This is a genomic window from Paraburkholderia ultramafica (genome assembly GCF_902859915.1).
In the GTDB taxonomy this organism is placed as follows: domain Bacteria; phylum Pseudomonadota; class Gammaproteobacteria; order Burkholderiales; family Burkholderiaceae; genus Paraburkholderia; species Paraburkholderia ultramafica.
Genome location: NZ_CADIKK010000009.1, coordinates 1 through 115,343, shown reverse-complemented (window position 1 = coordinate 115,343; position 115,343 = coordinate 1). Strand labels below are relative to the sequence as shown.

Below are 115,343 nucleotides of genomic sequence, written 5' to 3'. Positions count from 1 at the left end.
CGAGTGGGAAGCGTTCACCAATGCGCTGACCACCAACCTCACGGCGTTCTTCCGCGAAGCCCATCACTTTCCGATCCTCACCGACTTCGCGGCGCGTCGCGCGCAGCCGGTTTCCGTGTGGTGCTCGGCGGCGTCGACCGGCGAAGAGCCGTACTCGATCGCGATGACGCTGATCGAAGCGCTCGGCGACAGCGGCGCGCGCCAGGCCTCGGTGCTCGCCACCGATATCGACACCCAGGTGCTCGCGAAAGCCGAAGCCGGCGTGTACCAGTTCGACCAGGTGAAGCACCTGTCGCCCGAGCGGCTCAAGCGCTTCTTCCTGAAAGGCACCGGCGCACATGCGGGGATGGTGAAGGTGCGCCCGGAAGTGCGCGCGTTGGTGCGCTTCGAACAGCTGAACCTGACCGACCGCGATTACCAGTTGCGCTCGCAGTTCGATGCGATCTTCTGCCGCAACGTGATGATCTATTTCGACAAGCCGACGCAAGCGCAAGTCCTCGCACGCTTCGAGCCGCTGATGAAAGCGGGTGGCCTGCTGTTCGCCGGCCACTCGGAAAACTTCACATATGTGACTCAGGCGTTCAAGCTGCGCGGCCAGACCGTCTACGAATTGACGCGTGACGTGGCCGGCGCGCGCACGACGTCGCGCACGACGAGTACAACGAGTGCGGCGGCGCATCACACGACGAGCGGGGTGGCCGCATGAGCAGCGCCCTGCCGATCGCGTCCAATCTGTATTACGACAACCACTTCCAGCGCCCCGGCGTGAAGCTGTTGCCGAACGAGTTCTACACGACGCACGAAGACATGGTGCTGGTCACCGTGCTGGGTTCGTGCGTGGCGGCCTGCATCCAGGATCGCACCGCGGGCATCGGCGGCATGAATCACTTCATGCTGCCCGACGACGGCGCGGACGTCGCGCAAGCCGCGTCGGATTCGATGCGCTACGGCGCGTATGCGATGGAAGTGCTGATCAACGAACTGATCAAGGCCGGCGGCCGCCGCGAGCGCTTCGAAGCGAAGGTGTTCGGCGGCGGCGCGGTGCTCGCCGGCATGACGACGATGAACATCGGCGACCGCAATTCGGAGTTCGTGCGCCGCTATCTGGCGACCGAGAAAATCCGCATCGTCGCCGAAGATTTGCAGGGCTCGCATCCGCGCAAGGTCGCCTTCATGCCGCGCACCGGCCAGGTGATGGTGAAGAAATTGCGCGTGCAACAGGAAGCGGGTGTGGCCGAGCGCGAACGGGCGCTCGTGCGGCAGAGCACCGAAGCGCGAGCCGAGCGGCTCGCAGCGGCGCGCAAGCGGGTCGAACTGTTCTCCACACCGGCCGCCGCGCGGCCGAGGATCGAACTGTTCGGCGCAAGCCCGCGCCCGGTTTATTCAAACAACGCCAGAACTACAGAGGAGGCGTGAGCGCTGTGCAAAAGATCAAAGTACTGTGCGTCGACGATTCGGCGCTGATCCGCAGCCTGATGACCGAGATCATCAATGGCCAGCCGGACATGACGGTGGTGGCGACCGCACCCGACCCGCTGGTCGCGCGCGAACTCATCAAGCAGCACAATCCGGACGTGCTGACACTCGACGTCGAAATGCCGCGTATGGACGGCCTCGACTTCCTCGAGAAGCTGATGCGTTTGCGGCCGATGCCGGTCGTGATGGTGTCGTCGCTGACCGAACGCGGCAACGAAATCACGCTGCGTGCGCTGGAACTCGGCGCGGTCGATTTCGTTACCAAGCCGAAGGTCGGCATTCGCGACGGCATGCTCGACTACTCGGAAAAGCTCGCCGACAAGATTCGCGCCGCGGCCCGCGCGCGCGTGCGCCAGGCCGCGCCGGCGCAGCACGCGGCGGCACAGGCCGCGCATGCGCCGGTCGGCGCTGCGCCGCTGTTCAACAATCCGCTCTTGAGTACCGAGAAGCTGATCATCGTCGGCGCGTCGACGGGCGGCACCGAAGCGATCCGCGAAGTGCTGTTGCCGCTGCCGCCGGATGCGCCCGCGGTGTTGATCGCGCAGCACATGCCGCCGGGCTTTACGAAATCTTTCGCGCAACGCCTCAATGGTTTGTGCCGGATTACCGTTAAAGAAGCAGAGCACGGCGAACGTGTGCTGCCAGGACACGCGTATATCGCGCCCGGCCACGCGCACCTGTTGCTGGCGCGCAGTGGCGCGAACTATATTGCCCATCTGTCGGACGAACCGCCGGTGAACCGGCATCGTCCTTCGGTGGACGTACTGTTCCATTCGGCCGCGCAGCATGCGGGCAAGAACGCGGTCGGCGTGATCCTGACCGGGATGGGACGCGACGGCGCAGCCGGACTGCTGGAGATGAAAAAAGCAGGGGCGTACACCCTTGCGCAAGACGAAGCGAGCTGTATCGTGTTCGGCATGCCGCGCGAAGCGATCGCGCTCGGCGCGGCCGACGAGATCGCAGCGCTGCCGGAAATGAGCCGACGCGTGATGGCGCGTTTGTCGTCGATGGGCGATCGCGTTCAGCGGGTATGATGCGGGCCGGGTAGATTGAGGCGGTCAAGCGCCGCAACATGGAACAAGCAAAGGGAATGAAATGGATAAGGGAATGAAGATTCTGGTAGTTGACGACTTTCCGACGATGCGCCGGATCGTCCGCAACCTCCTCAAAGAGCTGGGCTACTCGAACGTCGATGAAGCCGAAGACGGTCAGGCCGGCCTCGCGCGTCTGCGCAGCGGCACCTACGAGTTCGTGATCTCCGACTGGAACATGCCGAACCTCGACGGTCTGGCGATGCTCAAGGAAATCCGCGCCGACGCCAACCTCGCGCATCTGCCGGTGCTAATGGTCACGGCCGAGTCGAAGAAGGAAAACATCATCGCGGCGGCTCAGGCCGGCGCGAGCGGTTATGTCGTCAAGCCGTTCACGGCGGCGACGCTCGACGAGAAGCTCAACAAGATTCTCGAGAAGATGGCGAAAGCCGGGAGCTGATGTGACTCTGCCGACCCAAGCGCCTGGCGCCGAAGCGGTCAACGAGAGCGGCGACTTCGCGTCCGATCGCATCCTCGCCCGCATTGGACAACTGACGCGCACGCTGCGCGATTCAATGCGTGAGCTCGGGCTCGACAAGCACGTCGAGCGGGCGGCGGAAGCCGTACCCGATGCTCGCGATCGTCTGAAGTACATCGCGGACATGACCGAGCAGGCCGCCGAGCGCGTCCTGTCGGCGATCGACATCGCCAAGCCGGTCCAGGAGCAACTGCAGAAAGACGCGGGTGAGCTCGACGCGCGCTGGGAGCAGTGGTACGCGGCGCCGATCGAGCGCGAGGAAGTGCGCGCGCTGATGAACGACACGCGCACCTTTTTGCAAGGCGTGCCCGAGGCGACCAGCGCGACCAACTCGCAGCTGATGGCGATCATGCTGGCGCAGGACTTCCAGGATCTGACCGGCCAGGTCATCAAGAAGATCACGGACGTCGTGTACCTGATCGAGCAGCAGTTGCTCGGCGTGCTGGTCGAGAACATCGCGCTCGAGCGGCGCGAGCAGTTCGCGGCGAACGCGGCGGCGCTGGCGGCCGAGGTGTCGCCGACCGGCAGCCCCGAACATCTGCTGAATGGTCCGCAGATCAATCCGGAAGGCAAAACGGATGTGGTGCAGGACCAGTCGCAAGTCGACGATCTGCTTGCAAGCCTGGGATTCTGACGCTGCGGGGCGCCTTCTCGTTGTGCCGCCGGCCTCAGCATGACAAGCCACGCATGCACATGCGCTTGCTGTCTATGGACACAATCCACAGGCATACTACGAGCTCAAGCAACGGCACGGCCTTCCGTAGAAAACAGTCGCCGGTTTGTGGCACGGTGAGGGACACCCCTCATGATTGCGACCGCGGTGGTGCCGTATCATCTGCGTACTTACAGCCGGTTCGCGCGCGGTGCGAACCGAGCCGCCGCTCGGGAGGAGCATCGCCATGTGGAGTCGCGTACGCCGCGCCGGGATCGTTACGGCGCTAGCTTTACCCTGTTCGCTATCAGCCGTGCAGTCCGCTCATGCGGGACTGGGCGGCGCGCCGATGACGCCGCCCACGGGCGCATCGGTTTCTTCCCGCGTCGTCCAGCCTGGCAGCAGCGCCGCCACCTCGGCACAGGGCGTGATGCGTTCGGCATCGAGCGCAGCTTCTTCCACTTCGGCTTCCGCGTCTTACACCGTGCGTGAAACCGCGCTCGGCAACGGCACCGTGGTCCGCGAATATCTTGCCGCTGACGGCTCCGTGTTCGGCATCGCATGGCGCGGCCCGCAAATGCCGGATCTGAACGATCTGCTCGGTAGCTATTTCCCGCAATATGTCGCCGGTGTGAAGGCGGTACGCGCGGCGCGCGGCGGCGGCCGTGGTCCGGTCAGCGTCGACCAGAGCAGCCTCGTGGTGCGCTCCGGCGGCCACATGGGCGCGTTCAGCGGTCAGGCGTGGCTGCCGCCCGCGCTGCCGGCCGGCGTCAGCGGTTCCGACATCCAGTAATGGCGAGGACGACGATGCGAACCATGCGTATTGGTGTGAACCTCAAAGGCTGGCTGCAGGGCGCCCTGGCCGTAGCGCTGCTGGCGACGCTCGCCGCGTGTGGCGGTGGCGACAGCGGCAGCTCCAGCAGCAATTCGTCGAGCCCGCTGAACGGCGGCTCACTGCCGGCCAGCCCGACCCAGCAACCGATTGCCGCGACCGCCGCGAACACGGTGGCGATCACGGTCGGCCACGGCGTGAGCGGCGTCATCAATATTCCCGGGGTCAGCGTGACGATTTGCGCGCCCGGCGCGCCGTCCAATTGCCAGACCATCAACAACATCCAGCTCGACACCGGTTCGTTCGGGCTGCGGGTGGTCGGCTCGGTGCTGAACTCGTCGTTGCTCAGTGCGTTGCCGGTCAGCACCGTGAGCGGCAGCGGCGCGCAGCTGGCCGAGTGCGCGACCTTCGCCGACGGCTTCACGTGGGGCACGGTGCGCACCGCGGCCATCACGATCGGCGGCGAGACGACCACGGCCAGCATCCCGCTGCAGATCATCGGCGACAAGGACGCAAGCACGGTGCCGCGCGGTTGCGGCAGCGGCTCGGCGGACAACACGGCCGGCGATCTCGGCGCAAACGGCATTCTCGGCGTCGGCACGGCGCCCACCGATTGCGGCGCCACCTGCGCGAACCCGGTAACCGCCGCGAACTTTAGCAATTACTTCGCATGCCCGGGCGGCACGTCGTGCACCCGCACCGCGGTGCCGCTCGCGCAGCAGGTTGCCAATCCGGTGGCGAACTTCCCGGTCGACAACAACGGCGTGATCGTGCAGATGCCACCGCTGCCGGACACCGGCGCGGCGTCGGCCACCGGTACGCTGGTGTTCGGCATCGGCACGCAGTCGAACAATGCGCTGGCCGCGTCGCAGACCTTCACGACCGATGCCTTTGGCGATCTGAACAACAGCACTTTCAACGGCACGACGGTCCAGGCGTTCCTCGATTCGGGCTCGAACGGCTACTTCTTCACCGATAGCTCGCTCACGCTGTGCGGCAGCAACTTCTCGGGCTTCTACTGCCCGTCGTCCGCGCAGACCCGGTCGGTGACGCTGGTCGGAGCGAACAAGGCGACGGCGAGCGTCAGCATCGGCATCCTCAGTGCGGCCACGCTGTTCAGCAACGGCAGCAACTTCGCGTTCAACGACCTCGCCGGACAGATCGGCGGCAGCAGCAGCTTCGACCTCGGTCTGCCGTTCTTCTATGGCCGTCACGTGTACTACGGCATCGACAAGACCGCGAGCGGCGGCCAGTCGCCCTACGTGGGCTTCTGACGCGTAGCGCCGAAGAGTAAGGCCAGGCGCGCGCGAGATCGCGCGGGCGCCTGGTTCATCCGTCGAAATACCCCCCTTTCTCCGCCCTTATCCGCCGATCGCCGCTTGCGTCGAGCGGGAATAATCGCTCTCACTGGAAAGAGGCGCCGTGCCTCGGCCGACTGGAGAGCTTGTGTGGCAGAGGACAGCGACCTCGAAAAAACCGAATCAGCCACTCCCCGGCGCCTGCAGAAGGCGCGCGAGGAAGGGCAGATCGTGCGTTCGCGGGAGCTGTCGACGTTTGCGTTGCTGGCGGCGGGGTTCTACGGCGCGTGGGGGATGTCCGGCAGCATCGGCGAACATTTGCAGAACATGCTGCGCGCGTCGCTCACGTTCGACCACGCCAGCAGCTTCGAGACTAACCGCATGCTGATCGGCGCGGGCGTCGCCGGCCGCGAAGGGCTCTACGCACTGCTGCCGATTCTCGGCTTCACCGGTCTTGCCGCCTTGCTCGCGCCGCTGGCGCTGGGCGGCTGGCAACTGTCGGCGAAAGGGCTCGAGGCCAAGTTCAACCGGCTCAATCCGATTGAAGGCTTCGGCCGGATGTTTTCGATCAACGGGCCGATCCAGCTCGGCATGTCGCTCGCGAAGACGCTGGTGGTGGGGATTATCGGCGGCACGGCGATCTGGAATCGCCGCGACGAGATCCTCGCGCTCGCCACCCAGCCGCTGCAACTCGCGCTCGCCAATTCACTGCATCTGATTGCCGTGTGCTGCGGGATGACGGTGGCCGGCATGTTCGCGGTGGCGGCGCTCGACGTGCCGTACCAGCTCTGGCAGTTCCACAAGAAGCTGCGCATGACGAAGGAAGAAGTGAAGCGCGAGCACCGCGAAAGCGAAGGCGACCCGCACATCAAGGGCAAGATTCGCCAGCAGCAGCGGGCCATTGCGCGTCGCCGGATGATGACGCAGGTGCCGAAGGCGGACGTGGTGGTGACCAACCCGACGCACTTCGCGGTCGCGCTGCAATACACCGACGGCGAGATGCGTGCGCCGAAGGTGGTCGCCAAGGGTGTGAACCTGGTGGCCGCGCGGATTCGCGAGCTGGCCGCCGAGCACAATGTGCCGCTGCTCGAAGCGCCGCCGCTTGCGCGCGCGCTGTATCACAACGTCGATCTGAACCGCGAGATTCCCGGCCCGCTGTATGGCGCGGTCGCCGAAGTGCTCGCGTGGGTGTATCAGTTGCGGCGCTTTAAAGCCGAAGGTGGCGTCGCGCCGGTCGCACCGACCGATTTCGACGTGCCGGCGGAACTCGACAAGGGCGGCGTATCGGACGATGAAGCCGATCAGGAAGCCGCCGACACGCTCAACCCCGCTGTTAATCCCGCTAACGACGACGCTTCAGGAGCCTCCGCATGAACGCTCGCGCCGGTTTCCTCGCCCGACGCCCGGATGCCTTGAGCAGCACCAGTTTGCGTGCCCTCGCCGGGCCGGTGCTGATCTGCATGATCCTCGGCATGATGATTCTGCCGTTGCCGCCGTTCCTGCTGGATCTGTTGTTCACCTTCAACATCGCGCTGTCCGTGATGGTGCTGCTCGTCAGCATGTACACGATGAAGCCGCTCGACTTTGCCGCCTTCCCGAGCGTGCTGCTGTTCTCGACCTTGCTGCGCCTGTCGCTGAACGTGGCGTCGACGCGGGTCGTGCTGCTCGAAGGCCACACCGGCCCGGGCGCGGCCGGCCAGGTGATCGAGTCGTTCGGCCACTTCCTCGTGGGCGGCAACTTCGCGGTCGGGATCGTCGTCTTTATCATTCTGATGGTGATCAACTTCATGGTGATCACCAAGGGCGCGGGGCGTATCGCGGAAGTGTCCGCGCGCTTCACGCTCGATGCGATGCCCGGCAAGCAGATGGCGATCGACGCCGATCTGAACGCCGGCCTCATCAACGAAGAGCAGGCCCGCAAGCGGCGCGCGGAAGTCTCGCAGGAAGCCGAGTTCTACGGCTCGATGGACGGCGCGAGCAAGTTCGTGCGCGGCGATGCGATCGCCGGTTTGCTGATCATGGTGATCAACATCGTCGGCGGGCTGATCGTCGGGATGGTCCAGCACAACATGGACTTCGCGGCGGCGGGCAAGAACTACACGCTGCTGACGATCGGCGACGGCCTCGTCGCGCAGATCCCGTCGCTGGTGATTTCGACCGCCGCCGGTGTGATCGTCTCGCGCGTCGCGACCAACGAGGACATCGGCACACAGCTCACCGGCCAGCTGTTCACGAATCCGCGCGTGCTGATGATCACCGGCTGCATTCTGGTGCTGATGGGCCTGATTCCGGGCATGCCGCACTTCGCGTTTCTGGTGCTCGGCGGCGGTCTGATCCAGCTCGGCCGCACGATGAAAAAGCGCGCCGAAGAGCGCAAGAGCGGCACCGCGCTCGTCGATGTCGCACCGGCCGCGCTGGCCCCGGTCGAGAACACCGAAGCGAGCTGGGACGACGTGACGATGATCGACACGCTCGGCCTCGAAGTCGGCTACCGGCTGATCCCGCTCGTCGACAAGAACTCGGACGGCGAACTGCTCAAGCGGATCAAGAGCATCCGCAAGAAGTTCGCGCAGGAGATCGGCTTTTTGCCGCCGGTCATCCATATCCGCGACAACCTCGAATTGCGGCCGAACGGTTATCGCATCGCACTCAAGGATGTCGAAGTGGGTGTCGGGGAAGCGTATCCGGGGCAGTGGCTGGCGATCAATCCCGGCCAGGTTTCCGCCGCGCTGCCGGGTACGCCGACCCAAGACCCGGCGTTCGGGCTGCCCGCCATCTGGATCGATACGAATCTGCGCGAACAGGCGCAGGTGTACGGCTACACGGTGGTCGATTCGAGCACGGTGGTCGCCACGCATCTGAATCACCTGGTCGTCACGCACGCGTCGGAACTGCTCGGCCGCCGCGAAGTGCAGGCGCTGCTCGAACGGATGCAGAAAGACACGCCGTCGCTGGTCGATGATCTGGTGCCGAAGACGCTGCCGCTCACCACGTTGCAAAAGGTGCTGCAAAACCTGCTGGAGGAAGGCGTGCCGATCCGCGACTTGCGCACGATTCTCGAAGCGCTTTCCGAACACGCGCCGAAGATCAGCGACGCGCACGATCTCACCGCCGCCGTGCGCCTCGCGCTGGGCCGCGCGATCACGCAGCAGTGGTTCCCCGGCACCGGCGACATGCAGGTGATGGGCCTCGATTCGAATCTGGAGCGGGTGTTGTCGCAGGCGCTGTCGACCGGCGCCAATCCGGGACTCGAGCCGGGGCTCGCGAACACGCTGCTCAACGAAACCCAGAAGGCGATGACGCGTCAGCAGAACATCGGGCTTGCGCCGGTGCTGCTGGTGCAGCACGCGTTGCGGCCGATGCTCGCGCGCTTCCTGCGCCGCAGCCTGCCGCAGTTGAAGGTGCTCTCGTATGCGGAAGTGCCCGACACCCGCAACGTCAAGGTGGTGAATCTGATCGGCGCGCACGGCTAAGTCGCCGCTCAGTATCGGCATCTGCAGTCGAAGCTTTTTGCCGGCGCTCCTGAGCGCCGGTTTTCATTTCAGCGGCTTACCCGGTGTGCTCGCGCGCGGTTCGACGCCTACATTCCGTCGTCGGGAAAGCGCCGCGCGGCGCTGGTCAGAACCCCGTTTGAAACCCGCGGGCGCGCCGCATCGGCCGTATCTCCATCGCGCGAATTGCCTACCTTTAACGGTCTTTATCGATCGATCGTCGCTCGACGACTTTCGCAATAATTGATCTCAATGGGAAGCGGTGTGTTGCCGGTCCGTCAGTCCGTTTACCTCATCGGGGGTCCAGCTTGAACATTCGTAAATTTGTCGGTGCTACCAGTCGCGATGCTCTGCGTCTCGTTCGTGAAGCCCTCGGTGCGGATGCGGTCGTGTTGTCCAATCGCACGATGGACGACGGCAGCGTCGAAATCGTCGCGCTGGCCGACAGCGATCTCGCAGCCATCGCGCCGAAGGCTCGCGAAGCCGCAAGCGCGGCCCAGACCGCGCCGATGAGTTCGGGCACTGGACTGCCGTCGCTCGCCGCACCGCGCGCGCTGCCGGCGATGCAGGCGAATCCGTACGCGAGCGGCATGCCCGATGTGTTTTCGTCGGTGTTCGGCGCGAGCCCGGAAGCCGGTGTTGAAGCGATGCCCGCGAGCGCGCCGGTGAACACGCCGGTGAATGAAGCGCCGCCGGCCGCCCTAAAAGCCGCGGCACCGAAAGCGATGCCTAAGGCGATTTCCACAACTGCTCCGCCGACGGCATTGCCGGGCGCCGGAGCGAACCCGGCGCCGGCCATCAGCCAGCCTATCGCTCAGCCGACCTCCGTCGCTCCCAGTGCCCGCGCAGCGGCGGCTCGTCTGTCGGAAGACATGCGTGCCGATCTGCTCAAAGCCGCCGGCGTACCAGTCCCGCCCGCCGCACCGACGGTCGATGCCGCCGCGCCGCGCACGATGGCCGAATCGAATCCCTGGCTGATCGACCATGCGCGTCGCATCTCCGCCGAACAGCAGCAACAGCAAGGCGAATACAGCGCACATCCCGCAGCGATGACGCCGGCCGCCGCCACCGCCAAGGGACTCGGCGCGGCCGTCGAAGTCGGCAAGCCCGCTGCGCAGCCGGCCGCCGAGCCGCCCGTGACCGAAACACCCGAATGGGCCCGCGAAGCCGCGCAAGTCGCCGCGCGCCGCACCGAGCAAAAGATCGCACCGGCACTGCCCACCGGCGACCAGGCCCGCACGCCGGCGGCCGTCGCTGAAGCGATCAAGGCGCGCATGGAGCAGGTCGTCAACGACACCGTGATGAACGAACTGTCGTCAATGCGCGGGATGATGGAAGAGCACTTCGCCGGCCTGCTGTGGGGTGATCGTCAACGCCGCAGCCCGGCGCGCGCCGCGCTCACCAAGCACCTGTTCGCCGCGGGCTTTTCCGCGCAACTGGTGCAGATGATGGTCGACAACCTGCCCGACGACATCGAGACGATGGACGGCGGCATGGAGTGGGTGCGCTCGGTGCTCGAATCGAACCTGCCGGTGATGGAGGACGAGGACGCGCTGATGGAGCGCGGCGGCGTGTTCGCGCTGATGGGCCCGACGGGCGTCGGCAAGACGACGACCACCGCGAAGCTCGCCGCGCGCTGCGTGATGCGCTTCGGCGCGAGCAAGGTCGCGCTGCTCACCACCGACAGCTACCGGATCGGCGGCCACGAGCAACTGCGCATCTTCGGCAAGATTCTCGGCGTGTCGGTGCACGCGGTGAAGGACGGCGCCGATCTGCAACTCGCGCTCTCCGAACTGCGCAACAAGCACATCGTGCTGATCGACACGATCGGCATGAGCCAGCGCGACCGCCTCGTGTCCGACCAGATCGCGATGCTGTGCCGCGCTGGTCAGCCGGTGCAGCGGTTGTTGCTGCTCAACGCGACGAGTCACGGCGACACGCTCAACGAAGTCGTGCAGGCCTATCAGCGTGCGCCCGATCACCAGCCGCTCGCCGGCTGCATCCTGACCAAGATCGACGAAGCCACCAATCTGGGCGGCGTGCTCGATACGGTGATCCGCTACAAGCTGCCGGTGCACTACGTGTCGACCGGTCAGAAGGTGCCGGAGAACCTGTACGTTGCGACGAAGAAATTCCTGATCAAGAGCACCTTCTGCATTCCGCGCGACAACTCGCCGTTCGTGCCGCACGACGACGACATTCCGGCATTGCTGTCCGCGCTGTCGGCACGCTCGACCGCCGAGCTGCACGAGGTTCGTTTTGGATAAGCTCATTTCGGATCAGGCGGAAGGACTGCGGCGGCTGCTTGCGCGCAGCGGCGCGCGCGTGCTTGCGGTGACGGGCGGACCGGTCGGCGTGGGCTGCACCACGGTGGTGGTCAACCTCGCCGCGGCGCTCGCGCAGCAGGGCAAGGACGTGCTGGTGATCGACGAATGCGTGGGCGACAAATCGGTGAGCGCGATGCTCGGCGGCTTGCGCGGCGCCGGCAATTTTTCGGCCGTGATGCGCGGCGAGATGACGCTCGACGACGCCGCCGTGCGGCACGCGCTGGGTTTTTCGGTACTGGCCGCGTCGCGTAACAACCGCGAAAGCCACACGGCTGCGCAGTTCAACGTGCTGCTCGGCGGTTCCGCCGACATCGTGCTGATCGACGCGCAACTCGACGAGCAAGGCCATCTGTCGCAATTCGCGCGACAGGCGCACGACGTGATGATCGTCACGCGCGTGTCGGCGCAGGCGATCACTGACGCGTATGCCTGCATGAAGCGTCTGCACTACGCGCACGCGATCGCGCAGTTCCGCGTGCTGACGAACCACGTGCAAAGCGTGAACGACGCGCATACGACGTTTGCCAACCTGGCCGGCGTGGCCGGGCGCTACCTGACGGTGGCGCTGGAAGACGCCGGCTGCATTGCCGCCGATACGCGGATGGCGCGAGCCCTGGAGTTGTCGCGTTGTGTCGTCGATGCGTTTCCATCGACACCGGCTGCGCGCGACTTCCGGCGCCTCGCCGCCGAATTGCAGTACTGGCCGATGCGGCCAGCGATCTCGTCGCAAACGCCGTGGATGGCGCCTGCGACAGTTTCAGCGGCGCAGCACGCCGACCAACCGTCCGCGCAGCACGCCTGAGAGGCGGCACAAGGACAAGGGGAGCACGATGTATAACGCCCAAGGAAAGATTTCCCAAGCCGATGTTCTGACGAAGTACGCACCGCTCGTGCGCCGCCTCGGCTTGCAACTCGTCGCCAAGATGCCGGCGAGCGTCGATCTCGACGATCTTATCCAGGCCGGCATGATCGGGTTGCTGGATGCCGCGGGCCGCTACAAGGAAGATCAGGGCGCGCAGTTCGAAACCTACGCCAGCCAGCGGATTCGCGGTGCGATGCTCGACGAGTTGCGCAGCAACGACTGGCTGCCGCGCAGCCTGCGGCGCACCTCGCGTGAAGTCGAAACGGCGGTGCACAAGGTGGAGCAGAACCTGGGCCGCTCGGCGAGCGAAACGGAGATTGCCGAGCATCTGCAAATGCCGCTCGACGAATATCAGTCGATGCTGCAGGACCTGCACGGCAGCCAGTTGATCTATTACGAAGACTTCGACCGCTCCGCCGACGACGAACCGTTTCTCGACCGCTATTGCGTGGATCATTCCGACCCGCTCTCGGCGTTGCTCGACGACAGCCTGCGCTCGGCGCTAGTGGAGGCGATCGACCGCTTGCCGGAACGCGAGAAGCTGCTGATGTCGCTGTACTACGAGCGCGGCATGAACCTGCGCGAAATCGGCGCGGTGATGGAAGTCAGCGAGTCGCGCGTGTGCCAGTTGCACAGCCAGGCCGTGGCGCGCCTGCGTACGCGGTTGCGCGAAATGGCCTGGGCGAACGCCGAGGCGAACTGAAGCCCGTCCGTTCGATGTTGGGCGGGTGGCGCGCTACACGCCCACCTTGTTCTTCACGCGTCAGCCATCTCATGTTCGGCGGCGAGCGCGAGAAAGGCCGAGCGCGACATACCGCGCGCCTGCGCGTAAGCGTCGATCTCCTGGACCAGCGCCTCGGGCAGCGAGATATTGATGCGGATCGCCTTCTTCAACGCCGGAATATTGCGCGTTGTCACGACACCCCATGTGAATTTCGCGAAGTCGGGATTGCGCCGATGCTCGTCCAGCGTGTGCCGTTCGGGCAGCGGCATGCCTTCGTCGAGCAAGGTCTCGAGATGCGTTTCGATGGCCTCTTTGGCGTTCGCGTAGGCTTGCTCCAGCGTGTCGCCCGCCGAGTAGCAGCCCGGGATGTCGGGCACCACCACGCCGAACGCATGCTTGTCGTCACCAGGCTCGATTGCGATCGGGAAAATCAGGTTCTTCATTTCAGGCCTGCCTGTTTCAGAATGCTGTTCAGGGTGCCGGGCGGCAGATCCTTTTTCGGATGCGGGATGGTCACGAGACCGGGCTTTACCGTGTGCCGGAAATGATGGTGGCTGCCCGATATCCGGATGAGTTGCCAGCCATCGGCGTGGATCAGTTTGACGACCTCGGCGCTGTTCATATTGCACTCGTCTGATTATACACACGATTACACAACCTCGCTAGTGGGCAGAGCTTCGCCTGCGGATGCGCCGCGACTCCAGAGCAGGGCGACGGCGAAAGCTCGATTGGGAATGTCATCATTTCAACGCGCCGCGGCATTACGCGCTAGCTAGCCGGATGGCTAACGTTGCGGTGCTGGAGTGAGTGGGGCTTACAGCAGTGGGGGGAGTGGCGGCGCCAGAAATAGCAAAGGCCCGTCAAAGACGAGCCTTTTCGTTCGGCCAGTTCTGCCAGGCCGGGACCGGCGCATGGGCCGGTCAGCCGCAAATAATCTTCAAAGTCCGGAGTGTGCCGGAATCCGGCCATCCGGCCCGTAGAAGTTGGCCTTGCGCGGTACGTTCACCTGCAGTGCCGCCAGCGCTCGCTGGTTGTAATCCATCCGCACGCGAATCAACTCACCATTATTGGTGTTGGCGCGCCGGGCGCGCTCGGCGGCTTTTTGCAGCAGCGTCCATTGCGTGGCGACCCGCGCATCGGTGCTGGCCGCCAGTTCCATGCCGGACCAGCCGGCCGGCAAGCCCAGCTCGGCCAGTTGCGTGTCGCGCGCGGCTTCGAGCTTCGCGAGCACGCCGATCAGTTCGGTTTTCTTTTCGACGATCGAGGGCAACTGCTCCAGCGGCGACACGGCGGTCAGCGCCCTGGATTCGAGCATCAGGATCGAGGCGAACGCCTCGACGGTCGAATATTCTTCGATGAGGGTGGCAAGCAGGGCGTCTTTCATCTCAACAACTCGCTAAGCACGCCGGCTCGCGCAGGACTCGCGAGCCGAGTTTGTCGAACGCCACCCGGCACTTCACCGCACTTCGCTGTGCCGATTAATTGCCGGTCGACGAGGTTTTGTTCTGCAACAGGTCGCGTGCCGTCTGCAGCACGCCGTCGGCGATCTTGCTCGAATCGATCTGCAGCGTGCCGTCCTTGATGGCCTGCTTGATCGACGTGACGTGCGCCGTGTCGATATCGGCCGCGCCCGACGCCGCGAGGCTGCGCAGATGCTGCGACAGGCCCGACAGGTTGACGCTGGCGTCGCCCGAACCGCCGGCGGCGGTCTGCGCGGCCGTGCTCGCACCACTCTGCGCGTTGCCGGCAGCAGGGGTGGCATCGCTCTGTTGCGAGCGGGACAAGGCGTCTTTCAACGTCGGCAGATTCGAATTGGTTGTGGAATCGACTTTCACGATTGGCTTCCTGAACGATTTGATCCTGATAACGGCAACCGCTGATCAAAACTTTAGCGCAATCGCTCCACGGGCGGCCTTGCTTTGCAGCGCAATCCGCCCCCCTCGATACCGCTCCCGCCCAAGCCGCCGCGACAGCCGGTTGCGGCATGGGGTCGAGGGCGGCCAGCCTTTTCACAACTGAATCTCTACTGTCGCGCCGTCCTTGACGATGCCCGAAATGATCTGCCCGTTAGCGGTCTTGACCCGCACCTGCTGACCCGGCGACGCGTTGTTCATCGCGCTGCCTTCGGCCGAGATCGAGAAGCCGTCGCCGGCCGCCACCACCCGGACCGTCTGGCCGATCGCGATTGCCGACGCGCTCTTGAGCATGTCGCGGCGCAGCGGCATGCCGCCTGCGATGCGGGTGAGCGAGACCGAGCCGATCGCCTGTGATGGATCGGTGACGATCGCCTGCGGCAAGCCGGTCAGGTCGCCGTCGCGCGCGACGAGGTCGGCGGCCGTGAGCACTTCGCCCGGCGCCATCGCGCGGGCGGCCAGGTAGTAGGTTGCATGCAGTGAGACGCGCGCCTGCAGGTAAATAGTCCACGGGCGCCCGCCCGCGCAGCGCACGCCGACCGTCGTGCGGCCCCACAGGCGCGCGCCCGTCGGCATGAACGGTTCGAGCGCGGCGCAGGCGGCGAGGCCGCGCGGAAAAGCCGCTGCGACGGTGATGTCGATCTTGCCGGGCAAGCCGACGGACTGTTGTTGCAGGAAGGCGAGGGCCGCGGCGTGAATCGCTTCAGGATCCTGCTGGCCGGGCAGCGTGGCCGGCTGCGCGACGGCGGCGGCCTGCAGATTTTTCTGGGCGACGGCCGGCGCCGGTTGGCGCACCGCCGGCGTTCTGGCAATCACGGGGACGCTCGGCAGCGCGGCTGCCGGCGCGAGCGGCTTGCCGTTCGCGCCGAATTGCGGCGGCTCGCCGCGCGCCGCGAGGCTGTCGAAACCGCCGCCTTGCGGCGCGCTGGCGTTGACCGGCTGTGCGCCGGCGGGACTGGCCGGCGCGGGCATCACCACCACCGGCACGATCGCGCGCGAACCCGGCGCGAGATTGACGCGCGCCACATCCGCCGACGCCGCGGCGTTGCCCGGCGCCGGAATCGTCACGACGCCGTTGGCGTCCGGTTTGAAGTTGGTGCGGATCATCGCCGGCGCGGCGGCGGGTTCGTTCGCGCCCGCAATGACGATCGCGCCGCTCGCGCTGGCGGCGCGCGCGAACGGATCGGGCTCGCGTGTGGCCGGCCCGCGTCCGATCGACTGTGCGGTGGCAGCGGCCAGCGACGTGGCCGAAGCCGCGCGCTGCGACGGCGTCTGCAGATGCTGCGCGAGATCGGCCAGCGCGGCCGGGTTCTTCTCGCCCGGCCCCGGAATCACGATCGGGCCGCCGGCTTCCTGAGCCTGGCTCGTGCCGGGCAGCAGCACGATGCCGCCCGCGACCCACAGCGCCACGTTCACCACGAGCCGCGTGAAAAGACGCGACGTGGCGCGCATGGCAACGCGCGGAGCAAGCCGCATCGCGCGTGCCGGCCGGCCGGCATGCGAGCCCGCACCTGCGCGATGCGCCGTCGCGCGGCTCGCACGCTGCGGCAAAGCGGAAGTGGGCTGGTCCATCGCGGTTCTCCATCGAATACATCAGTACGCTTTGCATTCTAGTGAGCGCCCTGATTGCGCAAACGTTGAATAGAAGCCCCCTTTCCCGGTTATTCGTCCGATTGCCGCTTGCGTTCGGCCCATAAGATGCACCTCATGCAAAAAGGCCTTCCCGGCCGACGCTGTCCGCGAGCGACGCAGTCACGGGAGGCCTCGGGAACCTTCTCGGGAGATTTCTATGCTGGACAAACTCGATGCCGAATTCGCCTTCGGCCGCCAGGCGCTCGATGTGCGTGCTTATCGGCAGGAGCTGCTGTCGTCGAATATTGCCAATGCCGATACCCCCGGGTACAAGGCGCGCGACGTCGACTTCGCCTCGTCGCTGGCCGGCGCGCTGAAGAAGACGGGCGGCAGCGCCGCCGGCCAGGGCGCGTCGAACAGTTCGACGCTCGCGATGACGCAGCCGGCCGGCGTGACCAGCGGCATGTCGATGGTGGCGACCGCGCCGGGCCATATGGCCGGCAAAGCCACGCTCACCGCGACGGGCGGCGCGCCCGACGACTACGGCAACCTGCAATACCGGATACCGACGCAACCCGCGCTCGACGGCAACACAGTGGATATCGACACCGAGCGGGTCCAGTTCGCCGACAACACGCTGCACTTCGAATCGGGCATGACGGTGTTGTCGAGCCAGATCAAAACGATGCTCTCGGCGATCACGTCGGGCTCGTAACAAGACACGCGGGACACGCGGCAACAGACACAGCAGCAAGCACGAACAAATCGCTACGGGACTTAACTTGAAGCCGGCTCGAACCGGCAGGAGAGGTCAGGAAACCATGCCATCCCTGATGAATATTTTTGGTGTTGCCGGCTCCGCGATGTCCGCGCAGTCGCAGCGGCTCAACGTGACGGCGTCGAATCTCGCCAACGCGGACAGTACCACCGGCCCGGACGGCCAGCCGTACAAGGCCAAGCAGGTCGTGTTCGCGGTGAGCCCGCTCGGCGGCGCGCGCTCGGCCTCCGGCCAGCAGGTGGGCGGGGTGCAGGTCACCGGCGTGGTCGACGACCCGTCGCCGATGAAGACCGCTTATGAACCCGGCAATCCGGCGGCCAATGCGGACGGCTATGTGACGCTGCCCAACGTCGACCCGGTGCAGGAAATGGTCAACATGATCTCGGCCTCGCGCTCCTATCAGGCCAACGTCGAAACGCTGAACACGGCCAAAACCCTGATGCTGAAAACGCTCACGATCGGAACCTGAGGAGACCGCCTTGACCACCAACACCACGATCGGCAGCAGCGGCACGACCGTTTCGCAAACGCTGCTCGATACGATGAACGGCACGAACAGCAGCACGAGTTCGACCGGTTCGACCAGCAGCACGTCCGGCACGTCGGCCACCGATCTGCAGAACACCTTCCTGCAATTGCTCGTCGCGCAATTGAAGAACCAGGATCCGACCAACCCGATGGACAGCTCGCAGATGACCTCGCAGCTCGCGCAGATCAGCACGGTGCAGGGCATCAGCCAGCTGAACACGTCGCTGAGCTCGCTGTCGACGCAGCTCGCAGCGGGTCAGCAATCGCAGGCCGCGCTGCTGATCGGCTCGACCGTGCTCGCGCCGGGCAGCTCGATCTCGGTGGCGAGCGGCAAAGCCAGCGCGTTCGGCGTTACGCTTGCGAACTCCGTGAGCGATCTGCAGGTCGTCGTGAAGAACTCGGCCGGCACGATCGTCAACACGATCGACCTCGGCAAGCAGTCGGCCGGCACGATTCCGGTCGGCTGGACGCCGACCGACTCGGCGGGCAACACGCTGGCCGACGGCACCTACACGATCACCGCAACCGGCACGATCAACGGACAGCAGGCCACGGCCACCACGCTGACCGGCGCGACGGTGGAAAGCGTCGTCACGCAGAGCTCGGGCACAGCGGGCCTCGTCCTGTCGAATGGATCGACGGTCGGGTTGACCAGCGTCGCCGCGATCCTCTGATTCAGATTTATTCAGTTACGACTTTCCAGATACGGAGAACGTCATGGGTTACCAACAAGGTTTGAGCGGCTTGTCGGCGTCGTCGAGCGATCTCGACGTGATCGGCAACAACATCGCCAACTCCAATACCGTCGCCTTCAAGAGCGGCACCGCCGAATTCGCCGACATGTACGCCAATTCGGTCGCGACCGCGGTGAACCAGCAGGTCGGTATCGGCACGAAGCTGTCCGAAGTGCAGCAGCAATTCTCGCAAGGCACGATCACCACGACCAATCAGGCGCTGAACGTTGCGATCAACGGCAACGGCTTCTACCAGATGTCGAACAACGGCACGCTGACCTATTCGCGCAACGGCGTATTCCAGCTCGACAAGAACGGTTACATCACCAACGCGCAAGGCCTGCAACTGATGGGCTACGCCGCGAGCAAGGGCGGCGTGATCAACACCGCGCAGACCGTGCCGCTGCAGCTGCCTACCGCGAATATCGCGCCGTCGCCGACCACCACGATCGCCGCCGGTCTGAACCTGAATGCGCAGGACGACCTGATGCTGGGCACGCCGACGGTGAGCTCCACGGCCGCTACGCCGGTCCAATCCAGCGTGACGATCACCAACGCCGCCGCGGGCACGAACGTCAACGACTACACGATCAGCTTCACCGGCACGGATTACACGGTCACGGACAGCGCCGGGAACTCCACCACGAGCACCGCGGCCTACACCGCGGGCTCGGCGATCACGCTCGGCAACGGCGAGACCATTACGTTCAATGGGACGCCGGCGGCCGGCGACACCTACACCGTCACGCACAATCCGACCGCGTTCAACCAGAACAGCTCGTCGACGTACAACTACTCGACCAGCACCACAGTCTACGACTCGCTCGGCGGCTCGCAGCAGGTCAACATGTACTTCGCGAAGACGGCGGCCGGCACGTGGGACGTCTACGCGGGCACCTCGAGCGGCACGGCGACGCTGGTCGGCCAGGCGAACTTCAATTCGTCGGGCACGCTGACCGGCACGAGCCAGGCTGTCCTCCCGCTTACGAATCCTCCCACGTTCGTCGCTACCACGACGCCGGACACGTTCAATCTCTCGATCCCGAACACCGATGGTTCGTCGACGCCACAAAGCATCGCGCTGAACATCACCGGCACCACGCAATACGGCGGCAAGGACGGCGTGAACAGCCTGCAGCCCGACGGCTATGCGGCGGGCCAGCTGACCGGTTTCACGGTCTCAAGCGACGGCACGCTGACCGGTAACTATTCGAACGGCCAGACCTCGGCGCTGGGCCAGATCGTGCTGGCGAACTTCGCGAACCAGAACGGTCTCGTCGATCTCGGCAACAACGAGTATGGAGCGACCTCGGCGTCGGGCGTCGCGCAGATCTCCACGCCGGGCTCGACCAATCACGGCGTGCTGCAAGGCGGCGCGGTGGAAAACTCGAACGTCGACCTGACGAGCGAACTGGTGAACCTGATCACCGCGCAACGCAACTATCAAGCGAATGCGCAGACGATCAAGACACAGCAGACCGTCGACCAGACCCTGATCAACCTGTAAGCGACCGGGACCCATCATGGATCGGCTGATCTACACCGCGATGTCGGGCAGCGCCCAGGCGCTCGAACAGCAGGCAATCGTTGCGAACAATCTCGCGAACGCGTCGACCACCGGCTTTCGCGCGCAGCTCGAGACTTTCCGTGCCGTGCCGATGTCGTTCGGCGACGGCAGCTCGATCAACGACAACACCACGCGCACCTTTGTGCTGTCGTCGACGCCGGGCGCCGACTACACGCCTGGGCCGATCCAGCAGACGGGCAACCCGCTCGACGTGGCGATCCAGGGCGCGGGCTGGCTGTCGGTGCAAACCGCCGACGGCAACGAGGCTTATACGCGCGCCGGCAACCTGCACATCGACGAGAACGGCCAGCTGGTGAACGCCACCAATCAGGTGGTGCTCGGCAACGGCGGCCCGGTGTCGGTGCCGCCGGGCGCGCAGATCACCATCGGCAAGGACGGCACGGTGTCCGCGTTGACGCCGGGCGATCCGCCGACCGCCGTAGTGACGGTCGATCAGCTGAAGCTGGTGAATCCGGATCCGCAAACCATGACGCGCGGCGACGACGGCCTGTTTCGCACCGCCGACGGCAACCCCGCCGACGCCGATCCGGCCGTCACGCTGGCGCCGGCGTCGCTGGAAGGCAGCAACGTGAATCCGGTCAGCGCGATGGTGTCGATGATCACCAACGCGCGGCAGTTCCAGATGCAGACCAAGCTGCTGGAAAACGCCGACAAGAACGACCAGTCCGCCAACCAGCTGCTCAGCTTTAGTTAACGGGTTGCTGCGGGGTTTGCCCCGACATCTAGGAGAAGAATTGTGAATCGCTCGCTCTACATCGCCGCTACCGGCATGAACGCGCAACAGGCGTCGATGGACGTGATCTCGAACAACCTCGCGAACGTCAGCACCAATGGCTTCAAAGGCTCGCGCGCGGTGTTCGAGGATCTGCTGTACCAGACCATCCGTCAGCCGGGTGCGAACTCGACACAGCAAACGGAACTGCCGTCCGGCATCCAGCTCGGCACCGGTGTGCAACAGGTCGCGACCGAGCGTCTGTACACCCAGGGCAACCTGCAGCAGACCGGCAACTCGAAGGACGTCGCGATCAACGGCCAGGGCTTCTTCCAGGTGCAGATGACCGACGGCACCACCGCCTACACCCGCGACGGTTCGTTCCAGACCAACGCGCAAGGGCAGCTCGTGACGTCGAGCGGCTATCAGGTGATTCCGGCCATCACGATCCCGACCAACGCGACGTCGCTGACGATCGGCAGCGACGGCGTGGTGTCGGTCACCGTCTCCGGTTCGACCAATAGCCAGCAGATCGGCTCGATGCAGCTCGCCACCTTCATCAACCCGGCCGGTCTGGACGCGAAGGGCGAGAACCTGTTCGCGGAAACGTCTTCGTCGGGCACGCCGAACATCGCGCAGCCGGGCCAGAACGGCGCCGGCACGCTGAATCAGGGCTATGTGGAAGCATCGAACGTCAATGTGGTGCAGGAACTGGTGAACATGATCCAGACGCAGCGCGCCTACGAAATCAACAGCAAGGCCGTGACCACCTCCGACCAGATGCTGCAGACCCTCAGCCAGATGCAGGTTTGAGGGACTACGAACTAAAGCAGGTAATCAGGATGTCGCACTTCACTCGCACTCCGGTTCATTCGCGCACCGCTCAGGCGCTCGTGCAGCTCACGCTGCTCGTGGCCATGGGCGGCTGCGGCCTCGTGCCCCGGGAGCCGATCACGCAGCAGCCGATGACGGCGATGCCGCCGATTCCGCCGCAAGCGCAATCGCCGGGCTCGATCTACAACCCGGGCTACGCGGGCCGGCCGCTGTTCGAAGATCAGCGGCCGCGCAATGTCGGCGACATCCTGACGATCGTGATTGCCGAAAACATCAACGCGACCAAGTCGTCGGGCGCCAATGCCAATCGCTCCGGGAGCACGAATCTGGCCGTGCCGACCGCGGGCTTTCTCGCCGGCCTGTTCGGCAAAGCCAGCCTGAGCGCGAACGGCAAGAACGTGTTTGCCGGCACTGGCGGCGCCAACGCGTCGAACACCTTCAACGGCACGATCACCGTCACGGTGACGGGGGTGCAGGCGAACGGCAACCTGATCGTCAGCGGCGAAAAGCAGATGCTGATCAACCAGGGCAACGAATTCGTGCGCTTTTCCGGCGTGGTGAATCCGAACACGATTTCCAGCCTGAACGCCGTGTATTCGACCCAGGTGGCGGACGCGAAAATCGAGTACTCCGCGAAGGGCTATCTCAACGAGGCCGAGAACATGGGCTGGCTGCAGCGCTTCTTCCTCAACGTGTCGCCGTGGTGATCATGCGTACCGTCTCCATTCGCCGCGCAGCTGGCGCCGTCGTTGCCGCCGCCGTTGCCGCGTTGGCCGCCGTGCCGCGCGCGGGCCGCGCGCTCGCGCTCGTGATGCTCGCTTGCGCGGCGCTGCCGGCCGTCACACCCGCGCATGCCGAACGACTGAAAGACCTCGTGCAGATCCAGGGCGTGCGCGACAACCCGCTGATCGGCTACGGGCTGGTAGTCGGCCTCGACGGCACGGGCGACCAGACCACCCAGACACCGTTCACCACGCAGACGCTCGCCAACATGCTGGCGAACCTCGGCATCTCGATCAACAACCAGGCGGCGGGATCGAGCAACTCGCAGTCGTCGCTGTCGAACATCCAGTTGAAGAACGTCGCCGCGGTGATGGTGACGGCGGTGCTGCCGCCGTTCGCGCGTCCGGGCGAACAGATCGACATCACCGTGTCGTCGCTCGGCAATGCGAGGAGCCTGCGTGGCGGCACACTGCTGCTCACGCCGCTCAAGGGCGCCGACGGCCAGGTGTACGCGCTCGGCCAGGGCAATCTGGCGGTCGGCGGCGCCGGCGCGAGCGCCAACGGCAGCAGGGTGCAGGTTAATACGCTGGCGGCGGGCCGCATCGCCGGCGGCGCGATCGTCGAACGCGCGGTGCCGACCTCGGTGTCGCAAGCGGGCACCATGCAGCTCGACCTGAACGAGATGGACTACGACACCACGCAGCGTGTTGTCGCCGCAGTCAACAATGCGTTTGGCGGCGGCACAGCCACGGCGCTCGACGGCCGCACGATCCAGTTGCGCGCGCCGAGCGATCCGGAGCAGCAGGTTGCCTTCATGGCGCAATTGCAGAATCTCGACGTCAGGCCGGCGCAAAGTGCCGCGAAGGTGATCCTGAACGCGCGCACCGGCTCGATCGTGATGAACCAGATGGTCACGCTGCAGAACTGCGCGGTCGCGCACGGCAATCTGTCAGTGGTGATCAACACGCAACCGGTGGTGAGCCAGCCGGGCGCGTTCTCGAACGGCCGGACCGTGGTCGCGCAGCAGTCTCAGATCCAGATGAAGCAGGACAACGGCGCGCTGAAGATGGTGAACGCGGGCGCGAATCTCGCCGACGTGGTGAAGGCGCTCAACGCACTGGGTGCAACGCCCGCGGATCTGATGTCGATCTTGCAGGCGATGAAGGCGGCGGGCGCTTTGCGCGCCGACCTGGAAATCATCTAAGGAGGACGCCAGATGAATTCGGATACGACCAATACCGCGAATGACCTGACCCAGCGGTTCGCACTCGACGTGCAGGGTTTCGCCGGTCTGAGCGCGCAAGCCAAGGCTTCGCCGCAAGCCGGCATGAAGATGGCCGCGCAGCAGTTCGACGCCGTCTTCACGCAGATGATGCTCAAGAGCATGCGGGACGCGACGCCGCAGGACGGACCGTTCGATTCGCACGACAGCGCCACCTTCACGTCGATGCTGGATCAGCAGATGTCGCAACAGTTGTCGAAGAAGGGCATCGGCGTGGCGGACGCGATGCTCAAGCAACTGATGCGCAATCAGGGCATGCAGGTGAGCGGCGGCGCGGATGGCGCGGGCGGTCTCGCCGGCATGGCCAACGCGCTGGGCGGCGCAAATGGTGGCATGGGCGGCGACGAAGGCCAGACCGCGGCGCTCAACGCGCTCGCGAAAGCCTACGGCAACGCGCAGGCCAACGGCCAGTTGGCGCTGGGCAAGGGCTACTCGGCCAATAGCGCGTTGACGCCGCCGTTGCGCGGCGACGGCAGCTCGCCGAAGGTCGACGCGTTCGTCGACAAGCTGGCCGCGCCCGCGCAGGCCGCGAGCGCTGCGACCGGCATTCCGGCGCGCTTCATCATCGGCCAGGCCGCGCTCGAATCGGGCTGGGGCAAGAGCGAGATCAGGAAGGCGGACGGTTCGACCAGTCACAACGTGTTCGGCATCAAGGCGACCAGGGACTGGACCGGCAAGACCGTCTCGACCGTCACGACCGAGTATGTGAACGGCAAGCCGCAGCGCATCGTCGAGAAATTCCGCGCGTACGACTCGTATCAGGAAGCGATGACCGACTACGCGAGCCTGCTCAAGGGCAACCCGCGTTACGCGCAAGTGATCAATTCGTCGCGCGACGTGAACGGCTTTGCCACCGGCATGCAGCGCGCGGGTTACGCGACCGACCCGCATTACGCGAAAAAGCTGATGTCCATCATGCAGAAGATGAGCTGACCTGCCGTTGATGCAGCAGTGCAATACCAGCCGACACCGGCTTGATACAGGTTGATTTTCCCGCTTGAAAGCCCTGCATGCGACGAGGCCAGGTGCATGACGGGACGGACGAGGCCGGCCGTCCATGGGCTCCCGGTCTGCCCGCGAAAAGACGGATTGCGTTTTAACGTTTGCGGCAAATATTTCATTACACGCCCCTAAATTTTGGCCGGATGCTGCCGCTAATCAGTCAGACCCGATACCGGAAAGCGTTGTAACTTCCGGTTGAATGCGTGTGCCGCGGCTTCGATCAAGGCCGCGTGAAAGCCCCGGCAGGAGCCCTGGCACGCGCCCGCAAGAACATGCATACCGGCAAGCCCATGGATATGAACCAGTCGAACGGCCAGACCGACGCACACGGCCAGCCGCACGCCCCGGAAGACGAAAGCATTCCCGATTTCGGCCGTCGCAATACGCTGGAGATCGGCGTTCAGTTGCGCAATCTCGTCAATCGCGGCGATTTCCTCACCGTCGAATATGCGGGCGGCCAGTTCGTGACGCGCCTGCTCGACGTCGACGTACGCGGACGCACCTTCACTTTTGATTGGGGCGCGCTGGCCGAACAGAACAAAGGCCTGCTGGGCGCGCCGCGCTGCAAGTTCCACGCGGCGCCGGACGGCGTGCGCGTCGAGTTCGGCACCGCGGCGCCGCGCGAGACCCGCTTCGAAGGACTGCCCGCATTCGAGGCCGACTTCCCCGAGGTGCTGTTTTACGTGCAACGCCGCGAGTATTTTCGCGTCGATGCGCCGATTCTCGATCCATACATGTGCTCCGGCCGGTTGCCCGCGGGCGATACGTTCCGCTTCGAAGTGCACGATCTGTCGCTCGGCGGCGTCGGCATGCGCACCTCGGACGAACGCGTGGCCGAATTGCCGATGGGCACGCGCCTGGAAGATTGCGAACTGTCGCTCGGCGCGCTCGGCCGGCTTTCGCTCGATCTGCAACTCGTCTCGCACCGCGCCACGTCGCTGCCAAACGGCACACAACGCTATCAACTGGGTTTCCGTTTTCTGACGCTGCCGGGCAGTGCTGAAAACACGCTGCAGCGTTTGATTACGCAGCTTGAAATGAAGCGCCGTTCGCTGGTGCGTTGATTGAATGCTGGATGAGCGGAGCCTGGGTGTTGCCCGAGCCTCGCTTGCTTGCCGCTGATTTGCCGCTGATTTGCCGCTGATTTGCCGCTTGTTTTCCGGCAGTTCGTCGCGGGTTTGCCGCATGAGCAACACGCCCGCGCGGAGCGCATCGCGAGTCGCACGACACGCGCGCCGGACCAGCCTCGCAAACGTTGCAACAAACGTCGCGCACGCATCGGAATGACCCTCAATTTTTTCCGTCGCGGGCCGTTAAACAGGATGTTCAAGTAACGTGGCGGCATGTCTACGGTGTCGCCCTTCAGGATGACGCATGTCCAGCACTCTTTTAACTATCGGCCTCAGCGGACTCAATGCAGCCCAGTGGGGTTTGACGACGACCGGCGAGAACATCAGCAATGCGTCGACGCCCGGCTATTCGATCGAAACGCCCGTCTACGCGGAAACCGGCGGCAGCTACACCGGTTCGGGCTATCTGCCGATGGGTGTGTCCACGACCACCGTGCAGCGCCAGTACAGCCAGTATCTGTCGACCGAGCTGAACAACGCACAATCGTCGAGTAGCGCGCTCACCGCCTACAACACGATGATCACGCAGCTGAACAACCTGGTCGGCAGTCCGACCGCGGGGATCGCGAGCGCCATCACCGGTTATTTCACGGGTTTGCAGAACGTCGCCAACGGCGCGTCCAGCGTCTCGACGCGCCAGACCGCGATGAGCGACGCGCAGACCCTCGCGAACCAGATCAATGCAGCCGGCGAGCAGTACGACCAGTTGCGCTCGAGCGTCAACACGCAGCTGAGCAACGCGGTCACGCAGATCAACTCCTACACGCAGCAGATCGCCGCGCTGAACACGCAGATCACCGCGGCGAGCAGCCAGGGCCAGCCGCCGAACCAGTTGCTCGACCAGCGCGACCTGGCGGTGTCGAACCTGTCGCAGCTGATCGGCGTGTCGGTCGTGCAGAACAACGGCGGCTATAGCGTGTTCATGTCCAACGGCCAGCCGCTCGTGTCCGCCGGCAACAGCTTCAATCTCGGCACGGCGACGTCCGCTGGCGACACGAGCGAACTGTCGGTCCAGTACCTCGGCCAGGCCGGCGCGAAGCCGGCGCCGACGCCGCAGACGCTGTCCGACACCAACGTGTCCGGCGGCACGCTCGGCGGCCTGCTGCAGTTCCGTTCGCAGACGCTCGACCCGGCCGAAGCGCAACTCGGCGCCATCGCCACCAGCTTCGCCGCGCAGGTGAACGCGCAGAACGAACTCGGCATCACGCTGAACGGCACCGCGGGTGGCGCGCTGTTCACGGTCGGCTCGCCGACCGTGTACGCGAATGCGCAGAACACCGGCAATGCGTCGCTGAGCGTGTCGTTTGCCGACGCGACGCAGCCGACCACCGGCGACTACACGATGTCGTACAACGGCACCGCCTACACGCTGACCGACAATTCAACCGGCAGCATCGTGGGGTCGGCGACGAGCCTCACCAATCCGATCGGTGGCCTGCAATTCTCGACCACCGCCGGCACGATGAAGGCGGGCGATTCGTTTTCGGTCCAACCGACGCGCGGCGCGCTGAACGGCTTCGCGCTGACGACCACGTCGCCGTCGGCGATCGCGGCCGCGGCGCCGGTGCTGGCTTCGGCTTCCGCATCGAATACCGGCAGCGCGGCGATCACGCAGGGCACCGTCACGGCTGGCTATAGCGCACCGACCACGGCGTCGACGATCACCTATACCGCCGGCACCGGCCTGACCGGTTTCCCGGTGGGTTCGGTGGTGACGGTGGCCGGACCGCCGTCGAGTTCGGTCACGATCAGCTCGGCCACGACCCCCGTGCCGTATTCGCCCAGCTCGGGCGCGACGCTGACGATCACCAACCCGTCCAACCTGACCAGCGCGGCCAGCCCCGGCATCATGAACGGGGTGACGGTGACGATCAGCGGGACGCCGTCGGACGGCGACTCGTTTTCGATCGGACCCAATACCGGCGCGAGCAACGATGGGCGCAACGCGCAACTGCTGTCGAATCTGACCACCGCGCAGGTGATGTCGGGCGGCACGTCCACGTTGACGAGCGCGTATGCGAGCTATGTGAACCAGATCGGCAATCAGGCCAGCCAGGTGCAGACGTCGAGCACCGCGCAGGCCTCGCTCGTGACGCAGATCACCAGCGCGCAGCAGTCCGTGTCCGGCGTCAATATCAATGAGGAAGCAGCCAACCTGCTTCAGTATCAGCAGCTCTATCAGGCCAACAGCAAGGTCATCCAGACCGCGCAGACCCTGTTCCAGACGTTGCTCGGCATCTTCTCGTAAGGCGTTGAACCATGCGTATCTCCAGCTCGCAGTACTTCAGCATGAACGTCGAGACAATGAGCAACCAGCAGGCTCAGTTGTCCCAGATCTACCAGCAAATCTCGAGCGGCGTCAGCCTGAGCACCGCCGCCGACAACCCGCTCGGCGCGGCCCAGGCCGTGCAGTTGAGCTCGACGGCCACGGCGCTGTCGCAATACACCACCAACCAGAACGCCGCGCTGTCGTCGCTGCAGGCTGAGGATTCGACGCTCAACGGCGTGCTTGGCACGCTGCAAAGCGTGAACACGCTCGCTCTCAGAGTGGGCGACGGCGGGTTGACCGACACCAACCGCAGCGCCATTGCGGCTCAGCTGACGAGCCTGCGCGACCAGTTGCTGACCTACGCCAATGCGACCGACGGCGCGGGCAATTCGCTGTTCTCCGGGTTCCAGAACTCCACCAAGGCGTTCACGACCGCTGCAAGCGGCGCCGTCGTCTATGCGGGCGACACCGGCACGCGCACCGTGCAGGTCACCGACAGCAACCAGGTGGCCACGGGCGACAACGGCATCGCGGTTTTCATGAGCGTCGGCGCGTCCAATGCGCAGCCGATCGCAGCCGGCAATTCGAACAACACCGGCACCGGCGTGATCGGTTCGGTGACGGTCAACGATCCGACCCAGGCGGCGAATGCCCGCCCGTACCAGATTGTGTTCAGCGGCAGCGGCTCGTCGCTGACCTACCAGATCAACGATACGACTACGACCCCGCCAACTGCGGTGGGCACAGCGCAACCGTACACGGACGGCGCCGACATCACGATCGGCGGTCAGACGGTCGCGATCACCGGCACGCCGGCCGCGAACGACACCTTCACGGTCAAGCCGGCCAATCAGGCGGGCACCGATGTGTTCGCGAACCTGAACGCGATGATCTCCGCGCTGCAACAGCCGGTGACGGGTAACGCGGCGGCGACGGCCAACCTGCAGAACGTGATGAACACTGGCCTGAGCCAGTTGGCCAACACGATGAACAACGTGACGGCGGTGCAGGCATCGGTCGGCGGCCGCGAGCAGGAAGTGCAGGCGCTGCAAACCGTGACGCAGACCAACTCGCTGCAAACGCAGAGCAACCTGTCGGACCTGACCTCGACCGACATGGTCGCGACGATCAGCAAGTACACGATGCAGCAGGCGGCGTTGCAGGCTTCGCAGCAGGCGTTCGTGAAGATCCAGAGCATGTCGCTGTTCCAGTACATCGGCAACTGATGGAGCGACGCGGTACAAAATAAAAAACCGGCGCAGGCCGGTTTTTTTATGCAGCATGGACGCGCGCTTTACTTCAGCCCCGCCGCGACCCGCCCCATCTCGTCGATGCCGCTGTCGAAAAGCCGCACGAAGAACGGGATCATGTTCGGCAGCATCAGTTGCACCAGCAGCAGACCGATCAGCATCGTAAGCGGAAAGCCGATCTGAAACACGCCGATCTGCGGCGCGGCGCGATTGAGAATGCCGAGCGCGAGGTTGGCGATCAGCAAGGCCACCACCACCGGCAGCGACAACAGCAAGCCCGCCGAGAAGATCGAGCCGCCCCAGTTGGCGAGCGTCTGCCAGCCGTGCGGCGCGAGCAGGTTGGCCGACACCGGCACCGACTGAAACGTCGTCACCAGCGCGGCCAGCATCTGCAAATGGCCGTCGACCGCGAGAAAGACCAGCATCGCGATCGTCGTCATGTAGCGCGAGATCACCACGCCCGAGCCGCTCGCCTGCGCGTCGAAGAAGGTCGCGAAGCCGAGGCCCATGCCGAGGCCGATGAAGGAGCCGGTCGCGTCGATCGCCATGAATACCACCTGCATCGTCACGCCGAGCGTGATGCCGATCAGGAACTGGTTGACCAGAATCCACACGCCGGCCGCGGAGAACACCGTCACTTGCGGCAAGGCGCCGATGGTCGGCGCGACGATGATCGTGGTGAAGGCGGCGAGGCCGATCTTCACGCGCGAGGGCATCGACGCGTTGCTGAATACCGGCGCGGTGGCGATCAGCGCGGCGATTCGCGCGAACGGCCACAGGAACGCGGTCAGCCAGCCGTTCAGTTGAGCGTAGGTGACCGTGAACATGGTGGCAGGGGCGGGAGTGGAAGCGGCGGCGGGCCGCTCAGTTGACGAGCGTCGGAATGCTGGTGAGCGTGTGGCGCAGGTAGTCGAGCATCGTCGTCAACATCCATGGGCCGGCGATCACCATCGTGACGCAGATCGCCAGCAGCTTCGGAATGAACGAGAGCGTCGATTCGTTGATCTGCGTGGCCGCCTGGAACAGACTCACCACCAGGCCGACGATCAGCGCGACCAACAGGAGCGGGGCGGCCAGCAGCAGGCCGACGTACATCGCCTGGTGGGCCAGCGTCATGACTGCTTCGGGTGTCATGGTGAGGGTGCCGGAAGCGTTGAGGGTTAGACGAAACTCTGCGCGAGCGAGCCGAGCAGCAACTGCCAGCCGTCGACCAGCACGAACAACATCAGCTTGAACGGCAGCGAGATGGTGGCGGGCGACACCATCATCATGCCCATCGACATCAGCACGCTCGCCACCACCATGTCGATGATGAGGAACGGGATGAAGATCGTGAAGCCGATCGTGAAGCCGGTCTTCAATTCGCTCGTTACGAACGACGGCACCAGCAGCGACAACGGCACGTCGTCGGGGCCTTGCATCGGCGCGGCGTGCGAGATGCGGGCGAACAGCGCGAGATCGCTTTCACGGGTCTGGCGCAGCATGAACGTCTTGAACGGCGCGACGCCGCGGGCAACCGCCTGATCCATCGCAATCGTGCCGTCGGAAAACGGCTTGTAGCCTTCGTTATAGGCCTTGTCGAGCACCGGCGACATCACGAACAGCGTGAGGAACAGCGCGAGACCGACCAGCACCTGATTCGGCGGCGTAGTGGTCGTGCCGAGTGCCTGGCGCAGCAACGACAACACGATGATGATGCGCGTGAAGCTCGTCATCATCAACACCATCGCCGGCAGGAACGACAGCATCGTGAGCAGCAGCATCGTCTGCACGCTCAACGAGTAGGTCGTGCCGCCGTTCGGACCGGGGCTCGTGTTGAACGCCGGCAGACCGGCGGTTTGCGCGAACGACAGTGTCGGCAGCGCGAGCATCAACGCCGGCAGCGCAACAGGCGCGCAACGGCGCAGCACGGCAGCGGTGTGCGATCTGGCGGTGGCGGTGACGCGGCGCACAGCGCGCGCGTCATTGACGGACTGGGAACTGAGCTGCATTGAACTGAACTGCATTACCGATCCCCGCCGCCGTGCGCGTTGAAACGTTTGCCCATTTCGCCTTTTAAAGCGTCACGAAAGCGTTGAGCGAAGGTGCCAGGCAACGGTGCGCGAGCGCCCTGGTTTTGCGGGGCCACGCTGGCGACGGCATCGGGCGAAGCGGAACCGGCCGGCATCGTATGCAGCAGACGCACGTTGCCGGGCGCCGCGCCGAGCACGAGCCACGTGTCGCCGATCTCGACGACCGCGACGCGCTCCTTGCCGCCGAGCGACGCACCGCCGACGGTCTTCACGAGCCCGCCGCGATGGCCCGGCTGCAAGCCCAAGCGGCGCGCGAGCCACGCGCAGCCGAACACCAGACCGAGCACGACCAGCAGGCCGACGATCGTTTGCAATACCGCGCCGACGCCGAGCGCCGGGACCGCCGTGCCGGCGCCGACACCCGAGGCGATGCTCGCGGCGTGGTTGACCGCGTTCATGTCGGCGGCGTGCGCGGCGAGCGGCGCCGTGGCGGCCGCCGCGACGGCGGCCCGAAGCAGAACGTCGCGCGAAGCGTTGAGCACGGCGCGACCGGCAACGCGTTTCATCGATTCAGCTTCCGGATACGTTCGGACGGCGTGATGATGTCGGTCAGACGGATCCCGAACTTGTCGTTCACGACCACCACTTCGCCCTGGGCGATCAGGCAACCGTTGACCAGTACGTCCATCGGTTCGCCGGCCATGCCGTCCAGTTCCACCACCGAACCCTGCGCGAGTTGCAGCAGGTTGCGGATCGCGATCTTGGTGCGGCCGAGTTCGACGGTCATCTGGACCGGGATGTCCAGGATCATGTCGATGTCGTTGCGCGTCGAGGTCGGCTCGACTTTCGACAGCGGCTGGAACACGCCGGCCGTCGTCGCGCTGACTTCCGTATTGTCGTTCTGCTCGGCCAGCGCGCTGGCCCAGTCGGCCATCGCGTCGTCGTCTTCGGCGCTCGCCGCGGCGGCGGCCAGTTGTTCGCCGGTGGCCAGTTCGGCCTCGGGCTTTGCGTTCAGGTCACTCATATCCACCTTCCTTCATCGTGTCGGCTGCGCTGATCATCTTCTGGACCCGCAACGCGTACTGACCATTGAAAATTCCGTAGCCGCATTCCATCACCGGCACGCCGTCGACTTTCGCCGTGATGTGTTCGGGGATGTTGATCGGCAGAACATCGCCTTTGCGCATGTTCAGGATCTGTTCGAACGTGACCGGCACCTGCGCGAGGTCGGCGGTCAGTTCCACTTCCGCTGCCTGCACCTGCTGCGACAGCACGCGGACCCAGCGGCGGTCGATGTCCATCGCCTCGCCCTGGATCGGCGACGACAGGATGTCGCGAATCGGCTCGATCATCGAATACGGCATGCAGATGTGCAGCGTGCCGCCCGTCGTGCCGAATTCGATCGAGAACTGCGTGACGATGACGATCTCGTTCGGTGTCGCGACGTTGGCGAACTGCGTGTGCATTTCCGAGCGCACGAATTCGAACTGCAGCGGGCGCACGCTCTTCCACGACGCCATGTAGTGCTCGAACGTCAGATTGAGCAGCTTCATGATGATGCGCTGCTCGGTCTGCGTGAAGTCGCGTCCTTCGACGCGGGTATGGAAGCGTCCGTCGCCGCCGAACAGGTTGTCGACCACGAAGAACACGAGGTTCGGATCGAATACGAACAGCGACGTGCCGCGCAGCGGCTTCACGTGGACCAGGTTCAGGTTGGTCGGGATCGGCAGGTTGCGGGTGAATTCGCTGTACTTCTGCACCTTCACCGGACCGACGGAGATTTCCGCCGAGCGCCGCATGAAGTTGAAAATGCCGACGCGCAACAGACGTGCGAAACGGTCGTTGATGATTTCGAGGCCGGGCATCCGGCCGCGGACGATGCGTTCCTGCGTCGCGATGTTGTACGGCCGGACGCCCGAACGGTCGCCTTGCTCGGCTACCGAGTCGGACTCGCCGGTGACGCCCTTGAGGAGGGCATCGACCTCCTCCTGGGACATGAACTCTTCGTGGCCCATTCCTTATTCCTCGTGCGTCCCGTGGCGGTTGATGATGGCAGTGCTAGATAACGTCACTGAGCGTCACTGCACGACGAATTCGGTGAACAGCACGTCCTGCACGCGGATCGGCGCGGCGCCTTTTTCGGTCGGCTGCTCGATCAGCGTCTTGAGTTCGTCGGCGAGCGCGCGCTTGCCTTCGAGCGGCGCGAGTTCGTCCGGATGCTTGTTCGACAGCGCGAGCAGGATGTGGCTGCGCACTTCCGGTATGTGGTCGGTGAGTTGCTGCTGGGTGGCCGCGTCGCCGAGCTTGAGCGTGAGGCCGATGCGCAGGAAGTGCTGCTGGCCGTCGTCCGATTGCAGGTTGACCGTCATCGATTCGAGCGGGAAGAACAGCGGTGCTGCAGCCGGAGACGGCGTGGCTTCGGCTGCCGCAGCGGCGGGGGGGCGTTTGGACATGAAGAACCACACGCCCGCGCCGGCTGCGCCTGCGGCGACGAGCGCGATGAGGGCGATCAGGATGATGCGCTTCAACGGGCCCGGGGAGGCGGGCGCGGCTTGCTGGGGGGCGGTCGTGGTTGCCATGTGGTTTGCTTTGCGTGCCTTTAGTGCTGGTGATGGTGATTGTTGTTGATTTGATCGCGCGGCGATGGGTCGAAAAGAAGGGGGATTGCGGGTTATCTCTGGTTTTTGGTTTTTTGTCTGGAGGCTTGGCTGTGGGCTTGGGGTGTTGGCCTTTCCTTGTTTTCGTGGTGGTTGATTGGCGTTGCCCCTGTGCGGGGCGGCACTCACTTTCTTTGCCGCCGCAAAGAAAGTAAGCAAAGAAAGCGGGCTCACACCGCCAGCTTTTAAGCGGGTCCCCTGGCTTGGAGGGGGGCGTGGTGCATCTGGAATCTGTGTTCCCGCACACTCCGCGTCAGTGACAAGGCAGTCATTCTTCCGGCGACGCTGCGCGCGCCGTCGCGGTCCTTCAGCGAACCGTCTGGCGCGTTCAGGCCGCCCCGAGGGGAGCGCTAGTCAATCAACGTCAGGTCAAGAAAGAGCTCAAGCCGCTGCACGTACCAATGCCGCGTTACGGTCAACCTTCAGGCGAACGTGTCCACCAACCCCACCGTCCGCCGCACGGCGACGTTCGCCACCGTGTCGGCCGAATCCGACGCGCCACCGCCAGCAAAAGACCCGCCGCTGCCGCTGGACTTGCCGCCCGAGCGGCCCGGGTCGGCACTCTGCTGGCCGCTGCCCTGCCGGGCGAAGCCGTCGCTCACGCTCGCGCTGCCCAGCCCGATCCCGTTCGATTCCATCGCCTCGCGCAGCTTCGGCAAGGCCGCCTCGACCGCTTCTCTGACCGACTGGTGCTGCGAAACAAACAACGCATGTGCATGGTTATCGGCAACCTGCAACACAACCTGTAGCGGTCCGAGGTCTTTCGGATTCAATGTCAGTTCGGCGCTCTGCGAATGCGCGTTCGACAGGAACACCACCTTCTGGCTCAGCGCGTCCTCCCAGTCGGTCGTGCCGACCTGCGGCGCCAAGGCGTTCGCCGCTTGCGCCGCGCTCGCGTTGCCCGTGCTTTGGACCGCCGACGTCGTCGCGGCATTCGCCGCAGCTTGTGTGGCGGCCAGCGCCGCGGTCGCTGCGTCGGCCGCGCTCTTGAAGGACGACAGATCGTCAGCCTGCGCGCCGTTGGCCGCCGTCGTCGTCAGTGCGTCGACGGCCGATTTTGCCGCGGCCGCTGGATCGGCCGATGTCGTCGGCGCCGCCGCCGTCGACGTCAACGCGGCTTTGGTTGCGTTCGCTCCCTTACCGTCACCGAACAGGCCGGTCGCCAGCGTCTTGCCGTCCGCCGATCCGTTTAGCCCGCCGCTCGTGCTCGCCTGTCCGTTGGCCGCTGTCGCCGCCGTCGTGGCATTCGCCGCCGCGCCGCTCGCCAGCGCCTGCGCCGGCACCGCGCCCTGGCCGCTCGCGAGCGCGGCGAGTGCCGCCTGCAACGCGTCCTGTAGCGACTTCGGATCGGTGGTGGCGGTTTTCTTGCCCGACGCGCTGCCGGACGTCGCGTTCGTGGTAGCGCCAGTCAATGTGGTCGCGACATCGGTCAAGGTCGTGGCGAGGTTGGTGGTGGTGGTCGTCGTAGCGCTATTCGCGTCGGCCTGTGCTTGCGCCTGAGCTTGAGCTTGAGTGGCGGCCGCCGCCGCCGCGGTGCCCGCGTCGGTCTGCGTCGCCGAAGTGCCGGACTTCGCCGGCGTTGTCGCGGTTTTGCCGGTCGAGGTCTGCTGCGTATGACCCGACGACGCAGTGGACGCCGTCGTGCTCGCCGAACTGCTGCTGTTCGTATTGCTGCTCGCGTCGTCCGCGCTCTTCGTGGCGGGATCGGCCGGCGGCGGCGCGTCATGCACGCTCGACGAGGATGCAGCCGAAGACGCCGACGACGCAGCCTGCTGCTGGCTCGCGCTCTGCGCGGCCGCGTTGTTCTGCTGGTCGATGCTTTGCTGCAAGGTTTGCGAGAACGGGCTGGCGTTCGCCGCGGCGGCCATGGCCGCGCTGGTCGAGGAGCTGCCGGTGGAGCCGAGCAGCGAGCCGATCTGTGAAAGAAGCGACATAAGGAATCCTGTCAATCGGTCAAACGGGGTGGTCAGTCAGACGAGGCGGCGCTCGTCCAGGTCAGACGCCTTCGGTGCGCATCCGCAGAATCCGCGCGGCGTGTTCGTCGGCGTCGCGTTGATCGCGCCGCGCGACGGTTTTCGCTTCGGCCGCTTCGCCGCGCGCCTGCAGCACTTCATACGAGCCGAGCTTCTGCTTCTGGCGCTGCCAGTCAGGCTTCGCCGCTTCCACGCGCGCATTGGCCGCCGCCAGCAGATTGCGCTGCTGTTCGATGGCCGCGTCGAGCGTGTCGATGAACGCCTGGAAGTTGCGCATGTTGCCGGCCGGCATCCCGGTCTGGGCGGTCGCCGTAAAGCGCGAATGGTATTCGTCGCGGTACTGCACGAGCGAGTCGAGCTGCGCCTCTACGTCGTTGCGCTCGCGCTGCACGCGGCCCAGACGTTGCGCGGCGGCATCCACGTCGTCCTGGGCGAGGCCGATCAGCGTCTTGATCGGAAAGTGTTTCGCCATCGTCAGCCTCCTTAGGCAAACAGTGCGTCCAGCATCTCGACGCTGGGTTCAAAGTTTGCGCATTCGCGAAAACCTTGCTGCAAAAATGCTTCCATCCGCGGATACAGCGCGATCGCCCGGTCGAGCACCGCGTCGCGCCCGCTCGAATAGGCGCCGACGTTGATCAGATCGCGGTTGCGCTGATAGCGCGACAGCATCTGCTTGAACATACGCGTCTTGTTCAGATGGTTATCGTCGATCAACGCGGTCATTGCCCGGCTAATCGACGCTTCGATGTCGATCGCCGGATAGTGGCCGGCCTCGGCGAGCGAGCGCGACAGCACGATGTGGCCGTCGAGAATCGCCCGCGCGGAGTCGGCGATCGGGTCCTGCTGGTCGTCGCCTTCGGTCAGCACGGTGTAGAACGCGGTGATCGAGCCGCCGCCCGCCGGGCCGTTGCCGGTCCGTTCGACGAGCGCCGGCAGCCTGGCGAACACCGAAGGCGGATAGCCCTTGGTGGCGGGCGGCTCGCCGACGGCCAGCGCGATCTCGCGCTGTGCCATCGCGTAGCGGGTCAGCGAATCCATCAGCAGCAGCACGTGCTTGCCCTGATCGCGGAAATATTCGGCCAGCGAGGTCGAATACGACGCGGCCTGCATCCGCAACAGCGGCGACACGTCGGCAGGCGCTGCGATCACCACCGAGCGCGCCAGACCTTCCTCGCCGAGAATCTGTTCGATGAATTCCTTCACTTCGCGGCCGCGCTCGCCGATCAGGCCGATCACGATCACTTCGGCGCTGGTGTAGCGCGCCATCGTGCCGAGCAGCACCGATTTGCCGACGCCCGAACCGGCGAACAGACCCATGCGCTGGCCGCGGCCGACGGTCAACAGTGCGTTGATCGCGCGCACGCCGACGTCGAGCACCTTGTGAATCGGCTCGCGATTGAGCGGATTGATGACCGGCGCGGACAGCGGCGCGTCGGCGTGCGCGCCGAGCGGCCCGAGTCCGTCGAGCGGACGGCCCGACGCGTCGAGCACGCGGCCGAGCAATTCCCAGCCGACCGGCAGACGCTTCGCGCCCGCCATCGGGTCGGCGATCGGCGCGCTTTCGAGCGGATAGACGCGCGCGCCGGGCAACAGGCCGATCACTTCGGTGGTCGGCATCAGAAACAGTTTGTCGCCGGAGAAGCCGACGACTTCGGCTTCGGCCATCGGCAGCGAACTGCCGGGCGGCAGTTCGATCATCACTTCGGCGCCCACCGACAGACGCAGGCCGACGGCTTCGAGCACCAGGCCGGCGGCGCGCGTCAAACGTCCGCAGGCGCGCAAAGGTCGCGCGATCGCATTACGCGCGCGCAGCGCGCCGAGGCGGCCGCGCCACGCCTGCACGTGCGGATTGCTGTCGAGCGCGGGATCGTAGGGAGCGTGAGCGATGGCAGCGGCAGCGGCGCTTGCAGCAGCGCAATCGCGACTTGCGGCAGCGCCAATCGCCGGATGGGCGTGAGCGGGATCGCGCAGCGCGGCTTCGATGGCGGCAACCGCGGCGGCTGCGGGTGTCACCGCAGAGGTCGCTTCAGCCGTCACCGCATCCGGCGCCTGCCCGAGCGCTTCGGCGCCGAACGACGCCAGTGCCAGCTCGCGTTCGAGCGGCGTCAGATCGCTGGCGCGGATCTCTTCGAGCGTCGGCTTCACCATGTGCTCACTTTGCCGAGCGCGGCCGCCACGCGCTCCCAGCGCGTATCGATGCCGGCGTCCACTTCGCCGGTGCCGGCTTGCGCACGGCAGCCGCCGCGTTCCACCGACGCATCGGTGCGCACCGTCCAGCCGCGCGCTTGCAGTTCTTCCAGCAGGTAGGCTTCGACGACCGGCAGATCGGCGGGACTCACGATCAGCGCCGGTGCGCCGACCAGCGCGGGCTCGGTGGCCAGCACCTCACGCGCGGCGGCGATCAGGGCGGTCGGGTCGTGCTGCACGTGCTGGCGCACCACCTGTTGCGCGATGTCCAGCGCCAGCGCGACCAGTGTTTCGGAGATCGCGCCCTGGGCGCCGTCGAGCGCGCTCTTGAAGGTCGCCGCCAGCGCGGCGAGCCGCGCCGCTTCTTCGCGCGCTTCGCTCTGGCCCTGCTCGAAACCTTGCGCATGACCCTGGTCGTAACCCGCCTGATAGCCGAGCGCCTGACCGGCCACGTGGCCCGACGCGATGCCCTGCGCGTGCGCGGCGTCGCGCAGGCGTTCGAGTTCGGCTTCGAATGCGCCGTGGTCGACGTCGGGTTCGGGCGGCGGGGCCGGCGGCACCGGATCGAACGAGGCCATCTCCCAGCGCTGGTAGGCCGAGAACCTTTCCTTCGCCGGGGAGCTCTGATCAGACATACGCATCTTCGGCCTTGCCGCCTATGACGATCTGGCCGCTTTCGGCCAGATTGCGCACGATCTGCAGAATGCGGCGCTGCTGCGTTTCGACTTCGGAGACGCGCACCGGGCCGCGCGCATCGAGGTCTTCGGCGAGCAGTTCGGCCGCGCGTTGCGACATGTTCGACAGGAACTTCTGGCGCAGCGCGGGCGCTGCGCCCTTCAGCGAGATGATCAGCGCCTCGGACTCGACTTCCTTCAGCAGCAGCTGGATCGCGCGGTCTTCCAGATCGAGCAGGTTCTCGAACACGAACATCTGGTCGATGATCTTCTGCGCGAGTTCGGCGTCGTACTGGCGGACGTTTTCGATGACGCCTTCTTCATGGTTGCTCGACATGAAGTTGAGAATTTCGGCCGCCGTGCGGATGCCGCCCATCGGGCTGCGCTTCAGGTTGTCGCTGCCGGACAGCAGGCCGGTCAGCACGTCGTCGAGTTCGCGCAGCGCGGCCGGCTGGATGCCGTCGAGCGTGGCGATCCGCAGCAGCACGTCGTTGCGCAGCCGCTCGGTGAAGCAGGCGACGATTTCCGACGCCTGATCGCGGTCCAGGTGAACGAGGATGGTCGCGATGATCTGCGGATGCTCGTTCTTGATCAGCTCGGCGACCGCCGCGGAATCCATCCATTTGAGGCCTTCGATGCCGCTGGTATCGCTGCCCTGCAGAATCCGGTCGATGATCGCGCCGGCCTTGTCGTCGCCGAGCGCCTTGGTCAGCACCGAACGGATGTACTCGTTCGAATCTAGCGACATGCCGGTGTGCTGCTCCGCCTCGCGCACGAACTCCTGCAGGACTTCGTCGACCTGCTCGCGGGTCACGTTCTTCAGCGCGGCCATCGCGACGCCGATCTTCTGGACTTCGCGCGGGCCGAGGAACTTGAACACCTGCGCGGCTTCTTCCTCGCCGATCGACATCAGCAGGAGCGCGCTCTTCACTACGCCTTCAGCGCTCATCGGACACCCAATTTTTCACGACGGTTGCAACGATCTTCGGATCCTGGCGGGCGATGCTGCGTGCGAATTCCAGATTCCGCTCATATTTGTTTTTCGCGTTTTCCAGCGCGAGCATCTCGCTGTCGGTCTCGATCTCGACCACGGCGCCATCGCGCTCCGCGCTCGGGATGCCGTCCAGCAGGACCGGTTCTTCCGGCGCCGCGAGCGCGGCGACGGCGGGCGGTTCCGGCGGCGGGAACGCGCGGCGCAGCGCCGGCTTGACCATCACGAAGTAGAGGAACAGGGCGACTGCGCCGATGCCGAGGTAGGTCGCGATCTGCTTGTAGAGCGCCAGCATGTCCGGCGTGCGCCACCACGGCAGGTTCGCGTTCGGATCGAGGTCGGTGGTGAACGCGCTGTTGACCACGTTGACCGAGTCGCCACGCGCCGCATCGAAGCCCATCGCGTCCTTCACCAGCTGATTGACCTGCGCGAGCTTGTCGGCGGTGACCGGCTGCATGCTCACGCGACCGTTCGCGTCGACCACCCGCATGTAGTTCACCACCACCGCCACCGACAGCCGCCGGATGCCGCCCATCGGCTGGTCGATGTGGCGCACGGTCTTGTCGAGTTCGTAGTTGGTGGTCGAGTCCTTGCGGTCGCTGACCGGCGTCGTGCTCACGCCGCTCGCGCCGTTGCCTGCCGTGATCGGCGCGGAGGCCGGTTGCGGCGGCTGGTTCGAGAGCGCGCCCGGCACGCCCGAAGCGCCGCCTTGCGACATTTCGGTGGCACTGCTGGATTGCTGGCTGCGGATCGCCGCCTGCTGCGGATTGCCGTTCGGGCCGTAGTTTTCCGAGGTCTGTTCGCTGTGCGAGAAATCGATGTCGGCGCTGACCTGCGAGTGCGCGTTGCCGGAGCCGAACAGCGGCGCGAGGATCGCGTCGATGCGCTGCTGCGTGTTGCGTTCGATCTGCTGGCGGTACTTCAGTTGCGACGCGTCCAGACCGCTGCCGGTGGCCGGTTGCGTCAGCAGGTTGCCGTCCTGGTCGAGAATCGTCACGCCCTGCACCGGCATTTCCGGCACCGCCGACGACACCATGTGCGTGATCGCCACCACCTGGCCTTCGTCGAGCACGCGGCCCGGATAGAGGTTGACCAGCACGGCCGCCGACGGCGCTTCCTTGTCGCGCACGAACACCGTCGGCTTCGGAATCGCCAGATGCACGCGCGCCGAGCGCACCGTCGAAATCGATTCGATCGTGCGTTGCAGCTCGCCTTCCAGCGCGCGCTGATAGTTGACCTGTTCGTCGAACTGGCTGATGCCGAATTTCTGGTTGTCCATCAGCTCGAAGCCGACCGAGCCGCTCTTGGGCAGACCTTGCGACGCGAGGCGCAGACGCATCTCGTGCACCTGCTCGGCCGGCACGAGGATCGCGCCACCATTGTCGGAGAACTTGTAGGGGATGTTGGCTTGCTGAAGCGCGGCGATGATCGAGCCGCCGTCACGGTCGGACAGATTGCTGTAGAGCACCTTGTAGTCCGGCGCGCGCGACCACAGGAACAGGCCGGCCACGATCGCGACCAGTAGCGCGACCGCGAAGATCAGCGGCGCGCGCGGGTTGCCGCGCATCTGCGCGAGCCCCGATAGACGTTGGGTGAAGTTGCCGCCGAGGTTGCCGCCCAGGTTGCCGCCGAGCCCGCCGAGGTCGGCTGCGCCTGGCTGGCCGCTGCCGGCCGCGCCGGCGCCAGGCTGTGCGCCGGCCAGACCCATGCGGGCGTCGGGGTTGATCAAAGAGTTGGCTGACGAATCCATGCGTCGGGTATCTCCGGGATGCCTTTGCGTTCTGCCGACTGCCGCCGCACCGAGGGTCGGCGGGCGTACGGACAGAGACTTTCACCATTGAAATTATCCTTAGCGCCGCTCGACCCGATTGCTTGAATAGAGCCGGGTTTCCCCCCTACTTTCGGGGCTTTCCACATGGGGGCGCTTGCTATGCTTCGGTTCAGATCGGCACGGCTGTGCGGTATGGCCATGAAGCGCCGATCGTTCATTTAACGGAGAGAACATGACCATGCCCGTGAACGCGCTCTCGTCGGCGCTGCAACAAATGCAGTCGATGGCGGCGCAGGCGGCCGGCGGCGCCACCCCGGCGGCGGCCGCAGAGTCCGGTGCGGCGACGACCGGCAGCTTTGCGTCGGCGCTGAAGGCCTCGCTCGACAAGATCAGCAGCGACCAGAAAACCGCGGTGAGCGAGTCGCAGGCGTTCGAGCTGGGTTCGTCGAACGTGTCGCTGAACGACGTCATGGTCGACATGCAGAAGGCCAACGTCGGCTTCCAGTTCGGCTTGCAGGTGCGCAACAAGCTGGTTGCCGCCTACAACGACATCGCGCAGATGGCGGTCTGAGCGGGCAGCGGGCGGAGCGGGACGCCGTCCGCCCGGCCTGCGTTGCCTGATCCTGCATGAGTGCCGGCAGCGCCGCCCGCGACGGTGGCGCAGTTGCGGCCTTGCGCGCCCTTGCCGGCGTGGCGGCCCCGGTGTGGTCCGAGGCGGCTCGGTATGGAGACATGACGAGCTCCGTCGGCGCGGCGCTGGCCCGCGTGCGATGCGCCCCTTAATCCTCCTTACATCGGCCTAAAGCTTTGTCGATGCGTATCCGATAACACGGATACAGGGCAACTTCGGGCGCGGCGACGCCCCGAACGGCCATGCCACGACCAAACCGCAGTCTGTATGAGAGGAGGAGCGCCGATGTTTTCCCCAGGACACGCTGGAGCCAATGCGTACGCACGCGTCGGTGTCGAAACAGGTGTGATGGGCGCAAGTCCGCATCGTCTGATCGTGTTGTTGTACCAGGGCGCAAGGCAGGCCATCGCGCAGGCCCGCATGCATTTGCAGCAAGGCAATGTGCCTGATCGCGGCATGGCGATCAGCAAGGCGACTCGCATTATCGAAAGCGGGCTGCAGCAATCGCTCAACCTTGAAGTGGGCGGCGAGACTGCGGAGCGGTTGAACGCGCTATACAGCTACATGGCGCGCCGGCTGCTCGAAGCCAATATCAAACAGAGCGAGGCCATGCTGGTCGAAGTCGACGGCCTGCTGGCCACGCTCGAAGAGGCATGGATCGGGATTGCCCCGGAGATCGCGCGGATGGCAGCCCAGCCGGCCGCGGAAAGCATGAGATGACATCGAACGCAGAATATTTTGCCCGCTACGAGGCGGTCGCAGCGATTTCCTGCCGCATGCTGATAGCTGCCCGGCGCGCACTGTGGAGCGATCTGGTCCACTTGCAGGAAGAATACCGGCAGCTGGTGGACGCGTTGAAGGACGCCGACGCCGGGGTGAAGCTCGACGAGGCCGAGCGCCTGCGCAAATACGCGCTGATCCGCCAGATTCTCGCGGATGACGCGGCCATCCGGGATCTGGCGAATCCGCGCATGGCCAATCTGTCGGCGCTGTTCGCCGGACGGCCGACGCGCGTGCTCAAGGAACTGTACGGCGCGCGCTGAGTCGGCCCGCGTGCGCCGCGCCTGACTGAGTTGATTTGAGATTTGAGCGCGCTGCCGCCAATGTGACCAAGGAATCGGCATGAACGGAATCGACACGGCCATCGCTTCGCTGCTTGCGAGCCGGGTCGACAGTCTGCTCAACATCGCGCCGGGCAGTGCGGCCACGTCGCAGACCGGCGCGGCGGGCGTCGATACTGCGCCGACCACCGCGGCCCCTGTCGCGCCGCCTGCGCCGCCGTCATCCGCGCAAACCGCGCTGTCCGCCGTCGCGCTGACGCTCAATGCGATCGCGCGCTCGGGCGGCGAGGCGACGCCCGCCGTGCTCGGCCAGACGCCGATCTGGCCGGCCGCGCCGGCGCTCGATATCGAAGTCGAAGGCCTGCCGCCGTTCGACACGCCTGCTGCATCCACCGCTCCCAATGCCAATCCGGCTGCCGCCGGCACGACGGCTACCGCCAATCAGGCGGCGGCCCAGGTGCCGGTCGCGGCGCTCGCGGCCGCGCTCAAACAGACGGTCGGCGGCAGCGGTCTGTTCTACGAAGCTCATCTCGCGCAATGGCTGGCCGGCCAGCACTCGCCGGCGGACCTCGCCGGCGAGGCGCAAAACAGGCTGGTGGCCGCCGCCGCGCAATCGCCACTGGACTGGACGAACGCGGACGGCGACGCGCCTGCCCCGAATGGCGCCGCGCGGCAGGGCATGGGGGCGGCGCCCAATGGCGGCATGCAGAACGGCGTGCAGAGCGGCGCGTCCGACAACAATGCCGCCACCCGCGCGATGCCGTCGATCCTGACCGCCCAGGCTGCGCGTTTCATCGCCGGCGAGGTGCTGGCAAATTCGTTGTCCGACCTCAACGGCCCGCCCGCGCATGCGGGCCTGCATAGCGCGGCGGCGCAAACGGCCGACGCCGGGTCGTCGCAGAACTCGCAATCGACGACGGCCGTGGTGCATCCCGCGACCGTGCCGCTGGTGCGTCAGCAACTGGATCTGCTCGCGACCGGGCAGTTTCGCTGGAGCGGCGAAGCATGGCCGGGCGCGCGGCTCGACTGGACCATCGAACAGGACGGCGACGAATGGGACCGCAGCGGCGGCGGCATGGCGAGCGAAGACGATCAGCCGTGGCGCACGCGTCTGACGCTGTCGCTGCCGACGCTCGGCACCGTCGATGCGGAATTGACGTTGACCGGCATGCGGCTGGTGGCGCGCGTGCAGGCGAGTCCGGGCGGTGCGGCGCGGCTGGCAATGCAGGGTGAGAGCTTCCGGCAGCGGCTCGCGGCGGCGGGCATCGAACTGCATGGCTTGACGATTCGCGAGATCGGCGGCGGCGCGCCGGCCACCGCGGCCACGGGCGCGAGCGCGGCGGACGCGCAGGCGGCGGCTTCGGCGTATGCGCGGTCGGCCTCGTCGGCGGCTTCAGCGGCCTCGGCAAGCCCGGCGGCGAACGCTGCAACTACGCCCCGTCGCGCCGCGCGCGCTGGCCGCGCGGCAGCCGGGCAACGCGACGACTTCGACTGGGATATCTGATGAGCCGCAAACATCGCCGCAGCGCGGCCGCGCTCGTCTACGACGCCCAGAGCAACGATCCCGCGCCGCGCGTGGTCGCCAAAGGCTACGGGCTGCTGGCCGAGATGATCGTGCAGCGGGCGAGAGAAGCCGGCCTGTACGTTCATGAGGCGCCCGAAATGGTCTCGCTGCTGATGCAGGTGGACCTCGACGCGCGAATCCCGCCGCAGCTTTATCAGGCGGTGGCGGAATTGCTCGCGTGGCTGCATCGGCTGGAAAGCGGCGCCGAGGATGAGCCGGCGCACGGCGCCAGCGCGCTGCCGACGCGCAGGACGTGACCGACGTGGTGGCCACCGAAGTCGAAGGCGGCTCGAGCGCGCGCTAAGCGGCCTCGTGTGCGCCGCCGGTCCGATTCCGTCAGAAGCGCATCATCAACTTCAGCAGCGCGTTGACCCGCTTGCCGTATGGCGGCGCGATCCAGCCGCGCGCGTTCAGCCGCGCCTGGGTCAGCACCGGTTTCATCTTCGAGAAGGTCACGAAGCCTTCATAGCCGTGATAAGCCCCCATCCCGCTCGCGCCGACGCCACCGAACGGCAGGCTTTCGCACGCCAGGTGCATCAGCGTTTCGTTGACCGCCATACCGCCGGCAATCGTTTCGTGGGTCACGCGTTCGATTGTGGGCGCATCGTCGGCGTACAGATACAGCGCCAGCGGACGAGGGCGCGCGTTGATCCACGCGATCGCGTCGTCGAGCGTGTCGTAGGGGACGATCGGCAGCAGCGGCCCGAAGATTTCCTCCTGCATCAACGCGGATTCGTGCGGCGCGTTCGTGACGGCGATCAGCGGAAAGCGGCGGCTCGCCGGATCGGGCGCGGCGTCGGTGAGCGCGTGCAGTTGCGCGCCGGCGGCCTGGGCTTCGTCGGCGAGACGTGCGAGCCGCTCGAAGTGACGCGCCGAAATGATCGACGTGTAGTCCGGGTTGTGCGCGAAGCCGGGGTACATCTTCGCCATCCGCGCGCGCGCCCGTTCGACGAATGCCTGCTCCTTGCCGCGCGGCACCAGCACGTAGTCCGGCGCGACGCAGGTCTGGCCCGCGTTGAGCGTCTTGCCGGCGATCAGGTTGTCCACCGCGTTGCCGAAGCGCGTATGGACGCCAATGATCGCCGGAGACTTGCCGCCGAGTTCGAGCGTGATCGGCGTCAGATGTTCGGCGGCCGCGCGCATCACTTCATGGCCGACCTTGGTCGAGCCGGTGAACAGTAAATGGTCGAACGGTTGCGCGCTGAATGCGGCGGCAAGCGCCGCGTCGCCGTTGACCACCGCGACGTGATCGCGCGAGAAGGTCTGGCCGATCAACTGCTCGAACAGCGCCGCCGTGCGCGGCGTCAATTCGGACATCTTGATGATCGCGCGATTGCCAGCGGTCAACGCGCTGATCAGCGGCCCGACGGCGAGCAGCACCGGATAATTCCACGGCACGATGATGCCGATCACGCCGAGCGGCTGCGGCACGACCTTCGCGCGCGCCGGCAGCAGCCATTTGTTGGTGCTGCGGTGCTGCGCTTTCATCCAGCGCTTGCCGTGTCTGAGCGCGGCGTCGATCTCCTCCTTCACCAGCAGGAACTCGGCAAGCAGCACTTCCTGTTTCGCGCGATTGCCGAAGTCCGCGCTCATCGCGTCGGCGAGCGCGTCGCGATTGTCGAGCATGACTTTGCGCAACGCTCGCAGATGCGTGGCGCGCGTGTCCCATGACGGATACGGCGCGTGCAGGTAAGCATCGCGTTGCTCGCGCAGCAGTGCTTCGAGCGCTGCGACCTCCGGCAAATCGTTCTTCATGTATGTCCACTCCCTGATGGGTAGCGTTGCGCGTCGGATCGCGCTTATTTGTGATTTGCGGATTCTGCTTTGGGCCGTGCGTGGACGTGTGCCCGAATCTCAAGCTGGAAAAGCCCGTTCGATGATCGCCGCGTGGTCGAACGTGGCCGGCAGCGTGCCGTACACACGGCCGCTTTCGCCGCAGCCATCGGCGAGACGGGTGGCGATGAACGCGTCGGCGATAGCGGCGGGCGCGTGTTTGACGAGCAGCGTGGCCTGCGCAATCAGCACGATCTGCTGTGCGATCCGCCGCGCCGAAGCTTCGAGCTGCCCGGCCGGGCTGTTGAGCGCGGCGGCCAGCTTGCCGAGCGCGGCGTGCAACGGCGGATGCGCCTGCGCATCGGCCTGCCACGCGGCGAACAGCGCTTGCGCCGCTTCCGGCTCGCGCTCCAGCGCGCGCAGCAGGTCGAGGCACATCACGTTGCCGGAGCCTTCCCAGATCGAATTCACCGGCGCTTCGCGATAGAAGCGCGCCATCGGACCGGTTTCGACGTAGCCGTTGCCGCCCCAGACTTCCATCGCCTCGCCGGTGAATTCCAGCGTGCGTTTGCAGACCCAGTACTTGGCCGCCGGCGTGACGATGCGCCGCCACGCGCGCTCGACGAGAGCGGCGGGGGAGGTGGACGACGCGTCGGCGGAGGCCTCGAACGCGCGCGCGAGACGCATGAACAGCACCGTCGCCGCTTCCGACTCCAACGCCAGATCGGCCAGTACGTTGCGCATCAGCGGCTGATCGGCCAGTTGCCGGCCGAACGCGCTGCGATGGCGCGCATGGTGGATCGCCTGCACCAGCGCCGCGCGCATCAACGCCGCGCTGCCGATCACGCAATCGAGCCGCGTGTAGTTGGCCATTTCGATGATGGTCGGCACGCCACGTCCTTCGTCGCCGATCATGATGCCGAACGCGTCGAGGAACTCGACTTCGCTGCTGGCATTCGAACGATTGCCGAGCTTGTCTTTCAGACGCTGGATCTGCACCGCGTTCTTGCTGCCGTCGGGTGCGAAGCGTGGCACGTAGAAGCACGACAGGCCCGTGTGATCGTGCGTGCGCGCAAGCACGAGATGGGCGTCGCATTGCGGTGCGGAGAAAAACCACTTATGGCCGACGAGCCGGTATGCGCCGCCACGGCCGCCGGCGGCGATCGCCTGCGCGCAGGTCTGATTGCTGCGCACGTCGGAGCCGCCTTGTTTCTCGGTCATGCCCATGCCGATCATCGCGGAAGTTTTCTGCGTGAGCGGCAAGTCACGCGGATCGTGCTCGCGCGCGTAGAGCTTGTCGCGCAGTGTGTCGAACAGCGCGGGTTCGCGCTGCAGCACCGGAATGCTGGCGAAGGTCATCGTCAACGGGCACAGCGAACCGGACTCGATTTGCGCATGCAGAAAGTAACCGGCGCAGCGCGCGACCATCGCGCCGCGTTGCGGATCGGAGAACGGCAACGCGTGCAGACCCTCGCGGCGCAACAGCGAGAGCAGCGTATGCCACGCAGGATGAAACTCCAGCGCGTCGATGCGCTCGCCGCGCGGGCTATGCGTGAACAACTCGGGCGTATGGCGGTTCGCCAGGTCGGCGAGCGCGAGCGTGTCGGGCGTGGTGAGCGCCGCGCCGTGCCGCAGCAGCGCGGCGCGATGCCAGCCGGCGCCGTCGCGCTCGAGCGCCGCGGACAACGCGACGTCGCTGGAAAACAGGTTGTAGTCCGCCAACTGCGGAGCCTGATTGGTCACGTCGTGAGTCTGGCCGAAGCTATGCCGTTCCATCTGCTGTCTCCGTTCACCGCAGGCTCGCCGGTCTGATCGACGGGGTGCTGTTTAATCGCCGCGTGTCATGCCGCACGCTGGGAGGATGGCGCGCGCCGCGCCATGCTTGAATGCCGCGCGCGGCCGGCCGGCGGCCGCACGCGCGTCTGTCATCATAGGGTCGCGACGGCCCTTCCGTTTAGAGTAATCGCTCTGGCGTGAGGCCGCCGCAGCGTCGGAACGCTCCCCTCCCTACAATGCCAGTAAAACGCACGTAGACAAGTGTGCACGAGACAGGGTTCGCGAGCAACGCGGGCCAGGAAGGTGTCGGCTTCTATCAGGTGACGCAGCGCGACGGACGCCGGTGCAGCGTTGCACGCGCTTATATCTACGACCGCGCGCGTCCCAATCTGCAGGCGATCGCCGACGCGACCGTGCTGCGCCTAACCTTCGACGGCAAGCGCGCGAGCGGCGTCGAGATCGTGCGCGGCGGCCGTACCGAAACGCTCGAAGCGCGCGCCGAGGTGGTGCTGGCGGCAGGCGCGTTCAATTCGCCGCAACTGCTGATGTGCTCGGGCATCGGGCCGGCGGCGCATCTGCAATCGCTCGGCATTGCCGTGCTGCACGATGCGCCGGAGGTCGGCCAGAACCTGATTGATCACGTCGATTTCACGATCAACAAGCGGGTGTCGTCGATCGAGCCGACTGGCTTTTCGGTGCGCGGCATTGCGCGGATGCTGCCGCAATTCGTCACCTTCATACGCGATGGGCGCGGCATGCTGTCGAGCAATGTCGCCGAGGCGGGCGGTTTCCTGAAGAGCCGCCCGACGCTCGAGCGGCCCGATCTGCAACTGCATTTCTGCGCGGCAATCGTCGACGATCACAACCGCCACATGCACTGGGGCCACGGTTATTCGCTGCATGTGTGCGTGTTGCGCCCGCACAGCCGCGGCGCCGTGACGCTGGCGAGCGCCGATGCGCGCACGGCGCCGGTGATCGATCCGCGTTTTTTCAGCGATGCACGCGATCTCGATCTGCTGGTGGACGGCGTGAAGATGGCGCGGCGCATTCTCGATGCGCCGTCGCTCGCGCTGCACGGCGGCACCGAGCTGTACACGCATGCGGGACAGTCGGACGCGGAGTTGCGCCGGACCATCGCCGAGCACGCGGACACGATCTACCACCCGGTGGCGACCTGCCGCATGGGCGGCGATGCGGGCTCGGTGGTCGATCCGCAACTGCGGGTGCGCGGCGTGACGGGGCTGCGGATTGTCGATGCGTCGGTGATGACGACGCTGATCGGCGGCAACACCAATTCGCCGACTGTGATGATCGGCGAGCGCGCGGCCGATCTGATCGCGGCGAGCCGCCGCGACGGGCCGACGGTGCTGAAGACGACGCAGGTGGGCGCCGGCGGAATGGCGGCGAATGCTGCTTGACGCACATCAAAATGCTGCGATCTGATTCTTAAGCCAGGAAAATTTAGGTCAACTTCGGTCAATTGTCATAAATTGTCCAGCTTCGATTTTGAGATTCCCCAAATCCTATAATCGCGCCTCGGGAAAGAGCGCGTCAGGTGGCGTGTCCGGAATCTCAAGGAAGCGAAGCGATGAGTCTCAATCTGATCCAGTTGGTTCAGTCCGTGCTGACGGACGGTGTCGTGCAACAACTGGCAGCCCGCCTGGGGCTGCCGCCTGACGCGACCCGGAAGGTGTTGGCAACCACCGGTCCGGCGCTCGTTGCCGGCCTGATGCAGAAGAGCGCGACGCTCGACGGCGCGCGCTCACTGTTCGCCACGATCCATTCGCCTGAGGTGAATGGGCATATCGCCGACCAGTTGCCGCAGCTGCTCGGCAGCACGAGCAGCGTGAGCCAGTTGGAAAGCGTTGGGCGGCATTTGCTCGAACGAGCGCTCGATCGCCGCGTCGATCTGGTCAGCGACGAAGTCGCCGCGCAAACCGGCGTGTCGGCGCACGCCACGCATGCGATCACGGGCATTGTCGGCGCAACGGTGTTCGGTGTGCTCAAGCGGCATTTTCTCGAAGGTCAGAGCAACGTCGGTCAGTTGCCGACTCTGCTGGGCCATCAGCTCCCAATCATTGCACCGTATCTGAACGACCGTCTGCTGGCCGCGCTGGGCATGGGCAGCGGCCTCGGCGCTTTCGCCGGCACCGTTCTGTCGCAGCTGAAAGCGGTTTCCGCGCACATCGACCATCCGACGCCCGCAGCCACGCCGATGCCAGAAGCCCTCGCGTCCGTTCAGGTGCCGGCGGACGCGGTGGAGCGCGAAGAGCGCCGGTCGCACGCGTGGCTCTGGTGGCTGCTCGCCGTCATCGCGGCGGTGCTGGCCTTTCTGTTCCTGCGCGGCGGGCATATTGAGGAAAGCGATGACCAGGCTGACGCGCGCACCAGCACGACAATGGCCGCCGCTGCGCAGCCTGCTTCCGCACCGGCCGTAGCTTCGGCCACGGTTGCGACCGGCGCGGTCGCCGCGTCGAGCGTCGAAGCCAGCGCCGCTGCCGCCGTGAGTACCCCGGCCGCCGCGGTCGCACCGACCAGGGACAGCCAGCTCACCTTAGCCACCGACGCAGCCGGCAAGCCGACGCTCACCGCCACGGTCGGCAGCGAAGCGGAAAAGACGCAACTCATCGACGAGCTGACCAGGCGCCTGGGCGCCTACAACTTCGTGCAGAACATCACGGTCGACCAGAACGTGAAGCCTGCCGATTGGCTCGCCCATCTCGACGGCCTGTTGCCGCTGATGACACTACCGGGCGCGGAAGTGAAAGTGGCCGGCACGCGCATCGAACTCAGCGGCAGCGCAGCCGACGCGAAGCTGGGCTGGCTCGACAAGCTGAAGTCGCTGTTCGGCGCGTCGTATCAGATTGGTTCGTTCGACGCCGCGCATGCCGTCGCCGACGCAACCGAGAACTTCCGCAACGCGATCAAAGGCCGGCTCACGCCCGACAGCACGTGCGCGCCAGCCGACATCGTCAAGGTGCTGAACCTGCAGGTGATCAACTTCGCGAGCGCGAGCGCCCGTGTGCCGGCCTTGGCGGTGGAAGATCTGAATCTGTCGGCGCGGGTGTTGAACGCCTGCGCGCACAGCGGAAAGGCGGCGCGGCTCGAAGTGTCCGGCTATTCGGATAACGTCGGCGGCGCGCAAGCCAATCTGCAACTGTCGAGGAAGCGCGCCCAGGCAGTGCGCGCGTATCTGGTCAAGGCAGGCGTGCCGGCCGGCTCGCTGATCGCGCATGGTTACGGCGATGCGAATCCCGTCACGAGCAATGACACGGCTGGCGGTCGATTCACCAACCGTCGCATCGAGTTCGTCGCGCAGCAGTAATTCCCGGCTGGGTGAGCGGGTATGAGATGCCGGCCGGTTCGCTGCGGCCGGCAGTGTGTCATTCGGCGGACGGCGTCTGCGTCGGCGCCGCCATGCCGGTCATGCCGATGCCCGGCCCCAGCATGAAATCGTCGCCGGCCTGGCCGGGCAACGCTTCGCGGGCGACTTCGAGCCACGCGCGTGCGGCGTGCGACAGATAACCATTGCGCCGCCAGCCGATCGCCATTTCCCACGGAATCTCCGGCTCCACCACCGGCAGGCAGGTGAACTGCGCGGGATCGAGACGGCGGCAATATGGCGCCGGCAGCAGCGCTATGCCGACGCCGGCCAGCACCAACGCCGCCATGAAATCCCAGTGCCCGCTTCGTCCGACGATGGTCGGCGCAAACCCCGCCGTGCGGCACGCGTTCAGTACCACGTCATTGAGCGCGAGGCTCTCGCCGTAGAACACGAACGGTTCGTTGACGAGTTGCGCGAGCGGCACCTCGTGCAAGTGGTCCCAGCGCGAGCCTGTACGCGCGACGAGCCACAGCAGTTGACGCGTCATCGGCAGCACATCGATATTTTCCGGATCGACCGGTTGCAGCACGCCACCCAACTCCAGCCCGCCATTGATCAGCGCCGCTTCGATCGCGCGCGAACCCTGCTCGAACAGCTTCAGCTCGATCTTCGGATAACGCTGGCGGAACGCGGCGATGGCCGGCGTGAACAGCGAACCGCCCATCGGCGGAATGCCGATGGTCAGTTCGCCGCGGCCGAGCGTGTCGAGATCGTTCAGTTCGGCCTGCAATTGCGCGTGCGCCGCCAGCACGTCCTGACCGCGCTGGTAGACGATCCGGCCGGCGTCGGTCAACACCATCTGGCGCCCGTCGCGCAACAACAGCGGCGAGCCGATCTCGTCTTCCAGCGACTTGACCATCTTGCTGATGGTCGGCTGCGTGACGAACATCTGCTCGGCCGCGACGGTGAAACTCTGTTGGCGAACCACTTCGACGAAATACCGCAGCGCACGTAGTTCCACGATCTCGGGTTCCAGAATTCCAGATTGGAATGATTTGAATGATTGTAAGTCATTATATTTATGTTGCAGTGCAACCCATGCTGACTTTCATTCGAAGTCATCCAGGGATTGCCATGACGACGCCGGTTCTCGCCCGTTTTGCCCGCGCCGGCCGCGCAAGCGGTGCACTGCGCGTCGCGCGGATCGTTGTGCAGAGCGCCGCGCTGGCGGGGTAATGGTCCTGCTGGCGCCGATGCTGGGGCTGCTGCCGATTTGAGGGGACGCCTCCCCGACGCTGCGCGCACGGCTTCGCGCCCCCGCGTTTTCGAGATGGGCGCCGCAAGAAGAGAGGTAACATGAACCGATTTTCACCGTTGACCCGCGCGCGCCCGCGATGATGACACCCCTTTCGATCCTCATTCCCTGCTACAACGGCGCGGCCACGCTCGCGCGCGCGCTGCAAAGTTGCCTGATTCAGCCTGAAGCGGCGCAGATCGTCGTGGTGGACGACGGTTCGACCGATGCGTCCGCGGACATCGTCGCCCATTACGGCGGCCTCGACCCGCGCGTCGGCCTGCTGCGCATGCCACACAACGGCGGCCCGGCGCGGGCGCGCAACTGGGGCGCGTTACATGCGTCACAAGATCTGCTCGCTTTCCTCGACGCCGACGATGAATACCTGCCCGGCGCGCTGGCCGCCGCGAGTGCGTTCCTCACGCAACATCCCGCGGAAGTCTCGGTGCGGCTCGACGTCGAGTACACGGATTTTCCCGCCGAACTCACCGCTCACCCCGACTTCGCGGCGCACGCGCAGACGCTCAGCAATACGGTGCCGAGCAGCCTGATCATCCGTCGTGCGGTGTACGCAGCGCTCGGCGGCTTTCCGATGGATGATGCGTTTCGACGCATCGGCGGTGAAGACGGCGCGTTGTCGTGGGCGCTGCGCGAGATTTTCGGCAACCCGCGTCTGGACGACGTGAAACGCGTGCGCATGCACTACCACGCGGGCATCCACGCCGAACGCTACTTCCGCGTCGCACTGGGACTGCAGATCCCGCCCCCCGCCGATGTCGCCGATGCGTTCCGCTTCTCCAGGCAGTTCCTCGACACCGCTCGCGCGGGCGTCAAGCAATTGCGCGCGGCCAGGGTGATCGATGGCTGACGTCTGCCGCGCGGGCTGTGCCGGATAACACCGCGCAAATAACGCCGCGTAAGCGTGAGCCAACAGCCGCGTGCCGCCGGAGCGCCAGGCCGCCGCCATGCTCCACACACCGCAACTCGCCGCGTCGATAATCCGATCCGCGTCCCCACGCCCCGAAGCCATCTCTATTTGCTACAATCGCCGTTCGTCTTCGAGGAGCGTTGCGACGGGTACCGCGAATCCGCATATTCGCCGGCCGCCCGCCAGGCTCGAAGGCTTCAATCGGAGGGCTCGGATGCGCATAGCGCTGTCCCATCCACCGCATCGAACCGCGCTCACGTCAAATTTCTAGTCAATTTCTTAGAAAGGAGGGCGTGATGAACGCCGCAGTTATCGATTCGCAAGCTTCCAAAGATTTCATCGTTGCCGATATGTCGCTCGCCGACTGGGGCCGCAAGGAACTCACCATTGCCGAGACGGAAATGCCCGGTCTCATGCAAACGCGTGACGAGTACAAGGTGCAGCAGCCGCTGAAGGGCGCGCGCATTGCAGGTTCGCTGCACATGACGATCCAGACCGGCGTGCTGATCGAGACGCTCACCGCGCTCGGCGCCGACGTCCGCTGGGCCTCGTGCAACATCTTCTCGACCCAGGATCACGCCGCCGCCGCAATCGCCAAGGCCGGCACGCCGGTATTCGCGTTCAAGGGCGAATCGCTCGACGAATACTGGGAATTCTCGCACCGCATTTTCGAATGGCCGAACGGCGAATCCGCCAACATGATCCTCGACGACGGCGGCGACGCCACGTTGCTGCTGATCCTCGGCTCGAAGGCCGAGAAAGACCGTTCGGTGATCTCGAAGCCGACCAACGAAGAAGAAGTCGCGCTGTACAAGTCGATCGCCTCGCACCTCGACGCCGACCCGACGTGGTACTCCACGCGTCTCGCGCACATCCAGGGCGTGACGGAAGAAACCACCACCGGCGTGCACCGTCTGTATCAGATGGAAAAGGAAGGCCGCCTGCCGTTCCCGGCGATCAACGTCAACGATTCGGTCACCAAGTCCAAGTTCGACAACCTGTACGGCTGCCGTGAGTCGCTGGTCGACGGCATCAAGCGCGCCACCGACGTGATGATCGCGGGCAAGATCGCGGTCGTCGCCGGTTACGGGGACGTGGGCAAGGGCTGCGCGCAATCGCTGCGCGGTCTGGGCGCGACCGTGTGGGTCACCGAAATCGATCCGATCTGCGCACTGCAGGCCGCGATGGAAGGCTACCGCGTCGTGACGATGGAATACGCGGCCGACAAGGCCGACATCTTCGTGACGGCGACCGGCAACTACCACGTGATCGGCCACGACCATATGAAGGCGATGCGCCACAACGCGATCGTCTGCAACATCGGTCACTTCGACTCGGAAATCGACGTCGCGTCGACCCGTCAGTACCAGTGGGACAACATCAAGCCGCAAGTCGACCACATCATTTTCCCGGACGGCAAGCGCGTGATCCTGCTGGCTGAAGGCCGCCTCGTGAACCTGGGTTGCGCGACGGGCCACCCGTCGTTCGTGATGTCGAACTCGTTCACGAACCAGACGCTCGCGCAGATCGAACTGTTTACGCAAGGCAAGAAGTACGAGAACAAGGTGTACGTGCTGCCGAAGCATCTGGACGAGAAGGTCGCACGCCTGCATCTGGCGCGCATCGGCGCGAACCTGACCGTGCTGTCGGACGCGCAGGCCGGCTACATCGGCGTCGACAAGAACGGTCCGTTCAAGCCGAACCACTACCGCTATTAAGCACGCGGGCGGTTTAAACGCATGACGGTTTGAAGACAGGGCGGCGCGTAATGCGCCGCCTGGTTCGCCATGCCCGCCTTTCCCCGCGCTTTTTCCCGTAAACGGACATCCTGCCTAGAAGGAGCTCTACATGACCGTGCTGCTGACCTGGCTGATCAACGCGCTTGCGCTCCTGATCATCACCTACCTCGTTCCGTCGATCCATATCCGCAGTTTCGGCACCGCCTTGATCGTCGCGGTGGTGCTTGGGTTGATCAACACGGTGCTGCGACCGGTGCTGATCCTGTTGACGCTGCCCGTCACGATCGTCACGCTCGGACTCTTCATCCTGGTGGTCAATGCGCTGTGCTTCTGGCTGTGCGCGTCGCTGCTGAAGGGCTTCGAAGTGTCGGGTTTCTGGTCGGCGTTCTTCGGCTCGATTCTGTACAGCATCGTTTCGTGGCTGCTGTCCGCGCTTATTTTCGGCAACCGCAATCTCGGTTGATCTACTGAATCATGAATCCGATCGAACTTTCATTCGAATTCTTCCCGCCGAAAACGCAGGAAGGCATCGACAAGCTGCGCGCCACGCGCGCGCAACTCGCGCTGCTCAAGCCCAAATTCGTGTCCGTCACGTTCGGCGCCGGCGGCTCGACGCAACAGGGCACGCTCGATACCGTCATCGACATGGCGAAGGACGGACTCAACGCGGCGCCGCACCTGTCGTGCATCGGCTCGTCGAAAGAGAGCCTGCGCGCGATCCTCAACGAGTACCGCGCGCATGGCATTCGCCACATCGTCGCGCTGCGCGGCGATCTGCCGTCCGGCATGGGCGCAGTCGGCGAACTGCGCTATGCGTCGGACCTGGTGAGCTTCATCCGCGCCGAGTTCGGCGACTGGTTCTGGATCGAGGTGGCCGGCTATCCGGAGTACCACCCGCAGTCGCGCTCGCCGCGTCACGACCTGGAAAACTTCGCCAACAAGGTGAAGGCCGGCGCCAATTCGGCGATCACGCAGTACTTCTTCAACGGGGACGCGTATTTCCGTTTCGTCGACGACGCGCGCAAGCTCGGCGTGGAAGTGCCGATCGTGCCGGGCATCATGCCGATCACGAATTCCTCGCAACTGATGCGTTTCTCGGAAATGTGCGGCGCTGAAGTGCCGCGCTGGATCGCACGCCGGCTGGAAAGCTTCGGCGACGATCGCGAGTCGATTCGCGCGTTCGGGCTGGACGTGGTGACGGACCTGTGCAAGCGGCTGATCGACGCCAGGGTGCCCGGTCTGCATTTCTATACGCTGAACGGCGCCGCGGCGACCAAGGCGATCTGCGAACGGCTCGGCGCTTAAGCTGGGTTGCAGGCAATCCGCGCGGCTGCAACGGCCGCGCGGGCTCGCCCTAGTCCGACAACTTCCGCACGTAGAGCTGATACAACGGCGCGGACAGCACTTCCAGCTTGCGGAAGTTCAAATTGACGAACGCGTCGATCGCGGGCTTCGGGCAGCGCAGCGGGTCTTTGCCTGACGGCAACTGCTCCGCCCATAGATAGTCGTCGAACGCGATGATTCCGCCTACCTTCAATAGCTTGAAGCCGAGCACGGCATCCGCCAGCACGTCCGCGGCCTGGTGCGAACCGTCCACATAGACGAAGTCGAAATAGCCCTTCTTGCCGTCGGCGAGCAAACGCGCGAGGCAATCGTCCGAGTATCCCTTGTGCACGACGAGCTGGGCGCGCCCCGCGTGTTTGCCGGCGGCCAGCGCCACGTTGTGATGAAACCGAGATTCGACCGTGTGCATGTCGGCCGGCGCGACGCCGCCGGCCTGGTGCTCAATGCCGCCTTCCCAGCTATCAATGCAGTGCAGTTCGATCGGGTGACGCGGCGCCAGCGTGTCGATCAGATAGCAGGCACTCGCGCCTTCGTACGAGCCAATTTCGAGAATCCTGGCTGGCGAGTAGTGCGTCATCAACTGATCCCACACGCCTTTTGCGAGCACATCGAACCAGTTGTTGGTGAATTGATACAAAGTCATGGTGTCAATTAAGAGTTCGCCTAAATCGATCATTATGGCGCGCCGGTTATTTCAAAAAAGATCGCCGCAGGCGTCCGACATCGCGTCGAATAGCGTGGTAAGTCCCTGTTGAAGCTCATTTTTGTGCTGTCTATGATCGAAATGCAGCTGACCCGGCTGCTGTGCGGAGGACGATATGACAGTGTCAAAAAGGCTGTTTGCGGTTCACCAGTTCTGCCTGCCCGCTCTCGCTGCCTTCGCGGTCGCCGCGAGCGGCATGGCGCCCGTCGCGGTGCAAGCGGCCACGCTACCCGACAAAACCCTCGTGTTCTGCTCCGAAGGCAGTCCGGCGGGCTTCGACACCGCGCAATACACGACGAGCGTCGAATTCAGCGCCGGTTCGTACACGGTCTATAACCGGTTGATCGAGTTCGCGCACGGCAGCACCGACATCGAACCGGGCCTCGCCGAAAAATGGGAGGTGTCGCCGGACGGCCTGACCTACACGTTCCATCTGCGCCACGGCGTGAAATTCCAGACCACGTCATTCTTCAAGCCGACGCGCGAATTCAACGCCGACGACGTCGTTTTCACCTACGAGCGGATGCTCGATCCTGATCAGCCATTCCGCAAGGCGTACTCAGTGCCGTTTCCGTATTTCACCGATCTCGGCCTCGCCAAGAACATCACGAAGATCGAGAAAGTCGATCCGTACACGGTGCGTTTCACGCTGAAGGACGTCGATGCGCCGTTTTTGCAGCAGATCGCGATGCCGTTCGCGTCGATCCTGTCGGCTGAATATGCCGATCAATTATTGAAAGCTGGCAAAGCTTCCGATATCAATCAATATCCGGTCGGCACCGGCCCGTTCATTTTCCGCAGCTACACGAAGGACGACACGATTCGCTTCGACGGTAATCCCGATTACTGGAAACCGGGCGTGGTCAAAGTCGGCAAACTGATATTCGCGATTACGGTCGATCCGGCGGTGCGCCTGCAAAAACTGAAACGCGGCGAATGCCAGGTGATGTCGTATCCGCGTCCCGCCGATATCCCGGCGGTGAAAGCCGATTCATCGCTCGCCATGCCGAGCGAGGTGGGTTTCAACCTTGGCTATATCGCGTACAACACCACGAAGAAGCCGCTCGACAACGTAACGGTGCGCCGCGCGCTCGACATGGCGATCAACAAAAAAGCGATTATCGAGTCGGTCTACCAGGGCGCCGGCCAGGCGGCGACCAACCCGATGCCGCCGACGCAATGGGGCTACGACAAGAAGCTGAGGGACGCCCCGTACGACACCGACAAGGCGAAAGCGCTGCTGAAACAGGCCGGTTATCCCGACGGCTTCGACCTGACGCTGTGGGCCATGCCGGTGCAACGGCCGTATAACCCGAACGCGCGCCTGATGGCGGAAATGCTGCAGGCCGACTGGGCGAAAATCGGCGTAAAAGTGAAGATCGGCACCTATGAATGGGGCGAGTACATTCGCCGCGGCCATGCGGGAGAGCATGAAGCGATGCTGATTGGCTGGACCGGCGATTACGGCGATCCGGATAACTGGCTCGCGGTATTGCTGGGTTGCGACGCGGTGAATGGCAGTAACTTTTCCAAGTGGTGCTACAAGCCTTACGACGATCTGATCAAAAAAGGCCGCGGCACCACCGACATGGCCGAGCGCACCAAGGCTTATACCGAAGCGCAGGAAATCTTTAAAGACCAGGTGCCGTTCACGCCGATCGCCCATTCCACGGTGTATCAGCCGATCAGCAAGAACGTCGTGGGCTTCAAGATCGACCCGTTCGGCCCGACGCAATTCATGAACGTCGGCCTGAAATAAGCGCGGCGGCCCGTTTTTTTGCGTTATCTGCCCGCTACAGCCGCACGCTCCGGCCCGCGCCGGCGTGCGGCTGGTCTTATGCCCGAAGTGTTTCCGATCGTCAACAAAGGGAATTTCTTCCGCTTGTTGATGCGAGCCAAGCTCAAGTAATATCGCGCTACGCTGGCGGGAGCCGGCCCTGAACCTGGAGAAAACATGAAGCAAAACAATCTGTTGCGCGCCGCGCGTGTTACGACGCTCGTCGCAGCTGCAGTGGCATCGCTGGTGGGCGCGAACAGTGCGCATGCCGAGATTCCGAACAAAACGCTCGTCTACTGCTCGGAAGGCAGCCCTGCGGGTTTCGATCCGGCCCAATACACGACGGGTGTCGACTTCACGGCCAACACGTTCACCGTTTATAACCGCCTCGTCGAATTCGAACGCGGCGGCACCAAGGTCGAACCGGGCCTCGCGGAAAAGTGGGATGTGTCGGCGGACGGCAAGACCTATACGTTCCATCTGCGCCATGGCGTCAAATACCAGACCACGCCGTTCTTCAAGCCGACGCGTGAATTCAACGCCGACGACGTCGTGTTCACGTTCCAGCGCATGCTGGACACGAACCAGCCGTTCCGCAAGGCCTACCCGGTGCAGTTCCCGTACTTCACCGACATGGGTCTCGACAAGCTGATCACCGGCGTCGAAAAGGTCGACCCGTACACGGTCAAGTTCACGCTGAAGGAAGTCAACGCGCCGTTCATCCAGAATCTGGCGATGGAATACGCGTCGATCCTGTCGGCCGAATACGCCGACAAGCTGCTGAAGGCCGGCAAGGCTGCCGACATCAACCAGTTCCCGGTCGGCACCGGACCGTTCATTTTCCGCAGCTACACGAAGGACGCGACGATCCGCTTCGACGGCAATCCGGAATACTGGAAGCCGAATGCGGTGAAGATCTCCAAGCTGATCTTCTCGATCACGCCGGACGCCGGCGTGCGCGTGCAGAAGATCAAGCGCGACGAATGCCAGGTGATGAGCTATCCGCGTCCGGCCGACATCGCGCCGCTGAAGGCTGAGCCGAACATCGACATGCCGTCGCAGCCGGGCTTCAACCTGGGCTACCTCGCGTACAACGTGACGCACAAGCCGGTCGACAAGGTTGAAGTGCGCCAGGCGCTCGACATGGCGATCAACAAGAAGGCGATCATCGAATCGGTGTACCAGGGCGCGGGCCAGCTGGCCACCAATCCGATGCCGCCGACCCAATGGTCGTTCTACAAGGACCTGAAGGCGGCGCCGTACGATCCGGACAAGGCCAAGGCATTGCTCGCGAAGGCCGGCTATGCGAACGGCTTCGACCTCACGCTGTGGGCAATGCCCGTGCAACGCGCGTACAACCCGAACGCCCGTCTGATGGCGGAAATGATTCAGGCCGACTGGGCCAAGATCGGCGTGAAGGCGAAGATCGTCACCTACGAATGGGGTGAGTACATCAAGCGCGCGCACGCGGGCGAGCACGACACGATGCTGATCGGCTGGACCGGCGACAACGGCGATCCGGACAACTGGCTCGGCACGCTGCTCGGCTGCGACGCGGTAAACGGCAACAACTTCTCGAAGTGGTGCTACAAGCCGTTCGACGACCTGATCCAGAAGGGCCGTGTCACGTCCGACGTGGCCGCGCGCACGAAAGCTTACGTCGAGGCGCAGCGGATCTTCGCGCAGCAACTGCCGTTCTCGCCGATCGCCCACTCGACGGTCTACCAGCCGGTCAGCAAGAAGGTGGTCGACATGCGTATCGAACCGCTCGGCTACGCGCGCTTCGACGGCGTCAGCGTCAAGTGATACAGCAGCAACTTAGCAGCAACTGAGCCGTACAATTCGCGCAGTACACTTTTCGCACGGTTAGAAAACTGGTCGAAATGGTCCGGCGACCGGGGTCACAAGCCCTTGTCGCCGGTTGCGTTTTTTCTTGACCAAGACCATAGGGACGAACCATGTTCCGCTTTGTTTTGCGCCGCATCGGCATGGTGATACCGACCTTCATCGGCATCACGATCCTCGCGTTCGCGCTGATTCACCTGATACCGGGCGACCCCATCGAAGTGATGATGGGCGAGCGCGGCGTCGATCCCGCGATGCACGCCGCAGCAATGCACCGGCTCGGACTCGACGAGCCCCTGCCGATGCAGTACGTCCACTACATCGGACGCGCGCTGCACGGCGACCTCGGCACCTCGATCATCACCAACACCAGCGTGATGGGCGAATTCCTCGCACGCTTTCCCGCCACCGTCGAACTGTCGATGTTCGCGCTACTGTTCGCGCTGATCGTCGGCTTGCCGGCGGGCGTGTTCGCCGCACTCAGGCGCGGCACGGTGGTCGATCACGGCGTGATGGGCACGGCGCTGACCGGCTACTCGATGCCGATCTTCTGGTGGGGCTTGATCCTCATCATGGTGTTCTCGGTGAAGCTCGGCTGGACGCCGGTGTCGGGCCGCATCGCGGTCGAATACGACATTCCGCACGTGACCGGCTTCATGCTGATCGACGCGCTGATGTCCACCGACGAAGGCGCGTTCAAGTCCGCGCTGAGCCACCTGATCCTGCCCGCGATCGTGCTCGGTACGATTCCGCTGGCGGTCGTCGCGCGGATGACGCGTTCGTCGATGCTCGAAGTGCTGCGCGAGGATTACATCCGCACCGCGCGCGCGAAGGGCTTGTCACCGGCGCGCGTGATCGTCGTGCATGCGTTGCGCAACGCGCTGATTCCGGTGGTCACGGTGATCGGCTTGCAGGTCGGCACGCTGCTTGCTGGCGCGGTGCTGACCGAGACACTGTTCTCGTGGCCGGGTATCGGCAAGTGGCTGATCGACGCGATCGGCCGGCGCGACTATCCGGTCGTGCAGGGCGGTATCCTGATGATCGCCACGCTGGTGATCGTCGTGAACCTCGTCGTCGATCTCTTGTACGGCGTGCTGAATCCGCGCATTCGCCATACGAGGTAAGCCCAAAATGGCAGACATTCAAAATACAGTCCCCCAAGCGGTTACGCCACCCAGTGGCCGCGCCATTGCCGCCCGTGAATTCTGGGCGAACTTCTCGCGCAACCGTGGTGCGGTCAGCGCCGGCATCATCGTGCTGGTGTTGATCTTCGTCGCGATCTTCGCGCCGCTGATCGCGCCGCACAGCCCGATCGAGCAGTACCGCGACTTCGTGAAGATCCCACCCGCGTGGCTCGAAGGCGGCAACTGGAAGTTCATTCTCGGCACCGACGAAGCGGGCCGCGACATCCTCTCGCGTCTGATGTACGGCGCGCGGCTGTCGTTCTGGATCGGCTTCGTGTCGGTCGTGCTCGCGCTGATTCCGGGCATCGTGCTCGGGCTGATCGCGGCGTTCTTCGAGAAGTGGGCCGACACGCCGATCATGCGCATCATGGACGTGCTGCTCGCGTTGCCGTCGCTGCTGCTCGCGGTGGCGGTGGTCGCGATCATCGGCCCCGGTCTCGTCAACACGATGTTGGCGATCGCGATCGTCGCGCTGCCCGGCTATGTGCGTTTGACGCGCGCGTCGGCACAAGGCGAGTTGCAGAAGGAGTATGTGACGGCTTCACGTGTTGCAGGCGCCGGTACCTTGCGTTTGATGTTCTCGCAAGTACTGCCGAACTGCACCGCGCCGCTGATCGTGCAGGCCACGCTGGGTTTCTCGTCGGCGATTCTCGACGCCGCCGCGCTCGGCTTTCTCGGGCTCGGCGTGCAACCGCCGTCGGCGGAGTGGGGCGCGATGCTGGCCTCGGCGCGCGATTACATCGACAGCGCATGGTGGATCGTCACGATGCCGGGTCTGTCCATCCTGATCTCGGTGCTCGCGATCAATCTGCTCGGCGACGGGCTGCGCGACGCACTCGATCCCAAACTCAAACGGATGGCCTGACATGAGCACTCTATTGACCATCCGCAATCTGGCGGTGAACTTCAGCGGACTGCCCGCGGTCGACCGGATCAACCTCGACGTCGCGCCGGGTGAAGTGGTCGGCGTGGTCGGCGAATCGGGCTCGGGCAAGAGCGTGACGATGATGGCGCTGATGGGCCTGATCGACGCGCCCGGCAAAGTCACCGCGGACGAAATCACCTTCAACGGCAAGGATCTGCTGAAGGCATCGGCGACGGAGCGCCGCAGGATCATCGGCAAAGACATCGCGATGGTGTTCCAGGACGCGCTCACCAGTCTGAATCCGAGCTACACGGTCGGCTATCAGATCAAGGAAGTGCTGAAGCTGCACGAGGGCCTGCGCGGCAGCGCGCTCGACAAACGCGCGCTGGAGCTGCTCGATCAGGTCGGCATTCCCGATCCGAAAGGCCGCATCGGCTCGTTTCCGCATCAGATGTCGGGCGGCATGAACCAGCGCGTGATGATCGCGATGGCGATTGCCTGCAACCCGAAGCTGCTGATCGCCGACGAACCGACCACCGCGCTCGACGTGACGATCCAGGCGCAGATCATGGAGCTGCTGATCAAGTTGCAGAAGGAACGCGGCATGGCGCTCGTGCTGATCTCGCACGATCTCGCGGTGGTGTCCGAGGTCGCGCAGCGCGTCGCGGTCATGTACGCTGGCGAAGTGATCGAGACCAACAAGGTGCCGGATATCTTCGCCGCGCCGCATCATCCGTACACGGAAGCGTTGCTGGCGGCGATTCCCGAGCACAATGTCGGCGCGGTGCGGCTTGCTGCGTTGCCGGGCATGGTGCCGGGGCGCGACGACCGGCCCAAAGGCTGTCTGTTCGCACCGCGCTGCAAGTACGTGGTCGACGACTGCATGAAGGCGCGGCCCGCGCTTGCGCCGATGCAAGGTCATGCCGAAGTGGCGCGCGTGCGCTGCATCAAACCCCTGAACCTGAGCGGCGACGCCAACGTTCACACCCGTGGAGGCGCACGATGAACGCAGTACTCGAAACGCGGCGCCAGTCGGGCCATGCGGGCGATCACGTGCTGGTCGCCGACCGGCTCGCGCGTTACTACACGGTCAAGCGCGGCATGTTCGCATCCGGCACGGTGAAGGCGCTCAACGGTGTGTCATTCGTGCTCGAGCGCGGCAAGACGCTGGCGGTGGTCGGCGAATCCGGCTGCGGCAAGTCCACGCTCGCGCGCCAGCTGACGATGATCGAAGCGCCCAGCGCGGGCCGTCTGCTGATCGACGGCGAGGACGTGGCCGGCGCCGATCACGCGAAGATCGCGGCGCTGCGGCGGCGCGTGCAGATGGTGTTCCAGAACCCGTTCGCGTCGCTCAATCCGCGCAAGACCGTCGAGCAGACGCTCGGCGAGCCGCTCGCGATCAACACGCAACTGAGCGCCACCGAACGCACCGAACGGATCGCGCAGATGATGCGCACCGTCGGCCTGCGTCCCGAACATGCGAAGCGCTATCCGCATATGTTCTCCGGCGGCCAGCGACAGCGCGTGGCGATTGCGCGCGCGATGATTCTCGACCCGCAGATCGTGGTCGCGGATGAACCCGTGTCGGCGCTCGACGTGTCGATCCAGGCGCAGATCCTGAATCTGTTCATGGATTTGCAGGAGCAGTTCAAGACCAGCTACGTGTTCATCTCGCACAATCTGTCGGTGGTCGAGCATATCGCCGACGATGTGATGGTGATGTACTTCGGCGGCGTGGCGGAGCTCGGCGACAAGAAGCGGATCTTCTCGAAGCCGCGGCATCCCTACACGCGTGCACTGATGTCGGCGACACCTTCGATCTTCGAGGCGGATCGCACCATCAAGATCAAGCTGCAAGGTGAAATGCCGTCGCCATTGCATCCGCCTGCGGGTTGCACGTTCCATCAGCGCTGCCCGTATGCGATCGACCGTTGCCGCACTGAAGAACCGAAGCTGCGTGAAGTGGATGGCCGTCAGGTATCGTGTCACCGCGCCGAGGAGGTGGGGGACGTGGATGCCTGATGCGGTGGCGGCGCGTCGTCTTGCGCGCCGCTTGCGTGATGGCGGCTGCGGTGCTGCTTTCGCGCGGCGCTGGAGAGCGCGTGCACTGAACGGTGCCGCGCTCCTCGGCGTATGTTGTGTTCTTCATCTGGGCACTGGAGCGGTCGGCGTCGCGCGCGCGGCTGGCGCGGCGGCCAATACGCCGGCCCAGGCGGGGCGCCCGGCGGTGCCGGTGCCGAGCTTGCCGGCGCCGCCACGCGCGAGCTTGCCGGGCTTCAATCCGCCGCCCGCCGCACCTGGCACCACGGCAAGCGGCCCGGTGCGTACGCAGCCGGCGCGCATGCCGTTCTATGTCGCGACACGCGGCACGACCACCATCTACGTGCTGGGCACGCTGCACGTCGGCGATCCCGCCGACTATCCCGCCGCACAGCCGTTCCGCGCGCCGATCCTCGCCGCTCTCGCCGCGTCGCCGACGCTGGCGCTCGAACTCTCACCCGACGAACTGCTGGTCTCGCAAGACGACGTGTCGAAGTACGGCGTGTGCCGGCACGACTGTCTGCCAGGTTCGTTGCCCGAGCCTTTGTGGCACAAGCTCGCTTTGCGTCTGCGCGGCAATCCCGCCGCGCTCGATGCGATCAAGAAGATGCGGCCGTGGCTCGCGTCGCTGGTGGTCGAAACCTACGATTCGCTGAGTGCCGGTTTGCAGACCGAGTACGGCACGGAAGCGCAATTGCAGAACGTGTATCTGAAGACGCGCGGCAAGATCGTCGGTCTTGAAACGTTGCCGCAACAGATGCGCGCGTTCACGGGGCTCTCGCTTGCACAGCAGCGCGAAATGCTCGCGCAGGATCTCGTGCAGACGCCCGCGCAAAACGTCGCCGATGTGCGCGCGCTGCATCGGCTGTGGCGGGTCGGTGATGCCGATGCGATCGCCGCGTGGCAGACCGCGAAATCCGAAAACCTGGCGCGCGACAAGCGCGTCTCCGATTCGATCGACAACAGGATTGTCTATGAGCGCAACCGGCGCTTCGTGTCGCGGATGCTGCAGCTCGCCGCACCGAACAAACCGGTGTTCGTGGCGATAGGCGCGCTGCATCTGGGCGGGCCTAAGGGCGTGTTGCAGTTGTTGCGGCAGCGCGGGTTTGTGGTGGAGCCGGGGTGAGGTTAGTGCGCCTGTAGCGTGTCGGAGACCTCCGCCACCACCGTCGCCCAATCGCCCGCCGTCTTCTGCCGGAACAGTCTCATCCCCGGATACCACGGCGTATCGCTGCGCGCTTCCAGCCAGCGCCAGTCGGAGTTGGCGGGCAGCAGCAGCCACACCGGCTTGCCCAGCGCGCCCGCCAGGTGCGCGACGCCGGTGTCCACGGCGAGCACCAGATCGAGATTCATGATCAGCGCGGCGGTCTCTTCGAAGCTGCTCAGGCAGGCGGTGAAATCGTGCGCGCGGAAGGCTGGCGGCGCGTCGGCCAACTGCGCATGCGCCGGGCCCTTCTGCAGCGCATACCAGGCGATGTGCTTCAATTCGCTCAACGCGCTCAGGTCGGCCAGCGTCATCGACCGGTAGCGGTCGTTGCCGAACGTGGGACTGCCGGCCCAGACCAGACCCACTTTGCGTTTCGATTTGTCGGCCGGACCCACCCGCCTGCGCCATGCCTTGAGCTTCGCTTTGTCGGCGAACAGGTACGGCAGCTCAGCCGGGATGGTGGACAGTTCCGTGCCGACACAGGACGGCACGCTCATCATCGGCACCCAGAAATCGTACTCGCGCCCGGGCTTGCCGCTGAACGCGTGATTCACGCCCGGTATGCGTTCGACCAGCGGCAGCAGCGGCTCGCGCACGCAGAGGTCGACCGTCGCGCCGCGCTGCTGCAGCACGCGAGCGAAGCGCAGGAACTGGAAGTGGTCGCCGAATCCCTGTTCGCCGACCACCAGCAGACTCCGCCCGTCGAGCGGCTCGCCATGCCATTCGGCGAGGTCCGGCACCGCGATCGCGTCGTAGTCCTGCTTGCGCCAGCGCAGCGCGAACTCCGCCCAGCCTTGCTTGTAATCGCCGCGCTTGAGCAGCAGCCACGCGAGATTCTGATGCGCGTCCGCGTAGTGAGGATCGAGCGCGAGCGCCTGCCGATAGAAGCCTTCCTCTTCGTCCAGCCGGCCTTGCGCGGCGAGCGAACCGCCGAGGCACACGAGGTGGGTTGGAATCGGCTTGAGCGCGACCGCGCGCCGGTAATGCGCTTCGGCGCCCGCATAGTCGCCGAGCCGGCCGATCAGGCTGCCCAGATTGACGTGCGCCTCCGCGTAATCCGCACGCAGCGCCAGCGCCCGCTCGAAACTGGCGATGGCGGCATTGTGACGGCCTTGCGCGTGATACGCATTGCCCGCGTTGAAGTGCGCTTCCGCGAGGTTCGGGTCGAGCGCCAGCACGTCGCGATAGCTCGCCAGCGCTTCGTCGAAACGGCCGAGCCTGCTCAGCACCGTGCCGATGTTCAGATGCGCGTCGACCATCGCGGGGTTCGACGTCAGTGCGAGCCGGTATTGTTCGAGCGCTTCGTTCAGCGCGCCTTGCGCTTGCAGCGCGACGCCGAAGTTGTTGCGCGCGTCGGCGAAATCCGGCTGGAGTTGCAGCGCCTGGTCGTAGCAGATCGTCGCTTCGTCGAGATGGCCGAGCGCGGCGGCCACCAGACCACGGTTGCTCCAGCAGGCGGCGTCGTGGCGATCGAACTTGAGCGCGCGGCTCATCAGGCTGGCGGCTGCGTCGTATTGGCCGCGTTGATAGTGCAGCACGCCGAAGTAGTGCAGCGCCCTCGTATGCGTGGGATCGACTGCAAGGGCTTCACGGTAGAAGGGTTCAGCGGCGTCGAGCCGGCCGGCCTGGTGTGCGGCGAGCGCAGTGTCGATCAACGAGGTGACGTGTGCGGCGGCGGCCGGCCGCGCGGTGCGGCCGCCGTCGCGGCGGGATGGATGTTCCATGGACACCTGCTGGGGAGCGCAAGCGGCGCGCATTGCACGCACCGGCGCGGTGGATGGGAGACCATCCGTGATCTTATGTGCCGCCCCTCTGTCCCGACGATCGGAACTTTCCTAATTCGGTCGCGCGTCATGCGCGATGAGTCTGCTGCAGCGATGTATCGCAGCGGCAGCTTGCGATACATCGGTACATGCCGCCTGTGAATGCAGGCGCCCTATAGGAACATCAGGAAATTCAACAGAAAGATGTTGATGACCAGCAGTGGCAGCGCGGTGGGAATCTGCACCTTGATCACCGCATTCTTGTCCGGCAGTTCCAGCAGCGCGGCCGGCACCATGTTGAAGTTCGCGGCCATCGGCGTCATCAGCGTGCCGCAGTAGCCGGAGAACATGCCGATCGCGACCATCACGGCCGGATTGCCATGAAACACGCCGACCAGAATCGGCACGCCGACGCCGCCCGTCATCACCGGGAACGCGGCGAAGCCGTTGCCCATCACCATCGTGAACAGCGCCATGCCGATGCAGTACACGGCCACCGCGACGAAGCGGTAGTCGAGGCTGATGTACGACGTGGTCACGTGCGCGACCGCCTTGCCGACGCCGGCATCGGAGAACACGAGGCCGAGCATGCCGAGCATCTGCGGCAGCACCGCGGCCCACGACAACGCATCGACCAGCCGGCGCGCTTCCTTCATCGACTGGCCGACGGTGTCGCGCGTCATCACGCAGGCCACCGCGAGCGCGATCACGCAGCCGATGCCGAAACCGATCAGCGTGACGTTGGCCTTCTCGATCAGCGGTATGCCGCCGAACATCAAATGGCTGGCCGACAGCGTGATGATGACGGTGATGACCGGAATCGTCAGCGCGGGTACGAACAGCTTGTTGCCGAGCCGCGCGGCGCTCGCCTTGCGCGCTTCGAGCGACAGCGTTTTCGGCTTGCCCGCGGTGACGCCGCCGAAGCCGGCCATCAGGGCCATCACGATCACCGCCACGCCGACCACCGCCGGCGGCAGCTTGTCGCCGATCAGGAAGATCAGCGCGTAGAGAAGCCAGAAGCCGCCCGCGGTGAGACGGCGCGGATGCGTCCTGTCCGTGACGATCATGCCGCCGACGATCAGCAGCACCACGCCCAGCAGCCAGAACAGATAGGTAATCGTGAACGTCATGCCTGGTCTCCCGCAGCGGGTTGCGTCAGCGAAACGGCGGGGCCGCCCTTGGCATTGCCGCGCAATTCGCGCTCGAGCCAGCGGTCGAGCAGATATAGGCGCAAGCCGTGAACGATGAACGCGCAGATCGCGGTCGGGATGCCCCACACCGCGACGTGAATCGGCTCGACGACGATGCCCGCTTCCTTCAGGAAGGTCGTCATCAGCACGATCGCGCCGAACGCGACGAAGATGTCCTCGCCGAAGAAGAGGCCAACGTTGTCGGTGGCCGCGGCGAACGCGCGCAATCTGAAACGCACCGCGTCGCTGATCTTGCCGAAGCGGGTTTCAGCCGCGCCCTCGGCCATCGGCGCGATCAGCGGACGCACCATCTGCGGATGGCCGCCGAGCCCGGTCAGGCCAACGGCGGCGGTCAATTCGCGCACCAGCAGATAGACGATCAGCAGACGCCCCGCGGTGGCCGCCTTGATGCCGCCGATCCACGCTTGCGCGCGCTCACGCAGCCCGTGCCGTTCGAGCAGACCGATCACGGCGAGCGGCAGCAGAATGATCAGCGGGATGTTGCGCGTCTTGATGAAGCCGGTGCCGATCAGCGCAAGGATCTTTTCAGGCGGGAAGTGCGCGGCCAGGCCGGTGACGATCGCGGCGACCGCAACGATCAGCATCGGATTGAACCGCAATAGAAAGCCGACGATGATGACGGCCACGCCAATGAGCGGCCATAGACTGACTGTTGACTGCATCAGGATCTCCAAACAGGGTTTCAACCTCGCCGCTGGTGGCGGCTAACGTGGGCCGGCGCGCGGTCTTCGGTGCGCCGTTTTGTTGCCGCGGCTCTTGACGGCCGCGTTGCTTCGAACTGCGTACACCTGCGTTTGTGTGCGCATTTGCGTCGGCATTTGCGTCGGCATTTGCGTCCGCATTTGCGTCTCTACCTGCGCCTGCAGCTTTACCACCCGCTACTGCAATGAGTCCCCGCACCTGGCAAACGCCCCGCTTGGGAGCGGGACGTCGGAGATGTCACAAGAGTTGATTCGCGCTGTCTGGCTCGCCGCCGGAGTTCACGCTCAGACGCGTGCGGCGCCGGCCGCGTGAACTTCGATACCGGCGGCTTCCAGCGCGCCGCGGATGCGCCGCGCGAACGCCAGCGCATGCGGACCGTCGCCGTGCAGGCAGATGGTTTGCGCATTCAGCGGCACCCATTGGCCGTCGACGGCCTGCACGCGCTGCTCGCGGATCATCACGAGCGTGCGCTCCAGCACTTCGTTTTCATCGTCGAGCAGCGCGCCGGGCTCCTTGCGCGGCACCAGCGAGCCGTCGGCGCGATAGCCGCGGTCGGCGAACACTTCTTCGATCGCGATCAGGCCCGCGTTGCGGGCCGCCGTCACGAGACCGCTGTTGGCCAGCGCGAACACCGCCACCGACGGATCGAAATCGTGTACCGCCGACACGATCGCGTCGGCGATCTTCGCGTCGCGCGCGGCCTGGTTGTACAGCGCGCCGTGCGGCTTGACGTGCGCGATGCGCCCGCCCTCGGCCTGGGCGATCGCCGACAGCGCGCCGAGCTGATACAACACGCCCGCGTAGATCTCGCCGGCCGGCAGATCCATTTCCTTGCGGCCGAAATTCTCCGGGTCGTTGAAGCTCGGATGCGCGCCGATCGACACGCCTTTCTGCACGGCCCAGCGCACGCATTCGCGCATCGCGTTGGGGCCGCCCGCATGCCAGCCGCACGCGATATTCGCCGAACTGACGAGATCGAGCAGCGCCTCGTCGGAGCCGCAGCCTTCGCCGAGGTCGGCGTTCAAATCGATTTCCATGGTGTTCCTCATCGAGTGCTTCCAAGCCTGACGCTTCGCGCAGACTTCCCCCGAGGGGGCAAGAAAACTGCGGGTAATCCGGCGTTTTCTTGAGAGTGTTACAGCGCCGCGTCCGCCAACTGGCGCGCACAGCGTTCTTCGTGCATCGCGATCGCGGCGCCGATCTGCCGCAAATACGTGCGTTCTTCCAGCAAAGCCTGACGCGCCTCATACGGTGTCGTCGGGATGAAGCGCACAGCGGCGTTCAGACGGACCTGCGCGAGCTTCCACAGATCGGCCTGGATCACCGCGCCGATCTTCGGATAGCCGCCGGTGGTTTGCGCGTCGCTCATCAGCACGATCGGCTGGCCGTTCGGCGGCACCTGAATCGTTCCGGGCAGCACCGCGTGCGACAGCAGGTCGGTTTTCTGCGTGCGTTTCAGTTCGGTGCCGGCGAGGCGATAACCCATGCGGTTGCTGTTCGGCGTGACCAGCCACTCATCGGACCAGAACGATTCGTGCGCCGCTTCGGTGAAGCTGTCGTACTCCGGGCCGTGCAGCACGCGGATCGGTACGGCCCACCCCGCGCCCGACGGATGACGGCCGCGCCGCAGCGGCTCTTGAACCTGCACGAACTTGCACCAGGTGGGCGCCTTCACGCCGAACTCCGGCGCCTCGGACGTGAAGCCGATGTGGCCGCGCTGCTGCGGCGCGCCGACCGGCAGGCGATCGCCGTCGCGCAGCGCGCGGCCGCCGAGTCCGCCGAAATGGCCGGCGAGATCGGTGCTGCGCGAGCCGAGCATCGGCAGTACGTCGATCCCGCCCGCCACGCAGACGTAGCCGCGCATGCCGCGCTTCGCCGCGTTCAGCACCAGCTCCTGGCCGGCCTGCACCGGCAGGCTCCACCATGAATAGACCGGCTTGCCGTCGAGCGTCGCGCCGAAATCCGGACCAGTGACGGCGACCCGCGTCGCGCGCAAAAACCGCAGCACGGTCGGGCCGAAGGTGACTTCCAGACCGGCTGCGTCGGGCCGGTTGCCGACCAGCCGGTTGCCGACTTCGAACGACAGACGGTCGAGCGCGCCACCCATCGCGACGCCGAGGTGCCGGTGGCCATGACGGCCGAGATCCTGAATCGTGGTCAGCAGACCTGCGCGAATCACATCGATCATGCGAGTATCCCCGCGATGGTGAAGCGCACCCGGTCGCCCGGCTGCAACAGCGTGGGCGGGCGGCGCGCCGGGTCGAAGAGCGGCAGCTCGGTGCGGCCGATCAACTGCCAGCCGCCGGGCGAGGTGGCCGGATAAATACCGGTCTGTTCGCCGCCGATGCCGACCGAGCCCGCCGGCACTTCCAGCCGCGGCGACGCGCGGCGCGGCGTGTGCAACGCGGCTTCGAGGCCGCCCATGTACGCGAAGCCCGGCTGGAAGCCGAGGAAGAAGACCACATAGTCGCCGTCCGCGTGACGTTGCACGACCTCGCGCACGCTCAGGCCCGTGTGATCGGCGACCGTTCGCAGATCGGGGCCGTATTCGCCGCCATACTGCACCGGGATCGCGACTTCACGGCCGGGCTCGGGCGCCTTGCTCGCGGCATTCCAGGCCGTCAGCAACTGGTTGGCGAGCGCTTCGCGATCGGCTTCGAGCGGATCGAACACGAGCGTCAGATTGTTCATGCCCGGCACGACTTCCAGCACGTGCGGCCAGTCGCGCGCGACTTCAGCGGCCGCCCACACACGCCGCTGGTACTCCAGCGTCGCGGGCGGCGGCGTTTCGCAGACAAGCGCGGCATCGCCGAGCGGAAAGATTCTTGGTTGGCTCATGGCTTAACGGCCCAGTTCGAGTCGGAGGATGCGGGCACGGCGGACCCTTTGACGTGCTATCGGCATCGGGCATCCGATGTTTGAAGCGTACATTATCAATAAGATATCAACAATTTCTCAATCAGCGTTTTTGCCAGGCTCGCCGGGACCGGTCGCTCGTCGTACACTCCCGACACCTTGTCATTCTGTCTCCCGAGACTCTTCGTTATGTCGCGCCATCCCACCAAAATCGTCTCCTCGGAACATCTCGTGTCCGAGACCAGCGCGGAACTGTCCGAACTCGAGTACGCGCTGATCATGGCGGGCAACGCCTTCAACCGATGGATGGTGCGCTGCATGTCGGCGGCCGGCGACAAGGACATGACCGCCATCGAAGTGTCGCTGCTGCACCACGTCAGTCATCGCGAGCGTCGCAAGAAGCTGGCCGACATCTGCTTCGTGCTGAACATCGAAGACACGCACGTCGCCACCTACGCGTTGAAGAAGCTCGTAGCTAGAGGGTATGTAAAAAGCGAAAAGACCGGCAAGGAAGTGTTCTTCTCGGCGACCGAGGCGGGCCGTGAACTGTGCCTGAAGTATCGCGAGGTGCGCGAGAGCTGCCTGATTTCGACGTTGAAGGAAAGCGGCCTGACCAACGAGCAGATCGGCGACGCGGCGCAACTGATGCGCAACGCGTCCGGCCTGTACGACACCGCCGCCCGCGCGGCGGCGTCTTTATAACGGGGCGACGCGGCGGCGCGCAGCCGGTTCGCGCGCCGCACGTTCGACTCAACGCGACGGGCGCGGATAGAAGTCGGCTTCGGTAACGATCAGGTCGAGCGGAATATCGTGGGCTTCGCGTTGCAGCGCCTGCGTGCGGCACGCTTCATACGCGATGCCGACCGTGAGCGGCTTCTTCGAGCCCGGCCACGTGGCCAGCGTGCGGTCGTAGTAGCCGCCGCCGTAGCCGAGCCGGTAGCCGTCGTCATCGAAACCGACGCAGGGCACGAACAGCAGTTCGGGAATCACCACTTGCCCCGAGGTCGGCTCGGCGATCTTGTGATGGCCGATCTGCATCGTCATGTCCGGCGTCCATGCATGGAATTCGAGCGGCATGCCACGTTCTTTGACAATCGGCAGACTGGCTTCGCGCCGCGGATTGGCCGCCAGCCAGACCGAGAGCGCGGGGCGCGCGTCGAATTCGCCCGCGAGCGGCCAGTAGAATCCTACGCTGTCCACGCCATAACGCTTCAACGCATCGAGCAGGCGACGCCCGAGCGCGGCATTGTGCGCCGGCTCGGAAGCCGCTTGCAGCCTTGCTTCCAATAGCATTCGACGCAGCGCCTTTTTCGCTGCCGGGACGGGGTTGCATGCTATGCTTGGGTCCAATTCGCGCTCCAGAAACAACGATGTCAAAACGCCTTTATCGAGTATATCGCGCGGCCGGTCTGGCGCTTGCCGCAGCGGCACTCGTCGCGTGCAGCACGGCCTCGGCCGTCAAGCCCATTCCCCTTTCGCAACTCACGAACGACGACCAGACCTTCGTCCAGTTGCGCGAGGCCGCCCGCAACAACGACGCGCCACGCGCAGCGCAGCTGGCGAGCACGATCCCGAACTATCCGGCGCCTGCGTACCTGGAGTACTTCCAGCTCAAGCCGCAACTGTTCGATTCGACCGGCCATGCGCGCGTCGACGCGCCGGATGCGCCGGTGCTGGCGTTCCTGCAGAAGTACGACGGCCAGGCGATCGCCGACCGCCTGCGCAACGACTACCTCACGGTGCTCGGCACGCGTCACGACTGGCGCAACTTCGATCAGCAATACGCCCGCTTCGTGCTGAACGACGACACTCAGGTGAAGTGCTACGCGCTCGAATCGCGCGCCTCGCGCGGCGAAAACGTCGCCGACGCGGCGCGCGCGCTGCTGGTCGATCCGAAGTGGTACGGCGACGGCTGCGTCGATCTGATCACCGCGCTGGCCGTGAACGGCCAGTTCAGCGCCGACGACGTCTGGCAGCAAATCCGTCTCGCATACGAGCAGAACAACACCGACACCGGCAGCAAGCTGCTCGACGCGCTCGGCAACCAGCCTCCCGATCCGGTGCTGTTCGGCCAGGCCACGAGCACGCCGCCATTGCTGCTGGCGCGCGGCGTCGGTCCGGATGCGCAGTCGCATCAACTGGCGCTGCTGGCGATCACGCGGATGGCGCGCAACGATCCGGCGATGGCCGCGGCGACGTTCGCTTCGGTGGCGCCGTCGCTGAACTCGCCCGAGCGCGCGATCGGCTGGGGCACGATTGCCTATCAGGCCGCCGTCAAGCAGATGCCGAGCGCGGTGGACTGGTACCGGCTGTCGGCGAATGCACCGCTGTCGAATCCCGCGTATGAATGGCGCACCCGCACCGCGCTGTTGGCCGGCGACTGGAACATGGTGCGCTGGTCGATCGAACAGATGCCGGCCGCGCTGCGCAGTCAGCCGTCGTGGGTGTACTGGCATGCGCGCGCACTCAAGCAGGCCGGCGACACGACCACCGCCAACCAGGAGTTCGAGTCGATCGCGCAGGGCTACAACTTCTACGGCCAACTGGCCGCCGAGGAACTGGGCCAGAAGATCACGGTGCCGCCGAAAACCACGGTGACCGACGCCGAAGTCCAGCAGGCCGGCAACACGCCGGGCTTTGATCTGGCGCAGCGTTTCTATGCGCTGAATCTGCGGCTCGAAGGCAATCGCGAATGGAACTGGCCGCTGCGCACGATGAGCGACCGGCAACTGCTCGCGGCCGCCGAATACGCGCGCCGTATCGAGCTGTATGACCGCACCGTCAACACGGCGGACCGCACGAAGAGCGAGCACGATTTCTCGCTGCGCTATCTGTCGCCGTTCCGCGAGATCGTCGATCGCGATGCGCAGTCGAACGGCCTGGATGTGGAATGGGCCTATGGGCTGATTCGCCAGGAATCGCGCTTCATCATGAACGCGCGCTCGGAAGTCGGCGCGAGCGGTTTGATGCAGCTGATGCCGGGCACCGCGCAACTGGTCGCGAAAAAGATCGGTCTCGGCCCGATCTCGCATGAGCAGATGAACGACATCAACACCAACATCCTGCTCGGCACGAACTACCTGTCGATGATTTACAATCAGTTCGACGGGTCCGCCGTGCTGGCCACAGCCGGCTATAACGCAGGCCCGGGCCGTCCGCGCAACTGGCGGCAGTCGTTGCAGCATCCGGTCGAAGGCGCGATCTTCGCCGAGGCGATTCCGTTCCAGGAAACCCGCGACTACGTCAAGAATGTGCTGTCCAACACGGTCTACTACGCGGCGTTGTTCGAAGGCCGTCCGCAATCGCTGAAGGCGCGTCTGGGTTACATCGCACCGTAAAGCGCCGTGCCGCCGCTGCCTCGCCCCGAGGCCGCGGCGCGCCACGCCAGCCGTTGCCGCGGCTTCCACTAGGGAGTCGAAAATGCGACATCAAGCTATTGCGCTCATCGGCGGGTCCGGGTTTATCGGCAGCCACCTCGTCAACGCGCTCGTCGAACTGGGCAAAGACGTGCGCATCGCCACCCGGCGGCGCTACAACGCCCGCCATCTCACCTTGCTGCCGATCGACGTAATCGAAACCGACGTGTTCGATCCGGTCCAGCTCGCGCGCTTCGTCGAAGGCGCCGATTGCGTGATCAATCTCGTGGCCACGCTGCACGGCAAACGCGGCACGCCGTATGGCCCGGAGTTCGCGCGCACGCATGTCGAATTGCCGACCAAAATCGTCGCCGCGTGTGAAGGCAAGGGCGTGCATCGGCTCATTCACATCAGCGCGCTCGGCGCGGCGCCGAACGGTCCGAGCATGTACTCGCGCTCGAAGGGCGACGGCGAGAAAGCGGTGCATCCAGCGAACGTCGCGTGGACGATTCTCCGTCCGTCCGTGGTGTTCGGTCCTGAAGATCAATTCCTCAACAAGTTCGCGTTCCTGCAACGGGTGTTTCCGGTGATTCCGCTTGCGATGCCCGATGCCAAATTCCAGCCGGTGTACGTCGACGACGTGGCGAAGGCGATCGTCAACGTGCTCGACCTCGATGCCGCGAGCGGCCGGACCTACGAACTGGGCGGCCCGACCGTCTACTCGCTCGAAGACCTCGTCAAGTATTGCGGCGACGTGATCGGCAAGCATGCGCGCATCATCCGTCTGCCGGAGGCGTTGGCGCGCCTGCAGGCGCTGACCTTCGAAATGGCGCCCGGCGAACCGGTGATCACGCGCGACAATCTGGATTCGATGAAAGTCGACAATATATTGAGCAGCCCGCTTGCGCCCGAGCTCGGGCTCGAACCGGCCAGTATCGAAACGATCGCGCCCGCGTATCTGACCGGTGCGTCGACGCGTTCGCGCTTCGACACGTTCCGCGCCAGCGCCGGACGCTGACCCCGTTCGCTGAAACACTTTTTTCACACTCCACAGATACGAAGCATGAAGCTGCTTATTGGTGACAAGAACTATTCGTCATGGTCGATGCGTCCGTGGCTGCTGCTGAAGCATTTCGGCATTGCCTTTGAAGAAGTATTGATCCCGTTGGGCGAGCCTGGCACGACCGCGGCGATCCTCGCTCATGCGCCGCAGGGGTCGGGCAAGGTGCCCTGTCTGGTCGACGAAGCGGGGCTGGCCACATGGGATTCGCTGGCGATCGCCGAGACGCTGGCCGAGCGCTTCCCGCAGCATGCGCTGTGGCCACGCGACGCGGCTTCGCGCGCTCGCGCGCGCAGCGTGAGCGCCGAGATGCACTCGGGTTTTGGTGAGTTGCGCTCGAACATGTGGATGAACATTCGCGCGTCGTTCCCGGGCATGAACGCGACGTCGGGCGCGCTGGCCGATATCGCGCGTATCGAGGCGATCTGGCGAGACTGTCTCGACGCGCATGGCGGCCCTTTCCTGTTCGGCGAGTTCGGCATTGCCGACGCGATGTACGCGCCGGTCGCGATGCGCTTCAACACATGGCGGCCGGCATTGTCCGCAACCTCGTCGGCCTACGTCGAGCGGATCACCGCGTTGCCGGCGGTGCAGGCATGGATCGACGCCGCGCGTCGGGAAACTCACGCAATTCCCTACCAAGACGCATGCCCATGAAGATCTACGCGGTAGGCGGCGCGATCCGCGACGAGTTGTTGGGCGTGCCGGTGCAGGACCGCGATTACGTGGTGGTCGCCGCGACGCCCGAGCAGATGGTGGCGCAGGGCTATCGTCCGGTGGGCAAGGATTTTCCGGTGTTCCTGCATCCGCAAACGCACGAGGAGTACGCGCTTGCGCGCACGGAGCGCAAGACGGCGGCGGGCTATCACGGCTTCCAGTTTTTCTATGCTCCGGACGTTACGCTGGAGGAAGATCTCGCGCGCCGCGACCTGACGATCAACGCGATGGCGCGCGAAGTGCGCCCGGACGGCGAGTTGACCGGCCCGGTCATCGACCCGTTCGACGGTCAGGCGGATTTGCAGGCGCAATTGTTCCGTCACGTCAGCGATGCGTTCCTCGAAGACCCTGTGCGGATTTTGCGGATTGCACGCTTCGCCGCGCGGTTCGTCGACTTCACGGTCGCGCCGGAAACGCTGGCGCTGATGCGCCAAATGGTCGCCGACGGCGAGGTGGATGCGCTGGTGGCCGAACGCGTGTGGCAGGAGGTGTCGCGCGGCTTGATGGAGAAGAAGCCTTCGCGCATGTTCGAGGTGTTGCGCGACTGTGGCGCGTTGGCGCGGATTCTGCCGGAGATGGACGCGCTGTTCGGCGTGCCGCAGCGGGCCGACTATCACCCCGAAGTGGATACCGGCGTGCACGTGATGATGGTGGTCGATCATGCCGCGCAGCAGGGCTATGCGTTGCCGGTCCGGTTTGCCGCGCTGACGCACGACCTCGGCAAGGCGACCACACCTGAGGATGTGCTGCCGCGGCATATCGGCCATGAGGGGCGCAGTGTGGATCTGCTGAAGCCGCTATGCGAGCGGCTGCGGGTGCCGAACGACTGTCGTGACCTGGCGCTGCTGGTGGCGCGCGAGCATGGCAACATTCATCGCGTGACGGAGATGGGGGCTGCCGCGCTGGTGCGCTTGCTCGAGCGCAGCGATGCGATCCGCAAACCGGGCCGCTTTGCAGAAGCCTTGCAGGCGTGCGAGGCCGACGCGCGTGGGCGGCTTGGGTTCGAAACGAGCGACTATCCGCAGGCCGAGCGGCTCAGAGTGGCGCTGGTCGCTGCACGAAGCGTGGATGCCGGCGCGGTGGCGAAACTGCTGGCCGATGCGCCTGCCGGCATCAAGGACGCCGTGCATCAGGAGCGGGTGCGCGCGGTGGAAGCGGCGCTTGTCGGGTAAGGTGTTTTGCCTTTGGCGTGGCGGGCGGCGCAGGCCGCCGCCGTTAAAGGCAAAACCTACAACAGCCTCGCTATAAGCGACAAAAGCATCGACAACACCAGCGTCGACATAAAAGGAAACGGGTACTCGCGACCGAACAGGCGCAAGGTCACGTCGCCGGGCATCCGGCCAATGCCGATCTTCCTGAGCCACGGCCAGCAGGCCGACAACACCGCCACCGCAACGAACGTAGTCAACAGCCAGCGGATCATCACGAGTTCCTAACGCCCAATGAGGCAAAAATTCACAGCGTATGCGAGCGGTCGCCGCTGGAAAACGCCTGCAACGTGTCGTCCAGTCCGCGCGAAAAGGCGATCACCTTGAACAGTTCGCCCATCTCCGCCTCGGACAACAGCTTCTGCACCGCATTCGCCGCGGGCAGGAATCGCGCGGTGTCGGTCGGATCGATTTCCGACAACACTTCGGTAATCCCCGCATTCAGCAAGAACCGCGCTTGCGACGTGAAGCCCAGCAAGTCCGCGCCCGTCTCGACACCGGCTTCGGCGATGCCGGTAAATTCCACATGCGCGGTGATGTCCTGCAAGCCCGGGTAGAGGAAAGGATCGGCGTGCGCGCGGTGCCGGTAGTGGCACATCAGCGTGCCTTGCGCGCGCTGCGCATGGTAGTACTCGTGACGCGGAAAACCATAGTCGATCAGAAAGACCGCGCCGCGCGTGAGCATCGTGCAAATGGTGCGCGTGAACGCGCTGGCGGCTTCGTGCGTTTCGGTCACGTAGCCGTCGCCGGCGGTGTCGAGTTCGGACAGCAACGCGATGTCCGCTGCGGCGGACACCGGGCGGTCGTCGAACGCAAACGCGTCGTCGCGCCACACTACGCCGCGCTGATGCCAGATGCCGCCGTTCGATACGAACAGCCGCACGGGCATCGCGTCCAGCACCTCGTTGCCGATCACCACACCCTCGAAGCGCTCCGGCAAAGCGTCCAGCCAGCGTACTTTCGCAACCAGCGCGGGCGCTGCCGCCGCGATCGTCTCGCGTTGGCGCTCGCGCAATTCGCCCGACAGGTCGACGATCGAGTAGCTGTCGAATTCGGTGCCCAGCGCATCGAGCGCGTTGAGCAAGCCGGCGGCCAGTTTGCCCGTGCCGGCGCCGAACTCCATCACGTCGCGCGTGCCGCTCGCCTGCAAGGCCTCGGCCAGCGGCCGCGCCAGCGTCGCGGCGAACAATGGCGACAGCTCCGGCGCGGTGACGAAGTCGCTGCCGTCGTCGCCGCGCAGACCGAATTTGCGCGCGCCACCGCTGTAATAGCCGAGTCCCGGCGCGTAAAGCGCGCGCTCCATGTAGCGGTCGAACGGCAGCCAGCCGCCGGCGCTGTCGAGTTCCGCGCGGATCTGCGCGACCAGCGCTTCGGACTGCGCAAGCGCGTCTGGGCCGGGAGCAGGTAAACTATCGGGTTGGTGAGCTTTCGGATTCATCCCCGCATTGTAAATGACCGCCTCTCTGGACACTGCCGCTGCCCGCGCGCCCGCAACGCCGCGCGTCGTGCTGATTACCGGCGCCGCCCGCCGCATCGGGCGCGCGCTCGCGCTCGGCTTTGCCGCGCGCGGCTGGGACGTGGCGGTCCACTACGGCGCATCGCGCGAAGAGGCCGACGAAGTGGTCGCGCAGATCGCCGCGCTCGGCCGCCGCGCGGTCGCGTTGCACGCGGAGTTGGGCGACGAGGCGCAGGTCGAGCGGCTGTTGCCGGCGTGTACCGCCGCTTTGGGCCGGCCGGTGTGCATCGTCAACAACGCGTCGCGCTTCGAGGAAGACACGGCGCGCAACGTCGGCTACGAGCTGCTGCTGAAGCTGACCGCGATGAATCTCGGCGCACCGCTGGTGCTGGCGCGCATGCTGTTCGACGCGACGCCGGAGGCCGCGCGCACCGACGAAAGCCAGCGCGGCGTGGTCATCAACGTGCTGGATCAGAAGCTGTACAACATGAATCCGGACTATCTGTCGTACACGCTGTCGAAAGCGGCGCTGCAGACCGCCACGGTCGCGCTGGCCCAGGCGTTGGCGCCGAAACTGCGCGTGGTCGGGCTCGCGCCCGGTCTGACGATGCAGTCCGGCGATCAGACGCAGGATAGTTTCGAAGCCGCTCACCGAACGACGCCTTTGGGCCGTGCGTCGCGGCCCGAGGATATTGTCGCCGCCGCGCTGTATCTCGCGGATGCAGCCGGCGTCACCGGAACGACGCTGGTGGTCGACGGCGGGCAGCATCTCGTGCCGCTGCCGCGCGACGTAATGTTTTTGACGGGCGCCTGAAGCGCGCGCGGCCGGCCTGGATGGGCGGCCGCCGCGCAGTGAAGCGCCCCTTTGCGTGCTCCGCACGCTTTTTTCGACTGGAACGAACATGTTTGCCGCTCTTTCGCACCCCCGGCTCGCCGATTGCCGCCGGCTCTTTCTGCGCAACTACGAAGTGCACATCAACATCGGCGTGCACGACTTCGAAAAGCGCGGCGAACAGCGCGTCGTGATCAACGTCGAACTGTTCGTGCCGCTCGCGCTGTCCACGCCGGTTCAGGACAAGCTGAACGAAGTCGTCGACTACGACTTCATGCGGTCCACCATTTCGCGCCGCGTCGAGCAAGGCCATATCCACTTGCAGGAAACGCTGTGCGACGACCTCGTACGGACCATGCTCGAGCATCCGCAGGTGCGGGCCGCGCGCGTGTCGACCGAGAAGCCGGACGTGTATCCCGACTGCGACGCGGTGGGCGTCGAAGTCTTCCGTATCAAAGAGGATTGAGCCATGAATGCTCCGGAAATCCTGAACGACAACGCGGCCGCCGAGGCTGTCGACGTCACCGACGCCATCGACTCCACGCAACCCGCCGCGCCCGCCGCGAAGGCCAAGTCGCCGCTCACGCGCCGCGAGCAGAAGGAAGCGTACGAGAACAACAAGCTGTTCAAGCGCCTCGCGCGCCAGGTCGGCCAGGCGATCGGCGACTTCAACATGATCGAGGACGGCGACAAGGTGATGGTCTGCCTGTCGGGCGGCAAGGACAGCTACGCGATGCTCGAAATCCTGATGCGGCTGCGCGAGCGCGCGCCGATCAACTTCGACATCGTCGCGGTGAATCTCGACCAGAAGCAGCCGGGTTTTCCGGAGCACGTGTTGCCCGAATACCTGAAGCAGCTCGACATTCCGTTTCACATCGAGAACCAGGACACTTACAGCATCGTCAAGCGGCTGGTGCCGGAGGGCAAGACCACCTGCTCGCTGTGCTCGCGGCTGCGGCGCGGCATTCTGTACCGGGTCGCGGGCGAGCTCGGCGCGACCAAGATCGCGCTCGGCCATCATCGCGACGACATTCTGCAAACGCTGCTGCTGAACATGTTCTACGGCGGCAAGCTGAAGGGCATGCCGCCCAAGCTGCAATCGGACGACGGCAAGAACATCGTGATCCGGCCGCTCGCCTACGTGAAAGAAACCGATCTGGAGAAGTACGCGGAGCTGCGCGAATTCCCGATCATTCCGTGCAATCTGTGCGGTAGCCAACCGAATCTGAAGCGCGCGGAAATGAAGGCACTGATCCGTGATTGGGAGAAGCGCTTCCCGGGCCGCATCGAAAATATGTTCAACGCGTTGTCGAACATCGTGCCGTCGCATCTGATGGATCACAAGCTGTTCCCGTTCGCAGGCCTGCGCGCGACCGGCGAGGCCGATCCGCAAGGCGATATCGCGTTCGATGAAGAGCCGTGTTCGACCGGCAACGACGACAGCGCAATGCTCAACGCGGCGAAGCCGATCTCGATCGTTCAGTTCGACGATCTTTGATGGAAAAGCCCGAAAAATGGGCGTTTCCACACATCCCAGCTTGACATGAAGCCGCGTCAGCGGCCTTTGTCATCATGGCTGCATGATAGAATCCCCGGCTCCAAACTCGTCATATTGCCGACGCCATGAACATCGTGATTTTGGCGGCAGGCACCGGAAAGCGCATGCGGTCCGCGCTTCCCAAGGTGCTCCATCCTCTGGCCGGCCGGCCACTCCTCGCTCACGTCATCGACACGGCTCGCGCGCTCAAGCCCACGCGTCTCGTCGTCGTGATCGGCCATGGCGCCGAAGCCGTGCGCGAGGCGGTCGCGGCGCCGGACCTCCAGTTCGCCGTGCAGGAGCAGCAGCTCGGCACGGGCCACGCGGTGCAGCAGGCGTTGCCGCTGCTCGATTCGTCCGCCCCCACGCTGGTGCTGTACGGCGACGTGCCGCTCACGCGCGCCAGCACGCTGCACGCGCTGACCGGGCGCGCCGGGCAGGGCGGCTATGGCGTGCTCACCGTCACGCTCGACGACCCGAGCGGCTACGGCCGTATCGTGCGCGATCAGCACGGCAAGGTGTTGCGCATCGTCGAACAGAAAGACGCGAGCGCCGAGCAGTTGCAGATTGCCGAGATCAACACCGGCATCATCGTCGCGCCGACCGAGCGTCTCGCCGGCTGGCTCGCGGCGTTGAAAAACGACAACGCGCAAGGCGAGTTCTATTTGACCGACGCGGTCGAGATGGCCATCGAAGCCGGACTCGAAGTCGTCACCACGCAGCCGGACGACGAGTGGGAAACGCTCGGCGTGAACAGCAAGCAGCAGCTTGCCGAACTCGAACGGATTCACCAGCGCAATGTCGCCGACGCGTTGCTGGTCGCGGGCGTGACGCTCGCCGATCCGGCGCGCTTCGACGTGCGCGGCACGCTCGAATGCGGCCGCGACGTCTCGATCGACGTGAACTGCGTGTTCGAGGGCCGCGTGACGCTGGCCGACAACGTGACCATCGGGCCCAACTGCGTGATCCGCAATGCGAGCATCGGCGCCGGTACGCGTGTCGACGCGTTCACCCACATCGAAGGCGCCGAGGTCGGCGCGAAGGTCGTGCTCGGACCGTATGCGCGGCTGCGCCCCGGCGCGTCGTTGCACGACGAGTCGCATGTCGGCAACTTCGTCGAGGTGAAGAACGCGGTGCTCGGCCACGGCTCGAAAGCGAACCACCTCACGTATATCGGCGATGCGGATGTCGGCGCGCGCGTGAATATCGGCGCGGGCACCATTACCTGCAATTACGACGGCGCAAACAAATTCCGCACGGTTATCGAGGACGACGTGTTCGTCGGTTCGGACACGCAACTGGTTGCCCCGGTGCGGGTGAAGCGCGGCGCGACGATCGCGGCGGGCACCACGGTCTGGAAAGACGTCGAAGCCGGCGCGCTGGTTCTGAACGACAAGACGCAAACCAGCAAGCCGGGTTATATACGCCCTGTAAAAAAGAAGAGCTGATGGACACGACGCGGGCGCGAAGCGCGCTCCTTGAAACCCAGCACTGAAAAGGAATAAGCCATGTGTGGGATTGTCGGCGCGGTTGCGCAACGTAATATTGTTTCCGTCCTGATCGAAGGACTGCGTCGCCTCGAATATCGCGGCTACGATTCGTGTGGCGTCGCTGTGCTCGGCGAGAACGGACCGAGCCGCGCCCGCAGCGTGGCGCGCGTCGCCGATCTCGACGAGCAGGTGCACGAAAGTCATCTCGAAGGCGTCACGGGTATCGCGCATACGCGCTGGGCGACGCACGGCGCGCCGGTGACGGACAACGCGCACCCGATCTTCTCGAGAGATACGCTTGCGTTGGTACACAACGGCATCATCGAGAATTACGAATCGCTGCGTGAAATATTGCGGGGCAAAGGTTACGCGTTCGTCTCGCAGACCGACACAGAGGTTATCGCGCACCTGATTCACAGCGTGTACTGCGGCGATCTGTTCGCCGCCGTGCGCGAAGCCATCGCGCAATTGCACGGCGCGTACGCGATCGCGGTGCTGCATAAGGATCAGCCGCATACGGTGGTCGGCGCGCGCCAAGGCTCGCCGCTGGTGGTGGGGCTCGGCGACGGCGAGAACTTCCTCGCCTCGGACGCACTGGCGCTGGCCGGCAGCACCGAACGCTTCATCTTCCTTGAAGAAGGCGACGTGTGCGAACTGTCGCTCGACGGCGTGCGTATCGCCGATCGCGACGGCAATGAGGTACAACGCGAAGTGCGTCAGGTGGCGGCCTACGGCGGCGCGGTCGAACTCGGCCCGTATCGCCACTTCATGCAGAAGGAAATATTCGAGCAGCCGCGTGCGATCACCGACACGATCCCGCAAACGGATTCGTTCGACGCGTCGATTTTCGGCGAGGGCGCGGGCAAGGTGTTCGCGGAGATCGACAGCCTGCTGATTCTCGCGTGCGGCACGAGCTACTACTCGGGGCTGACCGCGAAGTACTGGCTCGAATCGATCGCGAAGATTCCGACCCAGGTGGAGATTGCCAGCGAGTATCGCTACCGTGAGTCGGTGCCGAATCCGAAGTCGCTGGTGGTGGTAATCTCGCAGTCGGGTGAGACGGCGGACACGCTCGCGGCGCTCAAGCATGCGCAGTCGCTGGGACACAAGCATACGCTGGCGGTGTGCAACGTCGGCACGAGCGCGATGGTGCGCCAGACGGAGCTGTCGTTCCTCACGCACGCGGGCCGCGAGATCGGCGTGGCGTCGACCAAGGCGTTCACCACGCAGCTGGTCGCGCTGTTCGTGCTCGCGGCGACGTTAGCCAAGCTGCGCGGGCATCTGAGCGACGAACAGGAAGCGGGCTACCTGAAGCAGTTGCGCCATATGCCGGCTGCGCTGAATAGTGTGCTGGCGCTGGAGCCGCAGATCATCGCGTGGTCGGAAGAGTTTTCGCGCAAGGAACATGCGCTGTTCCTCGGGCGCGGCATGCACTACCCGATCGCGCTCGAAGGCGCGCTGAAGCTCAAGGAGATTTCGTATATCCATGCCGAGGCTTATCCGGCCGGCGAGTTGAAGCACGGGCCGCTGGCGCTCGTGACGGAAGCGATGCCGGTGGTGACGGTGGCGCCGAATGACGCGCTGCTGGAAAAGCTGAAGTCGAATATTCAGGAAGTGCGTGCGCGCGGCGGTCAGCTGTATGTGTTCGCCGATGCGGATACGAAGATCGTCAACGATGAAGGGCTGCATGTGATCCGGATGCCGGAGCACTATGGCTTGCTGTCGCCGATTCTGCACGTCGTGCCGTTGCAGTTGCTCGCGTATCACACGGCTTGTGCGCGGGGTACGGATGTGGATAAGCCGCGGAATCTGGCGAAGTCGGTGACGGTGGAGTGAGGGGGCGTTTGCGGGGATGTCGCTTGATCGACGACAAATATGTTCGTAAATTGACAAAATAGTTCGTAAATTTACAAATATGTTTGTAAAAAGTCGCCGTGTTGAGTAAAAGTAAAGTTGTACAGTGCCAACCTTGATTCCAAAGCGTTAGTTTGGATAACTGCGTCACGGCGACCGCAGGTTATATAGTTTGGCATTTGATTTCAAGAGGGAAAACCTCGAAAACCGAAGGTGAATACCAGAACCGTCGGTGTGCTCCGGAAGCGTGGATAAGTGAGTCCTTCGACGTGCGAACGCGACTTGGTGCGCACGTCCCGAACGCCAAGTCCCGTTGCGATGTAGCCGAGGAAGCGTGCAATGCACTGTCTCGTGTTGCGACTGTGCAGGGGCAAGTCAAGGCTCAAATTGCTCACACATGGTGCTACTGCGAAGTAGGCATGATGTGAGCGAATTACATACCATTGGCAACGAATTTCTGCATGTGATGAAGCTAAAAACGGTGAATCAGAAAGATTGCCTTGCGGCAGATTTGTGCGTCCGGCACGCCCCGTGAATTTGAGCGACATGTCCGCCAATAGATCGCAACTCACGAAAGGAGTTCCGCCGCGAAGACGGCCGTGAAGCCAAGAAGGAAGAGCGAAGTCACGAGGCGCGTCTCGCCTAAATCATGCGCCCGGATGAGTAACTCCTCCGTGACCAGGTAGAGGAGAGCCGCCGAGCCGAATGCGAGCAGTGTCGTGAGAATTGCTGCAGGCGCGCCCGCCAGCAGGGTGAAGCCAACCACGGCCGACAGGCCGAGGATCAGCGCAAGGCCGACACAAGTCGCAACAACCGTGGCAACGCGGGTGCCGCCGCCACGCATCGTGTTCGCGGTCGCGAGGCCAAGAAAGAACATTTCCGGTGCGGGCGATGCCGCGACCAGCACGCCTTGTCAGGCACCGACCGCAAAGCCGGTGCCGATCACGACCCCATCGATCACGCAGTCGATTGATACCGCAGCCAGAAAGCCGAGCGGCAGCACGGAAGTGCCGCTATCTTTTGCCTCGAGTCGATCCGCCAGCCAGCGCATCGCAAACATGGCGGCGACGCCGGCTGCGAAGCCAGCGAGCGCCGAACCGGGGGTGCCGGCGCGCATCACGTCAGGAATGATCTCAGTCGCAATGGCCGCGAAGACAACGCCGGCTGCGAAGTGCTGAACTGCGCTACGGAAGGTTTGTCGTTTCCCACCAGTGCTGCGTTTCAATTCTGACCTGGTCGGCTGGCCACGCGCGAGGACGACGTCCTTCACTGTAGAGTCTGAAGCGGGGAGGCACACCGTTTTCAAAAACCTCAAGCCGCACCATGGCGTACCAGGTGTCGATAAACCTGGTTTCGTCGTGGTGTCGAAGATCGCGATCGTGGCTGTGATCGTGACCACTGGCGATGGCGACGCATCGCTGACGCCATGTGCGCCAGATGATCCACAGCGCGACGCCGACCATCACCGCCGCGGACGCAATCTGGAAGTACGGCTCATCGGGTTCAGTGTTCCAGCTGCCCCTGACATACTGACCGCCGAGCAATATGAGCCAGACAAGCGCGGCGTGCGAAATCGTCGCAGCGACACCAAGCAATATTGCTTGTCTGACGGTGCCACGAATGGCGACAGTAAATGCCGCCATCATTGTCCTTGAACGTCCCGGTTCGAGGCCGTGCAACGCTCCGAGGAGAGACGCGCCTGCAATGAATGGCAAGACGCTCGAAGCCCCTCGCAGCAGAACTGAAGCTAAATCAGCCATCTGTCGTTCTACAGGTATTTAGTCACGGCTTTGAGTTGGCTCATCACAGCAGCCGTTGACTGTGCATCCTGGCTACCCGGTTGCTCGAGGCAATGGTCGATGTGCTCACGGACGAGCGTCGTTCTCGCGTTACAGATCGCACTTTCCACCGCCTGCACCTGCTGCGCGATATCAACGCAGGTACGCCCTTTCCCGACCATCGCAATGACGCTTTTCAGGTGTCCTTCCGCTCGCTGCAGCCATTTGACGATGTGTTGATGTGAAGTTTGCATATCCACGCTACTTTCCTTCTGACTTCGTTCGCAGCTAATTGCGAAGCCTTACTCCACTTCCGATACGCTGCAGAGCGGTGTAACCTCTAGTGATGATGTCCTGCTGGCTCAACCATCCTGAATGGCAAGGTTTCCCGCCCCTGGACGCTCGACAGGCGCAGTTCGGCATCGAACTCGTGCGGCTCCTCCGGCGCAGTTGTGCTTTCGAAGTGGTGAGCAACCGCTTCCGACGGCTGCAACGTTAACGTCTCGCTCTTACCATCTGGCCGAAAAATCTCTACAACTGCCGCGAGATCTTCGACATGTTCCGGAACCGTCAAACGCATGCGTTCGCCGGACGGCGTGTCGACGATTTCCAGTAATCCGGATGCGAGGGCACAACTCACCCGAATCGGTTCGGGTGCATGATGGTGGCCGGTTGCATCCATCGGCGCATCGACTGGTTGCGCGCCGGTTGTATCAAATTGCACGGTCGCTGCGTCGAGTGGCGGAAGATGCGCGTGCAGCTCGCGTTGCAACGCCAACGTAATTCCATTGGCCTGCGCGACGCTCAGATTCTGGTCGACGGCGACTGTCAGTTCGGCGCGCAATTTGTGTCCGAGCCAGCGGGCCTTGACGTCGACCAGCCGATTGACCCCCGGTACGTGCTCGATTGCATGGCGGATTTCTTCCGTTACGCCGGGCCCGATCCCGTCGAGGCTGCGGGTGATGACCGCACGTGCGGATTGCCAGACTATGCCTAGAATGGCGATGGTGATCAGCAGACCGATAATTGGATCGGCAAGTGGAAAACCGGCCCAGACACCGATCGCACCAACCACCACCGCAAGGCTCGTTAGACCGTCTGTGCGGGCATGGTAGCCGTCCGCGATCAGCGCGGCGCTGTTCATCGCGCGTCCGACCCGAATCCGGAACACGGCCACCGCTTCGTTGCCGACAAAGCCGATTACACCCGCTGCGGCAACAGCCAGCAATTGCGTGATGGGTTGTGGATGGATGAGACGATCGATCGCCTCATAGCCCGCGACCAGCGCGCTAATCAGGATGATCACGACAATCAGCATCCCGGCCAGATCCTCGACGCGTCCGAGTCCGTAGTTGAAAGTTGCCGTCGGCCTGCGGCGCGCGAGCACGAAGGCGATCCACAACGGAATCGCCGTGGTCGCGTCGCCCACGTTGTGGATTGTGTCGGCCAGCAGCGCGACGCTGCCCGATGTGAACACTACGATCAACTGAAGGATCGCAGTGATGGCCAGAATCACAAACGACCATTTGATAGCCCAGATGCCGCGTTCCGAGGAAGACAGGCTCGGGTCGATCACGCCATGAGTATGGCCGTGAGGGCCTGCTCCGTGCGCGTGGCCATCGCCGCCATGCCCGTGGCTGTCTTCGTCGCCACCAAATCCGAACCACTCCTTGATTTTCGCCCACATGACGCGCTCCTGTTGGCACTGTTCCATTTGGCTGAGAGGTATGGTGGTCCACGGAAGCCGGCAGAGATATGCAATGATGCGTTGCTTATCCTATCCTCCTGGATTGGATATTATCCGAAACGGATTGAACGTGCTGCCTGTCGAAGGCAGCCGTATCGCTCATTACTACAATCGAAATTGGAAAACCGATTTGACGACGGACCTTGGTGATCCCGCTAAAGTTATAGCCTGGCTGCAACGCCGGCCATCGGGGGACGAATTGCGATCCACGTTCCCGGACGAATGGGAATACATGGAGCACGAACTTGCCGCAGCGCTCGCAGAGCGCGATCCCCGTAGGCTTTACCGCTTAATGAACCCTGGCGTGAACTCAGCCGGGCGCCCCGCGAAAAGCAATCTCAGTCGGCGCGAGAAACAGGAACTCGCGCGGGCTGCGGTTCGCCGGCAAATGGCCGCAGTGACGATCCAGCGCTACACCACCGCCATTGCCACCGGACGTAAGTCCGGCAAGCTACGCTTCAATCTTGTTAATGGACTCCTCACGCAACATCTGCTGTTTGGGCAGGGTCTCGAACGTAAGCCCGTTTCACTCGCGTGGTTCCGGATTCTGTGGCCGTTCGTCTGGCAAAAGCGATTCCTGATGCCACTGGTCGAGCCTAAAGGGATTTTTTGTTTCTATTCGCGCCAGTTCGTCGAGCGGCTCAGCGGGATCATCGGTGAAAGACTTTGCCTCGAACTCGGCGCAGGTGACGGCACCTTGAGCCGATTTCTGCGCGACAGCGGCGTGCGCATCACTGCGACGGACGACTACAGTTGGGAACACAAGATCGCATATCCCGAGTCGGTGATTCGAATGGAGGCGCGCATCGCACTGCGCTCCCACCCGGCCGAGGTCGTCATTTGCTCGTGGCCACCTGCCGGCAACAACTTCGAGCGCGAGATATTTCGCTGCGAGAGCGTCGACACCTATCTCGCGGTCGTCAGTGTGCATCGCGCGGCAAGCGGCAACTGGTATGACTACGAGCACCAGACGTCCTTCGCTATGGAGCGTCGCCCCGATCTTGCGAGGCTGCTGCTGCCGCCGGAACTTGGGTGCGACGTGCTGCTATTCACGCGCAAGCCTCGCTGAATCGCTCAGGCGGCCCCGGTAGATTCGGCGCGCCGGCGTCCTGGCAGTCAGGAACGAATATTTTCACAAGGTGAGCAAGCCCGGCGGTTGATTGAATCGCCTGCCTGTTCGTACTGGTGGCATCCCGTTTGTCTGCCGCAGTTGCCTTTGGTCCACATGGCGTGCCAGCCACATCAAGCCTTCAGTGGGATTGCAATCTGCCTGCATTGTTCTGGCTTGGGCACCATTGGCTAAGCGGGTTTCGTTGGGCAAATGCAGGGACAGCATGGGTCTTGGGCCTTACCGGCTTTGCCTGTTATGCGTAGGCCACTCTCAATACGCTCGGCAGGTGTCCTCGATGCAGAGGCGGCGACCGTCGCGACACTTGTCGCTACTTTCGCGTGCTTATCGTTGCCAGAACTCAGTCGGCATTCGCGTAAGCGATATGCAGGGGGCATGCGAGACTCGCACTCATGACACACATTAATGCAGCGGTTGCAGCGATCCACTTTGTGCGCCTGTTCATGCTTGCCTCGCCGCAGGCACCCTACACCCAGTCTAGTGCGTTAGCGCCTTGGTACGCCATGTAAAAGCCAACGAGGAGTATCAGCGCGCTGGAGAAGTAGGGCGCTTTTCTTGCAAAGTCACCGAAGCCGCTCCACTTCTTCGATACTTGCTTAACGCTCAACGCGGCCACCGTGCCGGACGCCACCATGGTGAGCGCAAGTCCTATGCTGAAACAGAGCACGAGGCCTGCGCCGAGCACAAACTGTTTCAACTGAAGACACAGCAGCAGCACCGTGATAGAGGCTGGGCAAGGAACAAGTCCGCCCGTCAGGCCGAACATCACAATCTGGCCGGTTGTTACATCCCTGTCTGCGAATCGCTTCTTGATGTCATTCGCGTGTGCGCGTTCGTGAGCATCCTGATAGCCTGGGGACGAGACATCCAGCCCAGAGGCCTGACCGTGGTCGTGATGATGGTGTTCATGCTCGACGTACTCCAATTCATAGTCGTGGCTGTGATGCCCGTGGCTGATTTGCAGTCGTGCCATGAACTCATGCGGCTCTGGAATTTCCTGCAGCGACTCGAGAAATCCCTCGCGCTGAACAAACGTGAAAACCTCTCTCCCGCTGCCGGCGCGTTGCGTCTCAATGCTAATCTGGTCCGCGCTAAACGCGCTGTGGTGGCGCCCCTCCTGAAACAGGCGGAATCGGGGCGGAACGCCGTCCTCGAAGATCTCCAGGCGAACGACGCCGTGCCCCGTGTCGACACGCTTGGTCTCATCCGCGTGGTCATGTCCGTGATCATGACTGCCTGCCATTCGCTGGTCGCGCCACGTGCGCCAAATCATCCACGCGGCCACGCAGACGACGAGCACCGCGGAAGCGAGTTGGAAGTAGGGTTCGGTCGTTTCAGGATTCAGATTGCGGCCGAAATACATCCCAGCGAGTGCGACGGCCCAGACTACGGCGGTATGCGACAGAGTTGCAGACAGGCCGAGTAGCACGGCTTGCCCGACCGTACCGCGAATCGCAACGATGAACGCGGCCATCATGGTCTTCGAGTGTCCGGGTTCCAGTCCGTGAAGTGCGCCAAGTAGCACTGCACTGGGGATGAACAGCCAGGCGCTCGCTGTGCCTTGCTGCAGCAGGGTAGAAAAATCTGTCATGCGGATGCCTAGAGATATTTGGTGATTGCTTTCAGTTCAGCGATTGCATCATCGGCACTTTGCTTGCCTTCATGTACCGCGCCGTCAAGACAGTGATCGATGTGGTCGTGTATCAAGGTCTGCTTCGCGTTGGTCACTGCGCTTTCTACTGCTTGCAACTGCTGCGCAATGTCGACACATGCCCGGCCCTCCTCGAGCATTGTGATAACGCTCTTGAGATGGCCGTCGGCTCGCTTCAGCCGCTTGATGATGTCGGTGTGCGATGTGTGAACGGGCATGTCGCGTAGGTCAAAAAAGCATTCATGTTGAAGGAAATATCAGGACAGAAAGTGGTATCGCTAGAGAATAACTTTATCCTATCCAGGTGGATAGGATGATACTCTAAAATGAAAATGCAGTGCTTCCGCCATGAATGCAGAGGCTCGAAACCAGAAGACGGCATCGAACGAACCGGTCCGGTTTGCAGCGCATCCGCTTACGAGGACATTTCAGCCATTTTATTGAAGGGGAATCCAGAGTGCTCGGCGTACTTTCAAACCGGACCTATCGTCATCTTTTTCTCGCACAAGTGATTGCGCTCGTTGGCACGGGCCTCGCAACCGTAGCGTTAGGCCTTCTCGCTTATAACATCGCGGGAGCGAACGCCGGCAGCGTGCTCGGTACTGCGCTTGCGATCAAGATGGTGGCCTACGTCGTAATCGCGCCGGTCGTCGGTGCCTTCGCTAATCGGCTCCCTCGCCGCGCATTCCTCGTTTCGATGGACCTCGTCCGGGCCGCCGTGGCCATCTGCTTACCATTCGTCACCCAAGCCTGGCAGGTCTACGTGCTCGTGTTTGTGCTGCAGAGTGCGTCGGCCGCATTTACGCCGACATTCCAGGCGACGATTCCCGATGTGTTGCCGGACGAGAACGATTACACCCGCGCCCTTTCGCTTTCGCGGCTGGCGTACGACATGGAGAGCCTCGTCAGCCCCATACTGGCTGCCGCACTCCTCACGGTCATCTCGTTTCATTCCCTTTTCGCGGGGACGGTTGTCGGTTTTCTCTGCTCCGCCGCGCTGGTCATGACGGTGAGCCTGCCCAAGTCTCCGGCGGTCGAAGTGACGGGTAGTGTCTACAAGAAAACGTTTCGCGGAATTTCCATCTATCTGCGCACGCCACGACTGCTGGGACTGCTCGCACTGAACTTCGCGGCTGCGGCCGCAAGCTCAATGGTTATTGTGAACACAGTGGTTTATGTGGAAAGCAAGCTTGGCCGCAGCAGCTCTGACGTATCGCTCGGGCTGGCGGCATTCGGCTGCGGTTCGATGCTGATGGCCCTGATTCTGCCGAAATTGCTGGATCGGAGGCCCGACCGACCGGCAATGCTCCTCGGCGCGTCCGTAATGACAGTCGGCCTTGGATTCGGGACGGTCGTTGCAGCTGCCGGCGGACGCTTCGAATGGCCGGCATTCCTTGCGACCTGGTTTGTGATTGGACTGGGGTACTCGATGACGCTGACGCCGAGTGGGCGCCTCCTGCGGCGCTCAGCCGGTTCCACGGATCGTCCGGCCGTCTTCGCTGCCCAGTTCTCCCTCTCACACGTCTGCTGGCTGATTACCTATCCGGTAGCGGGATCTCTCGGGGCGAAAATCGGCATGACCGGTATCCTTCCAGTGATGGCCGTGCTGACAGCGCTCGGTACCGCCGCCGCGTGGTGGATATGGCCGGCACGCGACCCCGACATCGTTGAGCACGAGCATCCTGCGCCTGAGGACGAATCCCATCTGGGCGAAGGCGAGCGCACAGCTCGATCTCAGCATAGACACCCGTTTACCATTGACGACCGTCACCCCACCTGGCCGCGCAAGACGAAGGACGACTGAAGCGCTCCCTATCTGGCCAACGCCCGGTAATGCCACGTGACACGCCCGCATCCTGTCGGTTGGGTCAGACGCTCACGTATCGCGGAACGTCTGACCTCCTGAAAAGAATCGACTTTTCGCCGCTCAATCGAGAGCCAGATTCCAGATAAGGTGTGCGTCAATCAGCATTCGCATTTCCCAACTCACCGCATCACCCTGGGCACCGATGGCCGCCCGCGATGCTTCGAGCGACTGGCGTTGCGCGAGAAGCAGCGACTGAAGATCCGTTTCGCCAAGAAGATACGCGCGCTGCGTCATCTGTGCGTTTTGCTCTGCGAGATCGGCACTCTCCGTTGCAATGCGCCATCGCTCGAAACTACCTTTAGCCTCTGAATATGTCTGCATCGCTTCGAGTTGACTATCGATGCGTGCCCGGTCGAGAGAACTCAGCGCAGCATCCATTTCTTTGCCTGCCTGCCGTGCTTTCTCTGCACGGTAGGTGCCCGAAAGCGGAATGCTAACGCTCACACCGATAATTTTCTCGTTGCGCCTTGCCTCCGTCCCCGCGAAGATGCCGATCGTCGGATCCGGAATCCGGTCGGCTCTCACGCGCTGCGCAGTCAACTGCGATTTTTCCCATTCGCCCTGAGCCGTTTGCATTGCGTCGGACGCGGCGACAATGCGTTCTCGCCATTCGGCCTCCTGCCACACAGGCGGCCGCGGTTCAGGCAAGGTGGCCGAGCCGGGTTCCGCGGAAGGGAAGCGCGTAAGCAGCGCTGCTCTCGACTTGCTCAGGTCAGTCGAAGCATTGCTGGCCTGTCTTTTTACTTCGCCCAGATCTGCCTGAGCAAGATTCACCTCAAGAGTAGAAGCGTCACCGGCGCGCTTGCGTCGTTTGACGGCTTCCACGTTGCTAGCCGCAAAACCCATCTGTTCGTTCAGCAGGTTCAATTGCCGCTTAGCGACGATCAAACTGATCCACATAGCCGAAAGTGCCTGCGCTGTCTCGTGACGAGCCATCACGAATTTCGCGCGACCCACTCGGGCGTCCAGATCGCCAAGCTGCCTATCGAGTCCCGCCTTGCCGACAATGCGAATAGTGCGCTCGATCTGAACATTAAACTCGTTGGAATTCAGTCCCGTATCCTGATACCTCCGACGCTGCCCCTGCAAAGTGGTGGTCCACTCATAGGGAGACGCCTTGACAGCCGCTCCACCGTAACTGGCTGCCTCAGCGAGGTTGCGGGCCATTGAGACGGAAGGCTCCGCGTCAATCCAGGCGATTGCCTGGTCTGTGGTTGGCAAAAATTCAGGCACAGGCATCTCCTGCGCCTGTGCGCCCCCCCCAAAAGCGGCGGCTACAGCCATCGACAGAGAGCCCCATCGAAGCCACTTCATTTGAATTCTCCCGCATGTGTAACGGCTGTGGCCCAGTAACGCAAGTCACTGCGGCCAAGCTCCTGCTGCAATCCTGAGGTAATTAATGCGAGCCGGCTCTCCGGGATCAACAACTGAATCACGGTTGCACTGCTGCGTCCGCTGACCTGCTCTGTCGTGCTCAGCGTGCCGTGGGCGAATCCATGCGCGTAGGCAGGCGAACTGACGAGTATCGCGGTTCCCTCCATCGCAAGAAGTGCGTCAAGGACACGCTCTTCGAGACCCGAGGGTGCGAATATATTCAGACAGCAATCAATCATTGAATGTCTCCGGCGAAGCAAGTCCACGAGCCTGTGGCCGTCCAAATCGCAGGTACAGTAACGGCAGAAGAATGAGAGTCAGCGAGGTCGCGGTCACGAGTCCGCCAATTACGACAATTGCAAGAGGACGCTGGATTTCTGAACCCGGCCCGCTCGCGAACAGCAACGGAACGAGCCCGAATGCGGTGATCGACGCGGTCATCAGGACGGGGCGTAGCCGACGTCGCGCCCCCTGTTTCACACAATCGATGAGATCCAGCCCTTCCGCGTGCAACTGGTTGAAGTAGCTCACTAGCACGACACCATTGAGGACAGCGATGCCGAGCAGCGCGATGAAGCCGACCGATGCAGGCACCGACAGATACTCGCCCGTGACCCAAAGTCCAACTATGCCGCCTACCAGCGCAAACGGAATATTGCTCAGGACCAGCAACGCTTGACGCACGGTTCCGAAAGTGGAAAACAGAATCAGAAAAATGATGCCTAGCGCAAGTGGTACAACCAGTGCGAGACGGGCCGCAGCGCGCTGCTGATTCTCGAACTGACCACCCCAGGTGATGCTGTAGCCCTGCGGCAGCTTCACGGCCTGTTCGACCTTTTGCTTCGCTTCTTCTACGAATCCAACGAGGTCCCGACCATCGACGTTCGCAATGACCACGCTGTAGCGGCTGCCAAGCTCCCGATTCACCTGAACGGGGCCACCATCCCGCTTCAGGGTTGCCAGCGACTGGAGGGGGATAGACTGGCCCGCGGGCGTCGCAATCCGCATCGCCGCAAACTCCGCGGGCGAGATCCGCACGAGGTCTGGGCCGCGGAGCACGATGGGAGTCCGTCGGACACCGTCAGTGACAGTACCAACGCGCTGCCCTTCAATCTGCACACGCAGGGCATCCTGGACGTCCTCCACCGAAAGCCCATAATTTCCAGCAGCAAGCCGGTCAACGATCACGCGCAGATACTGGACGCCGTCGTTCTGAACGGTGTACACGTCCTGGTTACCACTGACCGTTTTCATGGTCGCCTCGATCTTACCGGCAATGTCACTCAAGGTATTGAGGTCAGGACCAAAGACCTTGATGGCGAGGTCGCCACGCACGCCGATAATCATTTCGGATACGCGCATGTCGATTGGCTGCGTGAAGCTGTAGCTGATTCCGGGCATCTGGTCGAGAACGGAACGAACCTTGGAAATCAGTTCGTCCTTGTTCGCCAGCTTCCATTCAGAACGCGGCTTCAGCACGAGAAAAGTGTCGGTCTGGTTAAGACCCATCGGATCGAGGCCGATTTCGTCAGAGCCCGCGCGGGCGACGACGCCCTCAATCTCCGGGATTTGGCGCATCAGCGCCTGGTGAATCTTCATATCCAGCGCAGCTGTCTCTTCAAGACTTACCGAAGGAAGCTTTTCAATACCAACGATCAGATCGCCTTCATCCATTGTGGGCAGGAACGTTTTGCCCACGCCCATGTAAACGATGCCGGCACCGACGAGCATGGCAACAGCGACTCCGTACACGAGCTTCTCGCGCCGGAGCGCTGCGGCGAGAAGCGGCTCGTAGACATTCATCAGTTTGCGTACGAGCCACGGGTCTTCGTGCGACACCTTTTTGATGAGATACGACGCGACAACCGGGATGACAGTCAGCGAGAGCAGTAGAGAACCCGCGAGCGCGAAGACTATGGTCATTGCCACAGGCACGAAGAACTTGCCTTCAAGATTCTGAAGGGTAAGGAGTGGAAGGAAGACGGTGACGATGATGAGGACGCCGGATACCACCGGCGCCGCGACTTCCCTGACTGCGCGAAGAATGATGTGCAGGCGCGGAAGTTTGTCAGAAGTCTTGTCGTGACCTAACTGCTGAACGATATTCTCGACCACTACAACCGCAGCATCAACCAGCATGCCGAGTGCGATGGCCAGGCCGCCAAGACTCATCAGGTTGGCGGACATGCCCGTCATTCGCATGGCGATAAACGTCCAGAGCGCGGAAAGCGGCAATATAAGTGCGACAGTTATGGCGGCCCGGACGTTGCCAAGGAACGCACCAAGCAGGATGAGCACGAGTACCGTGGCTTCGAGCAGCGCGCGCGACACGGTCCCTACTGCGCGCTCGACAAGTTGCGCCCGATTGTAGAAGGGCTTGATGGTGACACCAGGCGGCAGGGTCGGTTGGAGTTCGGCAAGTTTGCGCGTTACCCCCTCAACGACCTGCTGGGCGTTTGCTCCGGCCAGTCCGAGCACGAGACCTTCGACTGCTTCGGCCGATCCGTCCTTCGTTACAACACCGTACCGCGTGACGCTTCCCAGGCGAACTTCGGCGACATCTCCCAGCCGGACGGGAACGTCATCTTTCTTTGCGACCACCACCGCACGGATGTCGTCGGCGTTCCGGATACTTCCTTCCGCGCGTACGAGCAACACCTCGTCGCCTTCGCCGAGACGTCCCGCGCCATCGTTCCGGTTGTTCTCCTCGATCGCCTTACGGATGGATGCTGTGGATAAACCCATTGCGCTGAGCCGTGCGGCGTCAGGCACGATTTCGAAGCTCCGGACTTTGCCGCCGAGTGAATTGACATCCGCAACCCCGGGCACGGTCCGCAGCGCTGGCCGAATGGACCAGTCAAGCACGAGCCGCCGCTCCTCAAGTGACATCCGGGGCGCTTCAATGGTGAATTGATACATTTCACCCAACGGCGTGGTAATGGGTGCCATCCCGCCGGAAAGGCCCGGGGGTAAATCGCTCTGGATGTTTGCCAGGCGCTCGCCGACCTGCTGACGGGCCCAGTAAATGTCGGTTCCATCCTCAAAGTCGATCGTTACATCGACGATGCCGTACTTGGATACCGATCGCAGCATCTTTTGCCGGGGGATGCCGAGCATCTCCACTTCTATAGGTGCTGCAATTCGATTCTCGGCTTCTTCCGGCGTCATGCCGGGCGCCTTCAGAATCACCTTGACCTGAGTGCTGGAGACGTCTGGAAACGCATCGATCGGAAGGTTACGGAACGAATACCAACCGAATCCGGCGAGCAGCGCGGCTCCGAGAAGCACGAATAGACGCTGTGACAGGGCGAACTGAACAAGACGGGTGAGCATTACTCGCCTCCACCCTTGCCGAGCCAGGCTGCCTTCAGCGCAATCACCGAACTTACGGCAACTTCCTGACCGCGCTTCAGGTTGCCCTGCACACGGACTGATTGACCGGCACTTGAGAGCACGTTAATTGGCGTCGCGACGAAACCCTTCGAGCTTCGTACGAACACGTACGCTCTGTCATCCTGCCGGGTAACCGATGGCAAAGGCAATGTCCACCCTTCAGGTGTAGGGGCTGGAATGTTGACTTGCAGCACTTCGCCTGGCAGCAACTTGTCGGCGCCTGCAGTTACGCGTGCCCGAAGGGTCGTGGTCTGACTATCGCTAACCATTCTCCCGGTCGACTCGGCCACCGCGCGCACATCCTTGCCGGTGACCGTTAAGGCCGTGCCGCGAGCAACGTCGGTGTTCGTCGGCACCTGAATTTCGAGCCACATTTCGCTCAAATCCGCGATTCGAGCTAGCAAATCTGCCTGGCGTACGCGTTGGCCTGGCTTTGCATCCAAGGACACGACCAGTCCGTTGCTGCGGGCACGGACGATCAGCACGGCGTCAATTTTGCCGGCTGCTGCCGAGCGTCGCGCGCCTGAGGGGTCCGCTCCAGCGAGCCTGAGTTCCGCTTCAATCTGTCGAAGTGCCGCGCTTGCAGCGCTGTCACCTGCCTGCGCTTCCTGCACGCGGCGCTCGGGAATAATGCCTTCAGCGAACAGCTTGGCCTCACGGTCCAACGTTTGTCGCGCCAGCCGCGCCTTTGAAGATGCATCCATCAACCTGAGCTGAAGGTCGCTATAGGCAGGACTGGCAAGCTGCATCAATGGCTGCCCGGCCTTGACAACGTCATGAGGATTGACGAGCAGCCGGTCCACCACTCCATCTAACGGAGCGCTGACTACCATGTCCCGATTCGGCGATAGTACAGCCCGCGCCGGCGCGGCTATTGCCGGGACAACACCTGGGTCGCTGAGTTTTAGCACCGTAATGCCTAGACCCTGCATCTGGGACGGCGATACGGCGAATTCCGCTGTTTGTTCCGCAGCGTAACTGGGCAGAGTCAAGCAAAGGCAAGCAATGGCAATGCTCGCCGAAAGCGTGAGCTTATCCGCCCGAAGTGTTTCCCACATAAGAAACTCCAAATTGTCGCTCCAGGCGACGCCAGTACTGCATTGCGAGATGCGAACTTTCCCGTCTGCCCCGCCACCGCGAGACACCTTTCTTTCGCGGGTCGCCTGAAAGATGTCTGGCTGGGTATCTTGTGAATTGCCTTCATACCGACTGAATCGCATGCGAGTCTCTTTTCTCCGCAGCAACGCCGGACTTTCAGGCCTTTCTCATCGTTGTTCCGCAAAGACAATGCAAGTGTGCGGATAACGCGGTGCGGGAAGATGATGGAAAAATGAGAAAACTGTCAGAAATCGCGATCGCCGCTGCCAGTCTCTGGAAATGTCAAATGAGTCGGGAGTAGATCAGGTCTGCAGCGCGCGCATGGCCGAATCGACGATTCAAAACGCAAGCGGGTCCGCTGGGCGTCCGGCATGCCGCTCGCAGCTGGCAGTGCCAGTCCTGGGTGCTCGGCCAAGCGCTTGCCTGAGCGAAAGAAAACCAGCCGCAGGCTGGACAAAAGGTCACGAAGGCAAAGATATGCCGATGAAGGCCTACGTGGCCGCGAAAAGTCCATGGAAAGCATCGCGCTACATTTCATATTCGACTGACACCAGGTTATCCGCTGTTTCCGTCGCGATGTTGACGCCAGCAGGGGGAGTGCGTCAGTCCCTTTGGGTGCGTAGGACTTTGACTGTGCCATGCTCCCCACGATATATGCGATTGTCGAGTTCAATGCCAAAATGACGGAAATCTCATCTTGACGTCATCAGTGCGCTTCAGCGCGTCCGTAGCATATGACGTCGCATTTGCCTTTTCAGATGTCACCGTGGGGCGGCGCCCCCCAGCGTTTGGGTTAGGTTGAGGCAGCGAAATTGCTGGATTACGCAACACACGCAACGAAGACTCGTATTGCAGCGGCAAGCGTGTCCATTGGCCTGATTAAAGAGGTGTGCAGGATGCGAATTCTGATTGTTGAGGACGAACCGAAGACGGGGGGATATCTTCGCCGAGGTCTGGCCGAAGCCGGCTATACAGTCGACTGGGTCGAGGATGGCATCACGGGACAGCACCAGGCGGAGATGGAAGACTATGACCTGCTGATACTCGACGTGATGCTACCTGGTCAAGATGGCTGGACACTTCTCCAGAATCTCCGTAAATCAAAGCCTACCCCAGTCCTTTTCCTCACTGCGCGTGACGACGTGAGCGATCGCGTCAAAGGACTTGAGCTAGGTGCTGACGACTATCTCGTGAAGCCTTTCGACTTTGTTGAGCTGACTGCGCGTGTAAGGACAATTCTGCGACGTGGTCAGCCACGCGACACCAATGTTCTTCAGGTCGCTGATCTGCAACTTGACCTCACGCGACGCAAAGCTACCCGTCAGGGTGACGCAATTTTGCTCACAGCAAAGGAGTTTGCGTTGCTCTGGTTACTCATGCGCCGCGAAGGGGAAATCCTTCCTCGAGCCACGATTGCATCGCAGATTTGGGACATGAACTTCAGCAGTGATACAAACGTCGTGGATTCCGCCATCCGTCGGCTACGCTCTAAAATCGACGATTCCTATCTACCCAAGCTGATTCACACCGTGCGGGGCATGGGCTACGTGCTGGAAAAAAGGGAAACGTGCGACTCGTGACAAGACGAATGTTGCCGATAACGCTCCGCGCCCGTCTTGCGGTCCTTGTCGCATTGTCAATGTCTGTCTTCCTTGCGTTGAGCGAGCTCGCGCTGTATGAGTCGCTAAGAAATCGCATCGACCTTGTTGCCGCCGAACAGATGCACGGCATGATGTCTGCTCTTCAGGCCCATCTCCGAGCGGCCCATAACGTGGACGAGGTTGCACGTGATACGCCACGGTGGATTGACCCCTTGCATGGTCACAGAAATATGGACCTCGCCATTGTTGACTCGACCGGACAGGCACTCGTCACAACCGCCGCATTCGTTCGGGATCCGCAGATTCTGGCGAGGCGAACGATTGAGCGACCGATCACCATTGACTCCGAAGACGGCAAACTCCGCTACCTTGTCTTCGATGCCCCACTTGGCGAATCATCCATATTCTCAACACGGGTTGCAATTCAGTACGACCGTTCCGCTGACCTCGCGTTGCTTCATCATCATGCGTACACCATCGTCGTTATCGAAGTGCTTGGGATAGTCGTCGCGGCCGCATTTGCCTACGGCATTGCCACGTTCGGACTGAGTCCTCTACGCCGTTTGATATCACGCGCAGAGGAAATGTCTACGAGCCGGTTAGCACATCCACTTCCATCCCTAGATACTTCTGGTGAGCTTAAGGAGCTGGAGCTGGCATTTAACGGCATGCTTTCCCGATTGAACGAATCTTTTACCCGCCTCAGTCAGTTTTCCTCCAATCTCGCGCACGACATGCGCACTCCTTTGACTAATCTCCAGGCCGCAGCGCAGGTTGCATTGTCACAGCCTCGACTTGCCGAAGACTATCGAGAGGTTATTGAATCGAGTATTGATGAATACCAGCGTCTCTCAAGGATGATCGAAGACATGTTGTTCCTTGCACGGTCCGACAGCGCTGAGTCGCCCATCAAGGTCTGCCGCCTGGACGCCAACGTGGAAGCGGGTCGGGTGGCGGGTTTCTATGAGGCGATGGCTGAAGACGCTGGTATTACTGTTCGCGTCGAGGGGCAGGCAAGTGTCGATGCCGAACTGCTGCTTTTCCAGAGGGCGCTTAGCAACCTTCTGTCGAACGCATTGGTAAGTGCGCCGCGAGGCTCTGAGGTCATTGTGAAGTGCGTTGGGCAGGCGGACGGCACAACCATTGAGGTTTCCGACGTCGGAAAAGGCATCGCATCAGAACATACGCAAAAGCTTTTCGATCGGTTTTACCGGATTGATCCATCCCGACATAACTCGGCTTCTGGAACGGGGCTGGGACTGGCAATTGTCCGTTCAATCATGGATCTTCATCAAGGGCAATGCGGAGTAAATAGCGCGCCAGGAGTGCTGACGACATTCTGGCTCCTCTTCCCGAAGCGGGCGTAACTTTCCCCGTTAGAGCGGCTTCGCCAGAGCGAGCATGACGTGACGGATGGGTTCGGCCACCCGTCTACGCTTATTCCCTCGCTAAATGTGAACGGAATGACGCCCTACTGCTGAGCAATATAGTCGTGTGAATCAAATCCCGAGCCCGTCTGCCCAGCGTGCTTCGTTATTGCATGCAGTTCCTTATTGCGAGCCTGGGTCTCTGCCGTAGGCGGATAGGGTTGTTTGCCCGCCACTACCAGCCCATCATGCTGCGCCTGAAGTAATTCCTGACGCACCTGATCTCTCGTCTTTTGAGCAGAAGCTGTAGTTGAGATGCTGCCGAGTACGAGAGCCCCGGCCATACTTACTATTGCGAGCTTTGACGCGTTCATTTTGATCTCCATGTTACGACCGCCAATTGGCAAGTCTTGGAGACAGTATGTGTTGCAGATCGTGCGCCGGCGTGACCTGAACATTAAAACTCTGTCATCGCTGCCCCCGGCAACGGCTATAGAGCCCGTTCGCGTGCGCGTAACGTCACATACGCCAACCTTCTGTTGGCGATTCGTGGATTCGACTCGTGGACGGCCGCAGACCGCACTGGCTTTGCGCTTGCTCAGCTCGGTTTGCCTGATGATGTGTCGTCGATTGTCGACGTGGAGCTCTGGCCACTTGATCGAGCTGACGAGCGGGCACGGATGAGCGCATGGTTCAATAGTAACCGAGTGGCGGCCGCACAAAAGCTGGCGGAATCTACTTTCGCGAACATCAACGCAACAGCAAGATCAAAAGGAACACTGCAAAGCGCAACGTGGACCTACAAGTAATCTAAAGAAAGACGTTTATTCATAGTCGTGACAAGAAAAGACGAACCCTGGAATCCTCGACAAGATCTCGCCGAGCGATATTCTCTGGCGGTTACGTTTCGCGACCTTTCGAATCCAGACGCCAATCTCTATGTGCAGATTCGCCAACGCATGCGCCAGCGTGAGCAGACTCGTCTCCGCAATATACGGTGAAGAGTGGTTCCGTAGATGCAAGATGCCTGAGCACTCCACCAACCTTGTTTGGTCCAATCTGCTAAAGCGGACGCTCGAGTTGGCGGCAACCGGTTGCCGCCAGCCGACCACGATCGCCGATCACCTGTGAGCCGGCATCTATGGAAAATGACCGTTGTGCCCCGCACCCGGAAGTCCAATCGGCGCCGGCGATCACCCCTAAAGCTGCAGCGCCGAACTTCCGTAGCCGACCCATTTCTGCCTTTCGATCGACGGCAGCCAAAACGGCCGCTTTCAAGATACAACGGTCATCTGGACTCTCCCGCAGAGTCGACAAGTGTTCGGCCATACCGATCGCTCACGGCAGATACACCGCGCCACCGAACGGCCGTAGTCGAACATGATCGGCGTGGGACCGAAGTCGGTCCAGCTACTGACGTTGACCGGCACCTTAAGTCGGACGTTCCGACGAGCTAAAGTCGAAAGCGGTGGCGCGACACGTATTGTCGTCAGCCGTGCGCCATGTGGCATGTAGTAGTCGGTAAAGATCTTCTTTGCCTTGTTACATACGCCCAGCGCCGGACGCATTTATTGCTGGGACTGTGACTGGCTGTGCGACCGGCCGTTCGGCAAGAACACCTTGCCGCCAGACTTTGAACCTGTACCGAATGCAATTTCCGCGAACAATCATCACGCTGGTCGCTCTTACCACTTGGGTCCAAACTTGCTCGCAAGGATTGCACGACGCAGTCGTCTTCGGGCAAGAAGGCACTGACCCGCACGAATCGCAAACAGAACTGCGAGAACGGTGCCGGTAATTGCCAAATATTTCATTCCTAGCTCCAAATTATATTTCGGTGAGGGTGAACCCGAGTCCGCCGCTGCAAACTTACACCCGCGCCTATGTTGACGCACGCGTTCGTGCGCGCACTTGCCGCAACGCTAGCCACCTTCCAAGGCGCATCCGCTTTTGCAGCCGGATCGGCGTGAATCCTGCGGTTGGGGACGCTGTTGCTCTGCTTGGCGTGTCGATTTTGAGTTTATCGACAAACCGCTGGAGAGCGGCCAACTCATTATCTTGGAAAAAATGCGCGCGCAGTCTAGCTATCCCTGGCTCAAGCTCAACAAGATTGTCAGCGCTACTGGACAACAAACGGGCGCGCTCCTCGACCCGTCTGACGAAAGTTCCAAGATCGCCAACGGCGATTTCTTCAAAGTTCGGTGATGCCCAGTATTCCCGGCCGCCGCCACCGTGATACCCAATCACATAGTTTCCACACAGCGCGGCCTCAACTGGCGGCAAACCTAGCCCCTCCAAGCCTGAAAACGACATGAATATCTGCGATTCCTTAAGCAGTGCCGCGACTTCTGCCTCGTTCATACCGTCGATCCCGCGAATTTCCCAATTCGTGGGCAGTCGCTTCTTCAATGCAAAGACAACGGCAGCCGCATGCGCGCCGTTCTTGCGCGGCATATATGTGATGAGGTCGCGTTTCTTGCGGTCGGCGCTAAACACGCTGTCATCTACCGAGCAAAACACCCGCACGATCCGACCTGTCAGATGCGGGTAGTGAAGTGAAATCAGGGAGGAGGTATCCTCAGAGATAGACAGGATTGCAGACGCGTTCTGATATGCGTAATCTACGTCGGCATCGGTACAGCCGCCGTCGCGGTCACGCAGATAGTATCCGTTCTGGACAAAAATCGAGTACTTCAGTCCGCTTGGAGCCAGGATGCGCGCGAGCTGCGCCGCTTTGATTTCTGGCAACACCAGATGATCTGTCGGACGCAGATCCCTGTCGGAAATCAGGTGGGCAGCATGTTTGACCCACGGGTACTCATAACCACGCCTATCATGCATGATCGCTGAAGAGATGACGCCACTGTTATTCAAACGGCTGGAATGGTCGTAGATGACTTTGACTCCGCCAGCGTGCTCGTTTGTTCGCGGCGACGTGCAAAAATACACTAAACGCACTTTTTCTTTTCCTTTCGTTTATTTTGATCCGCTTGTGCGCTTGAAGGCGATGGCTCAAATCCAATGAAGCGATTAGCTAAGCGCCTTAGGCATAAACCCGCTTGCAACCGTGCAAGGTCGACCTGAGACCTCACAATCTCGTGCGGCGGAAGCCCTAGCGCCTCCACGCAACACATATATGTTTCTCAGCCGCTAGGCGCGGGTTCCAGTCCGCGAGGTCCCAATGACCAAGGCGGTGATAACATGGCTCCGCAGGACGTCTGCCGACCGGGATCGTGTGAGCAATTTCAGAAAGATCATTGCGCCCTCGATCGACTAGCAAACTTGCCGGCAATGCATTGGAGCGAAGCCGAATCCGAAGACCGGAACGTCGCAGCTCTCTCTGCATTGATGTCGTCGCTCTGAACGTCGCAAATGGGAGCCGGTTGTGCCGCCGCGCATTCGCGTTTGCGCGCGTCTATCAACGCCATGAACGTGGCGACCAGCAACGCCAGCAGCACCGTGACCATGACTGGCACGAGCACGTCGATCGTCAGCCCGAAGATGATGGTGCTGGTGGCCACCGCTAGGCCCGCGTAGGCAGCGGCGCGGATGGCGGGGTCGGTCGAGATCCGGTTGCGCCAGAAGTACACGGTTATGCCGAAGTAGAACAGCAGCAGTGACACCGCGCCGACCAGACCCATTTCAGCGATGGTCGAGAAGAAGTCGCTGTGCGCGCGCTCGTTGACGATCACGTTCTTGACTTCGCCGCGTTTCGCCATCGCGCCCAGTTCGTCCTCCAGGTGGCCCTTGCCGATGCCGTACAGCGGGTGTCGCGAGAAAATGACTCCCGATGCGCTCCACAGTTGCAGACGCTGCCCGAGCGAGGTGTCGTCGTTGCCTTTCTTCAGCAGCGTGATATCGTTTGTCGCTTCGGAGAGGCGCTGCTGGACCCGCTGTGTTGAAAGTAGCGCGCCCGCGCAGATCGCGATTCCCAGCGCCGTCACAAGCAGACGTTTCTTGTGGGCGAACCAGCGGTACTGTGCACCGAGCAGCACCACGAACACCGGTACCATCAGCCAGCCGCCGCGGCTGCCCGACAGATACGAGGCGTAGCCGCCACCTGCCAGCGCCAGCAGCCGCAGCGCGAGCACGCGCCAGTCACGTGGGTTATCCCACCCGAGCGTGAAAATTGACAGGAAGGCGAGCAGCAACGCGGTGTCGCCAAAGGGAATCGCGTTAGTGTAGGAATTGTTCAGACGGTTCGCGTCGGTCCAGCCGCCGAGCGGCTGATAGATCAACGCCCACAGTCCGACTGCGAGCGCGCCCGTGGCGCAGCCCCAGCCGATCAATCGCAGGGCCCGCGACGGAAACTGGCGCAACAGCAGAAACACCGGCAGAGCAAGCATGAAGCGTGACAGCGTATCAAACTCGCGCGGCAGCCAGAAACCGAGCACCGTTTGCTGGACCACAGCGGCCACGACTAACGCCAGCATCCCCACCGTAAACCAGCGGTAGGTGCGTAAAGCCGAGAAATAGCCGGGCGTGCTGCGGTTGACCACAGCAGCGCCGAACGCCAGCGCCAGAAGCGCGAAGAAACAGTACCCGGTACCGCCTCGCACAATGAGATTTAGAGCAGGTGCCAGAAACAGGAGGGCTGTGCTGAACCAGATTAGACTGGGAGCAAAAATCATAAGGTAACAGTAACAGTGTGTAAGAAGACTACCTTCCAGCGCGCCAACGCGAAGTTGGTATAAAAGTTGCCGCAAGAATCATGCGGGGACCATGCGGATAACGGCAACTTCGCCCAAGTGCTTTAATAGTCTTCGTCCAATCCGACGGGCGCTTCTCGGCGCTCGCGAGGGAACACCCAGGCGTCACTGGCCGCTATATTCTCGATTGAGCAACATGCCTCTCGCGATTTCGAATGGCCGTTTGCTGGTGCCGAACAGCCGCCTGAATGTCCGAACGATGGTGCGGGTGAACGGCTCTCCTTGGCCGGCAGTGCGCGTTCACGGCAACCGCCGGAAAGCGGCCGTCGAAGATTCCAGCGGCCGCTCAATAGAACGTTCATCGAACTGGCGCTATAGGGCCAACTTGAGTCAATCGCCAATGACGTTTCGACCGGCCGCCCCGGCAAGTCTGCAGCGACTTTCCCCTGGGTACCAGTCCATGCCGTCGACTTCGGTGTGACGCGGACTAACGCTTTGCAACCTCTACGCACATTTGCTCTTTCAAGACGCAAACGTTAGCGAATATCCTCATTCGGCATTGCAGCGACTGTCATATATTCACGGGCCGGACACCGGAAATGAGCGCTACGTGTGCGGAGGCGAGCGGCGAACAGGAACACGTGATATGTTGCAGCGCGTCGCGCAATAAGGATGCGTTTTCAACTTAGAGCTCATGCGCCATTATTGATGACCATACAAAAAATGTGCCCCGACCCGGTCGCGACATACGCCCAGCCGGCCGGAAGTCAAGAGAATCGCCGCGAGCTTCTCAAAATCGTTGTCGCAACATCGCTCGTCACTGGCCTTGAAACGTTCGATTTCACCGTTTTCGGATTCTTCGCGGTGATGATTGGAGACCAGTTCTTCCCGGCGACAGATCCGATGACCTCGTTACTGCTGGCAGTCGGCACATTCGGCGTCGGTTTTTTCATGCGTCCTCTTGGCGCGACGGTGATCGGCGCTTACGCAGACTGCGTGGGGCGCCGCGCGGCGATGATGAGGACCAGCTGGATGACGGCCCTGGGGACGGCCGTGATCGGTCTGTGCCCGTCATTTGCCACGATCGGCGTGACCGCGCCGCTCATTGTCATCGCTGGTCGATCGCTGCAAGGTTTCGCCCTCGGCGGCGACATCGGCGTTGCCGCAACCTTCGTTATGGAGGCAGGGCCAGTGTCACGTCGCGGCTATCAGGTCAGCTGGCAGCTCGCTAGCCAGGGCGCGGCCGCGCTGATGGGCGCATCCCTGGGGGTGCTGCTCACCAGCACGATGTCCCCGGCCGCTCTTGCCTCGTGGGGCTGGCGCATTCCGTTCCTGATCGGTCTTCTGATCGCGCCAGTCGGCTTCTACGTTCGCCGTCGGCTTCGCGACGATCCGATCCCCGCCGCAACGGCCAGAACTTCCGGCACGCCGCTCGTCGAACTGTGTCGTGGGCATGGCACGACGATCCTCCTGGCAATGTTGATGATGATGGGGCAATCCGTGCCCGTCTACGCCATCGTCTACTACATGCCGAGCTATGTGACTCGAGTGATGCACATGCCCGCCATCACCGGATTCCTGACGTCCGCGTTATCTGCGCTGCTGCTGGTCGTCATTCCGCCGTTGTCCGGCCGTCTCACAGACCGCCTGCCTCGCCGCAAGCCACTGGCCCTCTTCGCCTCGGGATGCACGGCGCTTCTGGTCTACCCGGTCTTTCTGATGATTACCCGTGCGAGCAGCGCGCTGCCTATCCTGTTTGGCGTCGGACTCATTAGCGTAGTGGTGGCGCTCGGCGCCGGCGTCGTCACCCTGCTTGTGCTCGAGGCGTTTCCTGCTCGGGTGCGCGCCAGCGGCGTCGCGATTTCGCATGCGCTGCATGTTGCCTTGTTTGGCGGAACCGCTCAATTCATCGTGACGGGATTGATCAGATGGACCGGCAATCCAATGTCTGCAGCCTGGTATGTGGCGCCGGCGTGCGCCGTCAGTTTTTGTGCGCTCATGCTGTTCAAGGAACGGCACGTCGAAACCCGGACCGGCACGCGCGCGCTGACGACGATCTTCGCGCCGGCGATACGACGTGGCCGTGCCAAGCCAGAACCTAAGCCACCTTACCGGCCAAAGCTCGAAAATCCTGCGGTGCCATCCCGTAAGCCCGCCGGAAGGCGCGCGTGAAGTCCGAAGCGCTTTTAAAGCCGACTCCGTAGGCAATATTCGTCACCGTCACATGCGGGTAGCGGGCCAGATCTTCGGCCGCGCGCCGTAGCCTGAGATGACGGATATAGGCACCCAGGCCACCTTCATGCTCAAACAGGCGATACAGGCTCCGACGAGGAAATGGCAGCGCATCGAGCACGCTTTCGGGAGAGAGTTCCTCTTCGTGCAGGCACACCTGTATATGGCGTCGCACCTGACCGAACATGACTGCGCGGGCCGCCGCGCGCGCATTGCCGCTGAGGCCCGCCTGCTTGCCCAACGCTGCGATGAGGAGCTGGGCTCCAGCGCGTATGGCGCCGTCCGCTTCCACGGCGCTCATGTACGCGATGTTCTGACCGAGCGCCGCAACGTGTTCGATGATCAGCCGCGCGAGCGGCGTCGAACCGTGGAGCGTACGGCTGTGGATGGCCTCCGGATAAGGGAAGACTTCCTGCACCAGCTCGCCCGGCACGAAAAACGTGAGCACCCTGCGTGCATGGCGCTGGATCCGAACGGGTTGGCTCATATCGAGCGCGAGGAAGCTCGCAACAGAACGGACGGGTTCGCGAGACGTGCGGCGTATCGCGATGTTCTCGACTCCGCCCTCCAGAAATACATGAAATGCGAAGTCACGAACCGTGTCCCTCGAGATCCGGGCCAGTGAGCGCTCGAGCACCATCAAGTCCGACCGGTAATCCGAAAATACAAGCTCGCCAACCTGATAGCGGTGTATCGAAGCCTGGAAGGGCTTCTCCAGGTCGGATCGCGAGGGCAGCACGTCGATAACATGGCCGCCCCGATCCCGCCATGCCAACAACCGCCGCTGTGGCGGTTCCCCCAGCACGCTGAAATAACTATGGGCAATGCCGTGTTTCAGCGGAAGGCGGGCGTCAGCCGTAGTAGCGCAGGGGGCATGCGAAAAAACTCTTTACTGGAGTGTGCCCGGTGGGTGTTCTGGACTATTTAGCTTGGGAATTTAACCGAAAATCCGCCCGGCATGAATTTCTTTGAAAAATGGACGGGGAATTCTTCGGAAACTGATACGCACGGTCAAGCCTGCCAATAACGATCGATTAGACTCGCGACGCGCCTAGCGCGGATGAGACCAACCAACAAAGAGAACGGGTTGTATGCGTGAGAACGTCTTCACCGAAGAGCAGCGCGACGCCTTGCAGGAAATCGCCAATCTGGCAATGGGTCAGGCCGCGGCGCGTCTTGCCCGCCTGCTCGATACTTTCATCGAGCTGTCGGTGCCGCGCGTGTGCGTGGTCGGGGTCGCCGAGGCCGCGCAGACCCTGCGCGAGATGACTGGCATTGACCAAGGCGTAACCGCCGTGCGCCAGGGCTTTCGCTCCGACATCAAGGGCGAGGCGCTTGTAATTTGCCGCAGTGGTGCCGTCGGGCACCTGTGTGCGCTGGTCAACGATCCGTACATTCACTCAGCGTACGAAACGATCAGCCAGACGGAGCTGATGGTCGATGTCGCGAACGTGCTGACGGGCGCGTGCGTCTCGTGCATCCTGGACCAGCTCAATCTCACGCCGATCTTTTCGCCGCCGGGTCTGCTCGGCGAGAACATCTCGCTCGACGATGTCTTCCAGGCAGACCTTCTCGCATGGCGCGCCGCGCTCCTGCTTGAAGTCAACTTCGCACTCGAAAATCACTGCTTCCGCGCGCACCTCGTCATGCTGATGGCCGAGGACTCGATTAGCCGCATGGACGACGCGCTCAGTGCGTTGTTGGCCAGCGTATGAAGGAGGCGATGGAGCGCTCGCTCAGCGATCTCGTGATCGCGCGGGTCGGCTTCGGCATCGTCGTTCTTGACCGTGCCATGAACGTGCTGATGTGGAATCGCTTCATGCAGGATCACAGCGGACATGCCGCAGAGCAGGTTGTCGGTAAGTCGATCTTCGCCAGCTTTCCCGAGCTGCCGCGTGTATGGCTCACCCGCAAGATCGAGAGCGTTTTCCGGCTCGGCAGCTTCGCGTTCAGCTCGTGGGAGCAACGTCCCTATCTCTTCAAGTTCGATCATGACAGGCCGATCACGTGCGGCGTCGACGTCATGCAGCAGGACTGCACGTTCATGCCGCTTACGCGCGGCGGCGAGGTCATGGCCGTTTGTGTGACGGTTTCCGATGTGACGCATGTGCGCGTCATGCAGCGCGAAAGCGAAGAGGTCGTCGCCAGGCTTGAGGGCTATGCGAACCGCGACTGCATCACCGGCATCGCGAACCGGCGCTTTTTCGAAGCACGCCTGCGCGACGAGTTCTTGCGCTGGCAGCGTTACGGGGGCGAGCTGTCGGTGCTGCTCTTCGATATCGATCGCTTCAAGGACATCAACGACCGATACGGCCATGCAGTCGGCGATGCGGTGTTGCGCGTCACGGCGCAGCGCGTTGCCAACGCCGTGCGCGTTCAGGACACGCTCGGCCGTTTCGGCGGCGACGAGTTCGCACTGCTCCTGCCGTGCACGTCGCTTGCCGACGCGATGATCGTCGCCGAAAGGGTTCGTTCGACGATTGGCGATGTGCCCGTCGAAGCCAACGGCGTGCGCGTGCGTGTGACGGCGAGCGTCGGCGGCGCGGCGGCGCGGCCAGGTCTGCCGGCTTACGAAGTCCTCATCAATGAGGCCGATGCCACGCTCTACAGCGCCAAGCGGAAAGGGCGCAACCGTTCCGTTGTGCTCGCCTGAGCCGTGCTACACAGAAGCCCGGGGATTTTATAAACATCGAGAAGCCGGTAAATCGTTGTCTCACGCAGAAAGCCATGACGGTCGCGCTGTCGTGGCGACCTCCGCAGCGCGACATTGCATTCGCATATGTTGCGGCGCCTGCCGGATTGGCAGCCAGTTACCTTGACAGAAGAAGCGCTCAAAGATGAATGCAAGAGCACCCTCGCCCAGCCCCATCGATGACCAGCCGGCGTCGCTCAGCAAAGAGGCCACACCGGAAAGCGTCTACCTTGGTCGACAGCCGATTGTCGACCGCAACGGAGCGTTGAACGCGTTCGAACTGCTGTTCCGCTCCGACGCCACCAACCTCGCCCGAGTCACGGATGACGCCGATGCCACCGCGCAGGTCCTCGCGAGACTCGTCGGCGATATGGGCCTGAGCGCCGCGCTGGGCGATCACACCGGCTACTTAAACGTTGACCGGACGGTGCTGATGTCCGATATGGTCCGACAGTTGCCGTTGCCGCCCGAGCGCTTTGTGCTCGAAATCCTCGAAACGGTGACCTTCGACGAGGCACTCTTCAGGCGCTGCAACGAGTTGCGGCGTGCGGGCTTCCGGCTCGCACTGGATGATGTCTCACAGGTATCGCCCCGCCTGCTCGCATTTCTGCCGTGCGTCGATATCGTCAAGATCGACTTCATGGAATGTCCGCGCGAGCGTCTTGCCGAACTGGTTGCCGCCGTCAGGCAGCACCGAAAGGTGTCGCTCGCCGAGAAAGTCGAAACACGGGGAGACCATGACGCGGCCATGCGCGCGGGCTTTGAACTGTTTCAGGGCTACCATTTTGCGAAACCGCAGGTGCTGACATCGCGGCGCATCACGCCGTCGCGCGACGCGCTGCTGCGCCTGATGGTGCTGCTGAGCGGCGAACCTGGAATTCTCGAGCTCGAAGCTGAACTGAAGCGGATTCCGAACCTCGTCGTTCAACTGTTGCGTCTGCTCCAGTCCAGCGCGTCTGGGCTTGCCCGGACGATTTCGTCAATGCGCGAAGCGATCATGGTAGTGGGCACCCGGCAAATCACGCGCTGGGCCCAGTTGCTCCTGTTCGCGGATGGCAATCTCGACGCGTTGCGCTCCGATCCCCTGTCGCAGCTGTGTGGCACGCGCGCGCGATTCATGGAACTTGCCTCCGGCCGGCTGCGGCCCGACGACGTCTGGTTTGCCGATACCGCGTTCATGACGGGCGTGTTCTCGTTGATTCATGTGCTGTTCGGCAGTGCGATTGAGGATATCTTGTCCACGATGCCGATCCACGCGGATATGCGGCGCGCGCTTCTCGAACGACAGGGCGATCTGGGGTTGCTATTGAACGCCGCCGAGGCGGCCGAATCGGGGGAGCTCACGGCAATCCGCACGGCATGCAACGCACTGCCCGTCTTTACCCCCAACGACCTGATCGTGCTCGGGCTCACCGCCGTCGGGTAAGACGATGGACCGCAGTTCGGCAAGAATCGGTCATTCGATCGTGCAGCCAGAACGGCCCTTCATGGCCGGTCACGAACGCTTGTCGATCAGGCAGATTGAAGGTTGGCTACGCAGTCGCGGATCGCCTCTGCGAACTGCGGATTAGATACAGCTCATGCCTCCCACTCTACCGATTCCTTGAGCACCCTCACCGGTGATCCCCCGATCACAGTGTTCGGCTGCTCGTGTTTGGCGGTGATTGTGCTCGTCGCAGCTACCACAACGTTGTCACCAATCTCCGCGCCCTTCAGGACCGTGCACCGACAGCCAAACCAAACATGTGAGCTTCCCCCGAAATTTCGCCTTCCGGTAGGTCGTGTGTAAACTCGACCCAAAGGAAGGAAAGAAACGATGTTCAAGGTACCAAAACAAGCGTACACGGCGGAGTTCA

General features: G+C 63.5%; 105 protein-coding genes, 2 pseudogenes and 1 riboswitch (1 of these 108 running past the window's edge). Of the genes and pseudogenes, 60 read left to right on the top strand and 47 right to left on the bottom strand.

What is annotated here, in order from left to right; all coding sequences use genetic code 11:
- From HV744_RS11805 to HV744_RS11750, 12 genes are all read left to right on the top strand, one after another.
- Positions 1-706, top strand: partial view of a CheR family methyltransferase gene (locus HV744_RS11805; RefSeq protein WP_175149673.1) — the 3' portion only. The gene continues 284 nt to the left of window position 1, outside the view; the window shows 706 of its 990 coding nt (coding positions 285-990); its start codon lies off the left edge, out of view; the stop codon is at positions 704-706.
- Entirely contained in the window at positions 703-1,416 is a 714-nt protein-coding gene (gene cheD, locus HV744_RS11800; protein ID WP_175149672.1) for a chemoreceptor glutamine deamidase CheD, read from the top strand. The genes HV744_RS11805 and cheD overlap by 4 nt, the downstream gene beginning before the upstream one ends.
- A gap of 5 nt (positions 1,417-1,421) precedes the next feature.
- Entirely contained in the window at positions 1,422-2,510 is a 1,089-nt protein-coding gene (locus HV744_RS11795) for a protein-glutamate methylesterase/protein-glutamine glutaminase (protein ID WP_175149671.1), read from the top strand.
- Positions 2,511-2,571: 61 nt separating this feature from the next.
- Positions 2,572-2,967: a chemotaxis response regulator CheY gene (gene cheY / locus HV744_RS11790; protein ID WP_175149670.1), complete on the top strand. Its 396-nt coding sequence runs from the start codon at positions 2,572-2,574 to the stop codon at positions 2,965-2,967.
- Position 2,968: 1 nt separating this feature from the next.
- On the top strand, positions 2,969-3,679 hold the full coding sequence (cheZ, locus tag HV744_RS11785) for a protein phosphatase CheZ (RefSeq protein WP_175149669.1): 711 nt from the start codon (positions 2,969-2,971) through the stop codon (positions 3,677-3,679).
- A gap of 265 nt (positions 3,680-3,944) precedes the next feature.
- Complete coding sequence (locus HV744_RS11780) at positions 3,945-4,490, top strand: DUF2844 domain-containing protein (RefSeq protein WP_175149668.1); 546 nt, start codon at positions 3,945-3,947, stop codon at positions 4,488-4,490.
- Between the two features lie 14 nt (positions 4,491-4,504).
- A complete protein-coding gene (locus HV744_RS11775) occupies positions 4,505-5,803 on the top strand; it encodes a DUF3443 domain-containing protein (RefSeq protein WP_175149667.1) in 1,299 nt (432 codons plus the stop codon).
- Positions 5,804-5,977: 174 nt separating this feature from the next.
- Positions 5,978-7,201 carry a flagellar biosynthesis protein FlhB gene (gene flhB, locus HV744_RS11770; RefSeq protein ID WP_175149666.1) on the top strand — a complete coding sequence of 408 codons (1,224 nt, stop codon included), beginning with the start codon at positions 5,978-5,980 and terminating at the stop codon, positions 7,199-7,201.
- Positions 7,198-9,300, top strand: coding sequence for a flagellar biosynthesis protein FlhA (gene flhA / locus HV744_RS11765; protein WP_175149665.1), 2,103 nt, complete (start codon positions 7,198-7,200; stop codon positions 9,298-9,300). Before flhB ends, flhA begins: the two co-directional genes overlap by 4 nt.
- Positions 9,301-9,626: 326 nt before the next feature.
- The gene (flhF, locus tag HV744_RS11760) at positions 9,627-11,585 is read left to right on the top strand and encodes a flagellar biosynthesis GTPase FlhF (RefSeq protein ID WP_175149664.1); all 1,959 of its coding nucleotides are present in this window, start codon (positions 9,627-9,629) and stop codon (positions 11,583-11,585) included.
- Positions 11,578-12,447 (top strand): MinD/ParA family ATP-binding protein, encoded by an 870-nt coding sequence (locus HV744_RS11755; RefSeq protein WP_175149663.1) that lies wholly within the window; start codon positions 11,578-11,580, stop codon positions 12,445-12,447. Before flhF ends, HV744_RS11755 begins: the two co-directional genes overlap by 8 nt.
- A 28-nt stretch (positions 12,448-12,475) precedes the next feature.
- A complete protein-coding gene (locus HV744_RS11750; protein ID WP_175149662.1) occupies positions 12,476-13,210 on the top strand; it encodes an RNA polymerase sigma factor FliA in 735 nt (244 codons plus the stop codon).
- 53 nt (positions 13,211-13,263) lie between these two features.
- Here the strand turns inward: HV744_RS11750 and HV744_RS11745 are convergent, their stop codons facing one another.
- The 5 genes from HV744_RS11745 to flgA all read right to left on the bottom strand — a co-directional run bounded on the left by HV744_RS11745 (position 13,264) and on the right by flgA (position 16,716).
- On the bottom strand, positions 13,264-13,674 hold the full coding sequence (locus HV744_RS11745) for a type II toxin-antitoxin system HicB family antitoxin (RefSeq protein ID WP_175149661.1): 411 nt from the start codon (positions 13,672-13,674) through the stop codon (positions 13,264-13,266).
- Complete coding sequence (locus HV744_RS11740; RefSeq protein ID WP_175149660.1) at positions 13,671-13,853, bottom strand: type II toxin-antitoxin system HicA family toxin; 183 nt, start codon at positions 13,851-13,853, stop codon at positions 13,671-13,673. Before HV744_RS11740 ends, HV744_RS11745 begins: the two co-directional genes overlap by 4 nt.
- Before the next feature lie 315 nt (positions 13,854-14,168).
- A complete protein-coding gene (locus HV744_RS11735; RefSeq protein WP_175149659.1) occupies positions 14,169-14,615 on the bottom strand; it encodes a flagella synthesis protein FlgN in 447 nt (148 codons plus the stop codon).
- Between the two features lie 94 nt (positions 14,616-14,709).
- Positions 14,710-15,066, bottom strand: a complete 357-nt coding sequence (flgM, locus tag HV744_RS11730; protein WP_175149658.1) for a flagellar biosynthesis anti-sigma factor FlgM — start codon at positions 15,064-15,066, stop codon at positions 14,710-14,712.
- A 174-nt stretch (positions 15,067-15,240) separates the two neighbouring features.
- Entirely contained in the window at positions 15,241-16,716 is a 1,476-nt protein-coding gene (gene flgA, locus HV744_RS11725) for a flagellar basal body P-ring formation chaperone FlgA (protein ID WP_175149657.1), read from the bottom strand.
- 217 nt (positions 16,717-16,933) lie between these two features.
- Between flgA and flgB the strand changes: the two genes are divergently transcribed.
- The 12 genes from flgB (at position 16,934) to flgL (ending at position 29,522) form a co-directional block, all read left to right on the top strand.
- A complete protein-coding gene (gene flgB / locus HV744_RS11720; protein WP_175149656.1) occupies positions 16,934-17,431 on the top strand; it encodes a flagellar basal body rod protein FlgB in 498 nt (165 codons plus the stop codon).
- Positions 17,432-17,537: 106 nt separating this feature from the next.
- Positions 17,538-17,963 carry a flagellar basal body rod protein FlgC gene (gene flgC / locus HV744_RS11715; RefSeq protein ID WP_074762466.1) on the top strand — a complete coding sequence of 142 codons (426 nt, stop codon included), beginning with the start codon at positions 17,538-17,540 and terminating at the stop codon, positions 17,961-17,963.
- Positions 17,964-17,973: 10 nt separating this feature from the next.
- The gene (locus HV744_RS11710) at positions 17,974-18,696 is read left to right on the top strand and encodes a flagellar hook assembly protein FlgD (protein WP_175149655.1); all 723 of its coding nucleotides are present in this window, start codon (positions 17,974-17,976) and stop codon (positions 18,694-18,696) included.
- 43 nt (positions 18,697-18,739) lie between these two features.
- Positions 18,740-20,263, top strand: coding sequence for a flagellar hook protein FlgE (locus tag HV744_RS11705; protein ID WP_175149654.1), 1,524 nt, complete (start codon positions 18,740-18,742; stop codon positions 20,261-20,263).
- 16 nt (positions 20,264-20,279) lie between these two features.
- Complete coding sequence (gene flgF / locus HV744_RS11700) at positions 20,280-21,038, top strand: flagellar basal-body rod protein FlgF (RefSeq protein ID WP_175149653.1); 759 nt, start codon at positions 20,280-20,282, stop codon at positions 21,036-21,038.
- Positions 21,039-21,080: 42 nt separating this feature from the next.
- Positions 21,081-21,869, top strand: coding sequence for a flagellar basal-body rod protein FlgG (flgG, locus tag HV744_RS11695; protein WP_175149652.1), 789 nt, complete (start codon positions 21,081-21,083; stop codon positions 21,867-21,869).
- A gap of 29 nt (positions 21,870-21,898) precedes the next feature.
- Positions 21,899-22,597 carry a flagellar basal body L-ring protein FlgH gene (gene flgH / locus HV744_RS11690; protein WP_175149651.1) on the top strand — a complete coding sequence of 233 codons (699 nt, stop codon included), beginning with the start codon at positions 21,899-21,901 and terminating at the stop codon, positions 22,595-22,597.
- Positions 22,598-22,701: 104 nt separating this feature from the next.
- The gene (locus tag HV744_RS11685) at positions 22,702-23,817 is read left to right on the top strand and encodes a flagellar basal body P-ring protein FlgI (RefSeq protein ID WP_175149763.1); all 1,116 of its coding nucleotides are present in this window, start codon (positions 22,702-22,704) and stop codon (positions 23,815-23,817) included.
- A gap of 12 nt (positions 23,818-23,829) precedes the next feature.
- A complete protein-coding gene (flgJ, locus tag HV744_RS11680) occupies positions 23,830-24,828 on the top strand; it encodes a flagellar assembly peptidoglycan hydrolase FlgJ (protein ID WP_175149650.1) in 999 nt (332 codons plus the stop codon).
- A gap of 365 nt (positions 24,829-25,193) precedes the next feature.
- On the top strand, positions 25,194-25,961 hold the full coding sequence (locus HV744_RS11675; RefSeq protein WP_484555892.1) for a flagellar brake protein: 768 nt from the start codon (positions 25,194-25,196) through the stop codon (positions 25,959-25,961).
- A gap of 310 nt (positions 25,962-26,271) precedes the next feature.
- Complete coding sequence (gene flgK / locus HV744_RS11670) at positions 26,272-28,275, top strand: flagellar hook-associated protein FlgK (protein WP_175149648.1); 2,004 nt, start codon at positions 26,272-26,274, stop codon at positions 28,273-28,275.
- A gap of 11 nt (positions 28,276-28,286) precedes the next feature.
- On the top strand, positions 28,287-29,522 hold the full coding sequence (flgL, locus tag HV744_RS11665) for a flagellar hook-associated protein FlgL (protein ID WP_175149647.1): 1,236 nt from the start codon (positions 28,287-28,289) through the stop codon (positions 29,520-29,522).
- Between the two features lie 68 nt (positions 29,523-29,590).
- Here the strand turns inward: flgL and fliR are convergent, their stop codons facing one another.
- The 13 genes from fliR to fliF all read right to left on the bottom strand — a co-directional run bounded on the left by fliR (position 29,591) and on the right by fliF (position 41,790).
- Positions 29,591-30,373 carry a flagellar biosynthetic protein FliR gene (fliR, locus tag HV744_RS11660; protein WP_175149646.1) on the bottom strand — a complete coding sequence of 261 codons (783 nt, stop codon included), beginning with the start codon at positions 30,371-30,373 and terminating at the stop codon, positions 29,591-29,593.
- Positions 30,374-30,410: 37 nt separating this feature from the next.
- Complete coding sequence (gene fliQ, locus HV744_RS11655; protein ID WP_175149645.1) at positions 30,411-30,680, bottom strand: flagellar biosynthesis protein FliQ; 270 nt, start codon at positions 30,678-30,680, stop codon at positions 30,411-30,413.
- Between the two features lie 26 nt (positions 30,681-30,706).
- On the bottom strand, positions 30,707-31,417 hold the full coding sequence (fliP, locus tag HV744_RS11650; protein ID WP_175149761.1) for a flagellar type III secretion system pore protein FliP: 711 nt from the start codon (positions 31,415-31,417) through the stop codon (positions 30,707-30,709).
- A 134-nt stretch (positions 31,418-31,551) separates the two neighbouring features.
- Positions 31,552-32,124, bottom strand: a complete 573-nt coding sequence (gene fliO / locus HV744_RS11645; RefSeq protein ID WP_175149644.1) for a flagellar biosynthetic protein FliO — start codon at positions 32,122-32,124, stop codon at positions 31,552-31,554.
- Complete coding sequence (gene fliN / locus HV744_RS11640) at positions 32,121-32,582, bottom strand: flagellar motor switch protein FliN (RefSeq protein ID WP_175149643.1); 462 nt, start codon at positions 32,580-32,582, stop codon at positions 32,121-32,123. Before fliN ends, fliO begins: the two co-directional genes overlap by 4 nt.
- The gene (gene fliM / locus HV744_RS11635) at positions 32,575-33,573 is read right to left on the bottom strand and encodes a flagellar motor switch protein FliM (protein ID WP_175149642.1); all 999 of its coding nucleotides are present in this window, start codon (positions 33,571-33,573) and stop codon (positions 32,575-32,577) included. The genes fliN and fliM overlap by 8 nt, the downstream gene beginning before the upstream one ends.
- A 63-nt stretch (positions 33,574-33,636) precedes the next feature.
- Complete coding sequence (gene fliL, locus HV744_RS11630) at positions 33,637-34,137, bottom strand: flagellar basal body-associated protein FliL (protein WP_175149641.1); 501 nt, start codon at positions 34,135-34,137, stop codon at positions 33,637-33,639.
- Positions 34,138-34,637: 500 nt separating this feature from the next.
- Entirely contained in the window at positions 34,638-36,149 is a 1,512-nt protein-coding gene (locus tag HV744_RS11625; RefSeq protein WP_175149640.1) for a flagellar hook-length control protein FliK, read from the bottom strand.
- A 61-nt stretch (positions 36,150-36,210) separates the two neighbouring features.
- Positions 36,211-36,660: a flagellar export protein FliJ gene (gene fliJ / locus HV744_RS11620; RefSeq protein WP_175149639.1), complete on the bottom strand. Its 450-nt coding sequence runs from the start codon at positions 36,658-36,660 to the stop codon at positions 36,211-36,213.
- A gap of 11 nt (positions 36,661-36,671) precedes the next feature.
- On the bottom strand, positions 36,672-38,336 hold the full coding sequence (gene fliI / locus HV744_RS11615; protein WP_175149638.1) for a flagellar protein export ATPase FliI: 1,665 nt from the start codon (positions 38,334-38,336) through the stop codon (positions 36,672-36,674).
- The gene (gene fliH, locus HV744_RS11610; RefSeq protein ID WP_175149637.1) at positions 38,330-39,016 is read right to left on the bottom strand and encodes a flagellar assembly protein FliH; all 687 of its coding nucleotides are present in this window, start codon (positions 39,014-39,016) and stop codon (positions 38,330-38,332) included. Before fliH ends, fliI begins: the two co-directional genes overlap by 7 nt.
- Complete coding sequence (gene fliG / locus HV744_RS11605) at positions 39,003-39,998, bottom strand: flagellar motor switch protein FliG (RefSeq protein ID WP_175149636.1); 996 nt, start codon at positions 39,996-39,998, stop codon at positions 39,003-39,005. The genes fliH and fliG overlap by 14 nt, the downstream gene beginning before the upstream one ends.
- The gene (gene fliF, locus HV744_RS11600; protein WP_175149635.1) at positions 39,988-41,790 is read right to left on the bottom strand and encodes a flagellar basal-body MS-ring/collar protein FliF; all 1,803 of its coding nucleotides are present in this window, start codon (positions 41,788-41,790) and stop codon (positions 39,988-39,990) included. The genes fliG and fliF overlap by 11 nt, the downstream gene beginning before the upstream one ends.
- A gap of 253 nt (positions 41,791-42,043) precedes the next feature.
- On the opposite strand from fliF, the gene fliE reads away from it, so the two are divergent.
- The 5 genes and pseudogenes from fliE to HV744_RS11575 all read left to right on the top strand — a co-directional run bounded on the left by fliE (position 42,044) and on the right by HV744_RS11575 (position 45,371).
- The gene (gene fliE / locus HV744_RS11595) at positions 42,044-42,382 is read left to right on the top strand and encodes a flagellar hook-basal body complex protein FliE (RefSeq protein WP_175149634.1); all 339 of its coding nucleotides are present in this window, start codon (positions 42,044-42,046) and stop codon (positions 42,380-42,382) included.
- Positions 42,383-42,727: 345 nt separating this feature from the next.
- Positions 42,728-43,162 carry a flagellar export chaperone FliS gene (gene fliS, locus HV744_RS11590; protein ID WP_175149633.1) on the top strand — a complete coding sequence of 145 codons (435 nt, stop codon included), beginning with the start codon at positions 42,728-42,730 and terminating at the stop codon, positions 43,160-43,162.
- Positions 43,159-43,485: a flagellar protein FliT gene (locus HV744_RS11585; RefSeq protein WP_175149632.1), complete on the top strand. Its 327-nt coding sequence runs from the start codon at positions 43,159-43,161 to the stop codon at positions 43,483-43,485. The genes fliS and HV744_RS11585 overlap by 4 nt, the downstream gene beginning before the upstream one ends.
- 79 nt (positions 43,486-43,564) lie before the next feature.
- Positions 43,565-45,007, top strand: coding sequence for a flagellar hook-length control protein FliK (gene fliK, locus HV744_RS11580; protein ID WP_175149631.1), 1,443 nt, complete (start codon positions 43,565-43,567; stop codon positions 45,005-45,007).
- Positions 45,007-45,371 (top strand): annotated as a pseudogene (locus HV744_RS11575) (EscU/YscU/HrcU family type III secretion system export apparatus switch protein). The gene fliK and the pseudogene HV744_RS11575 overlap by 1 nt, the downstream one beginning before the upstream one ends.
- Before the next feature lie 32 nt (positions 45,372-45,403).
- On the opposite strand, the gene HV744_RS11570 reads toward HV744_RS11575, so the two are convergent.
- A complete protein-coding gene (locus HV744_RS11570; protein WP_175149630.1) occupies positions 45,404-46,822 on the bottom strand; it encodes a coniferyl aldehyde dehydrogenase in 1,419 nt (472 codons plus the stop codon).
- Between the two features lie 99 nt (positions 46,823-46,921).
- A complete protein-coding gene (locus HV744_RS11565; RefSeq protein WP_175149629.1) occupies positions 46,922-48,616 on the bottom strand; it encodes an isovaleryl-CoA dehydrogenase in 1,695 nt (564 codons plus the stop codon).
- A gap of 287 nt (positions 48,617-48,903) precedes the next feature.
- Here HV744_RS11565 and HV744_RS11560 point away from each other — a divergent pair.
- Positions 48,904-50,034 (top strand): annotated as a pseudogene (locus HV744_RS11560) (GMC family oxidoreductase); the annotation flags it as partial.
- 170 nt (positions 50,035-50,204) lie between these two features.
- On the top strand, positions 50,205-51,941 hold the full coding sequence (locus HV744_RS11555; RefSeq protein ID WP_175149628.1) for an OmpA family protein: 1,737 nt from the start codon (positions 50,205-50,207) through the stop codon (positions 51,939-51,941).
- A gap of 58 nt (positions 51,942-51,999) precedes the next feature.
- Here HV744_RS11555 and HV744_RS11550 read toward each other — a convergent pair whose 3' ends face one another.
- Complete coding sequence (locus HV744_RS11550) at positions 52,000-52,962, bottom strand: LysR family transcriptional regulator (protein ID WP_175149627.1); 963 nt, start codon at positions 52,960-52,962, stop codon at positions 52,000-52,002.
- 376 nt (positions 52,963-53,338) lie between these two features.
- Between HV744_RS11550 and HV744_RS11545 the strand changes: the two genes are divergently transcribed.
- The 4 genes from HV744_RS11545 to metF all read left to right on the top strand — a co-directional run bounded on the left by HV744_RS11545 (position 53,339) and on the right by metF (position 57,207).
- Positions 53,339-54,103, top strand: coding sequence for a glycosyltransferase family 2 protein (locus HV744_RS11545; RefSeq protein ID WP_175149760.1), 765 nt, complete (start codon positions 53,339-53,341; stop codon positions 54,101-54,103).
- A 186-nt stretch (positions 54,104-54,289) separates the two neighbouring features.
- A riboswitch (S-adenosyl-L-homocysteine riboswitch) is annotated at positions 54,290-54,426 on the top strand.
- Positions 54,427-54,459: 33 nt separating this feature from the next.
- Entirely contained in the window at positions 54,460-55,881 is a 1,422-nt protein-coding gene (gene ahcY, locus HV744_RS11540) for an adenosylhomocysteinase (RefSeq protein WP_175149626.1), read from the top strand.
- Between the two features lie 130 nt (positions 55,882-56,011).
- Positions 56,012-56,365, top strand: coding sequence for a phage holin family protein (locus tag HV744_RS11535; RefSeq protein ID WP_175149625.1), 354 nt, complete (start codon positions 56,012-56,014; stop codon positions 56,363-56,365).
- Between the two features lie 11 nt (positions 56,366-56,376).
- Positions 56,377-57,207: a methylenetetrahydrofolate reductase [NAD(P)H] gene (gene metF / locus HV744_RS11530; RefSeq protein WP_175149624.1), complete on the top strand. Its 831-nt coding sequence runs from the start codon at positions 56,377-56,379 to the stop codon at positions 57,205-57,207.
- Positions 57,208-57,256: 49 nt separating this feature from the next.
- Here the strand turns inward: metF and HV744_RS11525 are convergent, their stop codons facing one another.
- Positions 57,257-57,889, bottom strand: a complete 633-nt coding sequence (locus HV744_RS11525) for a class I SAM-dependent methyltransferase (protein ID WP_175149623.1) — start codon at positions 57,887-57,889, stop codon at positions 57,257-57,259.
- 175 nt (positions 57,890-58,064) lie between these two features.
- Between HV744_RS11525 and HV744_RS11520 the strand changes: the two genes are divergently transcribed.
- From HV744_RS11520 to HV744_RS11490, 7 genes are all read left to right on the top strand, one after another.
- Entirely contained in the window at positions 58,065-59,708 is a 1,644-nt protein-coding gene (locus HV744_RS11520) for an ABC transporter substrate-binding protein (protein WP_175149622.1), read from the top strand.
- Between the two features lie 195 nt (positions 59,709-59,903).
- The gene (locus tag HV744_RS11515; RefSeq protein ID WP_175149621.1) at positions 59,904-61,532 is read left to right on the top strand and encodes an ABC transporter substrate-binding protein; all 1,629 of its coding nucleotides are present in this window, start codon (positions 59,904-59,906) and stop codon (positions 61,530-61,532) included.
- A 152-nt stretch (positions 61,533-61,684) separates the two neighbouring features.
- A complete protein-coding gene (locus tag HV744_RS11510; protein ID WP_175149620.1) occupies positions 61,685-62,695 on the top strand; it encodes an ABC transporter permease subunit in 1,011 nt (336 codons plus the stop codon).
- Positions 62,696-62,702: 7 nt separating this feature from the next.
- Complete coding sequence (locus HV744_RS11505; RefSeq protein WP_175149619.1) at positions 62,703-63,620, top strand: ABC transporter permease subunit; 918 nt, start codon at positions 62,703-62,705, stop codon at positions 63,618-63,620.
- A 1-nt stretch (position 63,621) separates the two neighbouring features.
- Positions 63,622-64,626 (top strand): ABC transporter ATP-binding protein, encoded by a 1,005-nt coding sequence (locus tag HV744_RS11500; RefSeq protein WP_175149618.1) that lies wholly within the window; start codon positions 63,622-63,624, stop codon positions 64,624-64,626.
- Positions 64,623-65,642 carry a peptide ABC transporter ATP-binding protein gene (locus HV744_RS11495; RefSeq protein WP_175149617.1) on the top strand — a complete coding sequence of 340 codons (1,020 nt, stop codon included), beginning with the start codon at positions 64,623-64,625 and terminating at the stop codon, positions 65,640-65,642. The genes HV744_RS11500 and HV744_RS11495 overlap by 4 nt, the downstream gene beginning before the upstream one ends.
- Positions 65,635-66,786 (top strand): TraB/GumN family protein, encoded by a 1,152-nt coding sequence (locus tag HV744_RS11490; RefSeq protein ID WP_175149616.1) that lies wholly within the window; start codon positions 65,635-65,637, stop codon positions 66,784-66,786. The genes HV744_RS11495 and HV744_RS11490 overlap by 8 nt, the downstream gene beginning before the upstream one ends.
- 2 nt (positions 66,787-66,788) lie before the next feature.
- Here the strand turns inward: HV744_RS11490 and HV744_RS11485 are convergent, their stop codons facing one another.
- The 6 genes from HV744_RS11485 to pxpB all read right to left on the bottom strand — a co-directional run bounded on the left by HV744_RS11485 (position 66,789) and on the right by pxpB (position 73,381).
- Entirely contained in the window at positions 66,789-68,591 is a 1,803-nt protein-coding gene (locus HV744_RS11485; RefSeq protein WP_175149615.1) for a tetratricopeptide repeat protein, read from the bottom strand.
- Between the two features lie 212 nt (positions 68,592-68,803).
- Positions 68,804-69,760, bottom strand: a complete 957-nt coding sequence (locus HV744_RS11480; protein WP_175149614.1) for a DUF979 domain-containing protein — start codon at positions 69,758-69,760, stop codon at positions 68,804-68,806.
- The gene (locus tag HV744_RS11475) at positions 69,757-70,503 is read right to left on the bottom strand and encodes a DUF969 domain-containing protein (protein WP_175149613.1); all 747 of its coding nucleotides are present in this window, start codon (positions 70,501-70,503) and stop codon (positions 69,757-69,759) included. Before HV744_RS11475 ends, HV744_RS11480 begins: the two co-directional genes overlap by 4 nt.
- Positions 70,504-70,827: 324 nt before the next feature.
- Complete coding sequence (pxpA, locus tag HV744_RS11470) at positions 70,828-71,580, bottom strand: 5-oxoprolinase subunit PxpA (protein WP_175149612.1); 753 nt, start codon at positions 71,578-71,580, stop codon at positions 70,828-70,830.
- A 98-nt stretch (positions 71,581-71,678) separates the two neighbouring features.
- The gene (locus HV744_RS11465) at positions 71,679-72,731 is read right to left on the bottom strand and encodes a 5-oxoprolinase subunit C family protein (RefSeq protein WP_175149611.1); all 1,053 of its coding nucleotides are present in this window, start codon (positions 72,729-72,731) and stop codon (positions 71,679-71,681) included.
- Positions 72,728-73,381, bottom strand: a complete 654-nt coding sequence (gene pxpB / locus HV744_RS11460; protein ID WP_175149610.1) for a 5-oxoprolinase subunit PxpB — start codon at positions 73,379-73,381, stop codon at positions 72,728-72,730. The genes HV744_RS11465 and pxpB overlap by 4 nt, the downstream gene beginning before the upstream one ends.
- Before the next feature lie 207 nt (positions 73,382-73,588).
- Between pxpB and HV744_RS11455 the strand changes: the two genes are divergently transcribed.
- Positions 73,589-74,101 carry a winged helix DNA-binding protein gene (locus HV744_RS11455; RefSeq protein WP_042327041.1) on the top strand — a complete coding sequence of 171 codons (513 nt, stop codon included), beginning with the start codon at positions 73,589-73,591 and terminating at the stop codon, positions 74,099-74,101.
- Positions 74,102-74,149: 48 nt separating this feature from the next.
- Here the strand turns inward: HV744_RS11455 and HV744_RS11450 are convergent, their stop codons facing one another.
- Positions 74,150-74,692 carry a 5-formyltetrahydrofolate cyclo-ligase gene (locus tag HV744_RS11450; RefSeq protein WP_246279009.1) on the bottom strand — a complete coding sequence of 181 codons (543 nt, stop codon included), beginning with the start codon at positions 74,690-74,692 and terminating at the stop codon, positions 74,150-74,152.
- Positions 74,693-74,769: 77 nt separating this feature from the next.
- Here HV744_RS11450 and HV744_RS11445 point away from each other — a divergent pair, with 77 nt between their 5' ends.
- The 4 genes from HV744_RS11445 to HV744_RS11430 all read left to right on the top strand — a co-directional run bounded on the left by HV744_RS11445 (position 74,770) and on the right by HV744_RS11430 (position 79,704).
- Positions 74,770-76,737, top strand: a complete 1,968-nt coding sequence (locus HV744_RS11445) for a lytic transglycosylase domain-containing protein (RefSeq protein ID WP_175149609.1) — start codon at positions 74,770-74,772, stop codon at positions 76,735-76,737.
- 82 nt (positions 76,738-76,819) lie between these two features.
- Complete coding sequence (locus HV744_RS11440) at positions 76,820-77,773, top strand: complex I NDUFA9 subunit family protein (protein ID WP_175149608.1); 954 nt, start codon at positions 76,820-76,822, stop codon at positions 77,771-77,773.
- Positions 77,774-77,818: 45 nt separating this feature from the next.
- Positions 77,819-78,472: a glutathione S-transferase family protein gene (locus HV744_RS11435; RefSeq protein WP_175149607.1), complete on the top strand. Its 654-nt coding sequence runs from the start codon at positions 77,819-77,821 to the stop codon at positions 78,470-78,472.
- Entirely contained in the window at positions 78,469-79,704 is a 1,236-nt protein-coding gene (locus tag HV744_RS11430; RefSeq protein WP_175149606.1) for a multifunctional CCA addition/repair protein, read from the top strand. Before HV744_RS11435 ends, HV744_RS11430 begins: the two co-directional genes overlap by 4 nt.
- A gap of 56 nt (positions 79,705-79,760) precedes the next feature.
- On the opposite strand, the gene HV744_RS11425 is transcribed toward HV744_RS11430, so the two are convergent.
- Both HV744_RS11425 and HV744_RS11420 read right to left on the bottom strand, forming a co-directional pair.
- Positions 79,761-79,955: a DUF2905 domain-containing protein gene (locus HV744_RS11425; protein WP_175149605.1), complete on the bottom strand. Its 195-nt coding sequence runs from the start codon at positions 79,953-79,955 to the stop codon at positions 79,761-79,763.
- A 32-nt stretch (positions 79,956-79,987) separates the two neighbouring features.
- Entirely contained in the window at positions 79,988-81,178 is a 1,191-nt protein-coding gene (locus tag HV744_RS11420; RefSeq protein ID WP_175149604.1) for a class I SAM-dependent methyltransferase, read from the bottom strand.
- Positions 81,179-81,191: 13 nt separating this feature from the next.
- Between HV744_RS11420 and HV744_RS11415 the strand changes: the two genes are divergently transcribed.
- The 5 genes from HV744_RS11415 to glmS all read left to right on the top strand — a co-directional run bounded on the left by HV744_RS11415 (position 81,192) and on the right by glmS (position 86,891).
- Entirely contained in the window at positions 81,192-82,010 is an 819-nt protein-coding gene (locus HV744_RS11415) for an SDR family oxidoreductase (protein ID WP_175149603.1), read from the top strand.
- Between the two features lie 88 nt (positions 82,011-82,098).
- A complete protein-coding gene (locus HV744_RS11410) occupies positions 82,099-82,494 on the top strand; it encodes a dihydroneopterin aldolase (RefSeq protein ID WP_149669888.1) in 396 nt (131 codons plus the stop codon).
- A gap of 3 nt (positions 82,495-82,497) precedes the next feature.
- On the top strand, positions 82,498-83,526 hold the full coding sequence (gene ttcA / locus HV744_RS11405) for a tRNA 2-thiocytidine(32) synthetase TtcA (RefSeq protein WP_175149602.1): 1,029 nt from the start codon (positions 82,498-82,500) through the stop codon (positions 83,524-83,526).
- A 125-nt stretch (positions 83,527-83,651) separates the two neighbouring features.
- Positions 83,652-85,013, top strand: a complete 1,362-nt coding sequence (glmU, locus tag HV744_RS11400; RefSeq protein WP_175149601.1) for a bifunctional UDP-N-acetylglucosamine diphosphorylase/glucosamine-1-phosphate N-acetyltransferase GlmU — start codon at positions 83,652-83,654, stop codon at positions 85,011-85,013.
- A gap of 60 nt (positions 85,014-85,073) precedes the next feature.
- The gene (gene glmS, locus HV744_RS11395) at positions 85,074-86,891 is read left to right on the top strand and encodes a glutamine--fructose-6-phosphate transaminase (isomerizing) (RefSeq protein WP_175149600.1); all 1,818 of its coding nucleotides are present in this window, start codon (positions 85,074-85,076) and stop codon (positions 86,889-86,891) included.
- A gap of 586 nt (positions 86,892-87,477) precedes the next feature.
- Here the strand turns inward: glmS and HV744_RS11390 are convergent.
- From HV744_RS11390 to HV744_RS11370, 5 genes are all read right to left on the bottom strand, one after another.
- Complete coding sequence (locus HV744_RS11390; RefSeq protein ID WP_175149599.1) at positions 87,478-87,816, bottom strand: ZIP family metal transporter; 339 nt, start codon at positions 87,814-87,816, stop codon at positions 87,478-87,480.
- 6 nt (positions 87,817-87,822) lie between these two features.
- Positions 87,823-88,026, bottom strand: a complete 204-nt coding sequence (locus HV744_RS11385; protein ID WP_175149598.1) for a hypothetical protein — start codon at positions 88,024-88,026, stop codon at positions 87,823-87,825.
- Positions 88,027-88,093: 67 nt separating this feature from the next.
- A complete protein-coding gene (locus HV744_RS11380; RefSeq protein ID WP_175149597.1) occupies positions 88,094-88,669 on the bottom strand; it encodes a HoxN/HupN/NixA family nickel/cobalt transporter in 576 nt (191 codons plus the stop codon).
- Positions 88,670-88,677: 8 nt separating this feature from the next.
- Positions 88,678-88,941 carry a metal-sensing transcriptional repressor gene (locus tag HV744_RS11375; protein WP_175149758.1) on the bottom strand — a complete coding sequence of 88 codons (264 nt, stop codon included), beginning with the start codon at positions 88,939-88,941 and terminating at the stop codon, positions 88,678-88,680.
- An 86-nt stretch (positions 88,942-89,027) separates the two neighbouring features.
- The gene (locus tag HV744_RS11370) at positions 89,028-90,374 is read right to left on the bottom strand and encodes a cation diffusion facilitator family transporter (protein ID WP_175149596.1); all 1,347 of its coding nucleotides are present in this window, start codon (positions 90,372-90,374) and stop codon (positions 89,028-89,030) included.
- A gap of 130 nt (positions 90,375-90,504) precedes the next feature.
- Between HV744_RS11370 and HV744_RS11365 the strand changes: the two genes are divergently transcribed.
- Complete coding sequence (locus HV744_RS11365) at positions 90,505-91,503, top strand: class I SAM-dependent methyltransferase (protein WP_175149595.1); 999 nt, start codon at positions 90,505-90,507, stop codon at positions 91,501-91,503.
- A 526-nt stretch (positions 91,504-92,029) separates the two neighbouring features.
- Here the strand turns inward: HV744_RS11365 and HV744_RS11360 are convergent.
- Positions 92,030-93,154 (bottom strand): nickel/cobalt efflux protein RcnA, encoded by a 1,125-nt coding sequence (locus HV744_RS11360; RefSeq protein ID WP_175149594.1) that lies wholly within the window; start codon positions 93,152-93,154, stop codon positions 92,030-92,032.
- A gap of 8 nt (positions 93,155-93,162) precedes the next feature.
- Positions 93,163-93,432, bottom strand: a complete 270-nt coding sequence (locus HV744_RS11355; RefSeq protein ID WP_175149593.1) for a metal-sensing transcriptional repressor — start codon at positions 93,430-93,432, stop codon at positions 93,163-93,165.
- 239 nt (positions 93,433-93,671) lie between these two features.
- Here HV744_RS11355 and HV744_RS11350 point away from each other — a divergent pair, with 239 nt between their 5' ends.
- Entirely contained in the window at positions 93,672-95,018 is a 1,347-nt protein-coding gene (locus HV744_RS11350) for an MFS transporter (RefSeq protein WP_175149757.1), read from the top strand.
- Between the two features lie 123 nt (positions 95,019-95,141).
- Here the strand turns inward: HV744_RS11350 and HV744_RS11345 are convergent, their stop codons facing one another.
- The 4 genes from HV744_RS11345 to HV744_RS11330 form a co-directional block, all read right to left on the bottom strand.
- Positions 95,142-96,314, bottom strand: coding sequence for a TolC family protein (locus HV744_RS11345; RefSeq protein ID WP_175149592.1), 1,173 nt, complete (start codon positions 96,312-96,314; stop codon positions 95,142-95,144).
- Positions 96,315-96,391: 77 nt separating this feature from the next.
- On the bottom strand, positions 96,392-96,694 hold the full coding sequence (locus HV744_RS11340; protein WP_175149591.1) for a DUF3240 family protein: 303 nt from the start codon (positions 96,692-96,694) through the stop codon (positions 96,392-96,394).
- Entirely contained in the window at positions 96,687-99,788 is a 3,102-nt protein-coding gene (locus tag HV744_RS11335; protein ID WP_175149590.1) for an efflux RND transporter permease subunit, read from the bottom strand. Before HV744_RS11335 ends, HV744_RS11340 begins: the two co-directional genes overlap by 8 nt.
- Entirely contained in the window at positions 99,788-101,068 is a 1,281-nt protein-coding gene (locus HV744_RS11330; RefSeq protein WP_175149589.1) for an efflux RND transporter periplasmic adaptor subunit, read from the bottom strand. Before HV744_RS11330 ends, HV744_RS11335 begins: the two co-directional genes overlap by 1 nt.
- 774 nt (positions 101,069-101,842) lie before the next feature.
- Between HV744_RS11330 and irlR the strand changes: the two genes are divergently transcribed.
- Positions 101,843-102,526, top strand: coding sequence for a heavy metal response regulator transcription factor IrlR (gene irlR / locus HV744_RS11325; protein WP_175149588.1), 684 nt, complete (start codon positions 101,843-101,845; stop codon positions 102,524-102,526).
- Positions 102,523-103,914, top strand: a complete 1,392-nt coding sequence (locus tag HV744_RS11320) for a heavy metal sensor histidine kinase (RefSeq protein WP_175149587.1) — start codon at positions 102,523-102,525, stop codon at positions 103,912-103,914. Before irlR ends, HV744_RS11320 begins: the two co-directional genes overlap by 4 nt.
- 104 nt (positions 103,915-104,018) lie before the next feature.
- On the opposite strand, the gene HV744_RS11315 is transcribed toward HV744_RS11320, so the two are convergent.
- The 3 genes from HV744_RS11315 to HV744_RS11305 all read right to left on the bottom strand — a co-directional run bounded on the left by HV744_RS11315 (position 104,019) and on the right by HV744_RS11305 (position 108,545).
- Positions 104,019-104,288, bottom strand: coding sequence for a DUF4148 domain-containing protein (locus HV744_RS11315; protein WP_175149756.1), 270 nt, complete (start codon positions 104,286-104,288; stop codon positions 104,019-104,021).
- Between the two features lie 1,507 nt (positions 104,289-105,795).
- Positions 105,796-106,872: a glycosyltransferase family protein gene (locus HV744_RS11310; RefSeq protein WP_175149586.1), complete on the bottom strand. Its 1,077-nt coding sequence runs from the start codon at positions 106,870-106,872 to the stop codon at positions 105,796-105,798.
- A gap of 296 nt (positions 106,873-107,168) precedes the next feature.
- Positions 107,169-108,545: an O-antigen ligase family protein gene (locus HV744_RS11305; protein WP_175149585.1), complete on the bottom strand. Its 1,377-nt coding sequence runs from the start codon at positions 108,543-108,545 to the stop codon at positions 107,169-107,171.
- Positions 108,546-109,271: 726 nt separating this feature from the next.
- Between HV744_RS11305 and HV744_RS11300 the strand changes: the two genes are divergently transcribed.
- On the top strand, positions 109,272-110,735 hold the full coding sequence (locus HV744_RS11300; protein WP_175149584.1) for an MFS transporter: 1,464 nt from the start codon (positions 109,272-109,274) through the stop codon (positions 110,733-110,735).
- On the opposite strand, the gene HV744_RS11295 is transcribed toward HV744_RS11300, so the two are convergent.
- Entirely contained in the window at positions 110,662-111,600 is a 939-nt protein-coding gene (locus HV744_RS11295) for a helix-turn-helix domain-containing protein (RefSeq protein ID WP_246279008.1), read from the bottom strand. The two genes, HV744_RS11300 and HV744_RS11295, sit on opposite strands and share 74 nt — an antisense overlap.
- Positions 111,601-111,886: 286 nt before the next feature.
- Here HV744_RS11295 and HV744_RS11290 point away from each other — a divergent pair, with 286 nt between their 5' ends.
- From HV744_RS11290 to HV744_RS11280, 3 genes are all read left to right on the top strand, one after another.
- Positions 111,887-112,510, top strand: a complete 624-nt coding sequence (locus HV744_RS11290) for a chemotaxis protein CheC (RefSeq protein ID WP_175149583.1) — start codon at positions 111,887-111,889, stop codon at positions 112,508-112,510.
- Positions 112,511-112,518: 8 nt separating this feature from the next.
- On the top strand, positions 112,519-113,448 hold the full coding sequence (locus HV744_RS11285) for a sensor domain-containing diguanylate cyclase (protein ID WP_425497685.1): 930 nt from the start codon (positions 112,519-112,521) through the stop codon (positions 113,446-113,448).
- A 184-nt stretch (positions 113,449-113,632) separates the two neighbouring features.
- Entirely contained in the window at positions 113,633-114,913 is a 1,281-nt protein-coding gene (locus HV744_RS11280) for an EAL and HDOD domain-containing protein (protein WP_175149581.1), read from the top strand.
- A gap of 152 nt (positions 114,914-115,065) precedes the next feature.
- Here HV744_RS11280 and HV744_RS38430 read toward each other — a convergent pair whose 3' ends face one another.
- Entirely contained in the window at positions 115,066-115,332 is a 267-nt protein-coding gene (locus tag HV744_RS38430) for an acyltransferase (protein ID WP_425497696.1), read from the bottom strand.
- Between the last annotated feature and the right edge of the window lie 11 nt (positions 115,333-115,343).

Coding starts and splice junctions, on each gene's coding strand:
- cheD (WP_175149672.1), top strand. CDS start 703: ATGAGCAGCGCCCTGCCGATCGCGTCCAATCTGTATTACGACAACCAC.
- cheY (WP_175149670.1), top strand. CDS start 2,572: ATGGATAAGGGAATGAAGATTCTGGTAGTTGACGACTTTCCGACGATG.
- HV744_RS11780 (WP_175149668.1), top strand. CDS start 3,945: ATGTGGAGTCGCGTACGCCGCGCCGGGATCGTTACGGCGCTAGCTTTA.
- HV744_RS11775 (WP_175149667.1), top strand. CDS start 4,505: ATGCGAACCATGCGTATTGGTGTGAACCTCAAAGGCTGGCTGCAGGGC.
- flhA (WP_175149665.1), top strand. CDS start 7,198: ATGAACGCTCGCGCCGGTTTCCTCGCCCGACGCCCGGATGCCTTGAGC.
- HV744_RS11750 (WP_175149662.1), top strand. CDS start 12,476: ATGTATAACGCCCAAGGAAAGATTTCCCAAGCCGATGTTCTGACGAAG.
- HV744_RS11745 (WP_175149661.1), bottom strand. CDS start 13,674: ATGAAGAACCTGATTTTCCCGATCGCAATCGAGCCTGGTGACGACAAG.
- HV744_RS11740 (WP_175149660.1), bottom strand. CDS start 13,853: ATGAACAGCGCCGAGGTCGTCAAACTGATCCACGCCGATGGCTGGCAA.
- HV744_RS11735 (WP_175149659.1), bottom strand. CDS start 14,615: ATGAAAGACGCCCTGCTTGCCACCCTCATCGAAGAATATTCGACCGTC.
- flgA (WP_175149657.1), bottom strand. CDS start 16,716: ATGGACCAGCCCACTTCCGCTTTGCCGCAGCGTGCGAGCCGCGCGACG.
- flgB (WP_175149656.1), top strand. CDS start 16,934: ATGCTGGACAAACTCGATGCCGAATTCGCCTTCGGCCGCCAGGCGCTC.
- flgC (WP_074762466.1), top strand. CDS start 17,538: ATGCCATCCCTGATGAATATTTTTGGTGTTGCCGGCTCCGCGATGTCC.
- HV744_RS11705 (WP_175149654.1), top strand. CDS start 18,740: ATGGGTTACCAACAAGGTTTGAGCGGCTTGTCGGCGTCGTCGAGCGAT.
- flgF (WP_175149653.1), top strand. CDS start 20,280: ATGGATCGGCTGATCTACACCGCGATGTCGGGCAGCGCCCAGGCGCTC.
- flgH (WP_175149651.1), top strand. CDS start 21,899: ATGTCGCACTTCACTCGCACTCCGGTTCATTCGCGCACCGCTCAGGCG.
- HV744_RS11685 (WP_175149763.1), top strand. CDS start 22,702: ATGCTCGCTTGCGCGGCGCTGCCGGCCGTCACACCCGCGCATGCCGAA.
- flgJ (WP_175149650.1), top strand. CDS start 23,830: ATGAATTCGGATACGACCAATACCGCGAATGACCTGACCCAGCGGTTC.
- HV744_RS11675 (WP_484555892.1), top strand. CDS start 25,194: ATGAACCAGTCGAACGGCCAGACCGACGCACACGGCCAGCCGCACGCC.
- flgK (WP_175149648.1), top strand. CDS start 26,272: ATGTCCAGCACTCTTTTAACTATCGGCCTCAGCGGACTCAATGCAGCC.
- flgL (WP_175149647.1), top strand. CDS start 28,287: ATGCGTATCTCCAGCTCGCAGTACTTCAGCATGAACGTCGAGACAATG.
- fliR (WP_175149646.1), bottom strand. CDS start 30,373: ATGTTCACGGTCACCTACGCTCAACTGAACGGCTGGCTGACCGCGTTC.
- fliQ (WP_175149645.1), bottom strand. CDS start 30,680: ATGACACCCGAAGCAGTCATGACGCTGGCCCACCAGGCGATGTACGTC.
- fliP (WP_175149761.1), bottom strand. CDS start 31,417: ATGCTCGCGCTGCCGACACTGTCGTTCGCGCAAACCGCCGGTCTGCCG.
- fliO (WP_175149644.1), bottom strand. CDS start 32,124: ATGAAACGCGTTGCCGGTCGCGCCGTGCTCAACGCTTCGCGCGACGTT.
- fliN (WP_175149643.1), bottom strand. CDS start 32,582: ATGAGTGACCTGAACGCAAAGCCCGAGGCCGAACTGGCCACCGGCGAA.
- fliM (WP_175149642.1), bottom strand. CDS start 33,573: ATGGGCCACGAAGAGTTCATGTCCCAGGAGGAGGTCGATGCCCTCCTC.
- fliL (WP_175149641.1), bottom strand. CDS start 34,137: ATGGCAACCACGACCGCCCCCCAGCAAGCCGCGCCCGCCTCCCCGGGC.
- HV744_RS11625 (WP_175149640.1), bottom strand. CDS start 36,149: ATGTCGCTTCTTTCACAGATCGGCTCGCTGCTCGGCTCCACCGGCAGC.
- fliJ (WP_175149639.1), bottom strand. CDS start 36,660: ATGGCGAAACACTTTCCGATCAAGACGCTGATCGGCCTCGCCCAGGAC.
- fliI (WP_175149638.1), bottom strand. CDS start 38,336: ATGGTGAAGCCGACGCTCGAAGAGATCCGCGCCAGCGATCTGACGCCG.
- fliH (WP_175149637.1), bottom strand. CDS start 39,016: ATGCGTATGTCTGATCAGAGCTCCCCGGCGAAGGAAAGGTTCTCGGCC.
- fliG (WP_175149636.1), bottom strand. CDS start 39,998: ATGAGCGCTGAAGGCGTAGTGAAGAGCGCGCTCCTGCTGATGTCGATC.
- fliF (WP_175149635.1), bottom strand. CDS start 41,790: ATGGATTCGTCAGCCAACTCTTTGATCAACCCCGACGCCCGCATGGGT.
- fliE (WP_175149634.1), top strand. CDS start 42,044: ATGACCATGCCCGTGAACGCGCTCTCGTCGGCGCTGCAACAAATGCAG.
- fliS (WP_175149633.1), top strand. CDS start 42,728: ATGTTTTCCCCAGGACACGCTGGAGCCAATGCGTACGCACGCGTCGGT.
- HV744_RS11585 (WP_175149632.1), top strand. CDS start 43,159: ATGACATCGAACGCAGAATATTTTGCCCGCTACGAGGCGGTCGCAGCG.
- fliK (WP_175149631.1), top strand. CDS start 43,565: ATGAACGGAATCGACACGGCCATCGCTTCGCTGCTTGCGAGCCGGGTC.
- HV744_RS11570 (WP_175149630.1), bottom strand. CDS start 46,822: ATGAAGAACGATTTGCCGGAGGTCGCAGCGCTCGAAGCACTGCTGCGC.
- HV744_RS11565 (WP_175149629.1), bottom strand. CDS start 48,616: ATGGAACGGCATAGCTTCGGCCAGACTCACGACGTGACCAATCAGGCT.
- HV744_RS11555 (WP_175149628.1), top strand. CDS start 50,205: ATGAGTCTCAATCTGATCCAGTTGGTTCAGTCCGTGCTGACGGACGGT.
- HV744_RS11545 (WP_175149760.1), top strand. CDS start 53,339: ATGACACCCCTTTCGATCCTCATTCCCTGCTACAACGGCGCGGCCACG.
- ahcY (WP_175149626.1), top strand. CDS start 54,460: ATGAACGCCGCAGTTATCGATTCGCAAGCTTCCAAAGATTTCATCGTT.
- HV744_RS11535 (WP_175149625.1), top strand. CDS start 56,012: ATGACCGTGCTGCTGACCTGGCTGATCAACGCGCTTGCGCTCCTGATC.
- metF (WP_175149624.1), top strand. CDS start 56,377: ATGAATCCGATCGAACTTTCATTCGAATTCTTCCCGCCGAAAACGCAG.
- HV744_RS11525 (WP_175149623.1), bottom strand. CDS start 57,889: ATGACTTTGTATCAATTCACCAACAACTGGTTCGATGTGCTCGCAAAA.
- HV744_RS11520 (WP_175149622.1), top strand. CDS start 58,065: ATGACAGTGTCAAAAAGGCTGTTTGCGGTTCACCAGTTCTGCCTGCCC.
- HV744_RS11515 (WP_175149621.1), top strand. CDS start 59,904: ATGAAGCAAAACAATCTGTTGCGCGCCGCGCGTGTTACGACGCTCGTC.
- HV744_RS11510 (WP_175149620.1), top strand. CDS start 61,685: ATGTTCCGCTTTGTTTTGCGCCGCATCGGCATGGTGATACCGACCTTC.
- HV744_RS11505 (WP_175149619.1), top strand. CDS start 62,703: ATGGCAGACATTCAAAATACAGTCCCCCAAGCGGTTACGCCACCCAGT.
- HV744_RS11500 (WP_175149618.1), top strand. CDS start 63,622: ATGAGCACTCTATTGACCATCCGCAATCTGGCGGTGAACTTCAGCGGA.
- HV744_RS11495 (WP_175149617.1), top strand. CDS start 64,623: ATGAACGCAGTACTCGAAACGCGGCGCCAGTCGGGCCATGCGGGCGAT.
- HV744_RS11490 (WP_175149616.1), top strand. CDS start 65,635: ATGCCTGATGCGGTGGCGGCGCGTCGTCTTGCGCGCCGCTTGCGTGAT.
- HV744_RS11485 (WP_175149615.1), bottom strand. CDS start 68,591: ATGGAACATCCATCCCGCCGCGACGGCGGCCGCACCGCGCGGCCGGCC.
- HV744_RS11480 (WP_175149614.1), bottom strand. CDS start 69,760: ATGACGTTCACGATTACCTATCTGTTCTGGCTGCTGGGCGTGGTGCTG.
- HV744_RS11475 (WP_175149613.1), bottom strand. CDS start 70,503: ATGCAGTCAACAGTCAGTCTATGGCCGCTCATTGGCGTGGCCGTCATC.
- pxpA (WP_175149612.1), bottom strand. CDS start 71,580: ATGGAAATCGATTTGAACGCCGACCTCGGCGAAGGCTGCGGCTCCGAC.
- HV744_RS11465 (WP_175149611.1), bottom strand. CDS start 72,731: ATGATCGATGTGATTCGCGCAGGTCTGCTGACCACGATTCAGGATCTC.
- pxpB (WP_175149610.1), bottom strand. CDS start 73,381: ATGAGCCAACCAAGAATCTTTCCGCTCGGCGATGCCGCGCTTGTCTGC.
- HV744_RS11455 (WP_042327041.1), top strand. CDS start 73,589: ATGTCGCGCCATCCCACCAAAATCGTCTCCTCGGAACATCTCGTGTCC.
- HV744_RS11450 (WP_246279009.1), bottom strand. CDS start 74,692: ATGCTATTGGAAGCAAGGCTGCAAGCGGCTTCCGAGCCGGCGCACAAT.
- HV744_RS11445 (WP_175149609.1), top strand. CDS start 74,770: ATGTCAAAACGCCTTTATCGAGTATATCGCGCGGCCGGTCTGGCGCTT.
- HV744_RS11440 (WP_175149608.1), top strand. CDS start 76,820: ATGCGACATCAAGCTATTGCGCTCATCGGCGGGTCCGGGTTTATCGGC.
- HV744_RS11435 (WP_175149607.1), top strand. CDS start 77,819: ATGAAGCTGCTTATTGGTGACAAGAACTATTCGTCATGGTCGATGCGT.
- HV744_RS11430 (WP_175149606.1), top strand. CDS start 78,469: ATGAAGATCTACGCGGTAGGCGGCGCGATCCGCGACGAGTTGTTGGGC.
- HV744_RS11425 (WP_175149605.1), bottom strand. CDS start 79,955: ATGATCCGCTGGCTGTTGACTACGTTCGTTGCGGTGGCGGTGTTGTCG.
- HV744_RS11420 (WP_175149604.1), bottom strand. CDS start 81,178: ATGAATCCGAAAGCTCACCAACCCGATAGTTTACCTGCTCCCGGCCCA.
- HV744_RS11415 (WP_175149603.1), top strand. CDS start 81,192: ATGACCGCCTCTCTGGACACTGCCGCTGCCCGCGCGCCCGCAACGCCG.
- HV744_RS11410 (WP_149669888.1), top strand. CDS start 82,099: ATGTTTGCCGCTCTTTCGCACCCCCGGCTCGCCGATTGCCGCCGGCTC.
- ttcA (WP_175149602.1), top strand. CDS start 82,498: ATGAATGCTCCGGAAATCCTGAACGACAACGCGGCCGCCGAGGCTGTC.
- glmU (WP_175149601.1), top strand. CDS start 83,652: ATGAACATCGTGATTTTGGCGGCAGGCACCGGAAAGCGCATGCGGTCC.
- glmS (WP_175149600.1), top strand. CDS start 85,074: ATGTGTGGGATTGTCGGCGCGGTTGCGCAACGTAATATTGTTTCCGTC.
- HV744_RS11385 (WP_175149598.1), bottom strand. CDS start 88,026: ATGCGCGCCGGCACCCCCGGTTCGGCGCTCGCTGGCTTCGCAGCCGGC.
- HV744_RS11380 (WP_175149597.1), bottom strand. CDS start 88,669: ATGGCTGATTTAGCTTCAGTTCTGCTGCGAGGGGCTTCGAGCGTCTTG.
- HV744_RS11375 (WP_175149758.1), bottom strand. CDS start 88,941: ATGCAAACTTCACATCAACACATCGTCAAATGGCTGCAGCGAGCGGAA.
- HV744_RS11370 (WP_175149596.1), bottom strand. CDS start 90,374: ATGTGGGCGAAAATCAAGGAGTGGTTCGGATTTGGTGGCGACGAAGAC.
- HV744_RS11360 (WP_175149594.1), bottom strand. CDS start 93,154: ATGACAGATTTTTCTACCCTGCTGCAGCAAGGCACAGCGAGCGCCTGG.
- HV744_RS11355 (WP_175149593.1), bottom strand. CDS start 93,432: ATGCCCGTTCACACATCGCACACCGACATCATCAAGCGGCTGAAGCGA.
- HV744_RS11340 (WP_175149591.1), bottom strand. CDS start 96,694: ATGATTGATTGCTGTCTGAATATATTCGCACCCTCGGGTCTCGAAGAG.
- HV744_RS11335 (WP_175149590.1), bottom strand. CDS start 99,788: ATGCTCACCCGTCTTGTTCAGTTCGCCCTGTCACAGCGTCTATTCGTG.
- HV744_RS11330 (WP_175149589.1), bottom strand. CDS start 101,068: ATGCGATTCAGTCGGTATGAAGGCAATTCACAAGATACCCAGCCAGAC.
- irlR (WP_175149588.1), top strand. CDS start 101,843: ATGCGAATTCTGATTGTTGAGGACGAACCGAAGACGGGGGGATATCTT.
- HV744_RS11315 (WP_175149756.1), bottom strand. CDS start 104,288: ATGAACGCGTCAAAGCTCGCAATAGTAAGTATGGCCGGGGCTCTCGTA.
- HV744_RS11305 (WP_175149585.1), bottom strand. CDS start 108,545: ATGATTTTTGCTCCCAGTCTAATCTGGTTCAGCACAGCCCTCCTGTTT.
- HV744_RS11300 (WP_175149584.1), top strand. CDS start 109,272: ATGACCATACAAAAAATGTGCCCCGACCCGGTCGCGACATACGCCCAG.
- HV744_RS11290 (WP_175149583.1), top strand. CDS start 111,887: ATGCGTGAGAACGTCTTCACCGAAGAGCAGCGCGACGCCTTGCAGGAA.
- HV744_RS11285 (WP_425497685.1), top strand. CDS start 112,519: ATGGAGCGCTCGCTCAGCGATCTCGTGATCGCGCGGGTCGGCTTCGGC.
- HV744_RS11280 (WP_175149581.1), top strand. CDS start 113,633: ATGAATGCAAGAGCACCCTCGCCCAGCCCCATCGATGACCAGCCGGCG.